The organism is Antarctobacter sp., assembly GCF_965277915.1.
Taxonomy (GTDB): domain Bacteria; phylum Pseudomonadota; class Alphaproteobacteria; order Rhodobacterales; family Rhodobacteraceae; genus Antarctobacter.
This window is the reverse complement of sequence record NZ_OZ255849.1, coordinates 732,408-847,103: the sequence shown is the minus strand read 5'-3', so window position 1 is coordinate 847,103 and position 114,696 is coordinate 732,408. Positions and strand designations below refer to the sequence as shown.

The 114,696-nt window shown below is 64.1% G+C and carries 97 protein-coding genes and 4 pseudogenes (2 of these 101 running past the window's edge); 37 read left to right on the top strand and 64 right to left on the bottom strand.

What is annotated here, in order from left to right; all coding sequences use genetic code 11:
• A protein-coding gene (locus ACQY5B_RS04990) for an IS5 family transposase (protein ID WP_420328558.1) occupies positions 1 to 481 on the top strand; the annotation gives its coding sequence in 2 pieces (ribosomal slippage) (positions 1 to 45 and positions 45 to 481; 759 coding nt in all) (it extends 277 nt beyond the left edge of the window).
• A gap of 31 nt (positions 482 to 512) precedes the next feature.
• Here ACQY5B_RS04990 and ACQY5B_RS04985 read toward each other — a convergent pair.
• Both ACQY5B_RS04985 and ACQY5B_RS04980 read right to left on the bottom strand, forming a co-directional pair.
• Positions 513 to 731 (bottom strand): hypothetical protein, encoded by a 219-nt coding sequence (locus ACQY5B_RS04985; protein WP_420326119.1) that lies wholly within the window; start codon positions 729 to 731, stop codon positions 513 to 515.
• A 377-nt stretch (positions 732 to 1,108) separates the two neighbouring features.
• Entirely contained in the window at positions 1,109 to 5,383 is a 4,275-nt protein-coding gene (locus ACQY5B_RS04980; RefSeq protein WP_420326120.1) for a calcium-binding protein, read from the bottom strand.
• A gap of 852 nt (positions 5,384 to 6,235) precedes the next feature.
• Between ACQY5B_RS04980 and ACQY5B_RS04975 the strand changes: the two are divergent.
• Positions 6,236 to 6,828: pseudogene (locus tag ACQY5B_RS04975) on the top strand (IS5 family transposase); the annotation flags it as partial.
• On the opposite strand, the gene ACQY5B_RS04970 reads toward ACQY5B_RS04975, so the two are convergent.
• Together ACQY5B_RS04970 and ACQY5B_RS04965 are read right to left on the bottom strand one after the other, a co-directional pair.
• Complete coding sequence (locus tag ACQY5B_RS04970; protein ID WP_420328732.1) at positions 6,750 to 7,418, bottom strand: hypothetical protein; 669 nt, start codon at positions 7,416 to 7,418, stop codon at positions 6,750 to 6,752. The pseudogene ACQY5B_RS04975 and the gene ACQY5B_RS04970 sit on opposite strands and share 79 nt — an antisense overlap.
• Before the next feature lie 62 nt (positions 7,419 to 7,480).
• Positions 7,481 to 7,699, bottom strand: a pseudogene (locus ACQY5B_RS04965) (transposase); the annotation flags it as partial.
• A gap of 189 nt (positions 7,700 to 7,888) precedes the next feature.
• On the opposite strand from ACQY5B_RS04965, the gene ACQY5B_RS04960 reads away from it, so the two are divergent.
• On the top strand, positions 7,889 to 8,299 hold the full coding sequence (locus ACQY5B_RS04960) for a DDE-type integrase/transposase/recombinase (RefSeq protein ID WP_420326122.1): 411 nt from the start codon (positions 7,889 to 7,891) through the stop codon (positions 8,297 to 8,299).
• Positions 8,300 to 8,430: 131 nt separating this feature from the next.
• Here ACQY5B_RS04960 and ACQY5B_RS04955 read toward each other — a convergent pair whose 3' ends face one another.
• The 6 genes from ACQY5B_RS04955 to ACQY5B_RS04930 form a co-directional block, all read right to left on the bottom strand.
• A complete protein-coding gene (locus ACQY5B_RS04955) occupies positions 8,431 to 9,918 on the bottom strand; it encodes a sodium:solute symporter family protein (RefSeq protein ID WP_305971310.1) in 1,488 nt (495 codons plus the stop codon).
• Positions 9,918 to 10,100 carry a hypothetical protein gene (locus tag ACQY5B_RS04950; RefSeq protein WP_420326123.1) on the bottom strand — a complete coding sequence of 61 codons (183 nt, stop codon included), beginning with the start codon at positions 10,098 to 10,100 and terminating at the stop codon, positions 9,918 to 9,920. The genes ACQY5B_RS04955 and ACQY5B_RS04950 overlap by 1 nt, the downstream gene beginning before the upstream one ends.
• A 126-nt stretch (positions 10,101 to 10,226) precedes the next feature.
• On the bottom strand, positions 10,227 to 11,366 hold the full coding sequence (locus tag ACQY5B_RS04945; protein ID WP_420326124.1) for an FAD-dependent monooxygenase: 1,140 nt from the start codon (positions 11,364 to 11,366) through the stop codon (positions 10,227 to 10,229).
• Positions 11,367 to 11,478: 112 nt separating this feature from the next.
• Positions 11,479 to 14,901, bottom strand: coding sequence for a molybdopterin cofactor-binding domain-containing protein (locus ACQY5B_RS04940; protein ID WP_420326125.1), 3,423 nt, complete (start codon positions 14,899 to 14,901; stop codon positions 11,479 to 11,481).
• Positions 14,898 to 15,383, bottom strand: coding sequence for a (2Fe-2S)-binding protein (locus ACQY5B_RS04935; RefSeq protein ID WP_420326126.1), 486 nt, complete (start codon positions 15,381 to 15,383; stop codon positions 14,898 to 14,900). Before ACQY5B_RS04935 ends, ACQY5B_RS04940 begins: the two co-directional genes overlap by 4 nt.
• Positions 15,380 to 15,676, bottom strand: coding sequence for a hypothetical protein (locus tag ACQY5B_RS04930; RefSeq protein WP_420326127.1), 297 nt, complete (start codon positions 15,674 to 15,676; stop codon positions 15,380 to 15,382). Before ACQY5B_RS04930 ends, ACQY5B_RS04935 begins: the two co-directional genes overlap by 4 nt.
• A gap of 280 nt (positions 15,677 to 15,956) precedes the next feature.
• Between ACQY5B_RS04930 and ACQY5B_RS04925 the strand changes: the two genes are divergently transcribed.
• Together ACQY5B_RS04925 and ACQY5B_RS04920 are read left to right on the top strand one after the other, a co-directional pair.
• On the top strand, positions 15,957 to 17,249 hold the full coding sequence (locus ACQY5B_RS04925) for a M24 family metallopeptidase (protein ID WP_305971315.1): 1,293 nt from the start codon (positions 15,957 to 15,959) through the stop codon (positions 17,247 to 17,249).
• A gap of 31 nt (positions 17,250 to 17,280) precedes the next feature.
• Positions 17,281 to 18,183, top strand: coding sequence for a LysR substrate-binding domain-containing protein (locus ACQY5B_RS04920; RefSeq protein WP_305971316.1), 903 nt, complete (start codon positions 17,281 to 17,283; stop codon positions 18,181 to 18,183).
• A gap of 13 nt (positions 18,184 to 18,196) precedes the next feature.
• Here ACQY5B_RS04920 and ACQY5B_RS04915 read toward each other — a convergent pair whose 3' ends face one another.
• From ACQY5B_RS04915 to ACQY5B_RS04890, 6 genes are all read right to left on the bottom strand, one after another.
• The gene (locus ACQY5B_RS04915) at positions 18,197 to 19,399 is read right to left on the bottom strand and encodes an aromatic ring-hydroxylating oxygenase subunit alpha (RefSeq protein WP_420326128.1); all 1,203 of its coding nucleotides are present in this window, start codon (positions 19,397 to 19,399) and stop codon (positions 18,197 to 18,199) included.
• A 10-nt stretch (positions 19,400 to 19,409) separates the two neighbouring features.
• Positions 19,410 to 21,467 (bottom strand): oxidoreductase, encoded by a 2,058-nt coding sequence (locus ACQY5B_RS04910; protein ID WP_420326129.1) that lies wholly within the window; start codon positions 21,465 to 21,467, stop codon positions 19,410 to 19,412.
• A 66-nt stretch (positions 21,468 to 21,533) separates the two neighbouring features.
• Positions 21,534 to 22,589: an ABC transporter substrate-binding protein gene (locus ACQY5B_RS04905; protein WP_420326130.1), complete on the bottom strand. Its 1,056-nt coding sequence runs from the start codon at positions 22,587 to 22,589 to the stop codon at positions 21,534 to 21,536.
• Positions 22,586 to 23,719 (bottom strand): ABC transporter ATP-binding protein, encoded by a 1,134-nt coding sequence (locus ACQY5B_RS04900; protein ID WP_420326131.1) that lies wholly within the window; start codon positions 23,717 to 23,719, stop codon positions 22,586 to 22,588. Before ACQY5B_RS04900 ends, ACQY5B_RS04905 begins: the two co-directional genes overlap by 4 nt.
• A 16-nt stretch (positions 23,720 to 23,735) precedes the next feature.
• Positions 23,736 to 24,533: an ABC transporter permease gene (locus tag ACQY5B_RS04895; RefSeq protein WP_305971321.1), complete on the bottom strand. Its 798-nt coding sequence runs from the start codon at positions 24,531 to 24,533 to the stop codon at positions 23,736 to 23,738.
• Positions 24,530 to 25,357, bottom strand: a complete 828-nt coding sequence (locus ACQY5B_RS04890; protein WP_420326132.1) for an ABC transporter permease — start codon at positions 25,355 to 25,357, stop codon at positions 24,530 to 24,532. Before ACQY5B_RS04890 ends, ACQY5B_RS04895 begins: the two co-directional genes overlap by 4 nt.
• Before the next feature lie 81 nt (positions 25,358 to 25,438).
• Between ACQY5B_RS04890 and ACQY5B_RS04885 the strand changes: the two genes are divergently transcribed.
• A complete protein-coding gene (locus ACQY5B_RS04885) occupies positions 25,439 to 26,221 on the top strand; it encodes a TetR family transcriptional regulator C-terminal domain-containing protein (RefSeq protein WP_420326133.1) in 783 nt (260 codons plus the stop codon).
• A gap of 135 nt (positions 26,222 to 26,356) precedes the next feature.
• Positions 26,357 to 27,223, top strand: coding sequence for a HalD/BesD family halogenase (locus tag ACQY5B_RS04880; protein WP_420326134.1), 867 nt, complete (start codon positions 26,357 to 26,359; stop codon positions 27,221 to 27,223).
• A gap of 377 nt (positions 27,224 to 27,600) precedes the next feature.
• Here the strand turns inward: ACQY5B_RS04880 and ACQY5B_RS04875 are convergent, their stop codons facing one another.
• The 4 genes from ACQY5B_RS04875 to ACQY5B_RS04860 are packed head-to-tail and all read right to left on the bottom strand — an operon-like array spanning position 27,601 to position 31,155.
• A complete protein-coding gene (locus ACQY5B_RS04875) occupies positions 27,601 to 28,362 on the bottom strand; it encodes an ATP-binding cassette domain-containing protein (protein ID WP_420326135.1) in 762 nt (253 codons plus the stop codon).
• Entirely contained in the window at positions 28,359 to 29,306 is a 948-nt protein-coding gene (locus ACQY5B_RS04870; protein WP_420326136.1) for an iron chelate uptake ABC transporter family permease subunit, read from the bottom strand. Before ACQY5B_RS04870 ends, ACQY5B_RS04875 begins: the two co-directional genes overlap by 4 nt.
• Positions 29,299 to 30,243, bottom strand: coding sequence for an iron chelate uptake ABC transporter family permease subunit (locus ACQY5B_RS04865; RefSeq protein WP_420326137.1), 945 nt, complete (start codon positions 30,241 to 30,243; stop codon positions 29,299 to 29,301). The genes ACQY5B_RS04870 and ACQY5B_RS04865 overlap by 8 nt, the downstream gene beginning before the upstream one ends.
• Before the next feature lie 3 nt (positions 30,244 to 30,246).
• On the bottom strand, positions 30,247 to 31,155 hold the full coding sequence (locus ACQY5B_RS04860; protein ID WP_420328706.1) for a siderophore ABC transporter substrate-binding protein: 909 nt from the start codon (positions 31,153 to 31,155) through the stop codon (positions 30,247 to 30,249).
• Positions 31,156 to 31,258: 103 nt separating this feature from the next.
• Here ACQY5B_RS04860 and ACQY5B_RS04855 point away from each other — a divergent pair, with 103 nt between their 5' ends.
• The gene (locus ACQY5B_RS04855) at positions 31,259 to 31,549 is read left to right on the top strand and encodes a DUF2218 domain-containing protein (RefSeq protein WP_420326138.1); all 291 of its coding nucleotides are present in this window, start codon (positions 31,259 to 31,261) and stop codon (positions 31,547 to 31,549) included.
• Between the two features lie 269 nt (positions 31,550 to 31,818).
• On the opposite strand, the gene ACQY5B_RS04850 is transcribed toward ACQY5B_RS04855, so the two are convergent.
• The 5 genes from ACQY5B_RS04850 to ACQY5B_RS04830 are packed head-to-tail and all read right to left on the bottom strand — an operon-like array spanning position 31,819 to position 36,069.
• Complete coding sequence (locus ACQY5B_RS04850) at positions 31,819 to 32,406, bottom strand: maleylpyruvate isomerase N-terminal domain-containing protein (RefSeq protein WP_420326139.1); 588 nt, start codon at positions 32,404 to 32,406, stop codon at positions 31,819 to 31,821.
• On the bottom strand, positions 32,403 to 33,476 hold the full coding sequence (locus ACQY5B_RS04845) for a cupin domain-containing protein (RefSeq protein WP_420326140.1): 1,074 nt from the start codon (positions 33,474 to 33,476) through the stop codon (positions 32,403 to 32,405). The genes ACQY5B_RS04850 and ACQY5B_RS04845 overlap by 4 nt, the downstream gene beginning before the upstream one ends.
• Before the next feature lie 24 nt (positions 33,477 to 33,500).
• The gene (maiA, locus tag ACQY5B_RS04840; RefSeq protein ID WP_420326141.1) at positions 33,501 to 34,145 is read right to left on the bottom strand and encodes a maleylacetoacetate isomerase; all 645 of its coding nucleotides are present in this window, start codon (positions 34,143 to 34,145) and stop codon (positions 33,501 to 33,503) included.
• Positions 34,136 to 34,837, bottom strand: coding sequence for a fumarylacetoacetate hydrolase family protein (locus ACQY5B_RS04835; RefSeq protein WP_420326142.1), 702 nt, complete (start codon positions 34,835 to 34,837; stop codon positions 34,136 to 34,138). Before ACQY5B_RS04835 ends, maiA (ACQY5B_RS04840) begins: the two co-directional genes overlap by 10 nt.
• A 20-nt stretch (positions 34,838 to 34,857) precedes the next feature.
• Positions 34,858 to 36,069, bottom strand: coding sequence for a 3-hydroxybenzoate 6-monooxygenase (locus tag ACQY5B_RS04830; RefSeq protein ID WP_420326143.1), 1,212 nt, complete (start codon positions 36,067 to 36,069; stop codon positions 34,858 to 34,860).
• 183 nt (positions 36,070 to 36,252) lie between these two features.
• Between ACQY5B_RS04830 and ACQY5B_RS04825 the strand changes: the two genes are divergently transcribed.
• The 3 genes from ACQY5B_RS04825 to ACQY5B_RS04815 all read left to right on the top strand — a co-directional run bounded on the left by ACQY5B_RS04825 (position 36,253) and on the right by ACQY5B_RS04815 (position 37,275).
• On the top strand, positions 36,253 to 36,717 hold the full coding sequence (locus ACQY5B_RS04825) for a MarR family winged helix-turn-helix transcriptional regulator (protein WP_420326144.1): 465 nt from the start codon (positions 36,253 to 36,255) through the stop codon (positions 36,715 to 36,717).
• A 127-nt stretch (positions 36,718 to 36,844) separates the two neighbouring features.
• Entirely contained in the window at positions 36,845 to 37,030 is a 186-nt protein-coding gene (locus ACQY5B_RS04820; protein WP_420326145.1) for a hypothetical protein, read from the top strand.
• Positions 37,031 to 37,083: 53 nt separating this feature from the next.
• A complete protein-coding gene (locus ACQY5B_RS04815) occupies positions 37,084 to 37,275 on the top strand; it encodes a hypothetical protein (RefSeq protein ID WP_305971336.1) in 192 nt (63 codons plus the stop codon).
• Between the two features lie 30 nt (positions 37,276 to 37,305).
• Here the strand turns inward: ACQY5B_RS04815 and ACQY5B_RS04810 are convergent, their stop codons facing one another.
• Together ACQY5B_RS04810 and maiA (ACQY5B_RS04805) are read right to left on the bottom strand one after the other, a co-directional pair.
• Positions 37,306 to 40,560, bottom strand: a complete 3,255-nt coding sequence (locus ACQY5B_RS04810) for a trypsin-like peptidase domain-containing protein (protein WP_420326146.1) — start codon at positions 40,558 to 40,560, stop codon at positions 37,306 to 37,308.
• Between the two features lie 266 nt (positions 40,561 to 40,826).
• The gene (maiA, locus tag ACQY5B_RS04805; RefSeq protein ID WP_420326147.1) at positions 40,827 to 41,444 is read right to left on the bottom strand and encodes a maleylacetoacetate isomerase; all 618 of its coding nucleotides are present in this window, start codon (positions 41,442 to 41,444) and stop codon (positions 40,827 to 40,829) included.
• 147 nt (positions 41,445 to 41,591) lie between these two features.
• Between maiA (ACQY5B_RS04805) and hmgA the strand changes: the two genes are divergently transcribed.
• Positions 41,592 to 42,944: a homogentisate 1,2-dioxygenase gene (gene hmgA, locus ACQY5B_RS04800; RefSeq protein ID WP_420326148.1), complete on the top strand. Its 1,353-nt coding sequence runs from the start codon at positions 41,592 to 41,594 to the stop codon at positions 42,942 to 42,944.
• Between the two features lie 92 nt (positions 42,945 to 43,036).
• Entirely contained in the window at positions 43,037 to 44,302 is a 1,266-nt protein-coding gene (fahA, locus tag ACQY5B_RS04795) for a fumarylacetoacetase (RefSeq protein WP_420326149.1), read from the top strand.
• A gap of 2 nt (positions 44,303 to 44,304) precedes the next feature.
• Here fahA and ACQY5B_RS04790 read toward each other — a convergent pair whose 3' ends face one another.
• Positions 44,305 to 44,868 (bottom strand): DUF2585 family protein, encoded by a 564-nt coding sequence (locus ACQY5B_RS04790; protein ID WP_305971341.1) that lies wholly within the window; start codon positions 44,866 to 44,868, stop codon positions 44,305 to 44,307.
• Between the two features lie 56 nt (positions 44,869 to 44,924).
• Here ACQY5B_RS04790 and ACQY5B_RS04785 point away from each other — a divergent pair, with 56 nt between their 5' ends.
• The 4 genes from ACQY5B_RS04785 (at position 44,925) to ACQY5B_RS04770 (ending at position 48,303) form a co-directional block, all read left to right on the top strand.
• On the top strand, positions 44,925 to 45,875 hold the full coding sequence (locus ACQY5B_RS04785) for an MBL fold metallo-hydrolase (RefSeq protein ID WP_305971342.1): 951 nt from the start codon (positions 44,925 to 44,927) through the stop codon (positions 45,873 to 45,875).
• Positions 45,876 to 45,967: 92 nt separating this feature from the next.
• On the top strand, positions 45,968 to 47,590 hold the full coding sequence (locus tag ACQY5B_RS04780; RefSeq protein ID WP_420326151.1) for an FAD-dependent oxidoreductase: 1,623 nt from the start codon (positions 45,968 to 45,970) through the stop codon (positions 47,588 to 47,590).
• Positions 47,591 to 47,593: 3 nt separating this feature from the next.
• On the top strand, positions 47,594 to 47,803 hold the full coding sequence (locus ACQY5B_RS04775; protein ID WP_420326152.1) for a DUF2783 domain-containing protein: 210 nt from the start codon (positions 47,594 to 47,596) through the stop codon (positions 47,801 to 47,803).
• Positions 47,800 to 48,303: a MarR family winged helix-turn-helix transcriptional regulator gene (locus ACQY5B_RS04770; RefSeq protein ID WP_420326153.1), complete on the top strand. Its 504-nt coding sequence runs from the start codon at positions 47,800 to 47,802 to the stop codon at positions 48,301 to 48,303. The genes ACQY5B_RS04775 and ACQY5B_RS04770 overlap by 4 nt, the downstream gene beginning before the upstream one ends.
• 290 nt (positions 48,304 to 48,593) lie before the next feature.
• On the opposite strand, the gene ACQY5B_RS04765 is transcribed toward ACQY5B_RS04770, so the two are convergent.
• Both ACQY5B_RS04765 and ACQY5B_RS04760 read right to left on the bottom strand, forming a co-directional pair.
• The gene (locus tag ACQY5B_RS04765; protein ID WP_420328708.1) at positions 48,594 to 49,175 is read right to left on the bottom strand and encodes a VOC family protein; all 582 of its coding nucleotides are present in this window, start codon (positions 49,173 to 49,175) and stop codon (positions 48,594 to 48,596) included.
• A gap of 133 nt (positions 49,176 to 49,308) precedes the next feature.
• Complete coding sequence (locus tag ACQY5B_RS04760; protein WP_420326154.1) at positions 49,309 to 50,982, bottom strand: thiamine pyrophosphate-binding protein; 1,674 nt, start codon at positions 50,980 to 50,982, stop codon at positions 49,309 to 49,311.
• Positions 50,983 to 51,178: 196 nt separating this feature from the next.
• Here ACQY5B_RS04760 and ACQY5B_RS04755 point away from each other — a divergent pair, with 196 nt between their 5' ends.
• Positions 51,179 to 52,918, top strand: coding sequence for a sigma-54-dependent Fis family transcriptional regulator (locus ACQY5B_RS04755; protein ID WP_420326155.1), 1,740 nt, complete (start codon positions 51,179 to 51,181; stop codon positions 52,916 to 52,918).
• Positions 52,919 to 53,075: 157 nt separating this feature from the next.
• Positions 53,076 to 54,875 carry an NAD(P)-binding domain-containing protein gene (locus ACQY5B_RS04750; protein ID WP_420326156.1) on the top strand — a complete coding sequence of 600 codons (1,800 nt, stop codon included), beginning with the start codon at positions 53,076 to 53,078 and terminating at the stop codon, positions 54,873 to 54,875.
• A gap of 323 nt (positions 54,876 to 55,198) precedes the next feature.
• Here ACQY5B_RS04750 and ACQY5B_RS04745 read toward each other — a convergent pair whose 3' ends face one another.
• The 5 genes from ACQY5B_RS04745 to ACQY5B_RS04725 all read right to left on the bottom strand — a co-directional run bounded on the left by ACQY5B_RS04745 (position 55,199) and on the right by ACQY5B_RS04725 (position 61,394).
• A complete protein-coding gene (locus tag ACQY5B_RS04745; protein ID WP_420326157.1) occupies positions 55,199 to 56,245 on the bottom strand; it encodes an ABC transporter ATP-binding protein in 1,047 nt (348 codons plus the stop codon).
• A complete protein-coding gene (locus tag ACQY5B_RS04740) occupies positions 56,245 to 57,489 on the bottom strand; it encodes an MGH1-like glycoside hydrolase domain-containing protein (RefSeq protein WP_420326158.1) in 1,245 nt (414 codons plus the stop codon). Before ACQY5B_RS04740 ends, ACQY5B_RS04745 begins: the two co-directional genes overlap by 1 nt.
• Complete coding sequence (locus tag ACQY5B_RS04735) at positions 57,486 to 58,706, bottom strand: carbohydrate ABC transporter permease (RefSeq protein WP_420326159.1); 1,221 nt, start codon at positions 58,704 to 58,706, stop codon at positions 57,486 to 57,488. The genes ACQY5B_RS04740 and ACQY5B_RS04735 overlap by 4 nt, the downstream gene beginning before the upstream one ends.
• Complete coding sequence (locus ACQY5B_RS04730) at positions 58,703 to 59,950, bottom strand: carbohydrate ABC transporter permease (RefSeq protein ID WP_420326160.1); 1,248 nt, start codon at positions 59,948 to 59,950, stop codon at positions 58,703 to 58,705. Before ACQY5B_RS04730 ends, ACQY5B_RS04735 begins: the two co-directional genes overlap by 4 nt.
• Before the next feature lie 85 nt (positions 59,951 to 60,035).
• Complete coding sequence (locus ACQY5B_RS04725) at positions 60,036 to 61,394, bottom strand: ABC transporter substrate-binding protein (RefSeq protein ID WP_421917700.1); 1,359 nt, start codon at positions 61,392 to 61,394, stop codon at positions 60,036 to 60,038.
• Between the two features lie 728 nt (positions 61,395 to 62,122).
• Here ACQY5B_RS04725 and ACQY5B_RS04720 point away from each other — a divergent pair.
• Positions 62,123 to 63,262 carry an efflux RND transporter periplasmic adaptor subunit gene (locus tag ACQY5B_RS04720; RefSeq protein WP_420326163.1) on the top strand — a complete coding sequence of 380 codons (1,140 nt, stop codon included), beginning with the start codon at positions 62,123 to 62,125 and terminating at the stop codon, positions 63,260 to 63,262.
• The gene (locus ACQY5B_RS04715) at positions 63,259 to 66,357 is read left to right on the top strand and encodes an efflux RND transporter permease subunit (protein ID WP_420326164.1); all 3,099 of its coding nucleotides are present in this window, start codon (positions 63,259 to 63,261) and stop codon (positions 66,355 to 66,357) included. Before ACQY5B_RS04720 ends, ACQY5B_RS04715 begins: the two co-directional genes overlap by 4 nt.
• A 199-nt stretch (positions 66,358 to 66,556) precedes the next feature.
• Here ACQY5B_RS04715 and ACQY5B_RS04710 read toward each other — a convergent pair whose 3' ends face one another.
• The 9 genes from ACQY5B_RS04710 to ACQY5B_RS04670 form a co-directional block, all read right to left on the bottom strand.
• Positions 66,557 to 67,063 (bottom strand): DUF2165 family protein, encoded by a 507-nt coding sequence (locus ACQY5B_RS04710; protein ID WP_420326165.1) that lies wholly within the window; start codon positions 67,061 to 67,063, stop codon positions 66,557 to 66,559.
• A gap of 64 nt (positions 67,064 to 67,127) precedes the next feature.
• Positions 67,128 to 68,792 (bottom strand): ABC transporter substrate-binding protein, encoded by a 1,665-nt coding sequence (locus ACQY5B_RS04705; RefSeq protein ID WP_420326166.1) that lies wholly within the window; start codon positions 68,790 to 68,792, stop codon positions 67,128 to 67,130.
• 111 nt (positions 68,793 to 68,903) lie between these two features.
• Positions 68,904 to 69,785 (bottom strand): TauD/TfdA dioxygenase family protein, encoded by an 882-nt coding sequence (locus ACQY5B_RS04700; protein WP_420326167.1) that lies wholly within the window; start codon positions 69,783 to 69,785, stop codon positions 68,904 to 68,906.
• Between the two features lie 4 nt (positions 69,786 to 69,789).
• Positions 69,790 to 71,184, bottom strand: coding sequence for an FAD-binding oxidoreductase (locus ACQY5B_RS04695; RefSeq protein ID WP_420326168.1), 1,395 nt, complete (start codon positions 71,182 to 71,184; stop codon positions 69,790 to 69,792).
• On the bottom strand, positions 71,184 to 72,392 hold the full coding sequence (locus ACQY5B_RS04690) for an amidohydrolase family protein (protein WP_420326169.1): 1,209 nt from the start codon (positions 72,390 to 72,392) through the stop codon (positions 71,184 to 71,186). Before ACQY5B_RS04690 ends, ACQY5B_RS04695 begins: the two co-directional genes overlap by 1 nt.
• Before the next feature lie 14 nt (positions 72,393 to 72,406).
• On the bottom strand, positions 72,407 to 73,201 hold the full coding sequence (locus ACQY5B_RS04685; protein WP_420326170.1) for a creatininase family protein: 795 nt from the start codon (positions 73,199 to 73,201) through the stop codon (positions 72,407 to 72,409).
• Complete coding sequence (locus tag ACQY5B_RS04680) at positions 73,198 to 73,896, bottom strand: glutamine amidotransferase-related protein (RefSeq protein ID WP_420326172.1); 699 nt, start codon at positions 73,894 to 73,896, stop codon at positions 73,198 to 73,200. The genes ACQY5B_RS04685 and ACQY5B_RS04680 overlap by 4 nt, the downstream gene beginning before the upstream one ends.
• A gap of 304 nt (positions 73,897 to 74,200) precedes the next feature.
• Positions 74,201 to 75,562 carry a sensor histidine kinase gene (locus ACQY5B_RS04675; RefSeq protein ID WP_420326173.1) on the bottom strand — a complete coding sequence of 454 codons (1,362 nt, stop codon included), beginning with the start codon at positions 75,560 to 75,562 and terminating at the stop codon, positions 74,201 to 74,203.
• The gene (locus tag ACQY5B_RS04670; RefSeq protein WP_305972107.1) at positions 75,562 to 76,230 is read right to left on the bottom strand and encodes a response regulator transcription factor; all 669 of its coding nucleotides are present in this window, start codon (positions 76,228 to 76,230) and stop codon (positions 75,562 to 75,564) included. Before ACQY5B_RS04670 ends, ACQY5B_RS04675 begins: the two co-directional genes overlap by 1 nt.
• Positions 76,231 to 76,384: 154 nt before the next feature.
• Here ACQY5B_RS04670 and ACQY5B_RS04665 point away from each other — a divergent pair, with 154 nt between their 5' ends.
• The 10 genes from ACQY5B_RS04665 (at position 76,385) to tcuB (ending at position 87,065) form a co-directional block, all read left to right on the top strand.
• On the top strand, positions 76,385 to 77,461 hold the full coding sequence (locus ACQY5B_RS04665; protein ID WP_420326174.1) for a tricarboxylate transporter: 1,077 nt from the start codon (positions 76,385 to 76,387) through the stop codon (positions 77,459 to 77,461).
• 79 nt (positions 77,462 to 77,540) lie between these two features.
• Entirely contained in the window at positions 77,541 to 79,571 is a 2,031-nt protein-coding gene (locus tag ACQY5B_RS04660) for a tripartite tricarboxylate transporter permease (RefSeq protein ID WP_420326175.1), read from the top strand.
• Positions 79,571 to 80,626, top strand: a complete 1,056-nt coding sequence (locus ACQY5B_RS04655) for an isocitrate/isopropylmalate dehydrogenase family protein (RefSeq protein WP_420326176.1) — start codon at positions 79,571 to 79,573, stop codon at positions 80,624 to 80,626. Before ACQY5B_RS04660 ends, ACQY5B_RS04655 begins: the two co-directional genes overlap by 1 nt.
• Positions 80,623 to 81,708, top strand: coding sequence for a 4-oxalomesaconate tautomerase (locus ACQY5B_RS04650; RefSeq protein ID WP_420326177.1), 1,086 nt, complete (start codon positions 80,623 to 80,625; stop codon positions 81,706 to 81,708). Before ACQY5B_RS04655 ends, ACQY5B_RS04650 begins: the two co-directional genes overlap by 4 nt.
• A gap of 13 nt (positions 81,709 to 81,721) precedes the next feature.
• Positions 81,722 to 82,522, top strand: coding sequence for a universal stress protein (locus ACQY5B_RS04645; protein ID WP_421917702.1), 801 nt, complete (start codon positions 81,722 to 81,724; stop codon positions 82,520 to 82,522).
• Between the two features lie 12 nt (positions 82,523 to 82,534).
• A complete protein-coding gene (locus ACQY5B_RS04640; protein WP_305972113.1) occupies positions 82,535 to 82,696 on the top strand; it encodes a hypothetical protein in 162 nt (53 codons plus the stop codon).
• A gap of 4 nt (positions 82,697 to 82,700) precedes the next feature.
• Positions 82,701 to 83,672, top strand: a complete 972-nt coding sequence (locus ACQY5B_RS04635; RefSeq protein ID WP_305972114.1) for a D-2-hydroxyacid dehydrogenase family protein — start codon at positions 82,701 to 82,703, stop codon at positions 83,670 to 83,672.
• Positions 83,673 to 83,942: 270 nt separating this feature from the next.
• A complete protein-coding gene (locus tag ACQY5B_RS04630) occupies positions 83,943 to 84,614 on the top strand; it encodes a GntR family transcriptional regulator (protein ID WP_420326179.1) in 672 nt (223 codons plus the stop codon).
• Positions 84,611 to 86,002 (top strand): FAD-dependent tricarballylate dehydrogenase TcuA, encoded by a 1,392-nt coding sequence (gene tcuA / locus ACQY5B_RS04625; protein ID WP_420326180.1) that lies wholly within the window; start codon positions 84,611 to 84,613, stop codon positions 86,000 to 86,002. The genes ACQY5B_RS04630 and tcuA overlap by 4 nt, the downstream gene beginning before the upstream one ends.
• Positions 85,986 to 87,065: a tricarballylate utilization 4Fe-4S protein TcuB gene (gene tcuB, locus ACQY5B_RS04620; RefSeq protein ID WP_420326181.1), complete on the top strand. Its 1,080-nt coding sequence runs from the start codon at positions 85,986 to 85,988 to the stop codon at positions 87,063 to 87,065. The genes tcuA and tcuB overlap by 17 nt, the downstream gene beginning before the upstream one ends.
• Positions 87,066 to 87,487: 422 nt before the next feature.
• Here the strand turns inward: tcuB and ACQY5B_RS04615 are convergent, their stop codons facing one another.
• The 5 genes from ACQY5B_RS04615 to ACQY5B_RS04595 form a co-directional block, all read right to left on the bottom strand.
• Positions 87,488 to 88,111, bottom strand: coding sequence for a hypothetical protein (locus ACQY5B_RS04615; protein WP_420326182.1), 624 nt, complete (start codon positions 88,109 to 88,111; stop codon positions 87,488 to 87,490).
• A gap of 53 nt (positions 88,112 to 88,164) precedes the next feature.
• Positions 88,165 to 89,031, bottom strand: coding sequence for an SDR family oxidoreductase (locus tag ACQY5B_RS04610; RefSeq protein ID WP_420326183.1), 867 nt, complete (start codon positions 89,029 to 89,031; stop codon positions 88,165 to 88,167).
• Between the two features lie 16 nt (positions 89,032 to 89,047).
• Positions 89,048 to 89,416, bottom strand: a complete 369-nt coding sequence (locus ACQY5B_RS04605; RefSeq protein WP_420326184.1) for a hypothetical protein — start codon at positions 89,414 to 89,416, stop codon at positions 89,048 to 89,050.
• 196 nt (positions 89,417 to 89,612) lie between these two features.
• Complete coding sequence (locus ACQY5B_RS04600; RefSeq protein ID WP_420326185.1) at positions 89,613 to 89,978, bottom strand: YMGG-like glycine zipper-containing protein; 366 nt, start codon at positions 89,976 to 89,978, stop codon at positions 89,613 to 89,615.
• Between the two features lie 100 nt (positions 89,979 to 90,078).
• Positions 90,079 to 91,089, bottom strand: a complete 1,011-nt coding sequence (locus ACQY5B_RS04595; protein WP_420326186.1) for an AraC family transcriptional regulator — start codon at positions 91,087 to 91,089, stop codon at positions 90,079 to 90,081.
• Positions 91,090 to 91,200: 111 nt separating this feature from the next.
• Between ACQY5B_RS04595 and ACQY5B_RS04590 the strand changes: the two genes are divergently transcribed.
• Together ACQY5B_RS04590 and ACQY5B_RS04585 are read left to right on the top strand one after the other, a co-directional pair.
• Complete coding sequence (locus tag ACQY5B_RS04590) at positions 91,201 to 92,211, top strand: alpha/beta fold hydrolase (RefSeq protein ID WP_420326188.1); 1,011 nt, start codon at positions 91,201 to 91,203, stop codon at positions 92,209 to 92,211.
• 149 nt (positions 92,212 to 92,360) lie between these two features.
• Complete coding sequence (locus tag ACQY5B_RS04585) at positions 92,361 to 93,893, top strand: sulfatase (RefSeq protein ID WP_420326189.1); 1,533 nt, start codon at positions 92,361 to 92,363, stop codon at positions 93,891 to 93,893.
• Between the two features lie 118 nt (positions 93,894 to 94,011).
• On the opposite strand, the gene ACQY5B_RS04580 is transcribed toward ACQY5B_RS04585, so the two are convergent.
• The 6 genes from ACQY5B_RS04580 to ACQY5B_RS04555 are packed head-to-tail and all read right to left on the bottom strand — an operon-like array spanning position 94,012 to position 101,454.
• Entirely contained in the window at positions 94,012 to 94,962 is a 951-nt protein-coding gene (locus ACQY5B_RS04580; RefSeq protein ID WP_420326190.1) for a formylglycine-generating enzyme family protein, read from the bottom strand.
• Positions 94,955 to 95,932, bottom strand: coding sequence for a sugar-binding transcriptional regulator (locus tag ACQY5B_RS04575; protein ID WP_305972125.1), 978 nt, complete (start codon positions 95,930 to 95,932; stop codon positions 94,955 to 94,957). The genes ACQY5B_RS04580 and ACQY5B_RS04575 overlap by 8 nt, the downstream gene beginning before the upstream one ends.
• A 2-nt stretch (positions 95,933 to 95,934) precedes the next feature.
• Positions 95,935 to 96,600, bottom strand: coding sequence for a class II aldolase/adducin family protein (locus ACQY5B_RS04570; protein WP_420326191.1), 666 nt, complete (start codon positions 96,598 to 96,600; stop codon positions 95,935 to 95,937).
• A complete protein-coding gene (locus ACQY5B_RS04565) occupies positions 96,600 to 97,661 on the bottom strand; it encodes a zinc-binding dehydrogenase (protein WP_306043433.1) in 1,062 nt (353 codons plus the stop codon). The genes ACQY5B_RS04570 and ACQY5B_RS04565 overlap by 1 nt, the downstream gene beginning before the upstream one ends.
• Positions 97,658 to 99,169, bottom strand: a complete 1,512-nt coding sequence (locus tag ACQY5B_RS04560) for an FGGY-family carbohydrate kinase (RefSeq protein ID WP_420326192.1) — start codon at positions 99,167 to 99,169, stop codon at positions 97,658 to 97,660. Before ACQY5B_RS04560 ends, ACQY5B_RS04565 begins: the two co-directional genes overlap by 4 nt.
• 11 nt (positions 99,170 to 99,180) lie before the next feature.
• On the bottom strand, positions 99,181 to 101,454 hold the full coding sequence (locus tag ACQY5B_RS04555; RefSeq protein WP_420326193.1) for a molybdopterin-dependent oxidoreductase: 2,274 nt from the start codon (positions 101,452 to 101,454) through the stop codon (positions 99,181 to 99,183).
• A 90-nt stretch (positions 101,455 to 101,544) separates the two neighbouring features.
• Here ACQY5B_RS04555 and ACQY5B_RS04550 point away from each other — a divergent pair, with 90 nt between their 5' ends.
• Positions 101,545 to 102,471: a transketolase gene (locus ACQY5B_RS04550; protein WP_305972405.1), complete on the top strand. Its 927-nt coding sequence runs from the start codon at positions 101,545 to 101,547 to the stop codon at positions 102,469 to 102,471.
• A gap of 12 nt (positions 102,472 to 102,483) precedes the next feature.
• The gene (locus ACQY5B_RS04545) at positions 102,484 to 103,488 is read left to right on the top strand and encodes a transketolase family protein (protein WP_420326194.1); all 1,005 of its coding nucleotides are present in this window, start codon (positions 102,484 to 102,486) and stop codon (positions 103,486 to 103,488) included.
• Positions 103,489 to 103,772: 284 nt separating this feature from the next.
• Here the strand turns inward: ACQY5B_RS04545 and ACQY5B_RS04540 are convergent, their stop codons facing one another.
• From ACQY5B_RS04540 to ACQY5B_RS04505, 8 genes are all read right to left on the bottom strand, one after another.
• Positions 103,773 to 104,528, bottom strand: coding sequence for an ABC transporter ATP-binding protein (locus ACQY5B_RS04540; RefSeq protein WP_420326195.1), 756 nt, complete (start codon positions 104,526 to 104,528; stop codon positions 103,773 to 103,775).
• The gene (locus ACQY5B_RS04535) at positions 104,528 to 105,256 is read right to left on the bottom strand and encodes an ABC transporter permease (protein ID WP_305972408.1); all 729 of its coding nucleotides are present in this window, start codon (positions 105,254 to 105,256) and stop codon (positions 104,528 to 104,530) included. Before ACQY5B_RS04535 ends, ACQY5B_RS04540 begins: the two co-directional genes overlap by 1 nt.
• Positions 105,257 to 105,309: 53 nt before the next feature.
• Positions 105,310 to 106,344: an ABC transporter substrate-binding protein gene (locus tag ACQY5B_RS04530; protein WP_305972409.1), complete on the bottom strand. Its 1,035-nt coding sequence runs from the start codon at positions 106,342 to 106,344 to the stop codon at positions 105,310 to 105,312.
• Between the two features lie 628 nt (positions 106,345 to 106,972).
• A complete protein-coding gene (locus tag ACQY5B_RS04525; protein ID WP_420326196.1) occupies positions 106,973 to 107,797 on the bottom strand; it encodes a carbohydrate kinase family protein in 825 nt (274 codons plus the stop codon).
• Between the two features lie 37 nt (positions 107,798 to 107,834).
• Positions 107,835 to 108,611: an HpcH/HpaI aldolase family protein gene (locus ACQY5B_RS04520; RefSeq protein ID WP_420326197.1), complete on the bottom strand. Its 777-nt coding sequence runs from the start codon at positions 108,609 to 108,611 to the stop codon at positions 107,835 to 107,837.
• Positions 108,612 to 108,615: 4 nt separating this feature from the next.
• Positions 108,616 to 110,130 (bottom strand): tripartite tricarboxylate transporter permease, encoded by a 1,515-nt coding sequence (locus ACQY5B_RS04515; RefSeq protein WP_420326198.1) that lies wholly within the window; start codon positions 110,128 to 110,130, stop codon positions 108,616 to 108,618.
• A 12-nt stretch (positions 110,131 to 110,142) separates the two neighbouring features.
• Positions 110,143 to 110,601: a tripartite tricarboxylate transporter TctB family protein gene (locus tag ACQY5B_RS04510; RefSeq protein WP_420326199.1), complete on the bottom strand. Its 459-nt coding sequence runs from the start codon at positions 110,599 to 110,601 to the stop codon at positions 110,143 to 110,145.
• Positions 110,602 to 110,617: 16 nt separating this feature from the next.
• Entirely contained in the window at positions 110,618 to 111,595 is a 978-nt protein-coding gene (locus tag ACQY5B_RS04505; RefSeq protein ID WP_305972414.1) for a Bug family tripartite tricarboxylate transporter substrate binding protein, read from the bottom strand.
• A gap of 140 nt (positions 111,596 to 111,735) precedes the next feature.
• Between ACQY5B_RS04505 and ACQY5B_RS04500 the strand changes: the two genes are divergently transcribed.
• Positions 111,736 to 112,755, top strand: a complete 1,020-nt coding sequence (locus tag ACQY5B_RS04500; RefSeq protein WP_420326201.1) for a LacI family DNA-binding transcriptional regulator — start codon at positions 111,736 to 111,738, stop codon at positions 112,753 to 112,755.
• Positions 112,756 to 113,265: 510 nt separating this feature from the next.
• On the opposite strand, the pseudogene ACQY5B_RS04495 reads toward ACQY5B_RS04500, so the two are convergent.
• Positions 113,266 to 114,191 (bottom strand): annotated as a pseudogene (locus ACQY5B_RS04495) (IS3 family transposase); the annotation flags it as partial.
• 77 nt (positions 114,192 to 114,268) lie between these two features.
• Between ACQY5B_RS04495 and ACQY5B_RS04490 the strand changes: the two are divergent.
• A pseudogene (locus tag ACQY5B_RS04490) lies at positions 114,269 to 114,696 on the top strand (IS5 family transposase); it runs 504 nt beyond the window's last position.

The following is a 114,696-nucleotide window of genomic DNA, read 5'->3' as shown; positions in this document are numbered from 1 at the left end:
ACGCGACATACCTCAAGGCCCACCGGACAGCGACCAGCATGGGCGTCAAAAAGGGGGGCGTGGGCGCCTGATTGGTCGCACCAAGGGCGGCATGAACACCAAGCTGCATGCCATCTGCGACAGCCAAGGACGCCCGCTTGATCTGTTCGTGACCGCCGGACAGGTGAGCGACTACATCGGGGCGCGCGCCTTGCTCAGCAGCCTGCCGAACGTCGATTGGTTGCTTGGTGACCGCGGCTATGATGCCGACTGGTTCCGAGAAGCGTTGCAAGACAAAGGGATACGCGCATGTATCCCCGGTCGAAAGCAGCGCAAGAAACCTGTAAAGTACGACAAGCGTCGCTACAAACGGCGCAACCGGATCGAGATCATGTTCGGCAGGCTGAAGGACTGGCGGCGTGTTGCGACCCGGTACGACAGATGCCCGAAGGTCTTCCTATCAGCCATCGCTCTCGCCGCAGCCGTCATCTACTGGCTTTGAAACTCAATGAGTCCAGACCCTAGCATCGAAATCAACCAGCGAGGAAATCGGCAATGACGGTACGCGCGAAGTGGAGTTTCAACGGAGAGACCAAGGTCCCCCCAGGGTCCAGACTGGACAGGTGGAACTGAGGCGGCAGGAGGCCCTCAGCCATCAGCTCCAGTGACCGGGCAAGGTCGTATAGCCCCTCGACCATTTCCTCCGTCAGTGTCAGGCCATAGCTGTCCAGCTCGGCCAGAACAGCGGCCATTGTCGTATCAGAGAGGGAGAAGCTGCTGGGGGGGTACAAAGTTGATAAAGAGATCTTTTACCAAAGAAGTACCCCCCGGCGAGGACGTCAGGGCAGCAAGTGACGTCCCATGAGCGGAATGCGCTGGAGGGAGCATGTGGTGGTCCTTGTGATGGCGATGATCAGGAGGGGGCAAGCCCGGTCGGGGTGGAGCAAACCCTCAAAGTCAGGAACGCGGTCCAGCCCCGAAGTTTTGGGTTACGCGATGGTGGCACCCAATTCCTCTCGTCACCGTCGATCAGGTGGCAGGCATCAGCGAGACGCAAGCGGGGACAGCCATGGTGACCGCCAAGGCCGCCCCGCAGGTCACCACTTCCGCCAAACACCGGCCAGAGACGTCAGAGCACGAAATCTGAAGCCGCCAGGCCCGTCACGTTCGCCAGCCTGATCTCTGCATCCGCCCCGAGGTCCGCGTCCACGTTGATCTGCACGATGGTCGAACCAGACGGCGTTTCGAACAGCCGCACCTGGTCGGCTCCGGTGAAGGGCCCTGTCCCAACGAAGGTCAGAGTGCCGACAGAGAGCGAGGACAGGTCGATGACATCCAGGCCTTTTTCGAAGTCGAGGATCTGGTCCCGCGCAGCGCCCAGCCCCGGATCCGTGATGGAGAAGAAGAGGAATGTATCCGTCTCTGTTCCGCCGATCAGCAGGTCCATCCCTGTGCCCCCCGACAGGGTGTCGTTCCCCTCGCCGCCGCGCAGTTGGTCGTTGCCCGGCCCGCCATCCAGCACGTCCACCCCGCCGAGACCGTAAAGCGAATCGTTCCCATCGTTCCCGCGCAGGACGTTGTCCAGCAAACTCCCGACGATCAAGTCGTCGCCCGCCCCGCCCTCGGCGTTCTCGAAATTTCGGATCGTATCGCCCGTCGCAACCGGGTCGCCCACCACCGTGTTGTTCCACAGCCGTAGGGTCAGATCACCGGTCGCGGCGGAATAGTCGATCGTATCGCTACCGCCAGGTGAGCCATCCAGCAACTCTGCCACTGGCCCACCGATAACACGGTCATCCCCGCTGCCTCCTATCAGGCTATCTGCCCCGATGCCGCCATCAAGCGTGTCGTTGCCTGTTCCGCCGCGCAATTCGTCCACCCCGGGCCCACCAATCAGGCTGTCGTTGCCGGGGCCGCCGTCCAGCAGGTCATCATTGTCTCCGCCTTGCAAGACGTCGGCCCCACCCAAGCCGAAGATCGTGTCGTTCCCTGCGTTACCGGTCAGAATGTTGTCGAGGTGGTTCCCGGCAATCAGATCGCCGCCCAAACCGGTTTCAACGTTCTCGAAGTTCAGGATAACGTCTCCCGCCGCAACCGGGTCACCGGAGGCCGTGTTGTTCCACAGCCGGACCTGGACGGCCCCAACCGCCAAGCCGTAATCCAACGTGTCGCTGCCACCCGGCGAGCCGTCCAGCCGCTCGGGACCCAGATTGCCAATTAGGCGATCATCTCCCAGGCCGCCGATCAGCGTGTCCTGCCCGCTGCCGCCGCCCATCGTGTCATTGCCACCTCGACCATGCAGCACATTGGCGCCTGCATTTCCGGTCAGGATGTTCGCGTAACCGGAGCCGAAGCCATTGATATCGCCTGCGGGAAGCAAGGTCAGGTCTTCGACGTTTGGCGCACGCGTGAAAAGGTCAAAGTTTATTGAGGACTGCACCTCATCCTGACCTTCACCCGGGGCCTCGAATACCTCGTCCCCGGCATCGTTAACCTCGTAGAGGTCGTCCCCGGGACCGCCGGTCATGCTGTCGGCGCCCGCCCCGCCAAGGATCGAGTCATCCCCGGAGCCTCCGGTTGCAATCACGGAAACGGAGTCAAGGGATACAGCGCCCACCTCGGACAAGTTGGACGTGGCCTGGTCGATCTCGTATATCTTGGCTCCGTCAAAGCTCAGCTCATCGGCGGTCTGAATAAAAGACGACTCGCCCGTTCCGCCGTCAAAAGACACAACCTGGTAGTTTTCGGTAGAATCATTGAAACCAATTATCCGGAATACCTGACCGGGAGCGATATCAAATGTGGTGAGCGCGCCTTCTGGCCGCACGAGTCCGCTGGGCACCCACACATCGGAACCGCCAATTATGAAAGGGCCGGTGGAGGGAATGAATTGCATCTGCCAATCCCCGTCCGGCAAGCCACGAAGGCGAATTTTTAACTCGGAAGAAAACGACTCGTCCCATTGACCAGGCTGAAGCCCGAGATCGAGCAATTTTTGCGCATCTTCGTGAAGGACATATTTTCTGATGTGATAGGCGCCATTTTGGGTCTTACCCCCGTCACCTGCCAATGGATCATTTGAAATGACAGGTCTTGCAGCGCCAAAGGAGTAATCCATGACGTCCGGTGAACCAGGTGAACGATCGGGGTCTAACGGTGGTTCACGGTGCACAAGCCCCATCGCGTGCCCGGCTTCATGGACGATCGACTCGGCGATCCAACCCAAGGTTATTTCGGCGCCGGTGAAACTATCTGGCAGGCCAAGGTCGGCACTATCCATGAAAACAAAAACTTCATCCCCATTACCCATATTGTTTTTCAGATCAACACCGGAGAATGCTCTTCCATACAGCCTGCCATCATCGCCGGGATCTCCGTTTGGCACGGCGACGTCCAAATCATTCGGATCAAGATCAATATCATAAACCAGCTTTTCAGACGTGAACATTATCGTGTGATACAGAGCGCCCTCAGAGGGCGCATAACGCGTCACAAAAATTGAAATTCCAGACTTGTCATATATGTCTTGAACATTCCGAACAATCTCGTTTTTTTGTGCCGGCGTAAAATTTGCAGGGTCCATAGACCCGGGCCGGACATTTATAAATTCCCTGCTTTCCGGAAGAAATGGAAGTTGATCAACATAAAATTCGATCGGGATCGGTGTCTCGAAGTCCAAATACAGTTGGTGCGTGAGAGGCACCACATCCGGGTCCGACGAAGGGTCGGCTTTGAAATCCGAAATTCGCCTTTCCACCAGGAACGGAGAGGGAGTGGAGGTCTGGCCGAACACGGCGTATTCGACCTCACTCACGGTGTCGGTTTGAGCCTCGTATATAGACCCCGGCTTCGTCGATATCTTCCAGGTTCCATTCCCCTTGTACTCGATGTTGTACGCGGACCGCGGACCGGCGTAGAAAACCACGTCAATATCCGTTCCCCCTGGCGCCTCTTCGGTCCAGTCCTCTCCGCCAATGATCGTGTTGGTTCCACCCCGCCCGGAGAAAAAGTCGCTCCCCTCTCCGCCGATCAGGATATCGTTGCCCGGAACCGCAGAGAATGACACACCATCCCCGAGGAGGATGTCATCCCCATCGAAACCAACCAGGATGTCGTGGCCACTACCACCGTCGAGGCGGTCATTCTCAGTCGCGCCGATCAGGGCGTCGTCGCCCACGCCACCTACCAATTCGTATGACCCTTCGGTGGCGACAAGTACGTCGTTGTTGTCCGAACCGAACAGATAACCTTTTTCTCCGCCGCCGATGATCACGTCGATCAGGTTCTGCCCGATGACCTGTTCGACGCCTGAAACGGTCGCTAAGTCCGGTGACCCGTCCTTGGTGATCGTGTTGGCTCGCACGAGATCCTTCATGTCAAGCAAGCGTATGCTGAGTGCGGTGGCTGCAAGTTCCGATATTTCCGAGACCGCCCTTATCAGGTCGGTCTTCAGGAAATCGGTACCGCTCGTGTTGTAGTAGACCGCGAATCCAGCGGCGACGTCGGCAGCAGTGCCGGACATGCCGTTGATTGAATCCCATCCCGCCCCGCCGACAATCGTGTCGTTTCCACTTGACCCTGTCCGCTCAAGGCCTTCTCCCAAATCGAAACTGTCGTCACCGCCGCGTCCGGCCATGTAGTCGGCGTCGGGTCCTCCGATTAGCCTGTTGTCACTCTCATTGCCGACCAGGAGGTCGGACCCGGCTCCGCCGAGGAGGTGCGTGGAAGGGTCCCTTTCCTGTTCGTCTTGGGATCCCTGGGAAAAGATTGCATCGTTGCCCGAACCGCCCTCGGCGTAACTGGCCGTCACGAGTATGTCGTCTGTCGAACTGCCGATCACGGCCTCGACGTTGACCACGGTGTCCGTCCCCCCCGAACCGTCACTGACCGTGTTGGCTGCAATCGCTGACTGGATCCCAAGCTGCGGCACCAGCGCCAAGCCTGCAGCCGTGATGTCCGTGTCTGTCCAACTGAAGGATGCGTCGGTGATGTTTGCAATGACGGGGTCCGGACCACCGGCGCCGCTGCGGTAGGTGTCGTAGTCGTCGCCGCCATCGATCGAATCGCTGCCCGGCCCGCCAACCAGGAAGTCATCCCCGGCCATGCCGAACATAGTGTCATTGCCGAAGCCGGAGACATTCCCGTCTCCGTCGGTTCGCCTGTTATCGCCATAGAAAACGTCGTTTCCGGTGTCGCCAATGAAGGTATCGGAATCAGAGGAAAACCATACGTCCACTTCGTTGCTGAATCCGGTAACCACGAGGGTCGAGGTACCATTGGCCGAGGTGACCACAATAGAGGTCTCAGTCCTGCTGATTGTGTCTTGTGTATTGAAATTGAAGAATGTTTCGGTGGGAATAATGACGGATGAAAACGCTTCGCCTGTGACTTCATACCTTGCCATGAATTTTTCTCCTGCTAGCTCTCCGATGCTGGCGAGAGGAAGCACGGAAGCTCAAAGTATGTCGGACCAATTTTTGGCTTCGGCACGCGCCGTGAATTAACGCAAAAGCCAAACGCCATGCGTAACGGTACGGATCGCATCCGAGAACGAATGGATACGACGAATTTCAGAAGCCGACGAGTTTCTTAAAGCTGTGAAGGCCCCACGAAGTCGTTCGCGCAGGTGGAAATCGTCGTGAAATTATTGTTACCCCTACATGAAAATATTGCGGCAAAGGACCGTGGCGTGTCAACTGAGCTTTGTTACGCAACAGCCGAGAGGATTCGTCTTTTGAAACCAGTTTGGTAGACGGTTTGAGATACGCCTCGGTCCCCGATCTCTGGTCAGTTTTCAAACTTATTAGTGCCATTCTTTATCGACGTTGGTCGGTTTCGATCTGGTTGAAGTGGACCACGGCGGGCCGCTTTCCGCCATGGGCGGCCCGTTGCCGTTGGTGGTTGTAGAACGTGATTCATCTGTCAATGCTTGTCTTGCGAGCCGAGCTACCAAGCGTGAAAGTACTCGCATAAATGGTTCAAGGGTCACCAGAGGCGCTCGATGAAGAATTTATCGAGGCATCGTCTCTTGTCGTCCATCGATATCCGGGTGCTGATCCGTTATAGCTGGTAACTCCAGCGAAGGGCGTGAACTACGAACTCTGATCGGCATTCATGATCTCGGGCGTACTGAAGCGGTGGACCGTCTCGTCCAGCGCCTCGTCGCCGAAGACGGCTTCCCGCTTGCCCCTAGTGTCAGGACCCATTGATTTCAGGTCCGTTGAGTGATTCACGGCTCTGAAAACGGAGCGGTGACATGTCTGATCTCTTCTGGTTGACCGAGGCGCAGATGGCGCGCCTTGAACCTTTCTTTCCCAAGGCCCACGGCAAGCCTCGTGTCGATGATCGGCGCGTCCTTAGCGGCATTATCTTCATCAATCGCAATGGATTACGCTGGCGGGATGCCCCCAAGGAGTATGGTCCGCACAAAACACTTTACAACCGTTGGAAGCGGTGGAGTGACAAAGGCATCTTTGCGCGGATGATGGCGGGCCTGGCGGCCGAGCATGGCGAGCAGAAGACGGTGATGATCGATGCGACCTACTTGAAAGCACATTGTACCGCGTCCAGTCTGGGCGCAAAAAAGGGGGACGTGGCCGCCTGATCGGGCGCACCAAGGGCGGGCTGAACACCAAGCTGCACGCCATCTGTGACAGTCACGGTCGCCCGATCAACTCCTTCGTCTCTGCCGGGCAAGTCAGCGACTACATCGGTGCGCGGGCGCTGTTGAGCAGCCTGCCGAATGTCAAATGGTTGCTCGGCGACCGGGGCTACGATGCTGACTGGTTCCGAGAAGCCCTGCAAGACAAAGGGATACGCGCTTGCATCCCCAGACGCAAACAACGCAAGGCCTCGTCGGCGATCTGCTTGTAGGTTAGCCAGACGGGGGAAGGGAAACGTCCGCCGTCCTGCAAAGCCACGTCGAACTGCAAATCCCGAAGCGCGCGGGCCTGTGCATCGGGGGTGACATCATGAGCGAACCGTGAACTCCGGCGCGAGGCTTCGCGCCAAGCTCCGAACCCTTGGTCCAGAAACAGGGAAGTCTCCGATCCATCTTCGAAGCGGAAACGGAAGAAGCGCGCATGGGCGCAATCGGATTTTGTTCCGAGTATTACCGAAGCGCCAGGGAGCAGCGCCGACAGGACCTCCCGACGGAGCATATCCGTTTCCCAATTGTGCCAGAGGAGGAACTCTGGTCGTTCGGGCGACCCAATCGCCTCTGTCACTATCTCCAGCCGCGTATCCGAGTCTTTCAATGGTAGCGTGCGCCATGCCTCGAAGAGGAGGCGCGCAGTGAACGGACTGCGCAGGTATCGATCATTGTAAGTAACCTGCACGAGACGGGCCAAGCCGGTGAAAACCTGAGGGCGCTGTCCCTTCGCGATGCCCCAGAGTCGCGGGCCGAACTGCCCGACCGGACCATCCAGTTCGGTGGTCACGTCCTTTTGGGCGGAGTTCCTCTCGCCGTAGGCCGTGACCTTGTCCAACGAGAGCGCCACGCTGACCGCCGAAGCCGCGGGTTCTCTTTCTCAAGCTCCTTCAGCCGAGCGAACTGATACCGTTGCATTCCGCCATAGAGCTTCCGCCATCGGTAGAACGTCTGCTCCGTCACGCCGATCTGGCGCGCCGCCTCGGCAATCGTGGCGCCTTGTCCCTGCAAAACCTCAACTTGCCAAAGCTTCGATATAATCTCTTCGGGCTTCTCTCGCTTTACAGCCATCGCTGATCCTCCAATTTAAGGGACAATCTATCCCAGTTGGTGGACCACTTTCAGGGGGCTACTCCAACACCGCGCTCGGCATACCCGTTACGGAAGCTGTGGGATAGGTCCGTCCGGGGGAAGGGGAAACTCGGCCATTACCCGATTTGTGCAACAGAGTCGTGGCACCTGCAAAACGAGGGCCACGCCGTGAACGTGAAGCGCATCCGGCGGCTGATGCCGATCTACCAGAAGCCCAACACCAACAAGCCCGCGAAGAGGCACAAGACCTACCCCTACCTGCTGGGTGGGTCACGGGTCGATCGGCCCAACCAGGTCCGATGCGCCGACATCACCTATCTGCCGATGCGACGTGGCTTCCTCTACCTGGTTGCCATCATGGACTGGTTCACCCGCGAGGTGCTCGCCTGGCGCATCTCCAACATCCTCGAATCCGACTTCTGCGTCGAGGCGCTGGACGAGACGGTCCACCGCTTCAACCCGCCCGAGATCATGAATAGCGATCAGAGTTCGCAGTTTACACCCTTCGCCTGGACCGACCGGCTGAAGCGGATGGACTCCCGCATCTCGTTGGACGGCAAGGGGAATGCAACCGCGTAGAGATCTCCCGAACTCATGTCCGTTGTGACAGGTCTCCTGGGCCATGACCTGCGGAGCGGGCAGGATACGGAAAGACGCCCCCCGGCAGGAACGATCTGCCGGGGGGCGCAATAGACATTGCAAGGAATGGGTTACTCAGCGGGCTGCGCAACCATATCCTCTGCCTCACTCTCAACAAATCCGTCGGTAACGGCGGTCGAAGAGGGCTTGGTCATGAGGCTCACCACCACGAAAAGGATCGAGGCAAAGGGAAAGCCCAGCACGCCGGCGTTCAGGCCGAAGAGCTTGTTTCCGGTCGAGTACATGATCAGCACGAAAGCCACGCCCCCGGTGATCGACACAAGGGCACCCCAGGCCGTCGCGCGCTTCCAGAAGAAGGCGCCGATGATTGACGGAACCACGACCACCAGCCCGGCGGAGGCCGCCACGGACAGGATCGCGATCATCGAGAACTCCATCGCGGCAAAGCCAAGCGCCAGCAGCGAGATCACCGGGATCACCCATTTGCCGATCTTCAGCTGGTGCGCGTCGTCGGCCCCGGTCGCCACGTTGCCATAGACGTCACGGGCGAAAACGGAAGACAGCGTCAGCAGGATGGAGTCGATGGTGGAAACGGCGGCCGCCAGGATCCCGATCATCACGATCACCCCCAAGAGCGGCGGCACGTAATCCGAGGACAGCAGCGTCGCGGTCGCGAGGTCGGCGCGCTCCAGCTCGGGGAAGGCGACCAGCGCCGAGAAGCCCCAGGTCACCGACACCAGAGTGTAGACCAGACCGAAGCACAGGAAGATCAGCAGCATCCGGCGCAGGGCCCCCAGCGAGGCCGGCATGAACAGACGCTGGCTCACCTGCGGGTTCGAGATCGAGAAGAAGAACCACGGCAACGCGAGGCCAAGGAAGGTTGTGAAGCTGAACAGCCCCGGTCCCGGCACGGTCAGCACCTCGGGGCGCGTTTCGGCCAGCGTTTCGAACATGCCGAAGAAGCCGCCCAGTTCCGACACCACCAGCACGCCGACCAGCACGGAGGCCACGATCATCACCAGCGCCTGCAGGCTGTCCGTCCAGACAACGGAACGGATGCCCGCAACGTAGCTGAAGAAGATCGCCAGAACGGTCGCCACCACGATCCCCGCGCCAAACGAGATGCCGCCATCGGTCATGCCCGACAAGAGGTAGCCCACCCCGGACAGTTGCACGGCGGAATAGGGGATCAGGAAAACCAGCGAGGTCACGCCCGCCAACACCGCCACCCAGCGCGAACCGTAGCGATGGCCTAGCATTTCCGACGGCGTGACGAAGTTGTACTTGCGCCCCACGGCCCAGAAGCGCGGGCCGAAGATTGCCACCAGCGACACACCGGCGAAGTAGACGATTTCAAAGCCAAGCGCGCCGACGCCGCCCTTGTAGGTCAGGCCCGCAAGGCCGACCATCATGAAGGCGGAATAGGTGGTGGCGGAATAGCTCAGCGCCGACAGGATACCGCCCATGCCGCGCCCGCCAAGGAAATACTCCGACATGGTCGAGGTGCTTTCGGACGTCCCGCCGCGCGACAGCCATGCGATGACCGACGACAGGGCGATGTAGATCACGATGCCCCAGATGACAAAGCTGGTATCCATCAATCGTCCCCCTTGAAGCCGGCCATGGCCACCGCGTTGAGGGCGATCACCGCCACCCCTGCCAGCGTCCAGAAGAGAAAGCTGCCGTACCATGCCGCCACCTGGCCGATCACCAGATAGGGCACGGCGAAACAGGCGATGATCACCATCGCCAGTAATATCAATGCCGTGTTGCGCGTCATTTTCCGTTATGTCCCTGTTGTTGGATCATACTTTTCTGGTCGGAGCCCCGGCAGGGCTCCGCCACGGGCCGCTTGCCGCGACCAATCCTCGTCGTGAAAGCCGGGCCTCTCCGCCCGACCACTCCGTTACGCCAGTTCGGCGGTCATCGGGTCGTAGGCATAGACCCAGGCCGGGTCTTCGGGCTCCTTGAGCCAGGTGTTCGCATTGGAAATTGTCTGCACCTTGGTGGCACGCTCCTTGCGGGTATTTTCGTACATGCCAAAGGCATCGGCATAGCCCGCCGCGCCGGTCAGCGACAGGCAGCGGGTCAGGACGGCGGCATCTTCGATCGCCATGCAGGCGCCCTGCGCCATGTGCGGGCGCATCGGGTGGCAGGCATCACCGATCATCACGAGGCGACCGCGCGACCACAGGCCCATGGGATCGCGGTTCCAGAAGGGCCACTTGGTGACCTCTTCGGTGGCGTCGATCAGCCCCTGCACCATCTTGTGCGACCCGCCAAAGATCGCCTCCATCTCCTCGCGCGAACTGTCGACGAAAGAGGCCTCGTGCTCCCAGCTGTCCACCGGCACGCCGGTCACATAGTAGTATTCGCTGGCGTCGTTCTTGGTCGCGTAGGCCATGATGTGGCGCGACTGTTCCCACCACCATTTCACGCAGCGCTCGTATTCGAGGCCGGTGGCGCGCAGCTTGTCCATGTTGACCAGGGCGCGGTGCCCGACCCAGCCGGAAAAGCGCGGCTTTTCCACGCCCAGAAGCACCTCGCGGATCTTCGAGTTGATGCCATCGGCACCGACGACCAGCCCCGCCTCGACCTGCTTGCCGTTCTCGAAGGTCAGCAGCACATGGTCGTCGCGTTCCTCCAGCGTGGTCAGCTTGTAGCCGAAATGCACGGTGGACGGATCCAGCGCCTCGATCTGAACGGCGTGCATGTCGCCGCGGTGGATGGTGATGTAGGGCGCGCCGTATTCCTTCAGGGCGAAATCGCCGAGCGGGATTTCCGACAGGTATTCCCCGGTGTTGCCATCGCGCGAGAACCAGTGTGACGGGTGCGAGCCGATCCTGGCCAGCGTGTCTTCCAGCCCGATCTGGCGGAAGATCTTCATCACGTTGGGGCCGATGTGAATGCCCGCGCCCAGGCGGTTGAACTCGGGCGCCTGTTCGAAGGTATGCGCCGAGAAGCCGGCATCCGCCAGCAGCGCAGCCGCTGCCGCACCGCCCAGCCCCGCGCCGATCACCGCAATGTCGATCCGTTCGACGGTCATGCTGTTTTCCTTGTATCAAAGTTCCGATAAACTTGTTTGTACACCAACAATAATGGCCGAGTCATCTGTTTGTCGCAACGGTGTCGAAAAATTCTGCATGAACTGGACATTTTCATTCCGCCGCTGCCTGAAAGTTCATCACGCGGGCGACAGGCGCCGCGTCCAGCCCGTCAAAGGTTGGCAGGTCCGGGGCATAACGGGCCCGTAGATAGGCGATGATCGCGTCGATCTGCGCCGCGGACAGTTCATCGCCAAATCCCGGCATGTCGCGCAGGTCCAGAGCCTCGGGCGATTCGATGCCGCCCGCGATCAGCGTCCGCAGCGCCTGTGGCGAGGGAGCGCGGACCGCTGCCGAATGGGTCAACGGCTCCAGCGCAGAGGTGAGACCCGGCAGGCCCGGCTCGTGGCAGCTTGCGCAGGCCGAGCGGAACAGTCGCGACCCCTGCCCCGGCACCAGTTCGGGCTGGACGACCTCCGGCAGCGGCGCACTGCCGCCGATATCGGCGAGATAGGTCGCCATGGCGGAGATGTCCGTATCGGGCAGATCCTTCAGGCTCGCCACGACCTCGGCCATCGGGCCGGAGGCCACGGCCCGCCCCGGCGCATGGCCGTTCCGCAGATAGGCCACCAGCGACGCCTTGTCCCAGCCCTGCATCGTGGTCTCCAGCGCGGGCGCGAACCAACCGTCGATCTCGGCCCCGCTCATGACGCCCGTTTCTGCCCCAAGCACGTTGCGCGGCGCATGGCATGCGCTGCAATGGCCCGCGCCCTCGACCAGGTACTTGCCCCGGTTCCACTCCGGCGACTGTTCCGGCGCGGGCTGAAACGGTGACGCGTCATGGAACATCAGGTTCCAGGCCGCATTCACGGGCCGAAGGTTGGTCCCGGCGACCATTTGCGCGCGCGGCGTCTCGGCCCGCACCGGGTCGAGCGTCTGGAGATAGGCGTAAAGCGCCTGCATGTCCGTTCCGTCGATCTTGGCGAAAGACGTGTAGGGGAAGGCCGGGTACAGGTTGTGGCCGTCGCGGCTGATCCCGTGACGCATGGCGCGGTCGAAGGCGGCAAAGCTCCAGTTCCCAAGGCCCGTCTCGGGATCGGGCGTCAGGTTGGTGGTGTAGACCGTGCCGAAAGGGGTCTCCATCGCGCGGCCGCCGGCGTTGGCGGCACCGCCCTCGGCGGTGTGACAGACGGCGCAATCCCCCGCCGCAAAGACTTGCCGCCCGCGCTCCAATGTCTCGGCGGAGAAGGTCGCGGCCAGCGGCGCCGGCTGCGGCGGGATCGCGCGGGCCATGGGCATCGCAACGGCGCCAAGCGTCACCGCGCCCGCCACCCCTGCCAGCCATTTCAGCCGCGACCGCTTTGCCACGGGCAGCGCGACCGGCGCAGGCAGTTCGGCAAGGCCACCGACCTCTGCCAGCCCGGCGCGCATCTTGTCGGGCGTAAAGGGGGCCTCGCGCAGGCGCACCCCTGTCGCGTCGAAGATCGCGTTGGCAATCGCGGCAGCAGCGGGGACCGCCGCACTTTCGCCCACGCCAAGCGCCGGGTCTTCGGGACGCTCGATCAGCATCGAGCGGATTTCCGGTACCTTGTCGAAGGTGTCGATGGGGTAGTTTGCCCAGCTCTGCGGCGCGGGGGTGATGGCATCGATGACCACTTCTTCGGTCAGCGCCCGGCTGGCGGTCTGGATCACGTTGCCATTGATCTGCGCCGTGACACCTGCCGGGTTGATCACCAACCCCTGATCCTGCCCGACGAAGACGCGGGTCAACGTGACCTCGCCCGTCAACGTATCGATGGTGACATCGCAGACCCAGGCCGCCGCCGCAGCCGCCGTCCCCGGAAAGGTGCCATGCACGTAGGTCGCATAGGCAAAGCCGCGTCCATAGGCCATGCGCCCGTCGCGCTTCAGCCTTGGCCCCGTGCCCGGTTCCCAGCCAGCCGCCGTGGCGGTCTTTTCAACCAGTTCGCGGGCGCGCGGATCGTCGAGATGCTTCAGACGAAACGCGACGGGGTCCTCCCCCGCCTCATGAGCCATCTCGTCGATATAGCTCTCATGGGCGAAGGTGTTCGGCAGCGCCGAGACGCCGCGCATCCAGGCGGCCCGCACCAGCGGGGCCATATCGTGGACGGTGATCCGCTTGTTCGGCACGCGGTAGGGCGGCACGGTGGTGCGATCGCCCATGTCGCTCGGGCGCGGTTCGTTCGAAATGCGCCCCGTGAGCAACAGCGCCAGGTTCGGGCCCCGGTTGGACGGATACCAGGTGTCGAGGCTGTAGGCATGCAGCGCGCCCTCACGCAGCCCGCCCGAGACCTCCATGAGCTGCGCCGCGCCCTTGGGCTCCCAGAGCGTCTCCTGCGCGCGGGTCAGTTGCACACGAACGGGCCGCCCGACAGCACGCGCCATCAGCAGCGCGTCGCCGCAGACGTCGTCGGCGCAATTGCGCCCGTAGCATCCCGCCGCCTGGTAGCGCTTGATCTCGACGCTTGCGGGGTCCAGCCCGACGAGATTGGCGAGGTCGCCCTGCAGCATGTGCGGGTTTTGCGTGCCGGACCAGACGATGGGTTGACCGCCGTTCCAGTCCGCCACGGCGCAGCTTGGCCCGATGGAGCCGTGCAGGTGGTACGGCCAGACATAGGTGCGCGCGAGACGGGTGTCGGCCTCCGCCATCCCCTGCTCGAAATCGCCGCTGCGGTCGAGCGCACGAGGCGTCGACGGCGCCCCCTTCAACGCGTGTTTCAGGTCTGTCAGGTCGGGATTGGCCGGGGGCACCGCCCAGTCCACTGGCAGCGCCTCGGCCAGGGCGCGCGCCTGCTGCGCGGTCTCTGCCACGACGCCGAGAAAGTCACCTTCCTGAACCACGGCCACAAATCCGGGCCGCGAGGCAATTGCCGCCGTATCGTAGCCCTTCAGCCCGCGCCCGACGAAATCGCCGGAGTCGCGCCCGGCATAGGGCGGGCGGATGACATGTCCGTGCAGCATGCCATCCACGCGCACGTCCTGAATGTAGGAGAAGTCGCCAACCGCCTTTGCCGGCAGATCGCGCTTGCCCATCGGTTGACCGACCAGCCGATAGTCCGCGACTTCCTTGACCGGGACGGCCTCGTCCAGCCGCATGGCAAGGTCCTGACCAGCGACCAGCGTGGCATAGCTGACCTGCGTGTCCTTCCAGTGGACCGCACCATCGCGTAGCATCACCCCGTCCGCAGGGGCGTTCAGGCGCCGCGCCCCCTGCCCTGCCAACCAGTGCCGCAACTGCGCCGCCGCCTGCCGCAAGGGCAGCGCGGCGATCTGGATGGTCTCCGAGGCGATCGTCGGCCCCTGGTTCGGCGTTACGGCAGTATCGCCCAGAACCATCCGCACATCGTCGAGCGGCACGTCGAGTTCCTCGGCCACGATCTGCGCAAGTGCCGTTTCGATCCCGGTTCCCAGATCGACATGGCCGTTGAACGCCGTGACCGCGCCGTCGGCACCGATTTGGACATGGTTGATCCGGCCTTCCGGACGGTCCTCAAAGACGGAAACCAGCCCGGTCATGCCGCCTGCTCCGCCTTGGCGAGCATCACGCGCGCCGCCTGTTCCACCGCGTCGAGGATTTCCTGGTGCGTGCCGCAGCGGCACAGGTTGTCGCGCAGTGCCTGCCGGATGTCGTCCCGACTGACCTCTGCGTCACGTTCCAGCAGGGCAACCGCCGTCATCACCATGCCGTTCAGGCAATAACCACATTGTGCGCCCTGTTTTTCGACAAATGCCGACTGAACCGGGTGCAGCCCCTCCGGCCCCGCCAGTCCTTCCAGCGTCAATATTGACCGACCCTGCAAGCGGCGGGCGCGTAGCACGCAGGAACGCGCGACTTCGCCGTCAACCAGCACGGTGCAGGCGCCGCATTGCCCCATGCCACAGCCATATTTCGGCCCGTTCAGCCCGAATTCCTCTCGCAGCAGGTCAAGCGCCATGCCTTTGGCCTCGCAGGTCACGGTCTGGCCGTTCAAGGTGAAAGACAGGGCATCGGTGGTCACGGGCGTCCTTTCCTGGTGCGTCTTGGATCGGGGTCGAGAACAGGGCAAATTTGAGTGTACACAAACAATTTGTGTCGAAAAGTCAAATTTTTCGGCAAAAGGCCGGAAATTGCGCTCAGGGTTTCAGCGCAAAATACTTTGGCGCCCAAAAATGAAGCAGCGCCCATTGGGGCTTTTGGGGTCAGGTCCGTTGCCAGCAGGGCTGCTACAACGCCCAAGAAGGAACTGGCATTTCCTCGCTGGACGAACAGGTAAGCATCTTGCTGCGCTTCCGCGGACGTCGATGCTGTCATGCATTCCCTCTCGCCGCCAGGAAAGCTTGGCCGAAACCCCAGGTTCCAACGGTTCACCTATCAGGGACATAGCACTAGCCGACCGGACCCAACCTGCTGCCTGCCCTGAATTCCTTTGAGCTCACCGCTATTTAATTCAATTGGATCAAACCCCCTTCAATCTCACCTTCAAGGCCGGATGCACGTCCGCCCCTGCCCGGCAGACGCTGGATTGCACCATTGGCGGTGTTCCCGGCCGCCAAGAACCGGGGCAGGTGCAACGACAAGAAGGTATGCAAACATGCAAGATCACCCCAATCTGCGAGAAGCCCCCGACCGCGTCGAAATCGACGTCGGGTCGTCCAAGGTGCCGAATCGTTCGAACTCGCCCATCGACACCATCCCGCGCGATTTCGACGAGAGGGCGCTACGGCAGAAGCGGCTGGCCCGGGTGCGCGAGATGATGCGGGACAACGATCTGGACGCCGTCCTGCTCTTCGACCCGTACAACCAGCGCTACGCCACCGGGTCGCGCAATATGTTCGGGTATTTCCTGCGCAACTCCACGCGGTACATCTACATTCCGCGCGAAGGCGACGTGATCCTTTTCGAATACCCGGGCAGCGCGCATATCTCGACATGGCTTGAAACGATCGACGACAGCCGCGAGTCCAAGGTGGTCTTCGCCTCGGTGAACGGTCGCGACCGGGACGTTCTGAAACCCTTCGCCGAGGAGATCGCCGCGCTGATGCGCTGCGACGTCGGAGAGGGCAAGCGCGTCGGCATGGACCGCTGTTCCTACACGCTTGCCATGGCGCTGCAGGCCGAGGGCTTGGAGGTCGAAGATTGCCTGCAGATGATGTTGCACACGCGACGGATCAAGTTGCAGGAGGAAGTCGCCTGCCTCGCCCTCAGCATGTCCGCGGTCGAAACCGCCGTCTGGAACGTGGAGAAAAAGATGGACCCGGGCGTGAGCGAGAACGAGCTCTTCGCCGAAATGTATCACGGCGTGCTGATGGGCGGGGGCGAGTTCATCGAGACCCGTTTGCTGAGTTCCGGTCCCAAGACGAACCCGTGGTTCAACGAGGCGGGCGAACGGCGGATGCGCCCCGGCGAACTGCTGGCGCTAGATACCGACACCATCGGCGTGAACGGCTACTACGCCGATATTTCGCGAACCTTTTTCTGCGGCCCGGGACGACCGAGCGGATACCAGAAGTCGCTGTACAAGATGGCCTGGGAGCAGATCCAGCACAACGCGTCGATCGCCAAACCCGGGATGTCCTTTCGAGAGATCGCTGACAAGGCCTGGAAGATCCCCGACAGGTTCTTTGACCTGCGCTATCCATCGATCATCCACGGGGTTGGCATGCACGGCGAGAAGCCAATTATCGCGCATGGCTGCGATTTGGACCGCTATACCGGAGATGGGACACTGGAAACCGGGATGGTCGTCAGCGTCGAGAGCTATATCGGCGAGCCGGGCGGCAGCGAGGGCGTGAAGCTCGAAGACCAGTTCCTGGTTACCGACAGCGGGCTGCAGCCCATGTCGCATTACCCGTTTGACGAGCGTCTCCTGAGCCGCGAAATTTGAACAGTGTCCGGCAGCTTGGAGGATATTCGCGGTGAACAGACGCCTCCCCCCCTTCGCATCGATCCGTGCATTCGAGGCGGTTGCGAGGAAAGGCACGCTACAGGATGCAAGCGATGAGCTGCTGATCTCGCCATCCGCCGTCAGCCACCAGGTGAAGGCGCTGGAGATATTCGTGGGCATGAAGCTCTTTCTGCGCGAGCCGCATGGTCTAAGCCTGACGAAAGAGGGCCAAGCCTACCGCGGCGATCTGAGCGCAGCGCTTGACCGGATCGACACCGGAACCCGACGTTTGATGGCCGCCCGCGACGAGGGCGGCCTCACGATCCAGATCTACCCGTCGCTTGCACAGCTTTGGCTGATCCCCCGGCTGGCTGATTTCCGGTCGTCCAATCCCGACATCTCGGTAAGAATCGTCTCCCCCGATGGGGAGCGCTCGCTGAGCGGCAGCGACATCGACATTGCCATCGTCTGTTCCGACACGCCGCCGAAAGAGTTCATCGCCGACGAGCTGTTCGCCGAGGATATCGCGCCGATCTGCGCGCCGGACTATCTCAAGTCATCGGGTCCGATCGAAACCGCGTCGGACCTCCTGAGCCATTGCCTCATCGGCTGCGCCTCGAAGCGGGAAGAATGGCAGGACTGGCTGAGAGGCGCCAAAGTGCGCACCCAGGAAACCAAGCCGCAACTGGAGTTCGAATCCCGCTCGCAAGCCCTGCAGGCGGCTGCCGAGGGACTGGGCGTGGCCATGGCGCGGCGGCCCTTTGCCGACGGGATGATCGAGGCTGGGCAACTGGTATTCCCGCTGCAGCACAAACAGGCCACCGCGTCCTCGTATTACCTGATCGCTCCCGAGAGATCGGACACCCGCCCGGCGGCCAAGAGGTTCCGGGCGTGGCTTCTTTCGCAGGTCAGCGCGCCGCGCGACAATCGTTGAAGCGCAGGCGCCGTCAGGGCCGGATCATATCCAGATAACCTTCGTAGAAGCCGGTGATTCCCCATTCCATCTCGGCCAGCGGACCCGGGCGGAAATGGTGCGAATTCACGCCCTCCTGATTGTGGCGGATGATCCGTTCGTCATCGAGCGAGGTGACGTGCCACAGCCACGTCAGGTCGTCGGTGACGTAGTCCTTCTGCTCTTCGGCATCTTCGCGCACAAGCCAGATCAGCTCGATATCGGTTTCCTGCAACCCGCGCGGCAGGAAACGGTAGCCCACCACATGGTCGGAATAGATGAGAAAGTTGTTGAGTGCGCCGACCTGTACGTCAGTCGCACCACCATCGAAGCCCGTCAGGTTACCGAGTGGCGGCGCAAGCGCCGAGCCGTCCCGGCTGCCCGTCTGGTAGCCGTCGTATAGCGGATAACGCCGGTAGTAGACATCCGCCCCCGGTGCCGGCGCGGATGGGCCGGTTTCGTCCAGTTCCTGGGTCGGAAGGCCGATCTTGCGCGAACGCTCGTGCAGCGGTTCGATCAGTTTTTCCATTTCATGCGGCGCCTTGAGCGTGTGCGACTTGGCATACTCCTGATGCGAGGGCGCGCAATGATAGCATTCCATGTAGTTTTCCAGCGCCAGCTTCCAGTTGGCTGGCACTGGGTATACCTTCTTGTGAGCCACCTTTAGGTTCTCCAGCCCGAAAGGCGCGGTCAGGGGAGCGAGCTTTTCCAACCCCGCCTCGATCGGCGGCGCATCTTCCGAGGCGCAAACGAAGATCATGCCCTGGAACACGATCACCCGTGCAGGCAAAAGACCATACTCGCCCGGATCGAACCCCTCGCCCATCGACCGCCCCGAACGCAGCTTGCCCGAAAGCTCGTATGTCCAGGCATGATAGGGGCAGACAAAGAGCCGCGCCTTGCCTCCCTGCTGGACGCAGACTCGCGAGCCGCGATGGCGACAGACATTGAGATGCGCGCGCACCTCGCCCTCGCGGTCCCGGACCACGATGATCGACTCCGGGCCGTATTCCAGCAGGAAGTAATCGCCGGGTTCGGGAATCTGGCTGGCGTGGCCAGCCCAGATCCAGCTTCGGTTCCAATATGCGCTGATGTCACGGTCGAAAACATCCTGCGAGGTGTAGAAGTCACGCGGCAGGGCGAAACCATTCTGGTAGTCCTGGATCAGGCGGGCGAGTGCCTCAAGGTGTTGCGTCATCGTGATTACCTCATCCTACTAGGGCTGTCGTTTCACGGCGGAAGAAGTCCATTTCCACTGCATCGCGGTCGCGTCCGAAATCCCGGGCGGCCTTGTGTCCGGAATAGACGGCATCGGCGATCAACCCCGGGCCAGTGGCGTCACCGATGAGTTCGAGATGGGACAGGCCGGCCTGACCGAGAAGAGCATCGTAGAGCGACAGGACACGCTCGCGCTGTGTCACCAGCAGCGTGGTGGTGGCTTCGAGCCTCGTCTTACGTCCGGAATATACACACGCGAGGTGGCAGACGCCCTTTTCGATACGCTCTACGGCCTGCGCGGTGACGATCGTCACGCCCTTTTCGATCAGAGATTTCTGCACTCGTTCTTGTTCAAGAGTAAACTCGGTGAAGGGCGAGACGAGGTGCGCCGTCGTCACGAAGGTGATTGAGTGGCCCGATCCGGCGAGTTGCTCGGCCAGAACTCCGGCGAGATAGCCATGCTCGTCGTCATAGATGACCAGCGGCCCGGGCACTGGCTGGGTGCCGTCCATGATATCGTCAGGTGTCAGTATCGTGGCATCAGCGGCGATCTCGATGCCATGCCTGGCGGTCCGGCCACGGCCATCCCGCCGCCAACGCGATCCGGTTGCGACAAAGACATTCGGCACGCCGAGTTCCAGAACGTCCTCCGCGCCGAGTTCGCTGTCGAGAAAGATATCCACGTTTGCCCGCTGTCGAAGATCGTTCAGGCGATAGTCCATCACCCGGACCCAGGCAGACAGGCCTGTCAGCCCGGCTTCCCTCCGGACCCGGCCGCCCAACTCTCGCCCAGCTTCGGCAAGCGTCACGTGACAGCCGCGCCGGGCAAGCTGCATGGCGCATTCCAGCCCGGCGGGTCCGGAACCGACCACCAGCGCGGCTTGCTCATCGGCCGTGCTTTCGATCTTCTCGGGGTGCCATCCGCGGCGCCATTCCTCGCCCATGGTCGGGTTCTGGGTGCAACGGATCGGCACGCCCTGCATGTCGGCGGAAACGCAGATGTTGCAGCCGATGCATTCGCGGATTTCGTCGATCCGGCCTTCCTCGATCTTCTTCGGCAGGAACGGGTCGGCGATTGACGGACGCGCGGCGCCGATCAGGTCCAGTACGCCCCTGCGGACCAGCGCCGCCATCGTGTCAGGCGACGTGAAGCGCCCGACGCCGACCACGGGTTTCGAGGTGATTTTCTTGACGAATTCCAGATAGCGGGTCTGGTAGCTGTCCTCGGCCTGGAACCGGGTCGTCTGGGAGTCGTTTTTCCAACCCGCGACGTTCACATCCCAAAGGTCGGGCAGTTCGGCCAACAGTTCGACCACGGCGCGGCCTTCCTCCTCGGCCTGCATTGCATCGGCGCCCAGCATCTCGTCGATGGCAAAGCGGAAGGCAACGGCGCTTTCGCCGCCGACCACGTCCAGAGTGTCTTCGAGCAACTCGCGCGTCAGACGCACACGGTTTTCCAGGCTGCCGCCATATTCGTCACTGCGATCATTGTACTGGGGCAGCAAGAACTGATGTGCCACGGTCATGTAATGGCCGGCGTAGACGTAGATGATGTCGAAACCCGCGTCCCTGGCCCGGCGCGCGGCGTTGCGGTGCCAGTGGCGCAGGTTGCGCAGATCTTGCTTGTCCATCGCGCGCGCCTGCGGCGCGAAGCCCGCCTCGAGGATGGTATCAACCGGCGCCAGAGCACGGGCACGCGTCAAAAGGTTCGGCGCATGGTTGCCGTTATGGGCCAATTCGATCCCGGCGAGAGATCCATGACGGTGAACCGCCTCGGTCATCAGCCGCAACGCGGGTACGTCGCGGTCATCCCAGAGGCGCCCCTCGGCGTAAGGGGCGAGATCCGAAGTCGGGTGGATCTCGGTCTCCTGGTTGCAGACCACCCCCCAGCCGCCTTCGGCCTTCATACCGCGCAACGCGGCCTCGGCGCGCGGGCGAAGATGCCCCATGCCATTGCAATGGGGCACCTGATAGAAACGGTTGCGCGCGGTCACAGGTCCGATGCGGACAGGTTCGAAAAGCACGTCATAAGCGTCTGCGCGTTTCACTGGCGCATTCCTTCCTTGCGATAGGAGACGGGGGGTGGATCACCTCCCCCGTTGTTCAGGACAGGATTAGAAGCCTGCCTTGATGCGCTCGAATTCCTGCAGCATCTTGGCTTCCAGTTCCGGGTCGACGGCGTCGAAGAACAGGCTGTTGTCGAAAAGCGCCTTGGGGTCATCGAAACCGTAGGTCTTGATCATGTCCTGGTCGGAGATGTCGAACGAGGCAGCGTTGGAATGCGGATAGCCCCAGTTTTCGATGATATACTTGCCGCTTTCCGCCTGAGTGAGGGCGTTGAGCATGTCATAAACCTGCTCGTCGGACGCAGAGGCGTTCGCCATGTGGACATAGCCGCAGACCCAGGTGGCGATGCCTTTGCCCTCGCCACGCATCATCTGCGCCGGGACGTCATTCCAGATCAGGTTGAGTTCGGTCTGGTTCCAGGCCCAGCCCATGGTCACTTCGCCCGAGGCCAGCGCCTGATCGAGCTGACCCGCATCGGACCAGTAGAAACGCACGTTGGGATGCACGGCCCGCAGGAAGTCCGAGGCTTTGCGGAATTCCTCGTCGCTCATGTCGGTGTAGTTGTCCGCAACACCCGCCCCCAGCGCCGCCATCGCGTAGGCCGACGCCGCCCCGTCGGGGATCGCGACCTTGCCCCGGTACTTGGGATTAGTGAGGGCCTGAAGCGAGATTTCCGCCTCTGAGATCTGGTCGGACCGGTAGATCAGGCCGGTATTGCCCCACTCGAAGGGCACCATCCATGTTTCCCCGTCGAAAGAGATACCGTCCATCTCCTTGATCGTCGGCAACATGGCGTCCCAGTTGTCGAGCCTCGATGTGTCGATCGGCTGGATGATCCCTGCCGCCGCCCATTTCCGCGTGGCATCGGTGCAGGGGTGGGCCAGATCGGCCTCGAAACCGGATTGCAGTTTGGTGAAGGCCTCATCCTGGCTGCCAAAGTAGGAATACGTCGGGGCCTCTCCGTATTTCTCGACATAGGTCCCGAAGAAACCCGGATCCTCGTAGCCCGACCAGTCAAAGACGGTCAGATCGCCGCCTTCGGCATGTGCGGCGCCAGCCAGCAGGCAGGCCAAGGCGCTTAGTTTGGGTGCCGAAAGTATCATGTGGTGATCTCCCCGTTCTCGATGTTTTGCGTTTGGCTGTCGTTGCCAAGGTCGATGACCGAGGCGCTTTGCACGCCGATGAAAACCGTATCGCCACGATTGAAATCGACGGTGTGGAAATAGTTGGGTACCGCGACGACGATTGTGCTTGGCACGCCCTCGGCGCGGACATGGTAGTGCACGCTCTCACCGTAGAAGGCGACGTTCTCGACCTTCGCCTCCAGTGTCGCATCGTAATCCGTGGGCCGCTCACGCGAGATGTCGAGCTGTTCGGGCCGGATGCCTACGAGAAGCCCGCTGCCGCGTTTGGTCACGTTGGCATTGCGCTGGATCTTGATCTTGCCAAAGCCGGGCAACTCGACCGCGATCGTCTCACCGGACTGGTCTGCACTCCGGGCCGGCAGAAAGTTCATGCCACCGATGAAGGCCGCCACGTCGCGATTGGCGGGTCGGGCGTAAAGCGTTGCAGGCGCATCCACCTGCTCCAGTCGACCGTTGAACATGACGCCAATCCGGTCGGACATGGTCATGGCCTCGTACTGGTCGTGCGTAACCATCACGAAGGTGATCCCGATGGACTGCTGAAGCCGGCGCAGTTCAAGTTGCATCGCCTCGCGCAGGTTCTTGTCCAGGGCCGAAAGCGGCTCGTCGAGCAGCAGCACCTTCGGTCTCATCACCAGCGCCCGGGCCAGCGCCACGCGCTGCCGCTGTCCGCCCGAAAGCTGATCGGCCTTGCGGTTCTCCATCCCGCCGAGTTCGACCATCTCCAGCGCCTCGGCGATACGGTCCCGTCGTGCCTGGCGCGACAAGCCCTGCTTCACGAGACCAAAGCCAACGTTGTGCCCGACATTCAGATGCGGAAAGATCGCGTAGCTCTGGAAGACCATGTTGGTAGGACGTTTGTTGGCCGGGATCCCGGCCATGTCTTGACCGTCAATGCGCACCGTCCCGGCTGTTGGCTCCTGGAATCCGGCAATGGTCCTTAACGCCGTTGTCTTGCCGCAACCGGACGGCCCAAGAAGCGAAAAGAACTCACCCGCTTTCAGCTTGAGGTCGAGTTTGTCGACCGCCTTGAAGGTGCCGAAGCGCTTGTCGACACCGGAGAGATGGATGATCGGGTCGTCTATCATGTATTATGCTTCCCCTTCATGACCCGGACTTGGCCGAGCGGCGGCGAAAAAATTCGGCGGTGACCAGCAACACAACGGAAAACGCCAACAGGCAGGAACCCAGCGCCAGCGTATTCGGCAACTTGGCGGGAAACCGGATCTGGCTCCAGATGTAGACCGGCAGCGTGGGTTGATCGCCGCCCAGGAAAAACGCGAGGATGAACTCGTCGAACGACACCGTGAACGTGACCAGAAAGCTGGCCACGATGCCCGGCGCCACGATTGGCACCGTCACGCGCCGGAACGTGCCGAACACCGTTTCGCCCAGATCATAGGCCGCTTCCTCCAGTGCGGGATCGAACTCGTCGAAGGCCGATTTCATGATCGCAACGGCAAAGGGCACGGTCAGGAAGGTGTGGCCCAGGATAACCGCAGTCAGCGAGGGTTTCAGACCGATGGACAGAAACAGGACGAGGAACGAAGAGGCCACGATGATGCCCGGCACGACCAGCGGCAGCATGACCAGAGCTTCGGAGAATTCGCGCCCGGTGAAACGGTTGCGCACATAGGCACGCGCCGCAAACATACCAAGCGACGTGGCAAGCAATGCCGTCACCCCTCCCACGATAAGACTGTTCACCAGCGATTGCAGAAGCGCCTCCTGCCCGACGAGTTCCGCATACCATTTCAGCGTGAACCCCTTGATCGGAAAGGCGACGATCGTCCCGTCGTTGAGCGAGAAAAGCGGCAGAAGAAGCACCGGCACATAGAGGAAGACCAGGTACAACACCGCATAGGTCGTCAGGCCGGGGAAATTTCGGACAAGCCGGGTCATCTGATCCTCCTTGCCATCAGGTTCGACACCACGACAAAGCCGCCGGCCACCAGCCCGACCGAAACCATCGCCAGCAGCGAGAGCGTGGCCCCCAGCGGCCAGTTGTTGGCAGCGCCGAACTGAACCTGGATCAGGTTGGCGATCATCTTGCCGTCCGATCCGCCGACGAGAGCCGGCGTCACATAGTCTCCGACCGTCGGAATGAAGATGATCAGGCATGACGCGATGATCCCCGGCACGGTCAGCGGCAGTGTCACGCGCAGGAAACTTTCGATTTTCGAGCAACCGAGGTCGCTTGCGGCTTCGAGCAGACTCGGGTCGATCTTTTGTAACGAAACGTAGATCGGCATGATCGCGAAGGGCGCCCAGGCGTGCGCGAGGGTCAGGACAACCGCGAATTCGTTGTAGAGCAGAAATTCAAGCGGATCGTCGATCAAGCCTAGCGCCATCAGTGCGCTGTTCATGAGCCCGTTAAACCCAAGGATCAGTTTCCAGGAGAAAACCCGCAGCAGATAGCTGGTCCAGAAGGGAATGGTGATCAGCAGCAGCCAAAGCGTCTTGTAGCGTGTGCGGAACGCGATGAAATATGCGATCGGATAGGCGAGGACCACTGTCGCCGCCGTAACCAGCGCCGCAATCCAGACGGACCGAACAAGCAGGTGCCGCACCAATGGGTCCGTCAGCGCTGAGCTGTAGTTTTCCCAAGTAAAGCTTCGGTCGATGCTGACGTAGGTTTGCGACCAGAAGCTGTAGACCACCAGAATGCCCAGCGGCGCCGCGACAAGCAGCCCGACGTAGAGCGTCGCCGGCGCGCTGAGCGCCATGCCGCGCGATGCCTCTGACCTAAGTCTGATCATGATACTCCCGGACCATCGGATTTAATTTGGACGATTGTCCAATTAAAAATGACGACAAGGATGCTAGCTGTCAATAGGACTGCGTGGCATGTTTGTTTTCGGCGCCCAGCAAGCGCAAAAATGCGGCGAAACGAGGAGCTTGGCATGGCAGAAAGTTCGCATGACCCGTCAGACAACAACGGTGGACGCCGGGCACAGCTGCGCGAACGCAACCGTCTGGCAATGATTGAGGCGACGCTCGATTGCGTGGCCGAACTCGGAATCGCCAGAACCTCGGTCAGCACCATCATCGAACGGGCCGGACTTTCCCGCGGGCTGATCCATTTCCATTTCAACGGCAAGGACGGGTTGATCGAGGCCGCCATCGCCCATGCGAGCAACCAGTATTTCGACAATCTCTATGCGCTGCTCGAAGAGACCGGGCCCGAGGCGCTGCCGCAAGAAACGGTCGAGGCGGTGATCCGGTCGGATATGAGCCCGTCGATCCTGAACGGCTACAATGTCAGCATCTGGTACGCGTTCCGCGGAGAGGCCCGCGAGCGCAAGTCGATACAGTCTTTCAGCGATACCCGTGACGACCGATTGCGCGCTTTGCTGATTAAGGCCTTTTCAAACATCTGCCGTGCGGAAAAAGTTGGCGACCCTTCGCAAACGGCGCGTGACGCCACACACGGAACACTGGCCTTTCTGGAGGGCATGTGGACCGACTACCTCCTGCATGAGGACGCTTTCGACCGCGAGCAGGCTTGCCGCATCATCTTCCGCTTTCTTTCGGGCCTTTTTCCCAATCATTTCGGACTGAATGGAGCTCTGCGCGACAACCCCGCATGAATTCAATTCCCGGCCCCCGCAATTGATTTCAATTGGACCAGGCACCACACCGCCGCACCCTTGCGCTGTCGATCATGCGGACCAGCGGGCCCAAAGCCCCGCAAAAGTCCGCCACAGCCTTGAAAGGTGCATCCCATGCAAGAGACTATCGCCAAGACAGACGTCGATGCGCTCGGTTGCGTTGATACCGAACGCTTCCCGCTCAGAGACCCCGACAGCGCCACCTACCGCCAGCGCGTCGCGGAGGCGCGAAAGGCATTGGAACACGACGGGTGCTGCGTGCTGCGCGGACTGATCCGCCCCGATGCGCTGCCTGCCCTGGCCGAAGAAACCGCCGGCCTCGCGCCAAAGGCACATTTCACCTCTTCTCGCGCCACCGTCTATGGCAACACACCGAACCCGGATCATCCGGAGGGCGACCCACGGCGCGTAGAAGTCAAACGCGACAACGGATTCGTCGCCGGAGACTTCATTCCGGACACGGCACAGATCCGGCAACTCTATCACGACGCCGATTTTCGCCGCTTCGTTGGTGCCTGCCTCGGACTCGAGGAAATCCACGAGTTCGGCGATCCGCTGGCGCAACTCGTTGTGAACGTGCTGAAGCCCGGAACAGGCCACGGCTGGCACTTCGACAGCAACGAATTCATCGTCACCCTGCTGACGCAGCCACCGGATGAAGGTGGCAGCTTTGACTACTGCCCGCAGATTCGTCGCCCCGGTAGCGAGAACTACGACGAGGTAGGCGCGGTTCTGGAAGGTGACGAAAGCCAGGTGAAATTTCTCGACCTGCGCGCTGGCGATCTGCAGATCTTCTTCGGCCGATACTCCCTGCACCGCGTGTCCACCATTCGTGGTTCGCAAGACCGGCACACCGTGATTTTTGCCTATTCGCGCGAGCCAGGGCGCCTCGGAAATCCTGAGAAAACAAAACAGATTTTCGGCCGTGTCACCGGTGAGCACGCGTCATCCGCGAAGAACGACGACGGCTTGAACGGGTAAGAGGTCGGGAAAATGTCGGAACGAACCGAAAGCTTCGAACCCCGCGCAGCTGAAGAACACGCACGAGACAAAGTCAAAACCGCAGACGACCCAGGTGCATTTCCGCGCTCTGCTTGCGGGCGGCCCCTTGCCGCGCTGCAGGGGATGACGGGCGATCCCGGAATGGACACGGCACTCGCCAGCGAGATCTGCGCCAGTTGCGGCAAATGCGCTGCAACCAATTGGTTTCGCGCATTTCTGCACGATGAAAGCGTGTTGCGAATGCGTTCCGCGGGCAAGGCTTGCTAGCAACCGCGTTTCTTAGCCAGGCCGCCTGAACCGAGAACCTGACACTGCCGCCCCAGGTTTTGCCTGAATGGCCGGGGCGGGTGGCACAATCACTCGGGATAGACCAGGCGGCCGCGCTTTGTCTCCACGACGCCAAAGCCCGTGTCGAAGAGCGCGCTGAGACGTGGCGGGGTCATGACCTCTGCCGCCGGGCCGGCTGCGAAGACGCGTCCGTCCTTCAGCGCAAGAACATGGTCGGCCCAGAGCGCCGCCGCATTGAGGTCATGGACAACGATCAGGACGCCCCGCGCTTCGGAGCCAGGACGCGACATGGCGTGCAGTTGCGCCATCAGGTCCCGGGCAAAGCGCGGATCCAGCGCCGCCAGCGGTTCGTCGAGGAACAACCAGGGGGTGGACTGGGCCCAGGCCATCGCCGTGAAGGCTCTTGCCATCTGACCGCCTGACAGGGTTTCGACCTGGCGCGGCGCCAACCTCATCAGGTCAAAAAGGCGCAGGGCCTCCTCGACGATCTGGCGATCCTCGTCCCGTGGCCTGCCCTGGTGATGCGGCCAACGACCGAAGGAGACGAGGTCCTTGACGGTCAGCCGGCTGGTCAGGGCCTGCGCCTGCGTCAGAACGGCGATCCGCAGCGCCCGGTCGCGGTGTGTCATGCGATGGACATCTTCGCCGTCCAGGACGATCCGTCCGGCGCTCGGCGTCGTGAGACCGGCACACAGATGCAGAAGCGAGGACTTGCCCGCACCGTTCGGCCCGATCAGCGCCGTGATCCCGTCACGCGGCACCTGCGCCGCGATGCCATGCAGTATGCCGGTATCGCGCACCCTGAGGCTGACATCGTCAATCTCGATCATGTCCGTCCTTTCCGTTTCAGGATCAGTGCAAGGAACAGGAGGCCTCCAAGGAACTCGATCAGCACCGCAAGCGTCGATTGCATCCCCAGGACCCGCTCGAACAGGAACTGCCCCGCAACAAGGAAAAGCGCACCCGTCATGCCAGCGGCCGGCAACAGCACCGCGTGACGGTACGTCTGCATCATCGCGTGGCCCAGGCTGGCCGCAATCAGGCCCAGGAAGGTCACCGGGCCAACAAGCGCGGTCGAGACCGCGACCAGAACCGAAACAAGCATCAGGCTCCGGTTCACCACCCGGTCATGATCCAGCCCCAGCGTCCGCGCACGAACCCGGCCCAGCCCGGCCACGTCCAGCCGGGGCGCCAAGCGCAAGGCGGCCAGTGCGGCAATTCCCAGAAGTGCCGCCGCGATCGCCAGCAATCCCCGGTCCACGGCCCCGAATGAGGCGAACATGGCCTGTTGCACCACCGCGAACTCGGACGGATCCAACAGCCGTTGCATCAAGCCCGCCAGCCCCCGCAGCATGACCCCCAGGATCACACCCGTGAGGATCATATGGATCAGATCGCCGGCACCACGGCGCAACAGCAGGCCAAAGAGGATCTGTGCAGCCACGACCAGTAGAGCGACCTCGGCCAGGAAGGTGGCCAGGGGCGGCAACTGCGCAACCCCCAGCCCGCCAAGCCCAAGCACCAGCGCGGTTTGCAGCGTGACAAAGAGCGCGTCGAACCCGACGATCCCCGGTGTCAGGAGGCGGTTCTGGGCGACTGTCTGGAACAGCACAGTGGCCATGCCCACCGCGCAGCCCACCAGCAACAGCGCCGCCAGCTTGGTCGCGCGCAGGCCAAGGATAAAGGCCGTCGGGCCGCGCAGGTTCCATAGCAGGAACGCTGTCGAGGCCCCGACAAGCACCAGCGCCAGCAGGATCAGACGACGCTCAGCCATTGCCCGCTTTCGGTGCGGCATGCAGCAGCCAGAGAAAGACCGCCGCCCCCGCGATGGCAAAGATCGTCGCCGCCGGCACCTCGTAGGGAAAGCGCACCAAGCGACCGAGGATATCCGCCGCCAGCACCGCCCCGCCGCCACAGACAGCCACCACAATCAGGTTCCGGCGCAGGTTGTCCCCGCAGAGCCGCGACACGATGTTCGGCACGACCAGTCCGACAAAGGGCAAGGCGCCCACGGTCACGACAACCAGCGCGGTGATCGCCGCCACCACTGCAAGCCCCAGCGCGACGGTCTGCCCATAGTCGAGCCCCAGAGAGCGTGCGGCATCGGCGCCAAGGCCCAGAATCGTGATCCTGTCCGCCAAGGCGTATAGCAGCGCGGCCAGCACGGCGATTCCCCAGAGCAGCTCATAGCGGCCCTGCACGACGCCCGAGAACTCGCCCATCTGCCAGACGCCCAGGTACTGCATGAGGTCCACCGACCAGGCAATCCAGACCACGACCGCGCCAAGGATGCCGGCGTAGATCAGGCCGACAAGGGGCAAGAGCATTGGATCACTGCGGGGAACATGCGCGGCCAGTCTGAGGAACAACGCGGTGCCCGCCATTGCCGCAAGGGCCGCAACCGCCATCTTGATCCAGAGCGCGGCGCCCGGCGCCCAGAGGGTGATGACCAGCAATCCCAGCATCGCGGCCTCCGGCGTGCCGGACAGGCCGGGCTCGACAAACCGGTTCTGCACCGCCTGCTGAACCACCACCCCGGCCAGGGCCAGCCCGGCCCCCGCAAGGATGGCCGCCGCCGTACGGGGAAAGCGGCTGACCGCGATCAGCCAGCCGGACCCAAGATCCGATGTCCACAGAGAGGCCGCGCCGATTGACAGGCTGATCGCCACCAATGCGATCAGCGTAGCGCCGCCCCAGATCCAGCGTGTCACGGTTCAGCTTTCACCGTCCGAAAACGCCGCGATCACTTCGTCGAGCGTGATCATCATCGACTGAATGCCGCCGCCCGAGATATAGAGCGGACCGCTGTCCAGGTAGACGATCTGCCCGGTCTGCGCGGCCTTGGTTCCCGCCACCAGCGGGTTGTCCAGCGTTGCGGCCGCGGCCTCGCCCGATTGGCCGATGGCCGCTCCGCGATCTATGACAAGGATCCAGTCCGGGTTGACCTCGGCGATGAACTCGAAAGAGACCGCCTCGCCGTGGGTTTCCGCAGTCAGATCCGGGAACGCCTCGGGGAGCGACAGCGCCCGGTGCAGCCAGCCAAAGCGCGAGTCGGCGCCATAGGCCGACACCTTGCCGCCATTGGTCAGCACGATCAGAGCATCGCCCTTGCCGGCAATGGCCGTCTCCGCCTCTGCCAGCTTTGCGTCCAGTTCCGATGCCAGCGCCTCGGCCTTGTCCCCGACGCCGAACAGAGCGCCATAGGCGGCCAGCCGTGCCTTGACCTGCCCGACGGCATCGCCGCCCCAGATGGTCATGTCGACGGTCGGCGCGACCTTGGACAGCGGCTCGACCTGTGCCGAAGAGCGGCCACCGGCGATGATCACGTCCGGCGCCATGATGGCCAGAGCCTCGAAATCGGGCTCGAAAAGCGATCCGACAACCTTGGCCTGTTCCGCAACATCGTCAAGGTAGCTCACGAAATGCGGCGCCGGAATGCCGGCAACCCGAACGCCCAGCGCCTCCAGCGTGTCGATGGCGGGCACGTCAAAGGCGACAACCGTTTCCGGCGCGCTCTCCAGCGCAACAGGGCCGGTGGCGGTCTGGATCGTGACCTGCTCGGCCAGCGCGGGCAGCGGCAAGGTCAGAACGGCGGCAATCGTGGCAAGGGCAGCTGCGCGCATCATGGCATTTCCTATCAATACAGTCAGGATTTCTGCCGGGGTTCTAGACAAGGTCGCAAAGAGGATGCAAGGTCTTTCCGACTGAATTAATCGGGATTGCGAAATGACACTGCATCAAACCGGCCTGTTCGAGACAACCAACGCCAGCAAGTATCTGAAACAACTGTGCAAACACTTCGCGCACAAGGTCGAGGTCGACTACGACGACACCCGGGGACAGGCGCAGTTGCCGTCCGGGCCCTGCGTCCTTCGGGCCTCCGACACCTGCCTGCACATCGAAATTTCCGGCCCCGACGAGGCAGGTCTTGAACGCGCGCGTGGTGTCGTGGACAGCCATCTTGAACGGTTCGCCTTTCGCGAGGGGTTCAAGACGATGACCTGGGCGAACACCTGAGCGGCACAGAACGAGCCAAGGCGCGCCGTTAGACCGCTTGCCGCGCCCCTGGGCCTGGACGCTACTGGGCGAATAGCTGGCGCGCAGCGACTGCAGAATGGGAAATGCACCAATACCACCGGTGCGCCAATCCCCCGGGCTGTCAGACCGTTGCACGCCGCACGGCCCTGACCGGCATCAGCCTGCAAGGCTTATGTCTGCACGAAGAGGGCGGCAGCCCTTTCCGTCCCGCTTCTGCCCCATTCTTTGGCGATCATGCACGCCGCCGATCAGTGGCCAGCCGGCGATGCCAGGTCGGAACGCAGCTCGGCGGGCACATCGGCCAGTCGCCCACCATTGCCCAGGTCCAGCGCGGCCTGCCACACCACCCGCGCACGCAGGCGGGGTGTCTGGCGCAATGGCATGACCGCTCCGGCTTGCAGGGGAACCGACAGCGTCCAGCCTGCATCGGTCAGGTCGCGCCATTCGACGTCAAGATGGATCGACGCGTGATGCACCAGGCTGCGCAGCGCGCGCGCAGGCAAGGTTGCCCCCTGGGCGATCTCCGCACGGTAGGCCGCTGGCGATATCGGCTGAACGGCGTCCCCGGCCCGCAGCGCACCCACCTGCTGCGCCAGCGCCCGTGCGTGATAGCCCACCTCGGCAATCAGCGCCCGGCGCCGGACACCTCCGCGCAACGAAGGCGCATTCAGGTCGGAATCCGACAGCTCGGCCAGCTTGCGTGCGAAATAGGCCGTACCGCGCCGGGCCAGCAGCAGATCCTCCGCCGGGGCCGAGGCCGCATCATAGCGCGCCCCTGCCCCCTGCCGCGCGCGCAAGGCCTCACGCGCGGTCTGCTCCTCAGCCGTCAGGCTCATTGCCCTTCGACCGCCGTTCGCATGAAGTTCAGACGCTCCATGATCGGCGCATCCGAAAAGCGGAACAGGTCGAACTGCGTTTCCGCCTGCAGCGACCAGGGAACCCAGGACGGGATCACGAACATGTCGCCTTTTTCCAGAGTGTGGGTCTCGCCCCCCATGACGACGGCGCCCCGACCCTCGAAGACCTGGAACACGGTCGAGCCGACTTCGCGCCGTTCCGGGGTTTCGGCTCCGGCGCGCAGGCGGTGGAACTCGCAACGGATCGTGGGCATGACGTCGCCGCCGGTGGTCGGGTTGACGTAGCGGATCGCCGCGTGCCCCTGTTCGACCGTTGCGGGCATGCCCTCGTCCTCCAGCAGCAACTGCTGGGTCAGCGCCTGATCGGTGAATTCCCAGCGGTAGGCACCGATGGGCGAGGCGACGGTATCCTGCAGTTGCGACAGCGGCCGCAGTCCCGGATGGCACCACAGGCGTTCGCCCTGGGAATAATTCGGCGTGGCGTTGTCGGTGACCCGTTCCGAGCCGAACTCGAAGAAACCAACGTCCATCTGCTGGCTGAAGGGAATGTCCAGCCCGTCGATCCAGGCCATCGGCTCGGTCGCGACGTTATGGTGCCCGTGGAACCGCCAACCCGGCGTCAACAGCAGATCGCCGCGCGACATCCGCACCGGGTCACCGTCGACCACGGTCCAGACCCCTTCGCCCTCGACCACGAAGCGAAAGGCATTCTGGGCGTGGCGATGCTCGGGCGCGTTTTCCCCGGGGCACAGGTACTGGATCGCGGCCCAAAGCGTCGGTGAGACATAGGCCCGCCCGCCGAGCCCGGGATTGGCGAGGCCGATGGCGCGACGTTCGCCGCCACGGCCCACGGGCACCAGTTCGCCCGACCTTTCGGCAAGTGGCAGCAGGTCGGCCCAGCGCCAGACATGGGGTACGGCCTTGGGCCTAGGGTGCTGGGGCATCAGGTCGCCGGTCTGCGTCCACAGCGGGTTCAGGTGATTGTCCTTGAACCCCTGGTACAGCGCGCGCAGCTCCGGCGTGTCCTCGGGTTGCATGGCATTGTCCATTTGTCTCCTCCTCAGAAAAGCCTGTCAGGCCGCGTCGGGCTGATTGGGCGGGGCCGCGTCGCGGAAGGCGGGCAGCGCGTCGAGTTCCGCGAAGATCCGCGCGATGATCGGCCAGTCCGCGACCTGAATCGCAAAGCGCCGGTTGTTCCAGACCTGCGCATAGAGGCAAAGATCGGCCAGCCCCGGTGTATCGCCATGACAGTACCGGCCGGTCTGCGCGTCCTGCAACGCCTCTTCGAGCGCGTCGAAAGTGGTGCAGACCCAGTGCGTGAACCATGCTTTCTGCGCCTCTTCATCGGCGCCGAACTGGTCGCGCAGGCGGAACAGGACCCGCAGGTTGTTTAGTGGGTGAATCTCGCAGGCAATCATGTAGGCAAGGCCGCGCACCCGCGCCCGGCCCAGCGGATCGCCGGGCAAAAGCGCGGGGTCGGGATGCGCGTCCTCCAGCCACTCGATGATGGCCAGCGACTGGATCAGGGTGGTTCCGTCCTCCAGTTCCAGCGACGGCACCAGGCCTTGCGGGTTCTTGGCCAGGTATTCCGGCGTCTGCGTCTCGCCCTTGCGCAGGACGTAGGCAAGGTAGTCATACTGCAACCCCTTGAGGTTCAACGCGGCGCGCAGCCGCGTCGACGTCGATGAGCGAAAGAAGTTGTGCAGCTTCAGGCGCATGCCCGGGGGCCGATATGGGTTGTGCAGGTGCCAAGACCCTCGACCTCGACCACGCAGGTGTCACCGGGCTGCAAGGGACCGACGCCGGCAGGTGTGCCGGTCATGATCAGGTCGCCGGGTTTCAACGCGAAGGACTGCGACAGGATCGAGATCATCTCAGGCACCGACCAGATCAGTTCGCGCAGGTCTGCATCCTGCTTGACCTCGCCGTTGACGGTCAGCTTGATCGCCCCTTTGGAGGGATGACCCACGGCAGAGACGGGATGGATCGGCGCGATGGGGGCCGAATTGTCGAACCCCTTGCCCAGATCCCACGGGCGGCCCTGTTCGCGCGCCTTCAGCTGCAGGTCGCGGCGGGTCAGATCATTGCCGACACCATAACCCCAGACGTGATCCAGCGCCCTATCCTCGGGAATGTCCACGCCCCCGGTGCCGATTACGGCGACCAGTTCAGCCTCGAAATGGAAATTCTCGGTCTGCGGCGGATAGGGGATCGTCGCGCCATCTTCGACCACCGCATCGGCGGGTTTCAGGAAGAAGAAGGGCGGATCGCGATCCGGGTCCTTGCCCATCTCGCGCGCATGGGCGGCATAGTTGCGCCCGATGCAGAAGATGCGGCGCACCGGGATGCGGTCGTCGCTGCCGGCAACGGCAACGCTGGGGATGACGGCAGGTTCAAAGACAAAGCCCATGAAGGTGATCCTTCCTCAAGTCATTCGGCGGCGGCGGGTTTCGCCGCGCCCGTGTCCAGCCCGTTCGAGCCGTAGAGCCAGTTCAGCTGGTTGTACCAGTCGTCCGCGCTCATCGAGCGCATTATGGAATTGCGGACCGCGGCCTGTGCGTCGCCAGGGTGGTAGATGTATTCGCCGATCAGGCGCGAGTTCATCTGGACGCGCGCGGTGCGGACCTTGCGCATCTCCTGGTAGCGTTGCAGCGCGTCCTCGGTGTCCTCACCGAAATGCTCGATGCAATGGGACAGGGCCACGGCGTCCTCCATCGCCATGCAGGCGCCTTGCGCGAAATATTGCAGCATCGGGTGGGCCGCATCGCCAAGCAGCGCCACGCGCCCGTCGACCCAGTTGGAAATCGGATCGCGGTCACAAAGCACCCAGAGCTTCCAGTCATTGCCGTGTTCGATCACCTGCCGCGCCTTGGGATGGACATGTTCGAACCCCTGCGCGACCTCTTCCTTGCTGACAGGTTTGCCCGCAATCGCCTCCTGCACGTCGCGGTGGTAGGTGACGACAAGGTTGAAGACCTTCCAGCCTTTCAACGGGTAATGCACGATATGGCACTTGGGCCCGGCCCAGAGCGTCGCCGCGTTCCAGCGCAGGTCCTCGGGCATCTGTTCCGTCGGAATGACGCTGCGATAGGTGGTGTGCCCGGAAATCCGCGGCTCACCATCGCCGATCATCTGCGACCGGATCGGAGAGCGCAGGCCCTCGGCGCCGATCAGGAAACGTCCCTTGATGGGATCGCGCCCGTCCAGCAACAGGGTGACGCTGGTGCCGTCCTGTTCATAGCCCAGCACCTTGTGATCCGTGCGCAGGTCGATCAGCGGGCTGTCCTCGCAATATTTCAGCAGGACGCCATGCAGGTCGGCACGGTGCACCACGGCATAGGGGTTGCCGTAGAACTTGCGAAAGGGCTCATCCAGCGGAATGCGGGTTATGTCCTCGGCGGTCTGGGCGTCCATCAGGCGCAGCGCATCGATGTAGACCGCCTTGGACCGCGCCTGATCCCCGACCCCCAGGTAGTCGAAACAGTGAAAGGCGTTCGGGCCGATCTGGATGCCGGCGCCGATTTCGCCCAGTTGCGAGGCCTGCTCGACGACGATGCTGCGCTGGCCCTTGCGGGCCAGCCCGCAAGCCGCGGCAAGGCCGCCGATGCCGCCGCCAGCAATGATGATGGGAAGATCATTCATGGCTCTGGTCCTTTCTCCTCCGCAGGTCCGCCCTTGGCCGGGTGCGGCCCCCTATCATTCCCCGGAATCGGGTATTTGATATGTAGACATATGATTTGCATGCTGAGCATTGCGCGTCAAGAAAAAGATCCGTACACTTACAAAATCAGGAATGGGCGCCCCGGCGTGCCCAAGGGGACCAGAATGATGGATGCAAGCACACCGGATCGAGAAGACGCGGAGGATGCGTCGCTGGACTCCCTGGCGGGGCATCTAATCCGCCGCTTGCACCAGGCCTCGACCCATGTCTTTCACACTCGGACCCGGGCTGCCGGGCTGGAACTGACACCGGTCCAGTTCGCCGCAATGAAGGCGGTGCATGACGATCCCGGGATCGACCAGGCCACCATCGGCGCGCGTATCGCATACGATCGCGCCACAATCGGCGGCGTCATCGACCGGCTCGAACAGAAAGGCTGGGTCAGGCGGCAGGTGTCCCGGCGGGACCGCCGCGCCCGTGAAGTGACTTTGACACCAGAGGGGGCGGGTTTGTTCCGCCGCGCGCTGCCCGTAGTCACTGCATTGCAGACCGAAATCCTGCCCGGCCTCACCGAAGCCGAGCACCGCGTCTTCCTGGAACTGGCCCGGAAGGCCGCGCCAGAGGACTGACCCGCCGCGCGCCCGACAGCCGTCGATCATTCGCGGTCTTTTTTACCGGGACGTCATCCAGATTAACGCCTCATTAAGGGGAAAATGTCATTTTGATGAAAAAATCGAGCGGTAAGGAAGCAAAAAAATGTACCCCGAAGATCTCATCGAACGCGCAATCCAGTCGGCCACCAATTGCGAGGCGCAAGGCTTTTACGAGACAGCGAAATCCCTGCGCGCACTGGCGCAGGAACTGCGCGCCTCGGCCCTGCCTCTCGCCGCGGCACACGGCTTTGCCGAAGCGCAGGCGCCCGCCCCGATCCATACGTTTTAACCCGGTCTTCACCTGGACCGGCCAGCGTTGAAGGGCTGAACCCGGGGGCGTATATGGACGATCTCTATGATGAAGTCATGGCCCTGCTGCATGACGCCGGAGCCTTTGCCGATTGGCAACAGGATGACGCGATCCTGCGCAGGGCCGAACAGGTGCGCCGGGTGGCCCGGTCGGAACTGACCGGGCGCCTCATCTTCGCGGACAGGCGCAATTTGCGCCGGGAGGGGCCGGATGCGAAGGCCTGACGCCGGCAACAGACAGGCTCTTGCTCCTTCCTATTCCGCCCCTTCGGTGGCAAACAGTTGCAGCGCGCGTCGGCTGCCCCGGCCGATGTCTCCATCTATGGGGCCGGTGTAGAATTCCCCGGCCTTGAGCTGGCGCTGCATCTCCTTGCGGAACTCCAGGTCAAAGGCCAGCGCCCGCCCGTCGACCAGCAACAGCCGCGCATCCTCGTCCCCTTCGCGCAGTCGACCCAGCAGGACCTGAACCTGTTCCGCCAGCGGCAGATCCGCAGGCACGAAATCGGGCAACCCCTCCCGCAGCACCTGGCGAGCGGGCAGAAAGGTGCCGTCGGGCAGACGCACCGCGGCGCGGTCCAGCATGGCCGGGTCGGACAGGAAAAGCGTTGCGCCAACCTGCGCCACCGTCCCGTCGGGATAGACCGCCAGCCGCGCCTTGACCTGGCCATCGATCATGTCCCAAAGCATCACGCCCCCCGGTGCCAGAGCGGCTGCAATCCGCAAGCCGTCAGGGGTGAAATCCAGTGCCCGAACCTCGGCGCCACCCGTCTCCAGCCGCCAGAGGAAACGCCCTACCGACATGTCCCACAACAGGACCTCAGGGTTGCCTTCCGCTGCCACGGCGACGAAGCGCCCGTCCGGGCTGACGGCCATCGCGCGCGCCGGGCTGTCCAGCTGGCCAAAGCGGCGGACCAAGCTGCCGTCCTCGACGTTCCACAGGGCAAGCATCCAGGGCGCCGCGACACTCCGGTCCTGCACCACCGCCACCACCTCTTGTGTTGCGCCGCGAAAGCCCAGCGGACCGACCCGGGCAAACGGCATCTGAAAGAGTTGACCACGTTCACCCGTGCCCGGGTCGATCAGGGCGATCTCTGGTTTCGGCGTATTTCGCGCCACGGCCAGAACCTGGCCATCGCGTGAGAAAGACACATGGTCCCCCGCGATCTCCAGCAACACCGCGCCGTTGGCCGCGTCCAGCAAGGTGAGCCGACTCCGCGCATCGCTCCGCGCCAGATAGGCGCCCGTCGGATCAAACCGCAAAGCGTGGACATCTCCGGGCAGGTCGACAGTCCGGGTCTCGCCGCCGAAATCCACCAACTGAAGAGGCTGGCCGTTCGGACCTTCCGCAGCCAGCCCGGCCCCATGTGGTTGCCACGCCAAGGCCGCGGGCCCCTGATCCTCGTCCGCACGATAGGTGACCTGCCCGTCCTCCCAGGCCCAGACCTGCAGCGGCACACCTTCCGATCCGCCCAACGCCAGGCGCGTGCTGTCGGGACTGAAGGCCAGCGTCGTGATCGCGTCCGCCTGGCGCGGCGTCTCGCGCAGGAACTGCCCCGTTGCCAGGTCTGCAAGCACCGCAGCGGACTGCGGTTTGGCCACATGGCCGAACAGCCGAGCGCCGCCGGGCTCAAGGACCGCGAGGCCAAACCGCCGACCGGCGAGCCTTTTCCGAACGGTGCCCTCCGGCCCGTAAATCCGAACCTCGCCGCTGACGCGATCCTGCACGGCAAGCCCATCCGGGCCGACCGGCCCCAACAGGGTCGCCCCGCCTGCGCCACCGATCCGTCCGGTCACCTGACCGCTGGAGACGTTCCAACGATATCCACGCCCCTTGGGAGTCCCCCCCACCAGATCGCCGCCGGGAAGGAAAGTCAGCCTGTCGACGGGCATCCCGGTCTGCATTCGCTGCAAGACCGCGCCATCCGTGACCTTGTGCAGACTGACAGTCTCCGCCCCCGCCAGGGCCAGTATGTCCCCCTCTGCGTTGAAGGTCACCGCCCCGACAGGCCCCTCCCCTGCCGTCGTGGTCCACAGGAGCGCCCCATCCGATACCTGCCAGAGCGAGACCGCATCGCCTTGGGCCAAGGCCAGACGCGCGCCATCCGCGGACAGCGCCATGTGCGTGACTTCGCCGGAGCCTTCGGAAGGAAAGCGCCCCGTGACCTCCATCAGCGGCAGGTCCTGGACCTTGACCTCACCGTCCCGCGCCAAGGCGAGACGCCCGCCATCTCGGCTGAGTGCAAGCGCCCGGACACCCTTCGGCAGGAATCGTCGGGCCAGCAAAGCACCATCCTCCAACCGCCAGAGGGAGAGTGCGGAGTGCCCCGCACCGATGTCTGTGAGTGTTGCGGCAATCCCCTGACCGGCGGCCAACAGGCCCCCGGAACCGTCCAGATCGCCCAGCGGTCCGGTCAACAGTTCGACCCCGGTTCCCGGCGGCAGATAGGGCAGAGCAACACCGAAGACCGCCGGACCATCCGTTCCGAGCCCCACCGGGAAAACATCGACCGGGTCTTCGCGTGCTTCGACAGGCTCCACGTTCTCGACATCGGGGGGCTTGGCCGGATCCGGGAGAGGCGTGGGTTCTGCGGCTTCGGCAGCTACAACGGGCTTGGGACCCGCAGCGGTCCCGGATCCGCAGCGCAGGGCGGCCCGGCCATCACAGTCCTCTCCCGCGGCCACCGCGCGCAGGAAACTGGAGGCGTCCAGCATGGCGGCGATCGTGACGCCGTGCCCGCCGATCGCACGCGGCTCTTCCTGCAGGTGCAGGCCGATCATCCGCCCATCGCCGTCCAGAACGGGCGACCCGGCGTGTCCGGAAAAGGTCGCGCAGCCATACGTCAGTCGACCGCCCTCGGTGAGGTCCCCACGCAGGGCACAGCCCTCGCGGACCACCTGTTTCGACATTCCGAAGGGGTGGCCAAGGATTGCCAGCGGCATCCCTTCCGTCGGAACCGGCGGATCGAGCGCAAGCATGGCGCCCTGTGCCCCCGGACGCCCATCCGCCCGCAGCACCGCAAACCCCAGATCCGCATCTGCCTCCAGGGGCTGGGGATCAAGCGCGACCCGCTGCCCCTGCTCCTCAACCCGAGGCGCGTCAAAGCCGGTGACGAAATCCACCCCCGTGATCCGCTTTGGCCCCCGCGCGGCAAGGTCCGGCTCGGCCAGAACGCCCGGCACACATCGAAAGGCCGTCAGCACCAGGTTCTCGGCAATCAGGACACCCGTGCAGGCCACGACCGCCGGCCCGGCCTCGGTCTCGACCGCCACCCGGACCTGCCCCACGGCCCGCCCGGCGCGACGGATTACGGTGGGCGCCGTGTAGCGGAGGATCGGCTTGGCGCCGCTGGCCTCGATCCGATCACGGTCCCGTTCGGGCACCTGCATGACCAGACGATCGAAGTCCGCCCCGTCGAACAGCGGCAACCCCTGCGCCAAAGCGGCGCCACAAAGTCCGACCGCCCCTGCAAAAACCAGACCCGCACCCCGAATCCGCCGGAGTCGCGACATGCGCCTGCTCCTCTCGATGCCCTGAACCAAACACTTTGGTCAGGACGGTAGAGGAAAGCGCGGGGTCGGTCGACCCGCCGTGTCAGCGGCTCAGGAGGGTGCGGTCGCCAATGGCTTTCTCCAATCGGCCATGCGGTTGCGCAGAAAATACTCCCCGACAAAGCTGTGGATCAGGATCGCCGTTCACAGGAACCGCGCCAGAACCTGGCGCGGCAGTATCTCATGATGCGCGCAGGGGCACTGATCTCGGACCGGGCCACCAGGACCTAATGCGCCACGCGGTCCGGATGGGCGGCGACAAAGGCAGGATGATCGGACAGCGCCGCCTCGACCCGCCGGATCTTTGGCAGATCGTCGAGGGGAACCCCCCAGCGATATGCATTGTAGAGTTGCGGGATCAGACAGACATCGGCCATCGTGAGGTCCTGACCCAAGCATGTATCCCCTCCGTCCAGCATCTCTTCCACCGCGGCCAGCCCCGGACCGATGAAAGCCTGCATCCAGCTTTCCATCGTGATCCCGCCATTGGATCGTGCCACCGCATGTTTCGCCACGCGCAGGTTGCAGACCGCGTGAATCTCCATCGCGATGGCCTGCGCCAGCCCGCGCACCCTTGCCCGCGCGCCCGCGACTTCGGGCAAGAGGCCCAAACCCCGTGTCTCGTCGAGATACTCGAGGATGGACAGCGATTGCGTCAGCCTAAGTCCGTCGATTTCCAGCACCGGCACCAGTCCTTGCGGGTTCCGCTCAAGGTGCTCATCCGCGCGCTGCGCCCCTTCGACCAGGTCAACCGGCAGGCTCTCCCACTCCAGCCCGGCAAGGCCCAGCGCGATACGCACGCGGTAGCTGGCCGTCGAACGCCAGTAATCGAACAGTCGGATCATCGGAAACCTCCCTCAAGGGATCGGGGACCACGGCAAGGCTCTGCCGGATTGGTATCATTCGCAACGATTAACTTGACATCATTGCAGATGCAACAAATATTGGCGGCAAGACCGAATCCGGCTCTCACCGCACCAGGGAGGTACGACATGACCCGCCACGAACTGCCGCAAGGCATGATCCGCGCCACCGGCACGACCGGCACGCATGACGGCTACATGCCCGGCTGGGCCAACGATTTCGAAACAGAGGCCCTGCCCGACGCGCTGCCGCAGGGCATGAACAGCCCGCAGAAATGCAACTATGGCCTCTATGGTGAACAGCTGTCCGGAACGGCCTTTACCGCAAATCCGCCAGAGCGGACCTGGACCTATCGCATCCGCCCCTCGGTCAAGCATTCGGCCCGCTACACCAAGATCGACCTGCCCTACTGGAAGAGCGCGCCGAACGTCGATCCGGATGTCATCAGCCTGGGCCAGTACCGCTGGGACCCGGTGCCGACGCAGGACGGGCTGACATGGCTGACCGGCATGCGCACCATGACCACCGCCGGCGACGTGAACACGCAGGTCGGCATGGCCAGCCATATCTACCTCGTCACAGAGTCGATGCAGGATGCCTATTTCTTCTCCGCCGACAGCGAGCTTCTGGTGGTGCCGCAGGAAGGCAAGCTGCGCTTTGCCACCGAACTGGGCGTGATCGACATCGAGCCCAAGGAAATCGCCATCATCCCGCGCGGCCTCGTCTACCGTGTCGAGGTGCTCGAAGGTCCCTGCCGCGGCTTCGTCTGCGAAAACTACGGCCAGAAGTTCGAGCTGCCGGGTCGCGGGCCGATCGGCGCCAACTGCTTGGCCAACCCGCGCGACTTCAAGGCGCCCGTAGCGGCCTTCGAAGACCGCGAGGTGCCCTCGACCCTGACCGTCAAGTGGTGCGGCCAGTTCCACGAGACCAAGATCCCGCAAAGCCCGCTGGACGTGGTCGCCTGGCACGGCAACTACACGCCCTACAAGTACGACCTGCGCACCTATTGCCCTGTCGGCGCGATCCTCTTCGACCACCCCGACCCCTCGATCTTTACCGTGCTGACCGCGCCCTCGGGCGTGCCGGGGACCGCGAACATCGACTTCGTGCTGTTCCGCGAGCGCTGGATGGTGGCGGAAAACACCTTCCGCCCGCCATGGTATCACAAGAACATCATGTCCGAGCTGATGGGCAACATCTACGGCCAGTACGACGCCAAGCCGCAGGGTTTTGTCCCCGGTGGCATGAGCCTGCACAACATGATGCTGCCCCACGGTCCGGACCGGAACGCATTCGAAGGCGCGTCGAATTCCAACCTCGGGCCCGAGAAGCTGGACAACACCATGTCCTTCATGTTCGAAACCCGGTTTCCGCAGCACCTGACCCAATTCGCCGGGAAAGAGGCCCCGCTGCAGGACGATTACATCGACTGCTGGGACAGCCTGGAAAAGAAATTCGACGGCACGCCGGGTAAGAAGTAAGGGGGTATCTGCCCCCAGCCCTGCAACACAAGCCGCGACACCAGCGCAAGGTCGGGCTTGCCCCGCCACACCCCGAACGAACAGGACACCATATGCCCCTGAAACGCTCCTGGGTGGAGTCAGCCAACTCCCCCGACACGGATTTCCCGCTCAACAACCTGCCCTGCGGCAGTTTCCGCGCGGCGGACGGTGAGGCCCATTGCGGTATCGCCATCGGCGAGATGATCCTCGACGTCACCGCGCTGGAGGCCGAGGGCCTGCTCTCGCTGGATGCCGAGGAGGAGGTCTTCTTCTTCGGCGACTGGACCGAGTTCATGGCGCTGGGCCCCGGTGCCTGGGCTGCCTTCCGCGAAACCGTGACCGAAATGCTGGCCGAGGGTGCGCCGGATGCTGAAGGGCTGGCTGCCTTCCTTGTCCCGCAAGCGGGGGCCGAGATGCTGATGCCCTTCGCGGTCAGCGAATATACCGATTTCTACGCCTCGAAGAACCACGCCACAAATGTCGGGACCATGTTCCGGGGGGCGGAAAACGCGCTGCCGCCGAACTGGTTGTCGATCCCCATCGGCTACAACGGGCGGGCGTCCTCGGTCGTGGTGTCCGGCACCGATGTGCGGCGCCCCTGGGGTCAGCTCAAGGCGCCGGATGCCGAGTTGCCGGTCTTTGCGCCCTGCAAACGGTTTGACCTGGAGCTGGAGATGGGCGCCATCGTGGGCCAGGATTCCGAAGGGCCGGTGACGGTGGGCGAAGCCGACGAGATGATCTTTGGCTATGTCCTGCTGAACGACTGGTCGGCCCGCGACATCCAGGCCTGGGAATATCAGCCGCTCGGCCCCTTCCAGGCCAAGGCGACGGCCACCACGATCAGTCCCTGGATCGTACCCAAGGCGGCGCTGGAGCCGTTCCGCACCTCGACCCCCGAGCGTGAGCGCGAGTTGCTGCCCTACCTGCGTGAACCCGGCCCGATGCTCTATGACATCCAGCTGGAAGTGGGCCTTGCGCCCGAAGGCAAACCCGAGACGGTCATCGCGCGGACCAACTATCGCGAGATGTATTACTCTTCGGCGCAGCAACTGGCCCATCACACGACCTCCGGCTGCCCCATGTCCGTGGGTGATCTGCTGGGGTCCGGCACGATTTCCGGCCCGGACAAGGACGCGCGCGGCGCGCTGCTGGAACTGGCCTGGGGCGGCAAGGAGCCGATCACGCTGGAGACCGGCGAAACACGCAGCTTCCTTGAAGATGGCGACACGCTGACCCTGCGCGGCGCGGCCCTGGGGGACGGCTATCGCATCGGGTTCGGGGAATGCACCGGCAAGGTGCTGCCGGCGCTCGACGATCCTTACCAGGGCCGGGGCTGATGTCAGCCGCCCTGCTGCCACTGGAGCACCGCCTCGGTGGGCCAGAACAGCATCAGGATGTTCAGGGCCAGACCATCGCGGATCAACGCGATGGTCAGCACCTCGAACCCCAGCGCCACCAGAACGCTGGCCCAGATCGGGATCCATCGGGCAAGGTAGAACCCCACGACCATCGCGATCACGTCGAAGACCGAGTTGATGATGCTGTCGCCGTTGTAATCCAGGGACACCGTCACCGCGCGATAGCGTTCGATCACCATCGGCGTGTTTTCGAGGATCTCCCAGCCCGCCTCGACCACCAGCGCGATCCCCAGCCGCAGGTTCAGGCTGAGACGGCGGGCGACCAGTGCCAAGACACCGTAGAAGATCAGACCGTGGATCAGGTGGCTGGGCGAGTAGAGATCGAAGAGGTGCTGGCTGCCCTCGCGCGGCGCGGCGTCCGGCCCTGTCCAGAGGGACACATACCCGCAGGGACAGATCGGATCGCGCCCCATCAGGAACAGCGTGGCCGCCATGAGGGTGGTCACGAAAAGAAATATCAGGACGGGTCGCTGGGCGTTGCTCATGACCCGAGATGGAATCACAAAGACGCAAGTGCGTCCAGAGACATGAGAGGGAACCAATGACCAAAGCCTTTGCATCCGCCGGAGACATGGAAGAGAAGAATACCTCGTTCACCCAGGTTGGCGAGGGGCTCTACGCCTTTACCGCCGAGGGCGATCCCAACACCGGCGTCATCATCGGGGACGACAGCGTGATGATCGTCGAGGCGCAGGCCACGCCGCGCCTGGCCCGCAAGGTGATCGAACACGTCCGCGAAGTCACCGACAAGCCGATTTCCCACCTCGTGCTGACCCATTACCACGCGGTCCGCGTTCTGGGCGCCTCGGCCTATGGTGCGCGGGAAATCATCATGTCCGACGTGGCCCGCTCGATGGTGGCCGAACGCGGGCAGGAGGACTGGGACAGCGAGTTCGACCGCTTCCCCCGCCTGTTCCAGGGGCACGAGGAAATCCCCGGCCTGACCTGGCCCACCACCACCTTCTCGGACTCGATGACCGTCTACCTCGGAAACCGCCGTGTGGACATCATGCACCTTGGCCGCGCGCATACCGCCGGTGACGCGGTGATCTGGGTGCCCGACCAAGAGGTCATGTTCACCGGCGACATCGTCGAATACCACTCGGCCTGCTACTGCGGCGATGGCCATTTCAACGACTGGGGCGAAACGCTCGCCAATATCGCCGCGTTCGAGCCGCAGGCGATTGCGCCGGGCCGGGGCGACGCGCTGGTCGGACCGGAGATGGTCGCCAAGGCCATCGCCGCGACCGAGGATTTCGTCCGTTCGACCTACAAGCCGGTGGAAAAGGTCGTGGGCCGGGGCGGTTCGCTGAAAGAGGCCTGGGACGCGGTGCGCGCCGAATGCGACCCCAAGTTCAAGGACTACGCGATCTACGAACACTGCCTGCCGTTCAACGTTGCCCGCGCCTACGACGAGGCCCGCGGCATCGACACGCCCCGTGTCTGGACGGCGGAACGCGACAAGGAAATGTGGAGCGCGCTGCAAGGCTGAGCGGCGACGGGCGTGCATGGCGCGCCCGTCTGCCACCCCATGCGTTGGATGGGTCATTGACCCATCTGCCCGTCGGACAAGGAGGAACCGACATGATCCACGACCGCTATCAACTCGCCTTCAAGCTCTACCCCTACGAACGCTCCACCGACCAGGACGCGGCAACGCCGGTCCGTCATCCGGTGGTGGTCATGGGCGGCGGCCCCATCGGGGTCGCGACGGCGCTGGACCTTGGCCTGCAGGGCATCCCGGTTGTCGTTCTTGACGATCACGAGGGCATCGGACAGGGCAGCCGCGCCATCTGTTTCGCCAAGCGCAGCCTGGAAATCGCCGACCGCTACGGCTGTGGTCAGCCGATGCTGGACAAGGGCGTGGTCTGGAACCTCGGCAAGGTCTTTCACGATGACCGCAAGGTGTTCGAGTTCAACCTCCTGCCAGAGGAAGGCCACAAGTTCCCGGCCTTCATCAACCTGCAACAGCCCTATTTCGAGCGCTTCATCGTCGAACGTGTCCGCGAGGCGCAGGCCGCCGGTGCACCGATCGAGCTGCGCGGCAAGAACCGGGTCGACAATGTCACCGTGCACGACGATCACGTCACGCTGGAGATCACCACCCCCGACGGTCCCTATACCATCGAGGCCGACTGGCTGATCGGTTGCGACGGCGCCTCCTCGCCCCTGCGCGGCATGATGGGGCTGGATTTCGAGGGCCGTGTCTTCGAGGACAGTTTCCTGATCGCCGACATCAAGATGGTGAACGATGATTTCCCGACCGAACGCTGGTTCTGGTTCGAACCATACTTCAAGTCCGGTGCCTCCACCCTCTTGCACAAGCAGCCCGATGGCGTCTGGCGGGTCGATTTCCAGATCGGCTGGGACGTGGATCGCAAGAAGGAGTTGCAAGAAGAAAACGTGCGCGCCCGGCTGGACGCCATGCTGGGCGATGTCGAATACGAGATCGTCTGGACCTCGATCTATACCTTCCAGTGCCGGCGGATGAAGAAATTCCGGCATGGGCGGGTGATCTTTGCCGGGGACGCGGCGCACCAGGTCTCGCCCTTCGGCGCGCGTGGCGCCAACAGCGGCATGCAGGACGTGGACAATCTCGGCTGGAAGCTGGGCATGGTCATCGACGGCAAGGCGCCCGACAGCCTGCTGGACAGCTACGACTGGGAACGCGTGCACGGCGCCGATGAAAACATCCTGAATTCCACCCGGTCCACCGATTTCATTACCCCCAAGTCCAAGGTCAGCCACATGTTCCGCAACGCGGTGCTGGACCTGGCGGAACAGTATGAATTCGCCCGGCCTCTGGTGAACTCGGGCCGCCTGTCGGTGCCCTGCGTCTACGATGGCGGGCCGCTGAACGGACCCGACTTCCTGCCCGGTGGCCCCGCCCGCACGAGAGTTGGCAGCCCCTGCCCCGATACGCCGCTCAAGGGCGGATTCCTGCTGGACCATCTCGGCGGGGCCTTCACCCTGCTGACCATCGACGCCGAAGCGCCAGATGCGCTGGAAGAGGCTGGCGTGCCTGTAACCCGCCTCGCCCTCTCGGTCGGTGACGACGCCAGCGGCGCGCTGGCGGAGCGTTACCTGGGAGAGGCCAAGTCGGGCGTCTACCTGATCCGCCCCGATCAGCATGTCGCCGCGCGCTGGGACAACTTCGACGAAACCGCCATCCGCGCCGCCCTGCGCCGCGCCATCAGACTGGAGTGAGACATGGCCGATCTGACCCTGACCCCGAACCTCGACCGTCCCGACGATTTCTATGCCGCGCTGATCGCCGCGCACGACGGGCTGTCGGATGAGGAAAGCGCGGCGCTGAATGCCCGCCTGATCCTGATCCTGGCCAACCAGATCGGGAACATCGACGTTCTGAACGCGGCCTTGCAAGCCGCCGCAAAGACTGCGGAGGAGGCCACCGCATGACCGGCGCGGCGGCAGATCGGCAGAGCCCGGCGGCAGACACCGTGCCCGTCCCGGGAACGGAGTTGGAGGGCTTTTTCCCCTATCGCCTCGCGGTCGCCGCCGAAGGGTTCTCTCGGAACCTGGTCGAGGTCTACGGACGCCGGTTCGGCCTCAGCCGCGAGGAATGGCGGCTCTTGTACCTCTTGGCCGGCGAGGACCAGGTGACATCGCTGGAGCTTGGCCGCCGCTCGACCCTCGATAAGGTCCAGGTCAGCCGCGCCTCGCAACGGCTGGAGGACAAGGGGTTGATCACCCGCGCCGTCGCGCCGGACGACCGGCGCCTGCGCCTTTATGCCTGCACCGAACAAGGCCGCGCGCTGTTCAACGAGGTGCTGCCCCAGGTCGAGGCACGCTCGGACGAGATCCTGCGCGCCATGTCCACCGAGGACCGGGCCGCGCTGGAACGGGGGCTTGCGGCCCTGGCAGAGGCGATGGCGGCCCGCCCCCTTCACACGTCCTGAGGGAAGGGCGATCCGCTCGGGTCTGTTCAACGTCGCCACCTGTTCGCGCATCTCAAAAATTGCGGACTCAACCTCGGCGGCAGGGCCAAGGGCATTTCGGGGAACCGACTGTGCAGTCCAACGACACGACCGAGATGGACATATGGGACGACGCGGCGCCCGCCCCATGCATGGCCGAGATAATCAGCAGCATCACCCCCATCAGCGGGCTGAACCGGCGTCAACCTGGCCAGGGTCATGCCGGTGGAGCAAAGGGCGGACGCCCTCCCCCGATGCGGTCGCGCGCCTCTTCAGTACGGGTTCTTCGCCGCGCGATCGGCGGACAAGGATTGGTGGCGCCGTTCGACCAGCAGTTCGATGGCATCGGCCAGGTGCTCACGGTCGATGTGGTGGTCGCCGCGCGCCACGCGGATGCGGTGCGCCTCGATCATCACGTCGGCATGGCGGCAGCCCTCGGGCGGCTCGAACCGGTAGCTGGCCAGTTCGATCAGAAGGCCCATCGGATCGGTGAAATAGATCGAGTCCATGAACCCGCGATCCTTGGGGCCGGAATGCTTGATCCCTCGCGCCTCAAGCCGCTTCGCCGCCTGCCAGAAACTCGCCTGGCTGACATTGAAGGCGAGGTGATGCACGCAGCCCGGTTCGGTCGGCGTGCGCGCGGGATCGGGGGTCCGGTTCTCGTTTGTGAAGATAGTGATCAGCCGCCCGTCGCCCGGGTCGAAATAGAGGTGCCCCTCGTCCGGGTCGTCGAGGTTCGGCTGGTCAAAGATGAAAGGCATGCCCAGAACGCCCTCCCAGAAATCGATGGACGTCTGCCTGTCGGCGCCGGTCAGGGTGATGTGATGGACACCCTGCGTCTGGATCTTGCGGATTTCGTCTGGTTGGCTCATGTTTCCTCCCCGCTCTGGACCACCGGGCCGCAAATGCGGCTCCGGTTGATCCAAGGATGGGGCAAGAGGCGCCGGTTTCAAACCCTCAACCGGCGCACCAGGTCTGTGCGGGGCCTCAGCCCTTGCCCGCCTTCAGCGCCGCCTCGCGCATCTGCGTCAGGCTGACCCGCGGGGTCAGCGCCTCGGGCGATATTTTCAGATCCAGCACCGCGCCCGACGGCGAGGCAAGCGCCCGGTCGAAGGCAGCCGCAAAATCCTCGGTCCTTTCGACCCGTTCGCCATGAAAACCGTAGGCCCGCGCCAATGCGCTGAAATCCGGATTCACCACCATGTCCGTCCCCGACACCCGGGTGGGATAGTGGCGTTCCTGGTGGGCACGGATCGTGCCGTAGATCCCGTTGTTTAGGATCAGGATGATGGGCTGCGCGCCGTACTGGGCGGCGGTGGCCAGTTCCTGGGAATTCATCTGGAAATCGCCATCGCCCGCGAAACACACAACCGTGCGCGCGGGATCGTTCAGCTTGGCGGCAATGGCCGCCGGAACGCCATAGCCCATCGCCCCCGACTGCGGCGCCAACAGGCGCGCGTCAGGCCCGAACTTGTAGAACTTGTTCGGCCAGACCGCGAAGTTCCCTGCGCCGTTGGTCAGGATCGCGTCGTCGGGCAACAGATCGCGCAGGTGCGCGCTGACCTTGCCCATGTCCACCGGGCTGGGCAGATCGTCCAGCTCGAAACCGGTCTCCCATGTGGCGCGGGCATCGGACCGCCAGTCGGCCCAGTCGCCGCTCACCGGCGCCTCTGCCAGCGCCTCGGCAAAGGCGTTGGGGCCGCAGTGAATACCCAGTTCGGGCTGGTAGACCTTGCCCAGTTCCAGGTCGGACCCGTGCACATGGATCAGCCGCTGATGCGGCACCGGCACCTCGAGCAGGGTCCAGGCATCGGTGGAATTCTCGCCGAAACGGTTGTTCACCGCCAGGATCACGTCCGCCTCGGTGATCAGCTTGCGCACGCCCGGCGTCATGCCCACCCCGGCCTCGCCGCAGAAACAGCGAGAGAAATTGTCGAACATGTCCTGGTAGCGGAAGACCGAAACCACCGGAATGTCCGAGCCTTCCGCAAATCTCTGCAGGGCCTCCGAGCCCGAGCGCGTCCAGTTGCAGCCGCCATAAAGGATCAACGGCCGCCTTGCCTCGGCCAGGATCGCCCGCGCCTTCTGCACGGTCTGGGGCGAGGGCATCGGTTCGGGATATTCGGCAGGACCGGCCAGCGGCGCGGCCTCTGTCCGGCTGCTCAACATGTCCTCGGGCAATGCGATGACGACGGGGCCGGGCCGCCCGGTCGTGGCGGTTTTCCAGGCCCGGGCGAGGATCTCGGGGATGCGGTCGACATTGTCGATCTCGACCGCCCATTTGACCATCGTGCCGTAGACCGCACGGTAATCGACCTCCTGGAAGGCCTCGCGCCCGCGCATGTCGGTGCCGATCTGGCCCACGAGCATGATCATTGGCGAGCTGTCCTGCATCGCGGTGTGCACCCCGATCGAGGCATTGGTGGCGCCCGGCCCGCGCGTGACCATGCAGACACCGGGCTGCCCCGTCAGCTTGCCCCAGGCGGCAGCCATGAAGGCGGCGCCGCCCTCGTTTCGGCAATTGACGAAGTCCAGCCTGCCTGCCGTGTCATGCAGCCCGTCCAGCACCGCCAGGTAGCTTTCGCCCGGCACACCGAAAGCCCGCGTCGCGCCCAGCGCCACCAGGCTGTCCACCAGCAATTGTCCGCCATGTCGTGTCATCGTCCATCCCTCTTTCGCGGCGCTTGCGCCCCTGCCGAGGCGACACCCGTCTAGGTGCACACACCTCTAGAACCGGCCCCGGATGTCAATGGCCTGCGACTTTGGTCGGTGCTCCGTCGGCGCGCGCGGCGGGGAAAACGGGTGATCCGCCGCCCCCGCATTGCTAGACTGCCCGGCAATCCTGGGGAGGAGAACCATGAGCGATCTGGAGCATGTGACGGAAATCGACAGGGTCTTGCGCGGTCAGGAAACGGGACGCGACGCGCTGGTGGCCGACAGTTGGCGCCGCTGCATCGAAACCTATGGCATGGACCCGACCCGGCCCGATCCGGCCCATATCGTGCCCGCGTCGCAACTGCGCGAACACCGCGAACAGGCCGAGCGGCTGGTGGCCACGGCGCGGTCAGGATTGCGGGCGCTGTTCCGGCAGGTGGCCGGACAGAACTACGTGCTGCTGCTGGCCGACGCCAAAGGTGTCTGCGTCGACTTCTTTGGCGATCCCAGGTTCGAGGACGACCTGCGCCGGGCCGGGCTGACGCTGGGCTCGGACTGGTCCGAGGACCTGGCCGGCACCTGCGGTGTGGGGTCATGCATCGTGACGGGCGAGGCGGTGACCATTCACCAAGGCGATCACTTTGGCCTGGCGCATACGCCGCTGTCCTGTACCTCGGCCCCGATCTACGACACCTGCGGACAACTGACGGCAGTATTGGATATCTCCCTTCTGCGCTCGCCCAGCCCGAAATCCAGCCAGAACCTTGCAATGAACCTTGTCCGGGCCTCTGCCCGGCGGATCGAGATGGCAAACCTGATGGCCATGACGCGCAGCGACTGGGTGCTGCGGTTCTCCACCTCGCCCGAGTTTCTGGAGGTCGATCCCGAAGCCGCCGTGGCGCTCGACGGGTCGGGGCGCATCGTCGGTATGACGCATGGCGCGCAGGCCTGCCTTGCGCCCGAGGGCACGGACAGCCTGATCGGTCAGCGCATCGACAGTCTGCTGCACCTTGGCGTCGACGATCTGCCGGACTTGATGCGCGGGCGCCCGACAGAGGACCGGGTGCTGCACCTGCGCGACGGGCGCGGGCTGTTCGGCCATGCCATCGCGCCGCAGACCGTGCGCCGCCCAATGCGCAACGCACCACCGCAGACGCCGGAATGTTTTGCCGGTCTGGCCGGACAGGACCCGGCGATGCAGGCGCTTCTGCAAAAGGCCGCCCGGCTGGCTCCAGGCAAGATGCCGGTGCTGCTCTTGGGCGAAACCGGCACGGGCAAGGAAACGCTGGCGCGCGCCATCCATGTCGCCGGAGGACCGCCGCGCGGCTTCCACGCCCTGCGCTGCGCCGGGTTGCGTCCCGAAACCGTTGTCGCCCTGGAAGAGGCCAAGGCCGGGACGCTGTTCCTGAAAGGCGTCGAGGACCTGGACGAAGCGGCGCAGGGCGCTCTGCTGACGCTGCTGGACCGGCGCGAGGACCTGCGCGTGATCGCCTCTGCCCGCGACCGGCAGGTGACTGTCCCCGGCGCGACCGGTCTGCGCGAGGATCTGCATTTCCGGACCGTTGGCGCCGTACTGGATCTGCCGCCCCTGCGCCTGCGCAGCGACGTGGATTGGCTGATCGAGCGGCTCTTGCGACGGCGCACCGCAGGAGAGCTGCAACTTTCCCCGGCGGCCCGCGCGGAACTGGCCGGACGCGACTGGCCGGGCAATATCCGTGAACTGCAGTCGACGCTGGATACGGCGGTCTCGCTCTGCGACGGGCAGGTCGTGGATCTGCCGGACCTGCCCGCCCGGATCACGCCGCCGACGCCCGAAGATGACCTCGAAGCGATTCTGGATGCCTGTGGCTGGAACATGGCTCGGGCAGCCCGGCGCATGGGCGTGAACCGTTCGACCGTTCTGCGCCGTGTGCGAAAGTCGGGATTGACGCCGCCGGCATGATGGCCGGTTGCAACGGTGGTGTTGCGCGACGTTGCGCGCGCAACGGGCCGGGCTGAAATTTCATCCGCGGCGCCCCAATCCCCGCCCCGACGCTGGATCGGATCGACGGGTTTCGCCCAGACTGCCGCCATCCAAGTTTGGGCAATGGGAGGAAATCATGCTCGACACGACATTGACGGACCAGACGCAGGCGATGCTGGACGCGTTCGGCGCCGCGCTGGAGAATGGCGATATCGAGGCGGCGACGGCGCTGTTCCAGGACGACTGCTACTGGCGTGACCTGGTCAGCTTTACCTGGAACCTCAAGACGGTCGAGGGCAAGGACGGCGTGGCCGACATGCTGCGCCACCAGCTCGCGACGACCAAGCCCTCGGGTTGGAAACTGGCAGAGGGGGAGCTGCCGACCGAAGCGGACGGCGTCACCACCGCCTGGATCGAGTTCGAGACCGAGGTGGCGCGGGGCTACGGCCTGATGCGGCTAAGGGATGGCAAGATCTGGACCCTGCTGACAACGATGGCCGAACTGAAAGGCCACGAGGAACCGAAAGGCTTCAATCGGCCGATGGGGGCCAAGCACGGTGCCGGCAAGAACCGGACGACCTGGAAGGAAGAGCGCGAGAAGGAAGAGGCGGAATTGGGTTATGCGACCCAACCCTATTGCCTGATCATCGGCGGCGGACAGGGCGGCATCGCGATGGGCGCGCGCCTGCGTCAGCTTGGCGTACCGACGATCATCGTTGAACGCAACGATCGCCCCGGCGACAGCTGGCGCAAGCGGTACAAGTCGCTCTGCCTGCATGACCCGGTCTGGTACGATCACCTGCCCTACATCAAGTTCCCCGACAACTGGCCCGTGTTCAGCCCCAAGGACAAGATCGGCGACTGGCTGGAGTTCTACACCAAGGTGATGGAGTTGAACTACTGGACCCGCACCACCGCCCAATCCGCGACCTGGGACGACGAGACCAAGGAATGGACCGTCACCGTGGACCGCGACGGCGAGGAAGTGGTGCTGAAGCCGAAACAGCTGATCATGGCGACCGGCATGTCGGGCAAGAAGCGGATGCCAGAGTTTCCCGGCATGGACAGGTTCAAGGGTGTGCAGCAGCACTCCTCGGAACATGAAGGCCCCGACCAGTGGACCGGCAAGAAGGTCGTCGTGGTCGGTTCGAACAACTCGGCCCATGACATCTGCGCCGCGCTCTGGGAACACGACGCGGACGTGACGATGGTGCAGCGGTCCTCGACCCATATCGTGAAGTCCGACACGCTGATGGAGGTGGGGCTTGGCGCGCTCTACTCGGAAGAGGCAGTCGCCAATGGCATGACCACGGAAAAGGCGGACCTGATCTTTGCCTCGCTGCCCTACCGGATCATGCATGAATTCCAGATCCCGGCCTACGAAGAGATGAAGAAACGCGACGCGGACTTCTACGAGGGGCTGGAAAAGGCCGGCTTCTGGCTGGACTGGGGCGATGACGGATCGGGTCTGTTCATGAAGTACCTGCGGCGCGGCTCGGGCTATTACATCGACATCGGCGCCAGCCAGCTGATCATCGACGGCGAGATCAAGCTGAAGCGTGGACAGGTTGTCGAACTGGACGAGACAGGCGTGATCCTCGACGATGGCACGCACCTGGACGCGGATCTCGTGGTCTATGCCACCGGCTACAACTCGATGAACGGCTGGGTCGCGGACCTGATGGGTCAGGACAAGGCCGATCAGCTTGGCAAGTGCTGGGGTCTCGGCTCGGACACCACCAAGGATCCGGGCCCATGGGAGGGCGAACAGCGCAACATGTGGAAGCCGACGCAGGTCGAGGGGCTGTGGATGCATGGCGGCAACCTGCACCAGTCGCGCCACTATTCGCAGTACCTTGCGCTGCAGATCAAGGCCCGGATGGAAGGCATCCCGACGCCCGTCTACGGGTTGCAGGAAGTTCACCACCTGAGCTGACGCAAAGGCGGACCGGGCAATCCCGGTCCGCCGTTTTCCCTTGCCCGCCGCGCCATTCGCGGTTTCAGTCCCTTCAAAGGAGTTTGCCGCGCGCGGTGCGTCCCGGCATCCCGATGCAACTGGCCGCACGGAACGGCGGCGTGACCGGTACAGCCGCAAAAGACACGGGAAGGACGGTCATGGACGACGGCCCGACCCCCGTCTTGAGAAAGCGGCGCGCCAGCGCCTGTACGGATTAGACCTGTCGCGTCGACATCAACCGGCTGTTGGCCCGCGTGAAGAGGTGGAACCAAACCGGCCCGGGCCAACGGAGGGCGTGCCGCTCAGACGGCCTTGTCGTCCGCGTCAAAGAAATGCAGCCGTTCCGGCGGCGCGACCAGGCCGATCCGGTCGCCTTCGGTAACCGAGGTGTCACCATCGGTGCGAACCGTGACCCGGCCAAGCGGCCCGCAGTCCACGATCAGAAAGGTATCGGCGCCCAGGTACTCCAACACGTCGACGGTGCCGTCCATCATGCCTTCGCCCTCGGCCCCGATCCGGATATGTTCGGGCCGGATGCCAACCTTTACCGCCGGGTGATCGCCCTCGTAGGCCCCGCCCCGCGCGCTCTCCAACGTGAAGCGGCCTCCGCCGGTGGTGCAGTCCAGCACGTTCATCTTGGGCGATCCGATGAACTGCGCCACGAAGAGATTGGCGGGCCGTTCATACAGCTCTCGCGGGCTGCCGACCTGGGCGATCACGCCGAATTCCAGCACCACGATCCGGTCGGCCAGCGTCATCGCCTCGACCTGGTCATGGGTGACGTAGATCATCGTGCGGGCCAGCGCCTTGTGCAGCTTGGCGATTTCATAGCGCATCTCGACACGCAGCGCCGCGTCGAGGTTGGACAGGGGTTCGTCGAACAGGAAAGCCGTCGGATCGCGCACGATCGAACGCCCGATGGCAACGCGCTGTCGCTGGCCGCCCGACAGCGCCTTGGGCCGCCGCTCCAGGTAGGGTTCCAGCTTCAGAACCCGTGCCGCCTCGTCCACCTTGGCCTTGATCTCGGATTTCGGCGCGCCGGCGGTCTTGAGCGAGAAGCCCATGTTCTCACCCACCGACATATGCGGGTAGAGCGCGTAGGATTGAAAGACCATCGTCAGCCCGCGCTTGGACGGCGGATCGGCGGTCTTGTCCTGCCCGTCGATCAAGAGCTTGCCGCGGCTGATTTCCTCAAGGCCGCCGATCATCCGCAAGAGCGTGGACTTGCCGCAGCCGGAAGGGCCAACAAAGACCACGAATTCACCATCCGCGATGGTCAGGTCGATGCCCTTGATCACCTGAAGGTCGCCGTACCACTTTTCGACCTTGTCGAGAGTTATCGCCCCCATCACGCCCTCCTTGCGCTGTCCGACGCCCAGGCCAGCCAGATTGCCGCCGTCCAGGTGAAATTGCGCCCGCCCGCCGCTGCGCCGTCGCGCGGGTCGAAATACTCGGCAAAGCCGTTCTCCGCGATCATGTCGCGGGTGTTTGTCCGCAGCGCCTCGGCCCGGTCGTCATGGCCTGCCTCGCGCAGGCCGGTGGCAATCAGCATGTTCATCATCGCCCAGACCGGGCCGCGCCAATAGCGCTTCGGCTCGTATGACGGATGCGCGGGATCGGTCGAAGGGACGTAGTAGCGGGTCGCCTTGGCGATCCTGTCGAAATGCCCCTGCATACGGTCCCCGCCCACCCCGGCGTACCAGGCCAGGAAAGAAGCGTTCGACACCACGCCCGTGTGCTGCCCTGACCGGATGTCGAGGCAATCATATGTGCCAATCTCGGCATTCCAGAGCCGCTCGCTCCCGCCCTCCATATCGGTGATCCAGCCGTCGAGTTCGTTCGTCGGCAGGCCCAACCGCTGTGCCAGAACCCGCAGGTCCCGCGTGGACCTGAGCAGGGTGAAGGTCATCGTCGGGTCGGCCACGCGAAAGGGGGTGATCTCGCGCAGATGCGCCTCGTCCCAACCACACTCTGCCCCCAGTTTCACCAGGTAGAGATAGCGATCGTAATCCCAGCGTCTCGGGCGCTCTTCCTCGACCACATGGGTGGTGTCGCGGCGGTAATACTCTTCGATCCCCTCGGGTTCGATGGCAGCAAAGGGACCGTCCCAATCCGGACAATTGTCGCGGCCCGTCTCCCAGGGGTGGGTGACGACGATGGCCCCGCCCTCGTTGCGCCAGGTCATGAACCAGCGGTGCCAGTCGATCAGAGCGGGCACCAGCGCGCGGGCTCGATCCTCGTACGCGCCATCCATCTCCAGCAACCAACGAGTGAAGGTTGCCGCGATGGGCGGCTGCGAGATACCCGAGGACGGGATCGGCCCCACACCGCGCCAGATGTCGGGACCGGGGAAATAGCTGGGGTCGACCTCGTGGAACAGGATGTGCGGGACCATGCCGTTGGGCCACTGCCCGCTCATCAACGTCTCGATCTCTGTCCAGGCGCGGTCCATGTCGTGCTCGGCGAACCCGATGGCGGCAAAGACGCTGTCCCAGTTCCACTGGTAGGGATACAGCCCGCCAGTCGGCACGGTGTATCCGCCCCGGTCATTCCCTTTCAGGATGGCACGGGCTTCGTCGTCTCTTTTTGTCATCCCTTGACACTCCCGGCCGTCAGGCCCTTGGTCATGAACCGCTCCAGCCCCAGGAAGAGCGCCATGATCGGCACCGTCGCCACCACCGCCCCGGCCATCAGGTGCTGGCGCGGGATCTCGGAGGAATTGAGCGAGGCGATGCCCCGGGTCAGCGTGAATTTCGACGGATCGTCCAGCAGCATGAAGGCCAGCAGGAACTCGTTCCACGCGATCATGAAGACATAGAGCGAGACGCTGGCCAGCGCCGGCAGCGACAGCGGCAGGGTGATCTTCCAGATCACCGCAAGCCGTGACAGCCCGTCCATCAGTCCCGCTTCCTCGACCTCGGCCGGAAGGCCGCGGAAATAGCCCTGCAACATGTAAAGCGCGACCGGGATGGTGGTGACCGGGTAGATCAGCACGATGCCGAAGATCGTGTTGCGCAGCCCCGTCATCGAAAAGGCGATGTAGATCGGCAGGGCAAGCACGATCATCGGCACCATGTAGATCAGCAGGATCGAGCGCGAAAATGCCGCCCGCCCCCGGAACCGCAGCCGCGCCACCGCGTAGGCGCCGGGGATCGAAAAGGCCAGCGTGAGAAAGACCGTGAGCACCGAGACATAGAAGGAGGTCCAGAGGTAGTTGCCGAAACTGAAATCGGCGAACAGTTCGACGTAGCTGCGGAACAGGCCCCAGCCCTGCGACAGGTCGATGGTGAAATCCAGCGGGTTCTGGATCAGTTCCGACTGGTTTTTCAGGCTCGTCATCACCATGACGTAAAAAGGGATGGCGACGATCGCGGTGAAAAAGATGTAGCCGAAGCCGGTCAGGAACCGGATCACCGCCTCTTCGAACTCATGCCGCGTCAACTTGCCTAGGCCGGGCAGATGCCCCAGGATCACCTGCAACGACCAGCCCGCGGCCAGCCCCAGCGCCCCGCTGCCCACCAGTTTCCAGGAGGTCGAGGCCTCTTCACCCGCCGCGACCGGGCCGATGCCGATCACCGCCAGCAGGACGAATGCCGCCGCCGTCGCCAGCGACACGGTCCATTTGCCCAGGTGCAGCGCGACAAGGCCAAGCCCCAGGGCCGCCCCCCAAAGCAGGGACCACAGGCCCGCCGGGCGGAACGGATCGCCGGTGGCAAAGGACATCAGCACCGCCAGCGTCGTCGCCAGCACGAACAGCCAGAGCGCGCCCAGAACGGGGCCGGTGACATAGCCGAAACGCAGCCTGCTCATAGGCCTTCCTCCTGGCTGACATAACGGAAGAAGAAGATCGAGAAGAGCACAAGACAGCAGAAGACCACCACCGCAACCGCCGCGCCGGCCCCGATATTCGAGATGGCAAAGGCCTGTTCGTAGACATTCACCGTCAGGGTCCGCGTACCGGCGTTACCGCCGGTCAGCAAAAAGATGTCGTCGAACTTGTTGAAGGTCCAGATGAAGCGCAACAGGAACAGCACGCTGAGAATGCCCAGCAGTTGCGGCAGGCTGAGATACCAGAACTTCTGGAAGGGCGACGCCCCGTCCATGTCGGCGGCCTCGTACATGTCGGTGTCGATCGACTGCATCCGGGCAAGGATGAACAGGAAGGACAGCGGGAAATAGCGCCAGATCTCGAAGACCGTGACCATGATCAGCGCCAGAGGCCTCTCGCCAAAGAAATTGATACTGGATTCAGTCACGCCCATCTGGATCAAGAGCGCGTTGGCCGAGCCCGAGAATGGATCGAACAGGATGATCCAGGCAAAGGCCACGGCGATCACCGGGGCGACATAGGGAAACAGGTAGAGGCCGCGCAGGATGCCCTGGCCACGGAACTCCTTGTTCAGCAGCATCGCCGCGAAGAGGCCGAAGATCAGAGCGCCCAGCGTGCCGAAGACGGTGTAAAAGATCGTCACCCCCAGCACGCCCCAGAACTCGTCTCCGCTGAAGATCCGGTCGAAGTTCTCCAACGTGAACTCGAAATTCGTCAGGATATTGGTACTGCGCCCGGTCATCCGGGGAGCGGTGCCCTCGGCGGCCTCTTCGGCGGCATCCTCATCCCCCTGCAAGGCCACGAAGATCTCGACCTCGTCACGGCCGCCGCCGTCAAGATCACCCAGGTCGCAGGTGAAATCCGCCCCTTCAAAGGTACAGCGCGGATCGGCTGTCAGGACGGTCAGGCTGTCCGGCAGGCTGTCCGACAGGGTGACGCCGGTGATCGGTTCCGACTGCGAGGAATTGCGGACCCGGTATTGCAGGCGCAGGCTGTCGTCCGATCCGCGCAGGCTCTCGCGGACCACGGGTGCTGGCGGACGCAGGTCCGCCAGGCCTATGGGCTTGAAGCTGATCCAGAAGATCGCCAGCAGCGGCAGCACGACCACTGCGGAAACAATGGCCAGCGTGGGAAACAACAGCCCCCAGGCCAGCCGCGCCTCGCGTTTCAGGAGAGGGCCAGTGCCCCTTGGCGGCCCCGAGGCCGGCCCGGTGCTGTCGCTCATGTCGCGGTCCCCCCTTCCGGACGCGGGCCGAAAGCCACGTCCGCGCGGGCGACCGGCGCGGAACCGGTCGCCCGAAGGTCCGGCATCACTCGATGCCGGCCAGTTCCTCGTTCATCTTCTTGACCGCATCGGGACCAGAGATGTTGCCGTCGATGTATTCACGCACAACCCGGTTGATCGCCTGGCTGTTGATGATCTTGGAGGCCAGCGCCAGTTGTCCGTCCTTGACGCCCCATCGCTGCGCCACGTCCAGCCCACCGACGATCTCGTCGATCATCGAGGCCGCGTAGAGCTCGCTCAGCGGCGCCTTGCGGTCCACGCCCACGTCCAGCTTGGACCAGGCATCTACAAAGGCCGTCGGGGCATCCTGGGTGCCGCGCCGCACCGGGAACTTGCCCTCGGGCGCGATGGAAAGCGTCTGCGTATAGCCCTCGTCCATCGAGTACTTGATGAACTCCTGCGCCTCGTCGAAATCCGCATCGGCAGTGATGCCGAAATAGCGGATGTCGCCCCAGGCCGCGCCGTCGGGGTTGGACGGACCGGCGAAATTGGTCACGATCCCGGTCATCGAGGCCAGTGCCGATGAGGTCGGATCCTCGTTGATGGTCGGCGGGGCGCTGTCACGCAGGCCGGCCAGTTCGTCCAGGATGAAGGGCGACCAGATGATCATCGCCGCATCCCCCGCGAAATAGAGGCTGCGCGACTGGTCCCAGTAAAGCTCACCCTCGGGCGAGGCATCGGCCAGCACCTTGTAGAACTCCAGCACCTCGACGGTCTTCTTCTCGTCGAAGCCGGTGAACCCCTCCGGCCCAACGGGTGTCGCGCCATTGGCAAGAAAGACGTGTTCCAGCACCTGGCTCATGAAGTTCTCGTCCACCTTGGTGGCGGCGACAAAGCCGAACATCTCGGGCGGGTTGTGCAGCGCCTCGATCGCGGCGGTGACGGCGGCAAATGTGGTGGGCGCCTCCAGCCCGGCCTCGTCGAACAGGTCCTTGCGGTAGACGATCATCTGCGTCCAGCCATCCACCGGGACGCTGGCCCAGCCATCATCGGTCTTGGCCATGTCCAGCGCGCCGGGGGCGAAGGTGCCGGTGCCCAGTTCGTCGATCACCTCGGTTGCGGCCTCGGCATCGAGAATGCCCGCTTCGACCCAGGGCAAGGCATATTGCAATGTATGGTAGATCACGTCAGGCAGGTCGCCGGCGGCAAAGGCGGCGGTGGCGCGCGTGCCCAGATCGGATTCCGAGACGGGGATCACCTCGACGCCGATACCCGTTTCAGCCTCGAAGGCCTCGGCCATCTCCTTCTGCTTGGCCAGCCGCTCTGGCTGTTCCTCGGTTGTCCAGAACCGGATATCGGCCGCCGCAGGGCCCGCGCCCAGCGCCAGGCCAAGCGCCGCGGTGGTCAGAAGTCGGGACAAAGTATTTGGTGATTTGACGGGCATTTCGCACCTCCCAATGCGCTTTGATTCTTATCGGTCGTTTTCCATGACCTACCGCAGTTCTAGCGATTTTTCCACCGTGCCGTCGATTGCACCGGTGGCAGAACGGACAGCAGGCCCTTAATATTGCTCGAAAATTAGGCATCCAACTGCGACAGGCAATGTCTGTCACGCGATGTAGCGGCGCTCTGCACCGCAGCATCAATCAGCGCCGCAAGAGTGGATGCCCGCCCCTTCCACCACCGCGGCTGAAACCGTTTTTCGCAGGTTTCCCAAAGCGCTTGCAGCCACCCCCGCAGGCGCACAGCATAAGCATGCCGCCATGCTGCAACCGCCCGGTATGCCTTTCGGCGACCTGCTGGCCGCGGTCGACAGGATCACGCCGGGTCAAGAGCCGACCACGGCCGAGGCTTATTCCCGGACAGGAGGTGGCCCCCCCCCGAAGATACGCGTCGGCCCACGGTTGGACCAGCGCGGGCGCAGCTAGGGTGTCGCGGGGGCGTCGGCACAAGAGACCGTGCAATTGCAGGCAGCGGTCGGGACAGCCAGCGGATGGAAACTATGTAGGCACTCACCGCTGGCGAAAGCCGTTCCGGACGTCTTTCTCTGCGAAAGACTATACGAAAGGTGCAAGAGATGCGAAATGGTATCCAGCCGACACGGCTGCCCTGCTCGCAGCTCTCAAGAACGGATCGAACATGCGTTTCCTGAAACAAGTTATTCTGTCTGTCGTGATCCTGGTCGCGACGCTGTTTCTCTGGTTGAACTACGTGCCCGGCGCCGCCGCCTTCCTTGACCGTACCGGCGTGTCGGGCGTCCTGGGGATCGAAGGTGCGGCAGCAGATGTCTCGAACACCGGCCGGGGCTTTGGTCCGCGCGGTCCGGCGCAGGTCGTCGTGGCCGCCGTGACCGAGGCCACCACCAACGACCGCGTCGATGCCATCGGCGACGTGCGCGCCCTGCGCAGCGCAACTCTGCGGACAGAGGTCAGCGGCGAGGTCGTGCAGGTGGCGCTGGAAACCGGGGGCTTCGTGGACAAGGGTGCGGTGATCCTGCGCCTCGACGACGAGGCAGAGCGGATCGCGGTGGAACGCGCGCGCCTGCTGCTGGAGGATGCCCGCGATGCCGCCAGCCGGTTTTCGCGGCTGCAGGACGGCGGGTCCGTCACCGAGGTACGCCAGCGCGAGGCGCAACTGCGGCTGCGGACCGCCGAGCTGGAGCTGAGCGAGGCGGAGTTTGCCTTGTCCCTGCGCACGGTACGTGCGCCCTTTGCCGGCTGGATCGGCCTGGTGGATGTCGCCATCGGCGAACGGCTGTCGCCCACGGATGTGATCGCCACCCTGACCGACCGGTCCGAAATCCTGGTGGATTTCCGTGTGCCGGAACGCGTCGTCGCCCAGGTCGAGCCGGGCATGCCGATCGAGGCCCGCCTGCTGGGCGTCGAAGGAGCGGACGCCCTGGCCGGCACCGTGCACGCCGTCGACAACGTGGTCGACCGCAACAGCCGGACCCTGCGGGTGCAGGGGCGGCTGGCCAACGAGGACGACCGCCTGCGCGCGGGCATGGCCTTTACCGTCACGCTGCGCTTTCCGGGGGAGACCCTCGCGGCCGTCGACCCGCTTTCCGTGCAATGGTCCAGCGAGGGATCCTACGTCTGGGCCGTGCGCGACGACAAGGTTCAGCGCGTCGGCGTGACCATCCGCCAGCGCGACGCCGACCGGGTGCTGGTCGAAGGCGACCTGGCGCCCGGCGATCTCGTCGTCACCCAGGGCGTGCAGACCCTGCGCCCGGGCGCAGAGGTCGCCATCGCCGGACGCACCGAGGCTCGCGCCGCCCTGCCCGGCGCCACCAAGCCGAGTGTCACGCGATGAAGGAAAGCTCTGCAGCCGTTTCCGGGTCGGGCACCGCGCTGTTTGTCCGCCGTCCGATCCTTGCACTTGTCCTCTCGGCCCTGATCGTCCTCTCCGGGCTGGCCGCCGTTTTTGGCGTCGAGGTACGCGAACTGCCGAACGTGGACCGCCCGGTCGTCACCGTGACCACACAATTCCCCGGCGCCTCGCCGGAAAGCGTCGACCAGGAGGTGACTGGCCGCATCGAAGGCGCCGTGGGCCGCGTGGCCGGTGTGCGCTCGATCTCCTCCAACTCGCGCTTCGGTCGGTCGCGGGTGACGCTGGAATTCGAGGATGACGTCGATCTGGACGTCGCCGCGACCGACGTGCGCGACGCGGTGGCGCGGATCGCCAACCAGATGCCCGACGGCGCAGAGACGCCCGAGATCGTCAAGGCCGACGCCAACGCCCAGCCGGTCGTGCGCATCGCCGTGACCTCTGCCGGGCGCTCGCCGCAGGAACTGACCCGGATCGTGCAGGAGCGTGTCGAGGACCGGTTGCTGTCTGTCAACGGCGTGGCCGACCTGCAGATCTATGGCGACCGCGACCCGATCTTCCGCATCGACATCGACCAGTCGGCGCTTGCCGCGCGTGGCCTGACGCTGGCCGACGTGCGGAACGCGCTGGCGGACGTGGCCTTTGACGCACCGGCGGGCGACCTGTCGGGCAACAGCCAGAGCATCGCAGTGCGAACCACGGCCACCGTCGCCACCACGGCCGAGTTCGAAGACCTCGAAATCTCCGAGAACGTCCGCATCCGCGACGTGGCCACAGTGACCCTTGGCCCGGCCCCGAACGAGACCGTCCTGCGCGCCAACGGCCAGACCGGGGTCGGCATGGGCATCATCCGTCAGGCAACCTCGAACACGCTGGAGATCTCCTCGGCCGTGCGGGCGGTCGTGGCCGAGCTGGACCAGACCCTGCCAGACGACATCTCTATCTTTGTCACCTCCGACGATGCGGTCTTCATCCGTGGTTCGATCGAAGAAGTGCTCAAGACGCTGGGTCTGGCCACTGCAATCGTGGTGGCGGTGATCTTCCTTTTCCTGCGCAACGCGCGCGCCACGCTGATCCCCGGGCTGACCATGCCCGTGGCGCTGACCGGCACCGTGGCGGCCATCTACATGGTGGGATTTTCGGTCAACATCCTGACGCTGCTGGCGCTGGTGCTGGCCACCGGCATGGTCGTCGATGACGCCATCGTCGTGCTGGAAAACATCGTCCGACGCCGGAGCGAGGGCATGGGTCCCCGCGCCGCCGCCGTGCTGGGCACGCGGCAGGTCTTTTTCGCGGTGGTCACCACTACGGCCACGCTGGCGGCGGTCTTTGTGCCGCTGTCCTTCCTGCCCGGCCAAGCGGGCGGGCTGTTCCGGGAGTTCGGCTTTACCCTGGCGATGGCGGTGCTCTTGTCCTCGGTCGTGGCCTTGACGCTCTGCCCGGTTCTGGCAAGCCGCCTGCTGACCGCAGAGCCGAACCCGAACCCGCGCGGCCCCTTTGTCTGGCTGGGCAACCGGCTGGGCGCGCTCTACAAGTCGACGCTGGGTTGGGCTTTGGCGATGCCTTTCGTCGTGCTGTTGGTGGCGGTTCTCTTCTCGGCCACAGCGGTCTTTGTCGCCGATGGCATTCGGCAGGAACTGACCCCGCGCGAGGATCGGGCGGTGGCCCTGTTGTCCGTCTCTGCCCCGCAGGGCGTCTCGCTGCAGTACACCACCGCCAAGATGGACGAGATCGAGGCCCTGATCGAACCGCTTCGCGACACCGGCGAAGTCACCAACATCTTTTCGATCACCGGCTTCGGCTCGGACAACCGCGGGTTCATGGTCTTTTCCCTGGCCCCGTGGAGCGAGCGCGCACGCAGCCAGGACGAGATCGTCGGAGAGATCAACGGCAAGCTGCGCGGCGTGATCGGCGTGCGGGCCTTCGCAATCCAGCCCAACTCTCTGGGTATCCGGGGCGCGGGCCGCGGCCTGTCCTTTGCCATCACCGGCGACAATTACGCGCAACTTGCCGATGTCTCGCAGCGGTTGGTGGAACGGATGCAGGAGAACCCGGCCTTTGGCCAGGTCCGGCTGGAATACGAGACCACGCAGCCGCAGCTGTTCATCGAGATCGACCGCCAGCGCGCTTCTGACCTGGGCATCGACATCACCGGGCTGGGAGAGGCGCTGCGCGCGGTTCTGGACGGGCGCAGCGTGGGGTCGGTTTTTATCGACGACCGCAGCTATGACATCCAGATGCTGTCGACCTCGAACCCGGTGAACGATCCCAGCGACCTGAAAAACATCTTTGTCCAGACGGCGGACGGCCAGACGGTGCCCATGTCCAGCTTTGTCAGGCTGGAAGAGCGCGCCATCGCGCCCGAGCTTGACCGCGAGGGCCAGAACCGCTCGGTCGAGATTTCGGCCGGGCTGACACCGGCCCTGGCGCTTGGCGACGCAATGACCCAGGTGCAGGCGCTGGCGGATGAAATCCTGGCCGAGGAGAACCGCATCGTCCCGCTGGCTGAGGCCGCGACACTGGACCAGACGGCCTCGGGGCTGGTGCTGGTCTTCGGCTTTGCCATCGCGGTGGTCCTGCTGGTGCTGGCGGCGCAGTTCGAGAGCTTCATCTCGGCCATCGTGGTCATGGTGACGGTGCCCATCGGGCTGGCCTGTGCCGCCTTCGCGCTGCTGTTCACCGGGCTGAGCCTGAACGTCTACAGCCAGATCGGCCTGGTGATGCTGATCGGGATCATGGCCAAGAACGGCATCCTTATCGTCGAGTTCGCCAACCAGTTGCGCGATGGCGGTGCCACGGTGCGCGACGCGATCCTCGACGCCTCGACCATCCGCCTGCGGCCGGTGATGATGACCATGACCTCGACCGTGCTGGGCGGCGTGCCGCTGATCCTGTCGACTGGTGCGGGGGCCGAAGCGCGCGAGGCGCTGGGATGGGTCATTGTCGGAGGGTTGGGTCTGGCGACCTTCTCGACGCTCTACCTGACGCCGGTGGCCTACCTGCTGCTGGCCCGCTTCTCGCAGCCGCGCGTCAAGGCCATGCAACAGCTCGAAACCGAACTGGAAGAAGCGCTGTCCTGACGGATCGGCCGTGGCCGGAGGTCCTGCCAAGGGACGTCCGGCCAGCGATTCAAGACATGCACCATTGCGCCCCTGCACCGACGGCAGGCAGTCGTCCATGGTCAGCCCGAAGGCGCCCGTTCCCCGGATTTCGCCATCGACGTCGATCTGGTAACTGAACGGCCCCCAGTTCGGCCTTGCCCGCCAGGAACGCGGGCTCCTAGGCAAGCGCCACAGAGGCGGCGATCAGGACGATGGTGCTCAGCAAACCCCATTGCAGCATCTGGAAATGGGTGTTCTGGCCGCCCTCGTGGCCGAACCAGTAGCAGAAATAGTTCCCTACCACGAGGAAGCCGGCCCAGACAGAGCTGAACGCCCCCGCCCCGACCAGGCCAAGCGCAAGTGCCGTCTCGGCCGAAGCGATACCAAGCAGGGCCAGCAGGACGCTGACCGCCGCCCCCCAGAGCAGCACCATCGCCAAGAGTTCGAAGGCCACGATCACGCCGAACAGCCATTTCCGCAGACGGGCGTTGGTCAAGCGCCGATAGGCAACAAGCGCATAGGCCTCGGGATAGTCCTCGCGCATGCGCGCCATGTCCATCACCTCTGCCGTGTAGGTTTCGTTGAGGAAGGGATGGAACAGGTTTTCCAACGCCCCCACGGTCATCCATGCGGCCATGAAGACAAGATTGGCGCCGCACAGGGCAAGAATGACGGTATCGAGCATGTCGGTCGTTCGTATCCAGTGGTGATGCGGTCCGCCCCGAATGGGGCGGACCAGGGTGTCAGGCTCAGGCCTCCCAGTACATGTACTGCGGGTACATTTCCTGCGAGATATGGATCGCAGCGCCCTTCAGGTTGCTCTTGGAATGGTTCGCAAGACCCCGGAAATAGGGCTGAATGATCACGCCTTCATCGACCATGATCTGTTCGAGTTGCGCCATCAGGGCGCGGCGCGCCTCGACATCCGGGGTCGCCAGCGCCTGTTCGACAAGCGCGTCGAAAGCCTCGTTGGCAAAGCCGGTCTCGTTCCACGAGGTGCCGGACACATAGGCCAGCGCATAGGTCTGGATGCCCAGCGCCCTGTGGTTCCAGTTGGTGACAGAGAACGGGTACTTGGCCCAGTCGTTCCAGAAGCTCGACGAGGGGATCACGGTCCGCTTGATGTTGATGCCCGCGTCGCGCAATTGCGCAGCAATCGCATCCGCGGTCGCCTTCCAGAAGGCCGAGTCGAGAGAGATCAGCTCGTGCTCGAAATCCGCCATGCCCGCCTCTTCCAGCAGGGTCATCGCCTGCGCCGGATCGTGCACGGCCGGGCCGATGTCGGCGTAGTCCGGATGAACCTTCGACACATGGTGGTTTTCGCCCACCGCGCCCAGATCGTTGTAGGCCAGTTCCATCACCACGGCGTTGTCCACCGCCAGCGCCAGCGCCCGGCGGACGCGGACATCGGCATAGGGACGACTGCCGCCTGCCTCGGCAAGCTGATTGGTCCGCGCCAGAACCACGGCCCCGGTGGTCACGGTATGCTTGGTCCAGCCGTCCAGGGCATCGAAGGCCGGGATGAAATCGCCCTCTGTGTCATAGGTCACGTCGAATTCATCCGCATCGGCGGCCGCGAAATGCGACGCCGGATCGGTACCGAAATCGATCAGTTCCACCCGGTCCATGAAGGCACCGTTCCCGGCGTTCCACCAGGTGTGATCCTCGTTACGCACCAGGGCGGCAGCCTCGCCGACGGTGTAGAACTCTGGCAGGTAGGGACCGGTCCCAATCGGATTGTCGACCATCGTGAGCTCGTCAAAGCTCTCGTGGACGATGGCGGCGGGATAGTCGGACATGCCTGCGATCAGCGAGATATCCGGCTTGGGCAGGGAGATCGTCACCGTCAGGTCGTCGACGACCTTGACCGCGTCCGGCAAGATGGTGCCGGTTTCGGGATCGACGATCGTCGAGAAACGGATCGCCATCGAATTGCCCTCGACCCGGCTGTCGCACCAGCGTTCGATGTTGCGGGCCACGTCGGCGGCGGTAAAGGGATCGCCGTTGTTCCAAGTCACACCGGGACGGACATTGAGCGTATAAAGCGTCGCATCCTCATTGATTTCCCAGCTTTCCAGCAGCGCGGGCGTGAAGGTGCCGTCGGAATTGTACTGTACGAGGTATTCCAGCCAACCGCGGGTAAAGTTGGCGAGGCTGTTGAAGTCGAACTTGCGCGGATCACGCATGCCGACGATTTCCTGCTGGATGCGGACGGTGCCGCCCATCTGCGCATGGCTGGCCGCCTGCGCCGGGGCCGGCAGGCCCAGCATGGCATAGGCCGTGGCCGCCGAGGCACCAAAGGAACAGGCCGTGGCCAGGAACTCGCGGCGGCTGACGGCATCGTCGCCGGCACGCTCCGCAGACTTGGCCAGGAAATCCGGAAGCGGTTTGCCGCTTGGCGTTGTGAAGGTCATTTTCATTCCTCTCTGTTGGGTCGTGAGGGGGACCGCCCTGTCGGGAAGCAGCATGAGGACTGCGGGAAGGCGCGCGGCCGCAAAGGGCCCGGTCGGCCGCGCGTATTCGGGTCAGGCCGGGATGCGGATACGATCCAGCCCGTCTTCTTCGGTGACGGTGACGCAGATGCTGGACAGGGTCCGCGGCTCTTCGTAGGGCCATGGCGTGCCGCGATGCATCACGGCCCGCTGATCCCAGATCAGCACGTCCCCCACCTGCCAGTTGTGCGCATAGACAAAGGCGGGCTGGGTGCAGAAATCCGTCAACTCCTTGAGCAACGCCTCGCCCTCGGCCTCGTCGTAGCCGTCGACCTTGAAGGCGTGGCTGGCGATATAAAGCGCCTCTCGGCCATTGATCGGGTTTTCCCAGACCGCGTTCCAATGGGTGTCCGGCCATTTGTTGAACATCGGCAATTCGGCCAGTTCGGGCGAGATCTTGCGCCGCGAGTGGCTGTAGCGGTGCCAGATGCCCCGGCCCCTGATCCTGGCCTTCATCTCTTCGGGCATCATCGCCCAGGCCGCGCGGGTCGAGGCCAGTTCCGTCGCCCCGCCCGACGAGGGCACAACGCGCGCCGTGATGATATTGGTCAGCGCGGGCGTGGGCAGAAAGGTGCTGTCCGAATGCCACAGGAAGTTCGTCTTCAGGTTCAGCGTCTTGAGGTCCATCTCACCCGAGGTGGTGCCGTCTTCCTGGACGTTGGACACCTTCGGGATCTTGAACCCCTCGCCCGGCTTGCGCTCATCCGCCTCTCGATCCTCGATCGGACCGAACAGTTGCGCGAGGCGCAGGTGGGTTTCATCCGTCATCTCCTGCGCCCGGAACAGCAGCGCCGAGTGCTCCTCGAACAGGGCGCGGATCTGCGGGAACAGGTGGGTGGCCGTGACGGTGTTCAGGTCGATGCCCTGCACGTCCGCACCGAAATGCGATGTCAGCGGTTTGGTCTGGATGGTCATAGGTTCAGTCCTTGGCCTTTGCTTCGATGTCGTCTGCGGAGAGATGGCGCACCATCTCCCAGGCCCGTGACTTGCCGGGGTTCAGCAGTCCCTTGGGGTCCATGCGCTTTTTCCACGCCAGGTGCCGGTAATCGGCGTTCTTAAGACCGCCGCCCTCGACGTGGTAGGTATGGGCGTCGGCCACGGAAAACCCGTGCGCGCGATAGGTGTCGTCGATCTCGCGCAGGCGGGTCTCGTCGGTGAACCAGATGATCGGCAGATCGAACGCGACGATCCTGCCGTCCACCCGGGCGAATTCATGGTGCTGCCAAAGGTCGTCGCCCACCTCCTTGCCAAGCCGCGCCACGGCTTCGGCATCCGACGGATCGCCGACCCCGTATTGCTGGTAGGTGGCGGACCGGTCAGCCTTGAGCACCTGCAACGTGGTGTGGTTGTAGGCGAATTCGAACACATGCGGGATGCCCTTGGCCTTGCGTTCGGCATCGTCGAGGGCGAGGTCCACCGTCCCGCCCTGCGCCGCGATCAGGGCGCGATAGGCCTCCATGTCCTCGCGCGGGACCAGCGCCACCAAAAGGTGCCGCCCCTTGGGCAGATGCCCTTCGAGCCGGGGGAAGTAATCGACGATCCGCGCCTCGACGGCAGAGCACAGCTTGCGCCCGATCGTCTCGCTTTGCGCAAGCGCGTAGCCCGCCGCGTAGCAGTCGCGATAGCTGTCAAAGGTGGCCATGCAGCCGATCCAGTCACGGGTTGGCACCGTGCGCAGCGTGACCTCGGTGATTGCACCGTTCAGGCCCCAGGCGTGGTGCAGTTGCAGCGCCTCTTCGGCGTCGAACACCCGCTCCTGCGGCGCCTCCTCGACCGAGAGCGCCTTGAGGCTGATGATATTGCCCTTTTCACGCAACGCGCCGTTGGCGATGGACCCGATCCCGGCGCTGCCCCCGGCGACAAAACCGCCGATGGTGGCGATGTCCTGCGTCGAGGGGAACATCGCCATCTCCCAGCCCTGCGGGATCAGAGCGGCGTTGATATCGGCCATCAGGGCGCCTGCCTCGACACGGACAAAGCCCTCGCCGATTTCAAGGACACGGTTCATCGCCGTGGTCTCGATGATCAGCCCGCCTTTCAGCGGCACGGCCTGTCCGTAGTTGCCGGTGCCGCCGCCGCGCAGCACGACGGGCAAGTCGTGCGCGTAGGCCACGGCAAGGCAATGCGCCAGTTCCTCGCGGGTTGCGGGCCGGGCCACCAGATCCCCGAAACTCTTCTTCAGCTGGGCATTCAGGATCGGCGAGTACCAGAAGAAATCGCGCGAGCGTTTCTTGATCAGCACCGGTTCCTCGATCACCTCGACAGGGGCGAGTTCGGTGGCAATGGCATGCCAGTCGGTCTGTTTTTCTGTCATCACAGGGCTCCCAAGGCGTCGGACAGGCTGCGCGGCATCACGCCGCCCAACAGGTCCGAGCTGTCGGTTGCGTCGAAGACAAGCAGATCCCCGATGGCAGCCCCGTCGACGGTTCGGGGTTCCAGTCCCAGCGCGCGCTGCGCGTTGGTGGTGATCAGCGGCAGGTGGTCGCCCAGCGGCGGATCGAGATGTGCCGCCAGCACGCTCAGGCCCAGCACATGAACCGGATCGTGCCGCCCGATGGGGCAGAAGGCATCGCGCACGTTGTCGGCACCGACCGTCACGGTGACGCCGGCGGCCCGCAATTCATGCAGCCGGGTGACACCGCGCCGGTCGGGCGTACCCCCGGTGCGGCCTTGCAGGTACAGGTTGGTCTGCGGCAGCATGGCAACGGCAATGCCGGCCTTTGCCAGCTTGTCCGCGATCCGGGTCACATCCGCGCCGGACAGGTTCGCCAGCGAACAGGCATGGCCGCAGAGCACCGGCCCCTGAAACCGTGTCAGCAGCGCGGCATCGGCAATGCGTTCCAGCCCGTCGAGCCCCTCTGCCAGGCCTTCGTCAACGTGGAAGTCCAGGGCCAGCCCCAGGCGGTCGGCCTCGCGGAACATGTTGACCAGCCCGGCATCCCGTTCGGGTTGGTCAAAGACGAAAGCCCCCAGCACGCCCACCTGGTGAGAGAGGCCCTGCGCGCAATGTCGGGCGTAGTCCGGATCGGCCATGCGCTCGATCCCCGTCAAGGCCGAACGCTGCACGGTCAAAGCACTGTCCGCAGCCAGTTCGCCGAGGATATCCCATGCCAGCGGGACGGCCCGGGGATCGGCAGCCTCTCCCCAATCCACATGCGTCCGGACCACGCTGCATCCGGCCCGTTCCAGCTCCTGCAGTCCCCGTGTGGCGCGGGTGCGAAGATCATCCGCTGTCCAGTTGACTTTGTCGGCCTTCTGCGCGGCAATGGCCGTGGCGAGGTCCCCACCGACGCCCTGCATCCGGCCGATGCTGTGGCACTTGTCCAAATGCACATGCGGCTCTGTCAGGCGGGGCAGGACCATGCGTCCGGGAGCGTTTTCAGAGGCGGTCAGGCCGGTCGCGCGCCCGTCGCGGATGACCAGGTCTCCGACCATGCAATCCGCCACCACCGTGCCGCCGAACGCCGCCGGGTCGGCCAGCAAGGACCGCGGCACCAGCACGCCGGGAAGGTGTCCATCCATTCGTTCCACCCGCGTCATGGCCGCGCCCTCCGGTGGTCGAACCGGGCAAATTCGGCAAGAAAGGCCGCAAACCCACGGCCCGCACTGTCAAGCAGGGCGGCGCCCTTGTCGGCGGTCGCGGCGGCGGCGTTGCCGCAGGCGCCGTGCGGGTTCAGATCCTGCGCCAGCCAGCCGGGACTTGCAGGCTTGCCCCCCAATCCGATCTGCGGAAAGGCGCTGTCCCAATCCATCATCGCCGGGCGGAAATTTTTTGCCTTGGTCATGTCCACACGCTCAGGCCGCAGGGCCAGCATCGCCGAGGTTTCACTGTCACCGGCATGGATGTCATGCGCATAACTGTCGGGGTCGAACTTGCCCCGCCACTCGGCGAAGCCGCCCCAGGAACAGCACACAACGACAAGGTCGTGCTGCAATCGCAGATCGCGCGCAGCCACCTGCAAAAGCGCGCTGTTGCCACCATGCCCGTTGAACAGAACCAGCCGCGTGACCCCGGCGCGTGCCACCGAGGCGCCGATCTCTCGCAACACGGTCAGGAGCGTCTCTGCCGAGAGCGTCAAGGTCCCGGGAAACGCGATATGCTCGTCGCTCTTGGTGATTGTCAGAGCCGGCAACACCAGAACCGACTGCTCGGGCGTCAGGGCCGCCAACATCCGCTCCGCCACTGCGCCGATCAGATCGCTGTCCACCGAGAGCGGCAGGTGCGGCCCGTGCTGCTCTGTCGCGCCCAAGGGCAGAACCGCGACCGTGTCCTGCGGCAGATCCGGGAAGGCCGCCGAAGGGAGATCCGCCCAATAGCCCTGAACGCTCATGCCGGTCGCCCGATGAAACGGTCGAGAAATCCCTCGAACCAGACGCCCTGTGCCGCGTCGTGTTGGGCCAGCAGGCGGTCCTGTTCGGTACGCTCCTGCACGCCCGGGCGGCCATAAACGCCGGCCTTTTGCACCTGCCATCGACGAAAACCCGGCTCGGTCACTTCGGGATGGAACTGCAGGCCATAGACCGTCTCATCCATCCGAAAGGCCTGGTTGGCGTAGTTGTCATTCGCGGCCAGGCGCACGGCCCCCGCAGGCAAATCGAAGGTGTGGAAATGCGCCTGGCAGACCGTCAGCGGCCGGTCGAGAAAATCGCCCGCTGTCTCTGTCGGGGTGATCTCGTAATACCCGAACTCGAAGATCTCGTGCTTACGCGGACCGGCCCAGGCGCCGTGGTGATGCGCAATCATCTGGGCGCCCTGGCAGATGCCCAGAACCTTGATCCCGGCCTTCAGGCAGGCATCGATCCAGCGGTATTCTTCCAGCAGGAAAGGATGACGGTCGGTTTCGTAGGCATTGTAGAGCCCGCCATAGATGATGGTCGCGGCAAGATCGTCGCCCGGCACGCCAAGCGGTTCGCCGCGAAACGGGCGACGGGTTTCGACCCTGTAGCCGGCAGTCTCCAGCCAGGCGGTTGCGCGATCGTCAAGGGGCTCATCCCCGTGGCGCACGGAAAGCACACGCTGTCCCATATCATTCCCCTCGAAAGGAACTGGTTGCGTGGCCCTGTGGAAGATCCGTGCCAGAGATGTGTCTAAAGGCTTCCAGAACTGCACGTAACTGGCAAGGCTTTTGTTTGATCACCAAAAGTGAAATGTTTTCAGATAGTTGACTCAACACCCGCATAATCTGGCCATGACCGCCCAATCAAAAGGCGCGATGTTTCTCCGGGCGATCAGCCGCTGATCCGCCTGCAAGAGCGCCACATGCCTGCAATGATTCGAGGTGCCGCGGGACCGATTGCCCGCGGTCCCCTGCCCCATCCGGATCCCGCGGCTACGCCATCGAAATCCGCAAAGTGACCCGCGTGCCCCTGTCCGAAGGGGAGAACCGTACCTCGCCCCCGTGCAGGCGCGCGACCTCATCCGCTATGGAAAGCCCCAGACCGCTGCCGGCGCCGGGATCGACCTGGCCAAAACGGCTCAGGGCGGTAGGCACCTGTTCCGCCGGCACGCCCCTGCCATCGTCCGCCACAATGAAATCCAGCATGTCCCGCGTCTTTTCCAAGGTGACCGAAATCCGGCTCAGAGCGGGGCCGCCGTGCTGCAACGCGTTGTCGATCAGGTTTCCCAGGGCCTCTGCCAGGAGCAACTGATCGCCCCGGATGGAGATGCGGCCGCTGTCCAGCCCGGTCGAAAAGGAGAAGTCGATGTCCCGCTCGAGCGCGAAGGGGGCAAGATCGGCGCAGACCTCCTGCGCCATCGCAACCGGATCAAACGAGGTTTCCGGCAGGCTGTAGCCGTGGCGCAAGCGTTCCATCGACAGCAGTTGTTCCGCAAGGCGGGCGGACTTACGCGCGGCTGTGATCAGTGCGCGTTCGCGGCGGCGACGTTCCGCCGGATCGGTCGCGCCCGGCAGGGTTTCGGCCAGCGACAGAATGGCAGAGGCCGGGTTGCGCAACTGGTGCGCGGCATCCGAAATGAAGGCCTGGTGTGACTGGATGCTTCGATCGACCTGGGCGAACAGGCGGTTGAGGGTCGAAACGATGCCCTTCACCTCTTTGGGGACGGGCCGCTGGATGAGGCCGAGATCGTCCGGCGTGCGCCGTTCGATCGCCTCCTGCAGGTCATTCAGTGGACGTAGGCCCCATTGCACCCCGAACCAGACCACCACGGCCAATGTCGCCATCAGCGCGCCGATCAGTGCGGACGCGCGCCAGGCCAGCGCCGCGGCGAAATCGTTGCGCTCGCTGATGCGCTGCCAGACCGTGACCACGGTCTGTCCGGTCAGGTTTTCGATGGTTGTGGTTTCCGACATGCGCAGCACACGCACGCGTTCGCCCCGGTAGGTGGCGACGCGGTATTCGGGTTCGCTGGGCACCGCCGTCGCGCCCCATGCCGGCGGATAGGCGTATCCGGTCACGTAAATGCCGCCCGGTCCGGTGACATGGTAAAAGACCTCGCCGCCGCCGGCATCGGAGATCAGCGAACGGGTTCGCGGCGACAGGGCATCGCCCTCGGAACTGGCCACATCGCGCGAAATGGCGAGTGCCGCGGCCAAGAGCCCGCGGTCGAACAGTGTCTCGGCGGTGGATTGCGCGACGGAAAAACGCCACAGGCCCAGGAACATCGCCACCAGCAGGAGCGGCGCGAGGATCAGAACGAAGAGGCGCAGGCGCAGTGAGGGCGCGGTTGCCATCACTGCTCGACATCCAGCATGTAGCCGAGGCCGCGCGCCGTCTTGATCCGGATATCATAGGCTTCAAGCCGGCGACGCAGGCGTGAGACGTGCGGCTCGACCGCGCTGTCATCCACATCCGCACCGGTGCCGTACACATGCGATATGAGCTGTGCCTTGGATACGATGCGCCCGCGCCGATCAAGCAGGCATTCAAGCACCGCCACCTCGCGGCGGGGCAGATCGAGCGTCGTTTCACCATCCAGCAGTTGCCGGCTGTCCCGGTCGAAGACCAGCGGCCCCAGCACGTTCCGCGCCGCAAAGTTCAGATCCTTGCGCCGGGCGAGCGCGCGCAGCCGGGCCTCCAGCTCGTCCATCTCGAACGGTTTGACCAGATAGTCGTCGGCGCCCGCGTCCAGCCCCTGCACCCGGTCCTGCGTGTCGGACCGCGCGGTCAGCAGGATCACAGGCACTCCGTCGCCCCGGGCCCGCAGGCCGCGCAGCACCGCCAATCCGTCCTGGCCCGGAAGATTGACGTCGAGCACCACCAGGTCGGCGCCTTCATGAGCAAGGAAGTCCGCTGCCTCGACCCCGTCTTGCAGAACGTCGACCGAGTGACCGCGATCCCGAAGCCGGTACGCGATTCCTTCCGCCAGTTCGGTGTTGTCTTCGATCACGGCGATCCGCATGGGCTAAAAAATTCTCTCTTTGCGCAAGTTTCGTGCAAGGTTGGGACAGCAATGTGTCCACTGTTGGAGGAGGGACTCGGATCCCTGAAAACAGAATCACATGTATCGGCGGGCAAGAGCCTGACCGATCTTATAGGTCTACGGGAGGATACCAATGACCATCAAGCACCTCGCAGCATCCGTTGCGGCATCCGCCATCATCGCATCCCCGGCCTTCGCCGAGGTCGACTTTTCCGGTGAAACCATCGAGTGGGTGATCCCGTTCTCGGAAACCGGCGGTTCGGCCAAGTGGGCCAACTTCTTCGCGCCGCTGCTGTCGGAAGAACTGCCCGGCAACCCCACCGTCGTGGTCAAGTTCATGCCCGGCGCCGGCTCGACCAAGGGCGCCAACTGGTTCCAGGAGCAGGAACACGAGGACGGCACGCTGCTGTTCGGCACCTCCGGCTCGACCCAGTTCCCCTACCTGCTGGACGACCCGCGCGTGCGTTATGAATACAGCGACTGGAACCCGGTCATGGCGTCCGGCACCGGCGGCGTCGCCTACCTGAACCCGGAGGACGGCGAGAAGTTCGACGGTTCGGCCAACAACCTCAAGGACATCGATTTCATCTACGGGTCGCAGGGCGCCACCCGTCTTGACCTCGTGCCCCTGCTGGCATGGCAGATGCTGGGCATGAACGTGGAACCGGTCTTTGGCATCAAGGGTCGCGGCGACGGCCGCCTGATGTTCGAGCGTGGCGAGGCGACGATCGACTATCAGACCTCTTCGGGCTATCTTGGCGCGTCGGCCGACCTGGTCGAACAGGGCAAGGCCGTTCCGATGATGACTTGGGGCGCGTTGAACGAGGACGGCGAGATCGTTCGCGATCCCACCTTCCCGGACATTCCGACCTTCAAGGAAGTCTGCGAGGCGACCGAGGGCTGCGAAACCTCGGGCGAGGCATGGGACGCATGGAAAGCCTTCTTCATTGCCGGTTTCCCGGTTCAGAAGATCGCCTTCCTGCCGCAGGGCACGCCGCAGGAGGTGATCGACACCTATACCGCGGCCTTCGATGCCGTGCGCAATCGGGATGACTTCCCCCAGATCGCGGCCAAACGCGTGGGCAAGTACGACGTCTTCGTCGGCGAAGGCGCCAAGAAAGCGACGCAGGCCGGCACTACCGTGTCGCCGGACGCCAAGGCCTTCGTGACCAACTGGCTGCAGGAAGCCTACGGCGTCTCTCTGAACTAAGCACCAGACCAGAAGCGCGGCCCCGGAAATTGCCGGGGCCGCCTTTGTTTCCGACGATACCTGACAAGGAGGTGGCGCGATGGACGTGTTCGCGACTGCCCTGCCGGCACTGTCCGATGCATGGGCCCTGATTCTGCAACCGGTCGTTTTGGGCTACCTCGTCCTCGGGGTCGTCATGGGTCTGGCCGTTGGCGTCTTCCCGGGCCTTGGCGGAATCGCCGGGCTGTCCCTGCTGCTGCCCTTCATGTTCGGCATGGATCCGATCATGGGCCTCGCGCTGATGGTGGGCATGGTGGCAGTGGTGCCGACCTCGGACACCTTTGCCTCTGTCCTGATGGGTATTCCCGGATCATCCGCCAGCCAGGCGACCGTTCTTGACGGCTTTCCGATGGCGAAACGCGGACAGGCCGCGCGCGCACTGGCCGCCGCCTTTACCTCGTCGCTGTTCGGCGGCCTTGTCGGGGCCGCCTTCCTGACCATGTTCATCGTGATTGCCCGCCCGCTGGTGCTGGCCTTCGGCCTGCCGGAAATGCTGATGATCTCGGTCCTCGGTCTCAGCATGGTCGCGGTGCTTGCAGGGCGCGTGGCGCTGAAAGGGGTTGCGGCAGCCGGGCTGGGCATGCTGGTCGGCACCATCGGCGAGGCCGATGCCGGCGGGTCGCTGCGCATGGCCACTTACGACATCCCCTACCTGATGGACGGTCTCAAGCTGGTCATCGTGGGCCTTGGCATCTTTGCGGTGCCGGAAATCGTCAGCCTGCTGCGGCAGGATCGCTCCATTGCCAAGGATGCCAAGCTTGGCGCCGGATGGGGCGCCGGCGTGCGGGACTGGTTTGCCAACAAGTGGCTGTCCGTCCGCTGTTCGCTGATCGGCGTGGTCGTCGGCGTCATTCCCGGTCTCGGCGGTTCTGTCGTCGACTGGATCGCCTACGGCCATTCGGTGCAGACCACCAAGGACAAGTCGAACTTCGGCAAGGGCGAAGTCCGCGGCGTGATCGGGCCGGAAAGCTCGAACAACGCCAAGGAAGGCGGCGGGCTGGTTCCCACCCTGCTCTTCGGCATCCCCGGTTCGGGCTCGATGGCGATCTTCATCGGTGCCATTGCCCTGCTGGGATCGGGCGACATCGAGGTCGGGCCGAACATGCTGCGCGACAATCTCGACATCACCTATTCCATCGTCTGGCTGCTGGCACTGGCCAACGTGGTTGGCACCCTGCTGTGCATCGCCGCATCCGGCGGCATCGCCAAGCTGACGACGATCCGCTTTACCTACCTGGCGCCGTTCCTGTTCATGCTGATCAGCTTTGCCGCCTTCCAGTCGGGCCAGAACTTCGAGGACATCCTCGCCCTGTTCGTGATCGGCCTGATCGGCATCTTCCTGCGCCGTTTCGACTGGTCGCGCCCGGCCTTCCTGATCGGTTTCGTGCTGTCCAACCCGGTCGAGAAATTCTCCAACCAGGCGTTCCAGATCGCGTCGTTCCGGTTCCGCAAGTCCTTTGAAGAGGGCATGGACTACATCTTCTCGCCGATCGTGATCGTCCTGCTGATCATCACCATCGTGTCGGTCGTGCTGGGCATTCGCCAGGCCAAGAGCATCATGGCCGAAGGCGACGTGAAGTCCGGATCCAAACGTGCTCCGCTGGTGTTCCTGCTGGTCATCATGGCCTATGTCGTGGCCGCGCTGATCAACGCGAACATGATCCCCGACTACAACATGACGGACAAGATCGTGCCCCTCGTGGTGGGCGGCATCACGCTGGCAGCGCTGCTGATCCTGCTGGCCCAGATGCTCATGCGGCCCGAGACCGACGCGGTCTTTGCCGACAAGGAAGTCGCGGGCGAGGATGCGGATGCGCCTTATGGTCTCTGGGGCACGCTGACATGGTTCGCCGGTCTGATCGCCGCCACCTATGTCCTGGGCTTCATTCTTGCCCTGCTGGGCTTCCTGATCGCGTTCCTGCGCGTTCGTGCGCAGGCGCCCTGGCCCAAGACGCTGATCCTGACCGCCGCGGGCATCGCGCTGATGTGCGTCATGGCCGGTGCCCTGAACCGGGACTTCCCGCCGGGTCTGCTGCAGGATGTCGTCGATCTGCCCTGGCCGCTGAAGTGATGACACTCGACCTGCTTTGCCTGCCCGGCGACGGGATCGGGCCGGAGATCACGGCGGCCACCCTCGCCGTGCTCCGTGCCGCGGAACCGCTGCTGTCGCGCCGCCTGAAAGTCGAGGAGGCGCAGATCGGCTTCGCCTCGCTGGAGGCCGCAGGCACGACCATTCCTGACGAGGTGATTGACCGCGCGCGATCGGCAGACGGGGTCATCCTCGGGCCGGTTTCGCACAACGCCTATCCGCCTGTGACGGAAGGCGGGCGGAATCCCTCGGGCGTGCTGCGCGTCGCGCTGGAACTCTACGCCAATATCCGCCCGGCACGGACATACCCGGGGCTGGAGGCCCCATCGCGGCGCCCCTTCGACCTCGTCGTGGCGCGCGAGAACCTCGAAGGGTTCTACGCGGACCGCAACATGCACGCTGGCGGGGGCGAATTCATGCCCGTGCCCGGCGTGGCGCTGGCCATGCGGAAAATCACCGAAGAGGGCTCTCGCCGGATCGCCGAACGCGCTTTTGCCCTGGCCCGCGAAAGGACCGGCCGCGTCACCGCGATCCACAAAGCCAACGTGATGCGGGTGTCCGACGGGCTGTTCCTGCGGGTCTGCCGCGAGGTCGCGGACGCGCATCCCGACGTCACCTACGACGAGGTGCTTGTGGATGCGGCGGCGGCGCACCTGGTGCGCCATCCCGACCGGTTCGACGTGCTGCTTTGCACGAACATGTTCGGCGACATCCTGTCGGACCTTGCCTCTGAACTGTCCGGCGGTCTTGGGCTTGCGGGCTCACTGAACGCCGGCGAGACACACGCGGTGGCACAGGCGCAGCACGGTTCGGCCCCCGACATCGCCGGGCAGGACCGGGCCAACCCGACCTCGCTGATCCTGTCTGCCGCCATGCTACTGCGCCATCGCGGTGAAGCGCGGGCCGCCGATACGATCGAATCCGCCGTGACCACGGCACTGACGAGGCCGGAAACCCGCACCGGCGATCTGGCCGGCACGCTGGGCACAGCCGCCTACACAGACATGCTTTGCAACCTGATCCGGGAGACGTCATGACACAGACCGGCATTCCCTTTCATTTCCTGCGCGGAGGCACCTCGCGCGGGCCCTACTTCCGGCGAGACGACCTGCCGGAAGATCGCGAGACCCTGGCCGAAGTGCTGATCGCAGCGGTCGGTTCGGGCCATCCCCTGAACATCGACGGCATCGGCGGCGGGGCTGCGGTGACGACCAAGGTCGCCATGCTGTCGGCCTCCGATGACGATTGGGCGGACGTTGACTATTTCTTCGCCCAGGTCTCCGTCGAGGATCGGCTTGTGGATTTCAAACCCACCTGCGGCAACATCCTTTCGGGCGTCGGACCCGCCGCCATCGAGATGGGCCTGATCCAGCCACAGGGTGACGAGACAGAGATCAAGATCCGCGCGGTCAATACAGGCGCCCGCGTTCTGGCGCGGGTGCAGACGCCGGGCGGAACGCTGACCTACGAAGGCGACGCCGCCATCGCGGGCGTGCCGGGCTCCGCCGCCCCCATCGCGTTGAATTTCATGGGCGTGGTCGGCTCATCGACCGGGGCCTTTCTGCCGACCGGCAGCTTGCGGGACGAGATCGACGGGATCGAGGTCACCTGCATGGACGTGGCCATGCCCATCGTCATTGCCCGCGCCGAGGATTTCGGCCTGACAGGCTATGAAAGCGCGGCCGACCTAGACGCCAACACGGACTTTTTCGCCCGGTTCGAGGCGATCCGCGTCGAGGCCGGCAAACGCATGGGCATGGGGGACGTCACCAAATCCGTCACGCCAAAGTTCGGCATCCTTGCACCGGCCCGCGACGGCGGCACGATCGCCACGCGCTACTTCATGCCCTGGAACACGCACCCCAGCATGGCGGTCACCGGTTCCCAGTGCCTCGCCTCCTGCGCTCTGACGCCGGGGACCGTGGCCGACGGGTTGCTGGAGCGTCCCGCCGACCGACCGGCGAATGTCGTGCTGGAACATCCGTCAGGCACCATCGAAGTGCTGGTGGATTACGACGACACCGACGGGTTCGAACTGAAATCCGCGGGCCTGCTGCGGACGGCGCGCAAACTGGCCGATGGCCAAGTCTACGTGCCATCACGAATCTGGAAAGGCTGAACCGATGGCGATCATGAACCTGCTCGTCGCCTTCAACGGCACCGAGTCCTCCGAGGCCGCGCTGCGGTACGCCGCGTCTCTGGCCCGCGATCGCAAGGCGCATGTGACCGCGATGCTGGCGCATTCGACGCATGACACGCTGGATACGACCTCGCGCTGGATCCCGCGTGAGGCGCGGGCGCTGCTGGCCGAGGCCAAGACCGGGCTGCTGACAGAGATCGAGGCGCGACTGGACGTGCTGCGCGCGGACTTGCATCTGGGCGACGCGCTGAGTTTTCGGGCAGTGCCCGGCCGGGTCGATAGCCTGCTGTCGGAAACCGGACGCGCGTTCGACATGATCATCGCGGGCCGCCCGATGCGCGACGACGATGAGCATATCCGCCTGCATCCCGACAAGATCGCGCTGCTGTCCGGACGGCCGGTGATCGTCGTGCCCGAAGGCTACGATGCAGAGGCCCGCCACAGTCATACGGCGCTGGCCTGGGACGGCGGGCGCGCGGCGGCACGGGCGCTCTCCGACAGCCTTCGCCTGCTGGAAGCTCAGGGAAAGGTCTCCGTCCTGACCGTGGGCCAGGTGCCCGGCATGGAGGATCTGCTGACTCACCTGTCCCGCCACGACGTTACTGCCATTCACGAGGAATGGCCCGACGGACACCCGGTGGCCGACCGCGTTCTGGGCTATTGCCGACGGCACGACCCGTCGCTCCTGGTGATGGGTGCCTACGAACATTCCAAGTTCCGCGAGGATCTTGTGGGCGGCGTCACCGCCTCGGTCCTGCGGGAAACCACCATTCCCGTTCTACTCTCTCACTGAAAGGGCGAAACCATGCACGAGTACAACCAGCTTCGCGTCGCCGAAAAATCGCTCGAAGAGCTTCGCGCCACACTTTGCAGCAAGATCGAGCGTCAGGACGGCGACATGCGCACCCTGACCGACCTGCACCAGCGCGTTTCCAAGGCGCTGCGGGCACTCTCTGCGCAAGGCTGAGCGAATGCGTGTCCACATTCTCGACGACTGGTTCGACACGTTGCGCGGGCTGCCCTGTTTCGATCTGCTGTCAGATCACGACGTGACAGTCTGGACCGATCACGCCGAGGGGGCAGAGCTGGCCGAACGGTTGGCCGAGGCCGAGGCGCTGGTTCTTTTCCGGGAACGGACCCGCGTGGATGGCGCATTGCTGGAACGTCTGCCGGGGCTGCAACTGATTTCTCAACGGGGGGTCTATCCGCATGTGGATGTGCCCGCCTGCACAGAACATGGCGTGACCTTCTGTTCCAAGACCGGCGGCGACGGCGCAAACCACGCGGCGGCCGAACTGACAATCGGGTTGATGCTGTGCGCCATGCGGCAGATCCCGCAGCAGATGGCATCGACCAAGGCCGGAACCTGGCAAATCGGCGTCGGCAAGACGCTGCGCGGTCGGCGGCTGGGCCTCTACGGCTATGGCAAGATCGGGCGCGCGGTGGCCGATCTGGCCCGCGCCTTCGGGATGAATGTGGTCTGGTGGGCTTCCGAGGAGGGCCGCGCCCGAGCCATGGCGGACGGCGAGACCGTCGCCGCAAGCCGCGAGGCGTTTTTCGCAGGCAGCGACGTGGTCTCGGTGCATGTCCGGCTCAAGCCAGAAACCCGCGGGATGATCACGCGAGAGGACCTGTCCGGAATGCGCCCCGGATCGGTCTTCGTGAACACCTCGCGCGCCGGCCTGGTCGAAGAGGGTGCGCTGCTGGACGCGCTGGGATCGGGCATCATCGGCGCGGTCGATGTCTTCGACACGGAACCGATGCGTGACCCGGCCGATCCCCTGCTCTCGCATCCGAACCTGATCTGCACGCCGCATATCGGATTCGTCACCGAGGACGAATTCGACAAGCAGTTCGCCGACATCTTTACGCAGATCAATGCCTTTGCCTCGGGCACCCCGATCAACGTGATCAACCCCGAGACGCTCTCCCGGAACACCTGAGCCGCTCCATCGCTGGCGTCGTGACGATGATCCGACCCATGCGAGACAGACGGGGGATGACGACGTCGCCCCCGTCCATACCCGTCGCGAAGGCCGGATAGGCCGGGCCCTGCTGGCCCGGCCCCGCTGCCACGTTCGTTTTGCGCGCCCAACACACAGCCTCGACACTCCCGGCCCGGATATCGGCATGGTCGCTCATCTAGCCCGCTGACTTGACACGCCATGTATCCCTTTGTATCCACTTGGATACAACACTGTTCGGGGGCTTGTATGGCACGAGACGAGGAAAACGCACCGCAGGGCAACGCCGCCTACTCCCGTCTGCTCGACGCATTGCGCGAGGGCCGGCTGAACCCCGGTGATCGCCTGCGAGAAACGGAACTGGCAGAGCGCCTTGGCGTGTCCCGCACGCCCGTGCGCGAGGCGATCCGGCAACTGGAGGCGGATGGCATCGTCGTGCACGTTCCCCGGCAAGGCGCCAGCATCCGCACGCTGGATTATGCCGAGGTCATGGACCTCTACGAGATGCGGGCGGTGCTGGAAGGAACCGCGGCGCGGCTTGCGGCGCGGGCGGCCTCGGACATCGAGATCGAGGAACTCTTCGACATGAACCAAGCCTTGGCAGACACCGGCAACACGCCCGAGGCCTTTGCGCTGAACCGCCAGTTCCATGCCGCCATTCTCGATGCTGCCAAGAACCGCTTTCTCACCCGCTCGATCACATCGCTGCAAAAGGCGCTCATGATCCTTGGACCCACGACCCTGACCGAACCTGACCGCGCCATGAAGGCGGTCGAGGAACATTTCGGCGTGCTGGACGCCATCAAGGCACGCGACGGCGCCCTCGCCGAGGCCGCGATGCGCGCTCATATCGAGGCCGCGCAGCGCGTTCGCGTGCGCGCCCTGCGGGCCCGCCCTCTCTATGACGGAGACATGCTTTGACTGAACCGATCGACATCGCCGTTATCGGCGGCGGCAATGCCGCGCTGTGCGCCGCGATCACCGCCGCCGAGGCGGGGGCGCGTGTCCTGATCCTTGAAACGGCCCCGAAACCCTATCGCGGTGGCAATTCGCGCCACACCCGCAACTTTCGCTGCATGCATCACGGCCCTCTCGGACCGTTGATCGACAGCTATTCAGAGGAGGAATACCTCGCCGACCTGATGAAGGTCACGGACGGCAAGACGGACGAGGGGCTGGCGCGCCTGGCCATCCGCAGTTCCGAGGAATGCCTGCCGTGGATGGAGGCGCATGGCGTGCGGTTTCAGCCCTCTCTGTCCGGTACGCTGTCGCTGGCACGCACCAACGCGTTCTTCCTTGGCGGCGGCAAGAGTCTGGTCAACGCCTATTACCGCACCGCCGAGGCGCTTGGCGTGCGCGTGCTCTACGAGGCCGCCGTCACGCACCTGGAACTGGAGGACGACCGGATCGCGTTTCTCGACTACACGCATGACGGTCAGACGCACCGGATCTCGCCCAAGTCCGTGGTCGTGGCCTCGGGCGGGTTCCAGGCCGACACCGACTGGCTGGCCCGGGCCTGGGGACCGGCGGCAAAGAACTTTCTGATCCGCGGCACGCCCTACAATCGCGGCGTGGTGCTGGCCGACCTGTTGGACCAGGGTGTCGCGCAGGTGGGGGACCCGACGCAGTGCCACGCCGTCGCCATCGACGGCCGCGCGCCCAAGTTCGACGGCGGCATCGTGACCCGGTTGGACTGCGTCCCCTTCTCCATCGTGGTCAACAAGAACGCGCAGCGTTTCTACGACGAGGGCGAGGACGTCTGGCCCAAGCGCTACGCCATCTGGGGCCGGCTGGTGGCAGCGCAGCCGGACCAGGTCGGCTATGTCATCATCGACGCGAAATCGCTGAAACTATTCATGCCGTCGGTTTTCCCGCCGATCGAGGCCGACACGCTGGAAGACCTGGCCGACAAGATGGGGCTGCCGCCTGACGAACTGCGGCGCACGGTCGACGAATTCAACAACGCCTGTGGCGACACCTCGGCGTTTCACCCGACCGAACTGGACGGCGTGGCGACCAAGGGCCTGAACCCGCCCAAGACCAACTGGGCCCGCCCGATCACGGAACCGCCCTTCTACGGCTACAGCCTGCGCACCGGCGTGACCTTCACCTATCTCGGGCTCAAGGTCGACGAGCGCGCGCAGTGCTCTGTCGGCAACCGCCCGGTATCGAACCTCTGGGCCGCGGGAGAGACCATGGCCGGCTCGATCCTCGGCCAAGGCTATCTCGCCGGGTTCGGCATGACCATCGGAACCGTTTTCGGACGCATCGCAGGCAAGGAGGCCGCCGCCCATGCAAATGCAACCTGACCTGATCCAGGAAGCCCGGCGCCAGGCCGAGATCTGCAACGCCTGCCGCTACTGTGAAGGCTACTGTTCCGTTTTCCCCGCACTGCACCGCGAACGCGCCCTTGCCGACGGAGACATCACGCAATTGGCCAACCTGTGCCACAACTGCCGGGGATGCTATTACGCCTGCCAGTACACGGCCCCGCATGAATTCGACCTGAACCTGCCGAAGGCACTGGCCGAAGTCCGGCAAGACAGCTGGAAAGCCCATGCCTGGCCCCGCCCCTTTGCCGAACTCTTCGAACGGTCGGGCGTCGCCATGGCGGCCTGTCTGACGCTGGCCTTTGCGCTGCTCTTTGCATTGGCGCAATGGATGCGCCCCGAAGGCGGCGAGGGATTCTATACGTTCATGTCCCACTCCCTGATGGTCGCGATCTTCGCCCCGGCCTTCTCGTTGCCGCTGTTGACCCTTGTCGTCTCGCTGCGCGGCTATTGGCAGAGCACGGGTGCGCAAGCGGTGCGGCTCTCCGACCTTGGCGACGCCTTGCGCTCTGCAGGCCGGATGCGCAACCTTGAAGGCGGGCACGGCGACGGCTGCAACTTCGAGGACGAGGACCGGTTCAGCCATGCCCGGCGCCATGCGCACCAGGCGGTTCTTTACGGTTTCCTGTTGTGTTTCGCGTCGACCAGCAGCGCGACCGTCATGCACTACGTCTTTGGCCTCGAGGCTCCCTATGGCTTCTACAGCCTTCCGAAACTTCTGGGGGTGCCCGGCGGTCTGCTTCTGACCTTGGGATGCGGACTGCTTGCCTGGCTCAAGACCCGGGCGGATCGCGATCTGGGCGCACCAAGGTATTGGGGCGGAGAGATGGCCTTTGTCCTGCTGCTCGGCGCGGTGGGCGCGACGGGGCTGGCCCTATACGCGGCAACCGGCACGGCGGCGGTCCCCGCACTGCTGGCTTTGCACCTTGGACTGGTGCTTACTTTCTTCCTGCTGACACCATACTCCAAGATGGCGCATGGCTTTTATCGACTTGCGGCCCTGACCATCGAAGCGGCGAAAGTCCGGAAAACAGGCGCGTGATATGGAAGGTGGCCCAGCGATGGGCCACCCTCACCAGCACCGGCGACGGGGCGATATCGCACCAGACGCCGTAAGGTGGGATTTGCCCCTTTGACTACTGGCGTCAGTAAACGGCGTTGATTGAACTACCCCTCGCACATCGGACAGTGACCGAGGCGACGATCCGACCTCTGTTTGCCTCCGGGAACGAGCAGATCAGAACATGCCGCAACGCAGGTCCGCGCTGGCGGCGTCGAGATCCAAGCGCCCCCTCTCGCACATGCGCAGAATAGCCGCGGCGGCAAACGTCCTGGTCAGTTTCACCAGTCGCGCCGGGGTCGAGGTCGCGGGCCATGAGACCCACGCGGAGCGCCTTCGGGAACAGCATTCCAAGCGGTCGGAAACAGCCGTCGGTGAGGCCACAATGAGGGTGCGAAGCGGTGTCATGCAGACGTCCGCTTTCCGAGGTGCCCTGCGCCGCCCCGGAGAAGCACAAGACCAGCGACCACGAACCACACGATGGCGCCGAGACCAAAGGCGGCGCCGCCGGTTTCTCCCATCGGCGGAAGAACCGTGAGGAGCCCCGCCGCACCCGTGAGCAGCCCAAGCCCCGCAGTGAGCCTGCCAAAGATCCCGCTCGCACGCCCGGCAAGGCTGACCGCGAGTAGCCATGCGCCGCCGGCGATCTCGTTTCCGCCGCCAAGACCCAGTTCAACCGCGTGCAGCACCTGCCATAGCGCGGTCGCGGCCCCCGGATCGGCGGCAAGCGCGTGGGTGCGTTCGACAGCCACATTGGCGATCATCCCGGCGCCAAGGACGAGCGTGGCCCAGATGAGGCCGAACGCCGCTGTCAGGGCGGCGGCATCCGGCATTGTCCTGGCGATCTGCTGGCGGAGGGAGACGACAAGTACCGCAAGCGCCAGCGCGTTCACGATGTAAATCACTGTGTTCCATGCGATCAGCACCCCGGGACGCTCGGCGATGAAGGCCGCAACACCGGCGGCGTCGATCTCGTCCGTCCCGAAACCCAACGGGGCGAACACGGTGATGAGCAGGGCAAAGCCCATGAGGTAGGTGGACGCGCAGGTCAGAGCAGCGAGGCCGCCGGCTGTTCGAAGCATTATGAGCTGGCTCCGTCCGGTTGATGCACCGTTTCGGCGGCGAGTGTTGCGAAGTGATCGGTCAGGCGACGTGTCCCGAACCGGGGCGCAACCATGTCCATTCCGAGCGCGGTCAGGAAGAAACGCGCCGGACCGCTCATCCGCCGGGGCAGGAACGGCAGGACGGCGAGCACGGCGCGCCGCAGGGCGTCCGGCAGGTGGGTGATGCGCGGCGCGGTCCCCAGCGCGGCGAAGGCGGCACTGGCGATCTCGTCCTGTGTCATCACGTCGGGGCCGCCGACCTCGATCCAGCCACGGCCTTCATCCGTGGCGTCAGCAATGGCCACGGCCAGGTCGGCGCCGTGGATGGGATTGAGGCGCTGGGTGCCCTGTCCGAAGAGCCAGACGCGGCCCCTTTGCGCCATCGCCAGGATCTCGCCCATGTCGGAAAAATAGCCGGTGGGCGCGATCACGGTCGCGGGCATGTCCGAGGCCTGGAGCGCATTCACGAAGTCGGTCTTGGCATCGACCAGCGGCACGCCCGCCATGGCGTCCGCGTTCAGGACATGGACATAGGCAAAGCGCTTTACGCCTGCCGCTTCAGCCTCGCGCAGGAGGTTCAGGTTCGCCTGGAAATCGACCTCCCGGTAGCCGAGGCCATCGGTTTGTCGCGTGATCCCCAATGCAGAAACGACAAGGTCAACGCTGTCCATGACGCCAATGAGCGTTTCGGGTCGCGTGGCCTCGGCCTCGATCAACACATCGGCCAGTCCTTCGGCGCGCCCGGAATCGCGAACCAAGGCGGTGACGTGGTGTCCGCGCCTTGTGTATTCGGCGCAAAGGAACCGCCCGAGATAGCCGGTCGCGCCGGCAATGAGAACATTCATGGATCACCTCCGGTGACTACAGCAGGCCAACGCCAAGCGCGCTGGCGGCCATGAGGAACAGGACAGGCGTCCAGAGCAGGCGCTCTGGGCGCGAGGGGCTTGCGGCATTGGCGGCAAGGGACAGCAGCGTAAGCGCGACGGCGGGCCAGAACAGCGGTGCCAACGGCGCGGCGCCACCCCCGGCCCGGGCAAGAACGGCCCCGGCCATCGTGCAAAGCAGCACAGCCTGAACCAGCGCCAGCGCCCTCCAAGCGGGCGGCAGGCGGCCGGGAAAACGGCCGCCGACCGTCAGCCGGCCAAGCGGCGCGCCGGCGGCATTGGCAAGGTGCATGAGCACCGGCAACGCGGCCAGACCGGTATAGGCAACGGCGAGGGTCTGGGTCACAGCCTGGCCCTCCCGACCATCGAGTGCGTGCCGGAAAGAACCACAGGGACGCGGACCGCCCCTTCGGCCAAGGCGACAACGCCACAAATGTGCCGGGGCCGAGAGGTGCTCTGCCATGCCGGCGGGCACGCCCCTCTGGTCGGGATCTGGGCTAGCCCGGTCATGGGGGTGAAAATGTCTGGCATCGCGCCGTCTCTCAGTTCACGACCGCATGGCCACGGCCGCGCAGGCAGTTCAGGACGATGGTTTCGCGCGTCTCGCTCGCCTCGGACACGCCCGCCGCGGCCCCTGCCAGCGCGCCGACCACGGCCCCGCCAAGCGCGTCGCCCTCGTCGTCCACCTCGCCCAGGACGCCGCCGACCCCTGCGCCGATGGCGGTTGCGGCCATCGTTTGATGCTTCAACTGCGACTGGCTGCGCGCAAGGCTGCGGCAGGCGGACAGATCGCTTTGGAACTGTGCTGTTGGCGGGCCATCCAGGATCGGGGTCACATCCGTGCCCATCCCGGCACAGGCGCCCAAGAGTACGGTCAGGCAAAGCGGGGCAATCAGCAACGGTTTCATTGGGTGTCTCCTTCGACTGTGATCAATGACGAAAGAGGATCTACCCGAAAGCACCGGACGGCTGGCATGACCGCCGAGATCAACAGCTTGACCCCAGGTATCAATTGCCAAGCCACGCGGTCGGGCTTGTCCCGGTCCAGCGGCGAAAGGCCCGCACAAAGGCCGACGCCTCCGAAAAACCCAGAAGATAGGCCGTTTCGCCGACCGAGACCTTGCGCGCGCCTAGGTAGTCCATCGCCATGCGGCGGCGCAGGTCGTCATGGACCTGCGCGAAGGTGACGCCTTCGTCCTTCAGCCGGCGGTAGAGTGTCTGACGGCTCATCCCGAGGTCGCGTGCGACGCGGTCCATCGACAGCGTGCCTTCGTGCAGGTCGGCCAGCATTCGCGCCTCGACGGCGGAGCGCACGGTGTTCCGCGTCGCGAGGTCATCCAGCAGTCCGTCCGCGTGGCGCGTGAAAACGCCAAAGACATAGTCCTTGCCGCCGTCGAACGCGGCGTCCAGCCAGACCGGGTTGATCCGGAGCGCGTTCCGTGTGGCCCGGAACGTCACCGGCACCCGGAACAGCTCGGGGTATCGGTTCGCGTGCGGCGGCGGCGCGTAGGTCACTTCCAACGCTTGCTCGAACGGGTGTTCCGGGGCAGAGCGGCGGAACTCCGAGATGAAGCGGGCAAAGCTCGCCTCGGTCGCCATCCAGCTTCCGTCGCAGGGGCGGTTGTCCACCAGCCAGACCGCCGCACCCTCGTGCACAAGCTCAAACCTATCCCGACCGCCGGGGATCGGCACGTCGGCCATGAGCCGCGCGTAGCGGTTCAGCTGACCCAGGCTGTGCGGGAAAGAGGTCGAGGCGTGGACGATCTGGCCGACGATCGACATCGTCTCCAGCCGGGTTTCCAGCACGTGGCGCAAAAGCAGTGAAGTGTCGCCCGTCGCCTTTATCCCCGCAGCGATGAGCGCCTGGTACGCGGCGACCGGGATGCGCGCGTCCTGATCCGCCAGGTCATCCTCTGCCAGCCCCGAAGCCGCGAGCAAGGGCACGCGCGGTGCCCCTTCTCCCGCAGCGTAGTCAAGAAAGGCGGCTGCGAATCCGGCGGCCATGGACTGATCGGACATGCGGCGGTCTCCTGGGGCAAGATCTTGATACGCCCGGTCATGCCCCCGCCAAACCGACGCGGGCACATTGTGCCGAGACTTCACATTCGGACAACCCTTATGCTGCTTCACATGATTGTACCGATCGTCACACTCGCCTGTCTTGTCGCCCTGACCTTCGCCGTCCTCCTCTGGATCACACGGATGCCACCGGAGGTGGCGGCCACGGTCGCAGATGACCCCTCTCTGCCCCGGCTTTTCGGCCTGGGCGTCCTGCTGCACGGCCACGTCACCGGAGCGGAGGGCGCGCCGCTTGTGATCGTTCTGCACGGCGGGCCAGGAGGCGACCACCGCTCGCTGCTGGCGCTGCAGGGCCTGAGCGCCACCCACCGCGTCCTGTTCTACGACCAGCGCGGCGCGGGCCTGTCCGAGCGGGTGACGGCAGACCGGCTGGGCGTGCCGGACCACCTCGCCGATCTCGATGCGCTGATCGCCACCCATGGGAACGGTCCTGTCGTACTGATCGGCCACTCATGGGGTGCGATGCTTGCGACGGCCTATCTTGGCCATCGTCCCGCCGCCGTTGCTCATGCCGTTCTGATCGAGCCGGGGTTTCTCGACCCTGAAGGCCTTGCCGATTTCGAGACCCGGCGCGCCGGTCTCTCCCGCAGCCCGCGCGTGCTCTGGGCTGGGCTACTGGCCGGTTTCCGCGCCCGTGGTGTCCGGGGCGATGCAGACGCGGCGCAGGACAGCATCGTCAGCGCCGTCGTTCATGCCTTCGCCAACCACCCGTCAAACCCCTATCACTGCCCCGGTCGCGCCTTTGATGCCCCCAGTTGGCGCTTCGGGCACCGGGCGAGCGACGTGTTCTGGAGCGATCCGGCCGTCGCGCTTGGCGCCATGACCTCCGGCCTCGCCTTCCCCGGCCCTGTCCTGATCCTGGCCGGGGGCTGCAACGACTGGACCGGCGCGCCGCTTCAGGCCCGTCACGCCACGATGTTTCCGGATGCGCGAATGGAGGTGATCGAGGGCGCGGGCCACGACACAGCCTGGGACAAGCCCGAAGAGACGCTCGCCGCGATCCGATCCTTCCTCGGCGCCCCGGATGAAGCAGCCCGCCATGTTTCGTCCCTGGTTTCGTAGCAAAAAAGGACGGTCGCAGCGCGGGATGCGCAGCGTACCGACGCGCCCACGCCACACCCAAATATCACATATGACAAAAAATGTGACACTTGTAAAATGAGCTCGCCACCGCTATTGTCCCGGCAACAGCTACGGTAAAGGGAACCGACATGAACATCATCCTCGTGCTGGTCGATAGCCTGACGCGGAACTGCCTGCGCGCGTACGATCCTCAAAGCCGCTGCGAAACACCCAATATCGATCGTTTTGCCAAGCGCGCCGCGGTATTCGACAATCACTTCGTCGGCAGCCTGCCCTGCATGCCAGCCCGCCGTGAATTGATCGCGGGACGCAAGGAATTCATGTGGCGGCCCTGGGGCTCGCTCGAAGTGTTTGACCCGCGCCTGCCCGCCGAAGTCCGCAAGGGCGGCTATCATACCCACGTGGTGACGGACCACTACCACTACTGGGAAGAAGAGGCCAACGGCTACATCCAGAGCTATGACACCACCGAGATGATCCGCGGCTACGAAGTCGACCGCTGGCAGGCGCAGGATCCGAACGAAGAAAAACCCGCCTGGGTCAAAAACGTCGAGAAATTCCGCGCGCCAGAGCATATCGGCCAGTATTACGCCAACACCAAGGACTTCGCGGGAGAAGAGGATTACTTCTCGGCCAAGACCTTTGGCAGTGCCTGCGACTGGCTGGACCGCAATGCCAAGAAGGGCAAGTTCTTCCTGCATGTCGAGACCTTCGACGTGCACGAACCCTTTCACATCCCCGAACCCTACGAGAGCATGTATGCCGAGGGCGCCACGAAAAACGAGTTCAACGTGTGGCCGCCCTACCAAGTCTACAAGGATCTTGAGAACTTCATGGATCAGACCACGCCCGAGGAGCTGAAGTTCCTGAAGTCCCAGTTCATGGGCAAGGTCACCATGATGGACAAGTGGTTCGGCACCCTCATGGACAAGCTGGACGAGAAAGGGTTGTGGGACGATACGATGGTCATCCTGACAACCGACCACGGCCACGACATGGGCGAGCGCCGCGCGTTCGGCAAGCAGCACCCACATTTCGACAGCCACGCGAACATTCCGCTGATGGTCTACCATCCTGCCAATCCGGGCAACGGCAGGCGCATCTCCGGTCTGACCCAGACCGTCGATATCTTTGCCACGATCATCGAGGCTGCAGGTGTCGAGGTCACGGAGGCCAACCGCCACAGCAAGTCGCTCTTGCCGATGGTGGTGGACGACGCGCCCTCGCCGCGTGACGCGGTGCTATATGGGACATTCGGTCAGGGCGTCTGCGCCACCGACGGGACATGGACCGTGATGAAGGCGCCGGACCCGGACAAGCCGCTGTACCTCTACTCCACGGCCATTTTCCGGCCGTTGATTGTCGACAATCCCGTTGACGGACGGCTGTCAAAGGCACCGAACAAGCCGGTGGATCAGGGCTATTTTGATCCTTCGGTCGATCTGCCCATGTGGCAGATACCGATCAAGATCGACCCGCGCACCGAAGAGAACCTGCTCTTTAACCGGGCCGAGGATCCGGGGCAGGCGCAGAACCTCTGGGACAGCGCGCCGGAGCAGCGGGCGCGCATGCTCGACCTCGTGCGCAAGCTGATGGAGGACGAAGGCTGCCCGCCCGAGCAATTCGACCGGTTGGGCCTGAAAGAGGCGGTTCCCGCCTGAGGTCCAGCCCGGCACCCGCCGCCTGCCCGACCGATCTGCCCCCGGGGCATGTCACCGGGGAAAGGCGGCGGGACGTTCCGCCCCTGATCGAAGCCCCCGACGGACGGCCTGATCCACCTTAGCCCCAGACGACGCGGAATCCTGTGTGTGTGGTCGTGCTCTCGGGGGAATTGCCGGTGCGGGCCGCGATGCGGTAACGATAACAATAGCTCTTGTGGCAAAGGAACGACCCGCCCTTCGCCAGCTTGTATCCTTTCATCGCCGCCTGTCGCGCCTTTGCGCCGCGCTTGAGAGAGCGGATGCGAAACGGCTCCGCCGTCCATTCCCACACATTGCCGACGAGGTTGTAGAGCCCGTAGCCATTGGGCTCGAAGGACATGGCCGGCGCGGTCGTCAGGTGACCGTCCAGCCCAAGGTTCCTGTCCGGAAAGCGGCCCTGCCAGATGTTGCAGGGAAAATGTGCCGTATCGTCAGGCTCTTCATGCCCCCAGGGGTACGGCACGTCGCCCAATCCGCCACGGGCGGCATGTTCCCACTCGGCCTCGGTCGGGAGCCGGCCGCCAATCCACTTGGCATAGGCGCGGGCATCGTTCCAGCTGACCTGAACCACCGGGTGATCCGGGAACCAGGCTTTCTCTGCCGTTCCGGGCCCGTTGATGTCGCGCCAGTTGGCCCCGTCCACCCGTCTCCACCATTCCACGTTGGCCACCCCTTGGGTCGGGCCAACCTCGGCACCTACCTCGCTCCAGAACACGAACGACCAGCCAAAGCGTTCGGCCTCGGTGACATATCCGGTCGCGTCGACGAATTCGGCGAATTGCGCGTTGGTAACCGTGGTGATGCCGATCTCGAACGGGGCCACGGTCTTGGTCCGCAGAGGGCCTTCGGCATCCTCGATCAGATGGGGATGATCCGTACCCACCAGGGCCTTGCCACCCGGTATCCGTGCCGTGGGTGGGCGGGTCGCACTTCCGCACGCGATGACCTCGGTCGCGGCCCCTGCCCCGCCGCGTCTGGCGGCAGGAGCGCAACAGGCGGATTTCGCGGGCGTTTCCGGACCTTCAGTCATTCATCAACTCGAGGGCAAGCGCCTTGTCCACAACCAGATGCGTCGCCAACCCGCCGCGGATGCTGGCAAGGGTCGCCTCTGCCCGATCCCGACCGCAGACCACAAGCAGTTTCTTGCGTGCGTTCCGCAAATCGCCAAGGGTTGCGGCAATCAGACGGTCATGCGGCGGCATGTCGATCTGCTCCCCCGCGGCAGAAAGATACCGGCAACAGAGGATGCCCGCAGCCCCGGCACCGACGGCGTCGGCCAAAGTTTTCTCGCTCGCCATATCGGCAGCAACGAGGTGGGTTTCGGGATGGACGTTGCCCACCGAATAGATCGCCATATCCAACGCCTTCAACCGGTCCAACTGCATCCGGATGGTCGGCTCTTCGCGGATTTGCAGCGCCAGTTCGGCGTTCGAAATCAACCCGGGCGCATGAAGGGTGTAGCATTGAGCACCCAGCTTGTTCGCGATCTGGATCGTGCAGTTCTCCGAGGCGGGCACCCGGTCCGAGATCATCGATCCGATCAACTGGCAGACCTCGACATCCGCCACCGCGTTGCGCGGCATGGTGTCGGCAACCGCCATGATCGTCTCGCCCCAGGCGACGCCCAGCCGGTCGCCCGGCTCGACCACGTCCAGCAGCGCCATCGCGGCGACCCGCGCCAATTGCGCCAGGGCCTCGGTCCTGCCCAGCGGCACCTCGTCCGAGGCTGGCTGCGCGACGTAGACATCCACCAGGCCGAACTTCTCGCGCAGATCTCGGGCCAGGGAGGACCCGGTGAGATAATGCCCATCCACCCGGATCTCGACCACGCCCAACTCTCGGCTCTCGCGCAGCATGTTGACGATGGTCGCGCGGCTGACCTTCATGCGCTTGGCGATTTCGCCCTGGGTCAGACCCTCGCCGTAGTAAAGCAGCGCCACGTTGGACAGCAGCGCTTCCTTCTCACCGGAGATGTGCGACGGCGGGGCAGTTTTGTTCATCCTCAAGCGTTTACCTTCTTTGCCCCCGCTTGACCATAGTTCTGCCGGAACCAGGCATAGCAGCGGTCGATCTCATCCTGCGGCAGTTCCTCGACCGGACCGCGCAACATGGCCAGATGCGTGGTCATCGCGGCCTCTTCAAGGTACATGGCCACGGATGTTGCCTCACTCGCGGATTTGCCCATGGTAAAGACCCCGTGCGCCTTGACCAATGCGGCCATGCCACCGTCGGCCGCCTCGAGGATCGCCGCGCCCGTATCAACCTCGCCCGGCGTCGCATAGCGCGAACAAGGCACGTCACGACCCAGGATATGGGTGATCGGTGTCAGCACCGCCGGAATCCGCTCCCCCCGCGCCGCAAAGCTCGACGCGTAGGGGGAATGAGTGTGGCACATGCCGTTCACATCCGACCTGTGGCGATAGATGTACAGGTGGATGCCGGTATCGACCGAAGGCTTCATCTCTCCCTCGACCACCTTGCCGTCAAGATCGACCACCACCATCGTTTCCGGGGTCAACTTGGCGAATTTGACGCCCGAAGGCTTGATCACCACCAGCCCGCTCTCGGGGTCCCGACCCGAGACATTGCCGCCGGAGCCCACCACCAACCCGTTGCGCGGCAACTCATGGTTCTGTTCGCAGACCTCTTCCTTCAGCGCTTCAAGCATCACGCGGCCTCCTGCTTGGCGGCGGGGATGCCGTGTGGATAGACAACGATCTTGAGACTCTTTTCCGCCTCCACCAGCATCCGGAACGCCTCGGGCGTATCGGCGATGTCGAAACGATGGGAAATCGCCGCCTCTGCATTGATCCGCCCCGCCTCCAGCAGGCGGATATAGCTGTAGGTGTCAGTGTGGTCCGAAGAATAGCGCGAGGTGACGGTGATCTGGTCGAAATAGGCGGCATTGCCGTCGCGCGCCCAGGTTTCGCCCGGCGGCATCGGCGCGCCAAGATGCAGACAGCCGCCCACCTCGGTCAGGGCCAGGGCCTGATCCCATGCGGGCGCAAAAGGCGCGATCACGATCACCGTATCGGCCAGTCGCCCATTGTTGAGCGCGCGCATCGCCTCGACCGCGTCTTCGTTCTTGGGGTTGATGGTGTGGGTCGCACCGAATTCGCGCGCGCGGGCCAGCCGCCAGTCGGAAAAGTCCAGCGCCACCACCTTGCCCGCACCAAAGAGCGGCGCGAGGTGGACAAACCCCTGCCCCATGAAACCCGCCCCCACAACGGCGACGGTATCGCCGGGCTGGATGTTGCAGACCTTCAACCCCGACAGCACGCAGGACCATGGCTCGATGGTCACCGCCGCCTCTGTGGAAATCGAATCCGGCAGCTTGTGTGCATCCATCGCCAAATGCTGTGCAGTCACCCGGTAGTAGTCGCAGACCCCGCCGGGATCGAGTTTCATCGACTTGTAGAACGGATCGCGGGTGAAATGGCCGCGCCGCGACAGGTGCGAATTGACCCGCCCGACGTGGTGATTGACAAAGACACGGTCGCCGATCTTGTAATCGGTCACCCCGGCGCCGACCTCGACAACCTCACCCACCGGCTCATGCCCCAGCACCTTGGGCTCGGTCTTGTACCAGGCCATGGTCTCGCCGCCGCACAATCCGCATGCCAGCGTCTTGAGCAGCAGTTCGCCGGGGCCGATCTCGGGGACGGGCCGATCCTCGATGCGGATGTCGTCGATCGCATACTGCACGGCGGCAGTCATCATGTTGGTCATAGTCTGGTCTCCCGCAAGGAATTGAGTTCGGCCTGCAAGGCGCGGTGATGGCGTGAAATGGCGGCATAGCGCCGGTAGACGGGTGTGTAGGCGGCGTGGTTTTCCGGGTCGTACCGCTGTAGCGCCTCGTCGCGCCGGGCCAGTTCGACGGCCCCGCCCAGGCCAGAGGCAGAGGCCCCCAGTGCCGCCGCCCCCCACAGCCCGTGATCCGACGCCGAGCTGACCAGCACCGGCTGGCCCACCACATCGGCAATGATCTGACACCAGACCGGGTTCTTCGACCCGCCTCCTGTCAGCTGAACAGGGGCGGTCGGCAGGCCGGTTTCCTCCTCGAAACAATGCCGCAGGCTCAATGCCGCGCCCTCCATGACCGCCCGGCCCATCTCTCCGGTGGTCGTGGTCGAGGACAGCCCGTGAAAGGACGCCCGCAAGTTGGGTGCCACGAAAGGCGCACGTTCGCCGTTGAGATAGGGCAGGAAGGTCACGCCCCCCGCCCCCGGCGGCACCTGTTCGACGAGCGTGTTCATTCGCTGCGCCACCTCTCCGGCAGAGGCACCGCCAAGGCTTTTGGGGTGCAGCGCCGCGAACCAGTCAAAGGCGGCTGCACCGGTTGTGGGGGCGAGAACGCGGATGGTGACGGGCGCGGTCGGGTGCAGGCAGCTTGCGCCAACCGGCGCCTCCGTCGGGGTGATCCGATCGGTCAGGATATTGACCACGGCGGTAGTGCCCATGATCATCATCGTCTCACCCGCTCGGTGCAGCCCCATGCCGACGATCATCGCCGATAGGTCCAGCGTGCCGACCGAGACCGGGAGCCCCTCGGGCAGGCCGGTCGCCTTGGCCGCTCTTGCCGACACTTGCCCAAGCGCGCTGTCGGCGCTTTTTGGCGCGATCAGCTTGTCGGCCAGCTCGGCGCAATCCAGCGCCTCCAGTTGCGCGGCCGCATACGCGCGGCTGGCTATGTCCAGAAACGGGATCGTCGCGTCCGAGAAATCCGTGGCCAGCGCCCCGGTCAGGTTCAGCCCGATCCAGTCGACGCAGGTCATCACATGCGCGGTCTGCGCCGCCATCTCGGGACGGTTCTGTCGGACCCAGCGCCAGAGCATCCCCGACGTGCCGGACCAGAGCGAGGTATGACAGCCGCGTCCAATCAGACCGGTCGCGCCGGCCTCTTCGAGTTCGGCAAGGTCATCTGCGGTGCGCGTGTCGTTCCACAGCATCGCCGGCCCCGCCGGTCGGCCCTCCCCGGTCACGCACCACAGCCCGTCGCCCTGCGCGGCAATGCCCAGCGACTGGAACTCTGCACCGTCGCATTGTGCCACGAGGTCCGACAAAACCGCCCCCACGGTTTCCCAGACCTGATCCATGTCCTGTTCGCTGCCGCCGCCGGGGACCTGTGTCACCTTGCTGGGCGCATCGGCCTGCGCGACCTGTGTGCCATCGGGGCGGTAGGCGGCGGCCTTCACGGCAGTGGTGCCGACATCCAGCCCAAGCCAGAGTTTCGTCAAAGCGGCCTCCTTCATTTCGGTTGCACCGGCGTGATCCTGGGCGGGCGATCCACGCTCAGGCGCGGCAATGGCGCCGTCCATTTCGCGACACGCACCAGCGCGGTATGGGCACAATTGCCCTGGCTCAGTTCCGAACACCCCTTGTCGAGGGTCAGCACATTGGGGTTGCCATGCACCTCAAGCCTCTCGCCCGCCACTTCCTGCGGATCGAACCAGGCACCAGTCGCCAGCGCGATACAATCCGGGCGCAGCAACGGGTCCAGCCGCAGACCGGCCAGACAGGCCCCGCGCGCATTGTAGATCCGGATCACGTCGCCCTCCTGCATCCCGAAGCGCGCGGCGGTATCCGGGTGCAGACTGGCCGGTTCCCGGCCCTGAACCTTGTCGGCCTGCGCCTCGCTGCCGCGGTCGTTCTGCGCGTGCAGGCGTGTGTCGGGCTGACCCGAAATCAGGTGCAGCTCATCCTCGGCCGCGTGCAGCAGGCTTTCGACGGGTGTCAGCCACGAGGGATGCCCCGGACAATCCTCCAGCCCGAATTCGGCAATCGTCCGGTTGCCGAGCGTGATCCGCCCGCTTTCGGTCGACAGCGGGTTGGCCACGGGATCGGCCACAAATTTCTGCAGTGCCACCTTTTCCTCGAAGGCATCCGGCACGTCAAAACGCCCTTTCTCGCGGAAGGTCTCAAAGTCCGGCAGCGAGAACCCGTTTTCCTGCGCCACGCCTTGCGCGCGCGCCCAGAGATGGCGCAGCCAGTCTTCGGTGTCGCGCCCCTCGGTAAAGGCGTCTTCTACACCCAGATGCCGGGCCAGCCTGCGGAAAATCTCGTGATCGTCCAGCGCCTGCCCCATCGGCTCGTGCATTTTGGACATGTAGAACAGAGACGGATCGCGCCGGTTGATCATCATGTCTTCGCGTTCGAACGGCGTCGTCGCCGGCAGCACGATATCGGCCCGCCGCGCGGTTGCGGTCCAGCTGTGATCCTGCACGATTACCGTCTCGGGCCGGGTCCAGGCCTGCTCCAACCGGTTGAGGTCTTGATGGTGGTGGAACGGATTACCGCCGCACCAATAGACCAGACGGATATCGGGATAGACCCGTGTTTCTCCGTCGTAACGATAGGGCTGCCCCGGTTTCAGCAGCATGTCGGCCAGCCGCGCCACGGGAATGGCGTCCTTCACCGGGTTCTGCCCCTGCGACACCGAGGGCCAGCCGATCCAGCGGATCGGGCGCCCCACCGGCGTGGTCGAGCCATAGCCAAACCCGAACCCCGTGCCGGGCTGGCCGATCTGACCGAGGATCGAGGCCAGCCCCAGCGCGGCCCAGATCACCTGTTCCCCGTGATCCGCCCGTTGCAGGCCCCAGTTCAGCGCCACCATGCTGCGGTTGTCGGCCAGCACCAATGCAAGCGCACGAATTTCATCGGCAGCAATATCACAGAGAGGCGCGGCCCAATCGGCGCTCTTCGCCTCGCCGTCCGTCTCGCCCATCAAGTAAGCGCGCCATTCCGGCCAGCCGCTGGTGCGGGTGGAAAGGAAATCCTCATCCGCGCGCCCGGCCTTGACCACCTCGTAGGACAGCGCCAGCAGAAAGGCCGCATCGGTGCCGGGCCGGATCGACAGCCACTCCGCTCCGGGCAGATCCGTGCCGCGCGGCGAGACATTGATGATCCGCCCGCCCCGGTCCCGCATCCGCTGCAGCGGCGCGCCAATGTCGTGGCGGGTCACGCCGGACGAGGAAATCTGCGCTGTCCTTTCTGAAATCCCGCCAAGCGCCAGCAACACATCGCAATGCTCCCCGACGAGGCTCAGACTGGTCATCGCGTCGAACATGCCGCGATTGCTGAGACCAAGCACATGAGGAAACAGCACCTCTGCAGCGGCATGGGAATAGGTCTCGTGGCTGGCCACACAGCCCCCCACAAGGTTCAGGAACCGCCGCATCTGACTTTGGGCATGATGAAACCGTCCGGCGCTGGCCCAGCCATAGGAACCGCCAAAAATCGCCCGGTTGCCGTACACCTTGCGCACGGACCTGATCTCGCGCGCGACCAACGCGGTGGCCTGCGCCCAGGTCATCTCGCGATAGCCATCGCGCCCCCGGTTGGCGCCGCCGTCCCCGTCAAGCCAGCCTTCGCGCACCATCGGCGCAAGGATGCGACTGTTCTCGTCCCGGGCTGCAGACAGCCAACCACGGCCAATGCGCGACGGATGCGGGTCATCCTCGACCGGGCGCAGTGTGTCGCCCTCGAGCCGATATGCCCCCCAATGTGCTGCGGTGTATTTCATCATCCCTCCCTTCCCGCGCAGGCCGCGGCGCTTGACTTTTACATATGATCGATTTAGTGACTTTTGTAAAGATCCAATCGAGAGGAAGCCATGCAAAACGAAAGAACCACCGAAGACGTCGCGCTGGGGATTCGGCGCCGCGTTTTCGAACATACGATCCGGAACAACGGCGGATACCTGAGCCAGGCCTGTTCTGCCGCCGAGCAACTGGCGTGGCTCTACAATGAGGAACTGAAGCTGGGCGCACCGACCCTGCCGATGATCCCCAAGCCGTTTGGCGGCGTCCCCTCCCCCTCCAACCCCGATTACCATACCGGCGCTGGCTACAACGGCCCTGCCGCGCCAGAGTTCGACCGGCTGTTCATTGCGCCCGCGCATTACGCGCTGGTGGCCTATGCCACGCTGATCGAGGTCGGCCGCATGGCACCCGAAGGGCTGGAAATGTTCAACAAGGATGGCTCCTCGGTCGAGATGATCGGGGCAGAACATTCGCCGGGCATGGAGGTGCACAACGGAACCCTTGGCATCGGTCTCTCGACCGGTGCGGGCCTCGCCTATGGCAGAAAACTGCGCGGCGAGCCGGGCCGGACCTGGGTCTTCATGTCCGACGGCGAGGTTCAGGAAGGCCAGACCTGGGAAGCGGTCCAGGCGGCGCGGTTCCACGGCATCGACAACCTCTGCGCAATCATGGACGTCAACGACCAGCAATGCGATGGCGCGATGGACAGCGTGATGGAAGTGGGCGACATCCGCCGCAAATTCATCGAGTTCGGCGCCGCCTGCGTCGAGATCGACGGCCACGACGTGGGCGCCATGCGCGACGCGGTGAACGAACCGCATGAAGGCAAACCGCTGATCATCCTCGCGCGCACCTCGCCCTATCAAACCATGCCGATCCTCGAGGAACGGTTCCCCCGGCTGCACTATGTCCGGTTCAAGTCCGAGGACGAACGCGCCCGCTTCAACACCTCGATTGCCGCCGATCTGGGCGTCGATCCTGTCGATTACGCCCATTGAGGAGACCCGCACATGGTTGAAATGGTATCCCGCCCCTACGCCTCGGCCTTCGAAAAATTCGCCGCCGGCAAGCCCGATATCCTCTGCCTCTCCGCCGATCTCACCTCTTCGTGCGAGATCGACGGTTTTCGCGACCGGCACCCGGATCAGTTCCTGTCGCTGGGCATGGCCGAACAGAACATGCTGAGCTTTGCCGGCGGTCTCGGCCTTGCCGGGTTCCGGCCTTTCATTCACACCTTCGGCGTCTTCATGTACCGTAGGCCCTACGATCAGCTCATGGCGTCGATCGCCTATCCCCGTCGCAAGGTCCGGCTGATGGGCTTTCTGCCCGGGGTGACCACTCCCGGCGGCATGACACACCAGTCGATCGAGGATATCTCGGTCATGCGCTCGATCCCCAACATGACGATCCTCGAAACCGGCGACGCCACCGAGGTCGAAAGCATCTGCGAAGCCGCCGACAGCATCGACGGACCGGTCTGGTGCCGGGTGCTGCGCGGATCGGTGCCACGCCTCTTCGACACGCCGATCAAGGTGGGCGAGATGCGGGTGCTGTCGGAAGGGAGTGACATCCTGGTCGTTTCCTCGGGCATCAGCACCGAAGAGGCGATGCGCGCCCGCTCGGCCCTGGCCAATGCCGGCCTGTCGATCCGGCACATCCACCTGCACACGATCAAGCCTTTCGATCACAAGCAACTGCTGGATCACATCGGCTCGGTCAAACACGGCGTTGTCACGCTGGAAAACCACGTCACCGAAGGCGGCGTCGGCTCGCTGGTGGCCGAGACCATGGCCGATGCCGGTGTTGGCAAGCGGCTGGTGCGGCTGGGGCTGAAGGACACCTATGCCCATGGCGGCTCGCGCGCCTACCTGATGCGGTACTACGGGCTGGACGCGCTGGCGCTGGTCGGTGGGATCGAGGACTTGATGGGCCAGAACTTCGGCATAACCGAGGACGACCTGGCCGAAGCCCGCGTGGATGACGTACATTCGCTGGTCAAGGCCGAGGCCCTGTAACCGGGCCGGACATTCCGACCACAGAAACGCCCCGGGAAACCGGGGCGTTTTTCTTTGCAAGGCGCCACAATCCATCGACCTGTCAGCCCCGCCGGGATCGCCCGGCCGTGAGCACCCTGCCCTGACCGCGTCGCTCAATTCGACCAATGTCCTCAGCAAATGGGTGCCCGATCCACCTTCGGGCCGCGCCGGATCTCGCCGCCTTGCCGTCCCCAAAAAAACCGCGCCGATCCGGGGATCGGCGCGGTGACAAGTGCCCTTTCGGGCGGGGAGGAAAGGAAACCTCAGTGATCCAGCATGCCCCAGAGCCGGCGCTTGATGGCGAGGAATTCTTCGGTCAGCCGCATCTCGTCATTGCGTGGACGCGGCAGGCTGACCTCTTCGATGTGATGCACCCGGCCCGGGCGCGACGACAGGACGATGATCTTGTCGGACAGAAAGATCGCCTCTTCGATGTCATGGGTGACGAAAACGACGGTCTTCCGGGACTTCTGCCAGGTGGTCAGAAGGTCGGACTGCATCCGCTCCTTGGTCTGGGCGTCCAGCGCGCCAAAGGGCTCATCCATCAACAACACGTCGGGATCGTTGGCATAGACCCGTCCGATATCGACCCGCTTGCGCATGCCGCCGGACAATTCACGCGGCCAGCGGTCCTCGAACCCCTTCAGCCCCACCATCTCGGTCCATTTCGCCTCGACCTCGGCCTGTTCCTTGTTCGACGCACCACGCAAACGCGGCCCGTACGAGATATTGCGGGCCACCGTCATCCAGGGAAAGACCGCGTCCTGCTGGAACACCATGCCTCGGCGCCGGTCGGTGCCCTCGATCACATTTCCGTCCAATGTCATCTGCCCGTCCGACGGGGTGAACAGGCCCGCCATCATCTTGAGCAGCGTGGACTTACCGCAACCCGACGTTCCGATGATCGAATTGAACGAGCCGGATTCGAACTGAAGGTTGATGTTGTCCAGAACGGTCAGGGCGTTGGCGCCGCCCTTGCCGAAAGTGTGACTGAGATTTTCGATCCTGATCTCGGGCATTATTCCCGGGCCTCCGACCATTGCATGAGATGAGACTGAATCTTGCGAAAGATGCGATCCATGATGAAGGCGCAGCCGCCGATGATCACGATGATCATCATCACCTGGTCGGTCATGAAATAGCGCCGCCCTTCCTGCAACAGAAAGCCAAGACCGTTCTGCGCCGCCAGAAGCTCAGAGGCGACCAGCGTGGTCCAGGCGGCGGCCAGGGCGATGCGGTAACCGGTGATGATGAACGGTGTCGCTGCCGGAACCGCGACAGTCCGGAATACCTGGAAACGGGACGCGCCCATGGTCGACGCCGCATCCACATAGACTTGCGGGACGTTCTTCATGCCCGCGATCACGTTGACCACGCAGACCATGAAACAGGCGATGGTGATGATCAGCACGCGGCTGAATTCGCCGATCCCGAACCAGATGATGATGATCGGGATATAGGCCAGCGGCGGGATCGGGCGCAGCGCCTCGATCAGCGGATCCAGCAGGTATTCCACGACCTTGTACCAGCCGATAAGGCAGCCGATGACCAGCGCAAGGGTGGTCCCGATGAAAAAGCCCATCGCGATCCGGAACAGGCTGGCCCCCAGGGCAGTCAGCAGATTGCCACTTTCCAGGTTGGTGAAAAAGGACGCCACGATATCCGAAATCGGCGGCAGCAGCGCGGGGTTGTTGTCGGGCCGGTTCGTGATCCAGATATAGAACGCGAAAACCAGCGCGATAGACAAGGCGCCCAACCAGAGGCGCCTTGAACGAAGGGCATTCATTACAGTCATGGGTTTCAGAGCCGTGCAATGATCTTATCGGACACCAGCGCATCCAGATCAGGCATGTTGCGGATCCGGTCGTTTTCGACCAGGAACTCGGACTGGACGCGCAGCGCATTCTCAAGAATGCCATCCGCATAGACCGATTTGATCTCGTCTGTGTCGAAGTAGAAATACCCGTTCAGCAACGGCTCCACCTCGGCGGTCGTGACGCCCGCCCGGCCAATGCCGCTTTGCCATTTGATCATCCGCTGGACGACCTCGGCATTGTCCTCTCGCAGCATCCCGACCCCTTGATCGTGGAAGGCCCGCACGACTTCGGTCAAGGCGTCCTGCTTGGCATCCAGCACCGGTTGCGTGGTCATGAAGACATCCATGATCGACGGGCGCTTGTCGATCGGCATGGCAGCGCCTTCGGCCAACATGCTGGCGCCAGGCAGTTTTTCAAAGATCAACTGGCGCGAGGTGGCCAGCGGCACGGTGGCGTCCACCGCTCCGGCGATCAGTGCCGCCTGCGCGTCGATGGGTTCCATGTTGATGCGCGTCAGCGGCATTTCGGCCAATCCGGCCTGTTCCAGCGCCACACCAAGGAAGAAATCGAAGTTCGACCCGGATGTTACGGCAATACGCTTGCCCTCGAGGTCGGACAGGCCTTCCAGCCCCGGTCTGCCCACGATGGTGAACAGGCCCGAAGCGTCCCCGCAAACAGAGATCTCGCGGAAGGCGGCCACCTTGCGCGCCATGGCGGCCAGCGGCGGGACCGAGCCGACCGTGATGGCATCGACGGATCCTCCGACCATGGCCTCGATCGCGGGCGGACCCGAGGGAAAGACGCTGAAGTCCATTTCGACGCCAGGCGCAAATCCCTGGTCCTGCACCAGCCAATAGATGCCAAAGGAATATGCCGGGATGATGCCGACGCTCAGCTTTTCGGTTGCGGCATGGGCCTTTCCGACGAAGAACGTCGGCGCTGCCAGTGCTGTCCCGACAGCGGCGCCTCCCTTCAGGAACGCACGGCGCGACACGTAGCTCGTTCTCGAATTTGCCATCTTGTCCTCCCTCGTGGCAGATCGCGGAACCTGATGCTCAGGCATCGATCACTCTACTATCTCGCTCAACTTTACTTTTGTCAATTTTTTTTTCAAATGACAAATCTCATGGAGCGCGCGAGGGCAACCCCGTGCTCGTTGACACTCGCAACTCACCGAGCGGGAGGCGGAAATTTCAGTGAGACTTGGGCCCGCAGCAATGTGATGCTGCTCCCTTGGCCACGCACGGCGTCCCAAGGGCGAACACATCTGGCATCACGACCGACCAAGGCGCTCCACGGAACACAGGCTCAGGACTCGGCGCCCCCCCATCTCTTGGACAGGATCCGGCTTAATCTGAGCCACTCGTCGAACCTGCTGATCGGGTTGGTCCGTATCATTGCTCTGCCAATAGATGAGGGCCTTGGGGGCCTAGAAGGTCACCGCTTGCCGATGACCGCCTTTGTCTCCGATCCCGCCTCCAAGGCAGTCAGGTAGACGCACGGTCAATCCAGCTATGGGGCCCAATGTCGGGGAGCAGAGCAGCCTAGGCGCAGACACGATGCCACGGTGCGGGATGCCGCGAGAGCGAAGTCAGCCCTGCCCCCGGACAAGCGCATCGAAGGTTATGGCCATGTCTTCGGGCGCGTCATGTCGGTTCGTCCCACGGCGGTAAACGGCACACCTTTTGGGCGGCGGTTTCGTTCGCGCTCTGGATCGCTTCGGTTTCCGTGGCCCCTTCGGCCAGTGCGAGCGCAAAGGCCGCGTGCCAGGTGTCTCCTGCGCCAAGGGTGTCGATCGGGGTGACGTCCGGCACCGGCACGTCGATCATCGACGTCCCGTCGTGACACGATACCGGGTCGGGCCCCCGCGTGACGCCGACCCACCTGCCGAGGCGCGCCGACGCCTCCTCGAGCGCCTGACCGTCCGCCCCTCCGCAAAAGTCCTGCAGCCCTTGCGAAGAGAACGCGACGTGGCTCGCCGCGCGCAACGCCTTCAAGGCAGGTGCAACGGGCGCTTCCGCGTCCATCACACCCGGAACCTGCCTTCGCCTGGCCGCCCCCATCAGCGCCTCGGCCATGATGGGAAATCGCGTGTCTGCAAGGGCAGCCTCGAAGGCAAGGTGATCCGGCAGGAGGGCCGCGCTGTCCATTTCCGCATCAACGCGAAAATTGACGATCGTGCGCTCGCCATCCGGCGTGATGGTGATAGCGGAATGCGATGTCCTGGTCTTGGTGGACGTACGCAGCAGGCTGTCGTCGATCCCGATGTCCCTGATGCGCGCGCGAAGGATCTCACCGAAGGCGTCGTCGCCAACAGTGCCGACCAGCAGGGCATGCCCACCCAGCCGCGCGATTGCCGCCGCCGCATTGCAGGCGCCGCCTCCCACGGATAGGCGGGAGGCTGGCGCCCTGTGCTTTTCCCCGACGGTCGGGTGGGCGGCCACGTCCAGCACAAGGTCCAGCGCGACCAATCCGCCACAGACGACCCGTGTCACGATCGGCGCCCCTTCAGGCGAGATTTTCAGTGCATGTGTTGCGCGCGGCCCTTGCCGCATGGCCCAACATGGAAATGTCGTTGGGCCCGACGATGAAACGATAGCCCGCATCACGCAGCGCCGCATAGTCCCGTCCGGCCCCCTCGATCGTGCCAAGCATCAGGCCGGCGCCGTTTGCGCTGGATTCGACCTTGCCAATCGTCGTGCGCACGTCGCGATGGGTCAGATCCTCCAAATGACCCATCGACGCGGCTAGGTCGTTCGGACCGACAAACGCCATGTCGATCCCATCGATCTCGGCAATCGCGGCGACATCTTTCACGGCATCGACATGTTCGATCTGGACCATGAGAAGCAATTCGTCATGCGCGACGGACCTGGCATAGTCGGTCACATCGCCGAACCCGGTTGCCCGCACGATGGGTGCGGCATACCCGCGCCGCCCCCGTGGCGGGTAAAGACAGGCCTGCGCAATGTCGCGTGCCATCGCGGCGGAATGGACCATCGGCACCATGATGGACCGTGCACCGCGATCCAGCGCGCGCTTCAGCGTCGCCTCGGACGGGTCGGGAACGCGCACAACGGCCTGTCCCCCGGCGGCCTCGACCGCACGGATCAGGCCGAGCCCCTCTTCCAGCCCCGCAATGCCATGTTCACAATCGATCACCAGAACGTCCCAGCCGGCATGAACCAGCAATTCCGCCACGTCGGGCGACCCGAGTTCCAGCCAGGCGGCGGCCACGATTTCACCCGACTTCAGCCGCTTCTTGAGAGTATTCTGTCCTGTCATGGGTTTAGGTTTCCTTCCTGCCTCTTGCCCTTCTCGGGCCGAACATGTCAAATACGGCGCGCACCAGAAGCACGCCCCAGACCACCAGCGTGATCACTCCGAGGACCGCCGCAGCGTCCCGTTCGAAAAACTGGGTAATGTCGCCCTGTGCCTTCATCATCGACACCATGAAATTGTCTTCCACCACTTGGCCGAGCACGATGCCCAGGATCGCAGGTGCCAAGGGTATTCCGGCCCGCGCCATGGCATAGCCGACAACCCCCAGCACAAGGATGATCCAGATCGCCATGGTGCTGCCCATGATCGCGTAGCCACCGATCATCGACAGCATCAGGACCAGCGGCATCAGGACCGAACGCGGCACGCGCAGGAGCTGGGTCGCCATGGCGATGGCCAGGCCGCCGGTTATCACCATCAGGACGTTTGCCAACAGGAAAGCGCCGAACAGCGTGTAGACCAGCGTTGCGTCGCTGGTGAAAATATCGGGGCCCGGCGTCAGCCCCTTCATCAGCAACACACCGATGGCGATTGCCGTTACGCTGTCGCCGGGGATGCCGAAGACAAGTGCAGGCGTCCATGCCCCGGCGACGGCCGCATTGTTGGCCGCGCCCCCGTCAACGATCCCTTCCAGATGTCCCTTGCCGAATTTCTCCGGTGTGCGCGAGAAACGCCGCGACAGCGCGTAGGAGATCCAGGCGGCAACGTCCGCACCGGCGCCGGGCAGAGCACCGATTACGGTGCCACCGGTCCCCGAGCGCAAGACGCTCGCCCACCGCCGTCGGATTTCTGCTGCCGCATTCCGCAGGGCTTGGGCAATGGGCTCGACGGTGAGCCTGCCAAGACGGGTCTCCGTACCCGTCGCCGCGTTGCGCAACAGTTCCGACAAGGCGAACAGGCCGATCATCGCCGGGATGAAACTGATGCCATCGTAAAGCTCGTCCAGACCAAAGGTATAGCGGGGGTGTCCGACTGCCACGTCGATCCCGACGGTTGCGACGGCCAGACCGATGAACAGGCTGGCAAAATTTCGGGGCACGGAAGACCCGCCGACGAAAACCGCGCAGCTCAGCCCCAATGTCGCAAGCCAGAAGGCCTCGTCACTGGAAAAACTGGTCGCAAGGCGCGCCAGTTGCGGCGATGCCAAGGACAGCATCAGAACACCGATCACGCCGCCGACCACGGAGGCAAAGAGCGAGACGAACAGCGTCGTGCGGGGCTGTCCGTTTTGCGCGAGGGCATAACTGTCCTCGACATAGGCCGCCGAAGCGGGTGTGCCGGGCATCTTCAGGAGCGCGCCCGAAATGTCACCGGCGAAGATTGCCGTGGTCGTCGTGGCGACGATCGCCGCCACGGCCTGCACGGGATCCATGAAATAGGTGAATGGCACCAGCAGGGCGACAGCCATCGTGGCCGTCAGGCCCGGCATCGCGCCGACCAGCGCGCCGTACAAGGTGCAAGCCAGAACTGTTGTGATGATCAGCGGATCGGCCACCGCTGACAGGATTGCCATCAGGTCCATCGCCAGATCCTCTTACCAGGCCAAGGGCGTCAGGACGCCCCAGGGCAAAGCCACACGTAGGATCGAATAAAAGACATAATGCAATGCAAAGGGTGCCACTACGGCGAGCCCGATCGTGACGGGCCAGCTGCCCCCAAAGAGCCGTGCGGCCACAACGAAAGCGAGGGCTGCGGAAAGGTGAAATCCAAGCCAGGGCAGGATTATGGTGAAAGCCGCGACAATCCCGATCAGCGTCACGAACGGAATCCACGCGGTCGGTCGGGTATCCTCCTGCTCCGGCGCAGTTCCGCGGCGCGCTTCAAGCAATATGCCAAGTCCGGACAGAACAAGCCCGGTGGCGATTATGTTCGGGAACAGGTCCGGCCCGTAGGCCATGACAGGGATCCGGGGAAAGCCCCGTGCATTCCAGGCCATCGCAATGGCGAGGGCGATCAACGCCGCCCCCGTCACCACATCGCGGTTGATGTTCATCTGGGAAACCGGGCGATCACTTCGCCAGACCGACGGCTTTGATGGTATCGCCCAGGGCGGCGTCAGATGCCTTCATGTAGTCCACGAGTTCGGCCGACGGCATCGACACGACCTCTGCACCGCGGCTGGCCTTGAATTCTGCCCATTCGTCGGTCTGGACGATCTCGGCCACCGCCTTTTCGTAGGAGCACGCGATTTCCTCGGGCATGTCGCCCGGGCCGGAAATCGTGATGTAGGCGGCAAGCGTCCAGCCGCTGTCCAGCGCATTTGCGGTCAGCGGGACATCCGGCAAGGCGGCCATCGGGGAATCGTGCATGTACGCGAGGGCGCGAAGCTCTCCCGCCTCGACCAACGACTTGCCTTCGGAGAGCGCCGGTGTGGCCACGTCGACGCCGCCGGCCAGCAGTTCCTGCATCGCGGGCGCCGCCCCTTGCGACGGAATCCAGCGGATCGCGTCGGGCGCCATGCCTTCCGCGTTCAGCATCCCGGCAAGGGCAAGGTGCCAGATGCCGCCGAGCGACGTGCCCGAGCCGGTCAGGTCTCCTGGGTTTTCACGCGCATGATCCAGCAATCCCTCAAGCGTCTCGAAGGGGCTGTCCTTGCCGACAAGGACACTGGCCGGGACGATGTCGACCAGGGCGATGGGCGTGATGTCGTCCATCGTCAGGTCCGTCAGGCCGACCCAATGCATCGTATTGATCTCGACCGTGACCGCGCCGACGGTGTAGCCATCGGGATCAGCCCGCGCGATCGCGGAATGCCCGGTCACGCCGTTGCCCCCGGTACGGTTCACCACGTTGAAAGGCACATCCCACTTCTGCTCCAGCATGCTCGCCAGCATGCGGGAATTGGCGTCGGTGCCGCCCCCGGCGCCCCACGGAACGATGTATGTAACGGCCCGATCCGGCTGCCAGTCACAAGACTGGGCCTGAACTGCGGTGCCTGCTCCGGCGACCAGGGCGGTCACGGCTATGGCCTTTGTCACGGTTTTCATGGTTTCTCCTCCCGATGGTTTGCCAACGCGCCGGCGGAGCCGAACGTCGTTCTGCACCTCTTTGAAGCATAGCATCGGACCCTTAGTCAATCGATTGAATAAAGTTGGAAACCCGCAGCGCGGGTGGATATTATGCAAGCATGAGAAGGCGGATCAGACTGCGCGACATTGCCGACGAACTGGGGCTCTCGGTCTCCACCGTTTCGCTGGCATTGCGCCGCGATCCGCGGATCCCCCCGGAGACCGCGGAACGCATCCGCACGACCGCGGCACGCCTTGGATACATATACAACCGCGCCGCGGCCGATCTCAGGCAATCCAGAAGCAGTCTGGTTGCCGTCGGGCTCAGCGATCTTTCCAACCCGGTGTTCAACGAATTTCTCAAACACATTCAGGACGAGTTGACCAAACATGGTCGCCATGTGTTCCTCGGCGTCGCCCGCGAGGACCCGGACCTGCAGCGCGCATTTCTGCAAACCGCGCTGGAACAAGGGGTGGGCGGGGTCATTCTCTGCCCCGTTCGCGGCACGACACCGGCGGACCTGGACATGCTGGTTCCCGAGGGAGCGCTTTCCGCAACGACGCCGACAGTGATATTTTCCCGCGCCATGCCAGGTCTGCCAGTTCCGCAATTCGTCAATGACGATCTCATAGCGGGACGCATGGCGGCGGAATGCCTGCTGAAGGCCGGTCACAGGCGCCTGTGCTGGCTCGGGGGCGGGCACGAATCCTCGACGGCGAGGAATCGTCTCAAGGGGTGCCTGAATGCGATCGCCGCCCATGGCGAGGCGCCACCGCCCCGCCTCGTGCACGGCCCCACGACTCGCCGTTTCGGATTCGAGGCCGCGCGCGCAGCCATCGAAGGCCCGGATCCACCTACCGGGTTTGTCTGCTTCAGCGATCTGATCGCCTTCGGCGTCATCGCGGCCTGCCATGACGCCGGAATGATGCCCGGCCGTGACATCGCCATCATCGGTTGCGACGACATGGAAGAAGCCAGCTTTACCTCTCCGGGACTTACAACCATCCAGGTTGACAAGAGCGGTATCGGTTGCGGTGCGGCCCGCCAGATCATTTCCGCAGACGCATTGACCGCAGAGGTGGTTTTCACTCCGAAGCTGATCCACCGTGGAACGGTTGGCCCTGCGGTGTTGGAATGACCAGTCGTGCTGCGGGGGCGGTGGCCTGACCAGCGACTCGGGTGGGTGAAACCCAAGCTTTTTGATATCGCAAGACCCGTCCGGAGATCATCGTTCGGCAGTAGCGCTCTGCCTCCGCTGCCGCCTTGGCTCCGCAACGGCGGGCCATTGAACACGGGCAAGTACGGTCGGCGGAACAGGTTCGCGACCGACCCATCTGACCCGGCAGGGATTTGAGCGCAAGCGACACGTTTCTAATCCGAGCAGCTTGCCTTTCGGGGAACGCTCGACAACAGGCTCATCCTTTTCAGGCTACCACCGCCCCGGCGAGATGCAGCCATTTGAGCGAGGCGAAGCGGCCCTGCATCTTGGCGCAAAACACTTGCCCCCCATGCGTTTCTGATGATGTGACCGACCTATGCAGTGTGTGTTGCCTCGCTCTGCATACAATTAACCGTTCACTTGAGCGGCAGCGGTTGAGAAAGGCCAGATTGAGCTACTCCCCATCTTTTGGACAGGAACTGGCGTAATTTAAGCTACTCGTTGCACCTGCTGATCGGGTTGGTTGATATCATTTCTCTGGCAATAGACCAGCGCCGGTGGCTTGCCGCCGAGGGCTGAGTGAGGGCGCTGGTGATTGTAGAAGGTCATCCATTTCCGGATCGCCGCCTTCGTCTCCGATCCCGTCTCCCAGGCATGAAGGTAGACGCACTCGTATTTCAGGGTGCGCCACAACCTCTCAATGAAGATATTGTCGAGGAAACGGCCTTTCCCATCCATCGAGATCCGCACGCCCGAGCGGCGGACCCGGTCCGTCCAAGCGAAAGAAGTGAACTGGGATCCCTGATCCGTATTCATTATCTCAGGCGGGCCGAACTTGTGGATGGCCTCGTTCAGCGCTTCGACGCAGAAGTCGGCCTCCAGGGTGTTCGATATCCGCCAGGACAGAACCTTGCGGGTGTGCCAGTCCATGATCGCCACGAGGTAGAGGAACCCTCGCCGCATGGGCAGATAGGTGATGTCCGAGCACCAGACCTGGTTTGGGCGTTCTACTCGCAGGCTTCTCAGCAGGTAGGGATAGGTCTTGTGCCCCTTCGTTGGCCTGCTCGTGTTGGGCTTCTGGTAAATCGGCATCAAACCCATAAGGCGCATCAGCCGCCGTATTCGCTTCTCGTTCACAAGGTGTCCGTCGTTACGCAGATGCCAGGTCATCCACTGGCCGGCAGGGCATTCCGCAGGAATGTCCCGAGAGGCTGCCGAACGCCGAAGAACGGGGGCTCCAGGTCCGAAGGACGCTCGTCGATCTGCCGCATCAGGCCGAGGTTCTGCTCGGTCTCACCCTTCGGCTCGTAGTAATGGGATGAGCCGGCGATCGACAGTAGCTTGCACTGCTGACCGATCGACAGATCCGGGTGGTCCGGCTCGATCATGCCGCGCCTCACTTCCCGCCCCAAGGCTTCAGCTTTCGTTCGACTCTGTTGCACAAATACTGTGAGGGATTCATCTTGTGAATCCAGCGTGGTAGCCCTGCTACATGAGCAGACCCACGCCCCCACCTACAAGACCAGGAACTGGCCGGCCTACAATAAAGCGCTCAAGCGCCGTGGCTCGCTGATGATCTGGTTTGATCCCGAGATGACCTGGGATGCCGTGCCGACAGGCAGGCGTGGCCGCCAGCAGACCTACAGCGATGCCGCCATCCAGACGTGCCTTACGATGAAGGTGCTGTTCGGCATGGCGCTCCGGCAGACGACCGGGTTCGTCGAGAGCCTGCTGCGTCTGGTTGGTCTCGACTGGACGGTGCCCGACTTCAGCACCCTGTCCCGGCGCGAGAAGACCTTGGCCGTGAACATCCCGTATCGCGGCTCCAAGGGGCCGCTGCACCTGCTCATCGACAGCACCGGGATCAAGGTCGAAGGTGAAGGCGAATGGCACGCACGCAAGCATGGTGGTCCAAAACGG

Bases quoted from the DNA above. Each gene is read 5' to 3' on its own strand.
- ACQY5B_RS04635 (WP_305972114.1), top strand. From the start codon at position 82,701: ATGCGTGTCCACATTCTCGACGACTGGTTCGACACGTTGCGCGGGCTG.
- ACQY5B_RS04820 (WP_420326145.1), top strand. From the start codon at position 36,845: ATGTACCCCGAAGATCTCATCGAACGCGCAATCCAGTCGGCCACCAAT.
- ACQY5B_RS04705 (WP_420326166.1), bottom strand. From the start codon at position 68,792: ATGACCTTCACAACGCCAAGCGGCAAACCGCTTCCGGATTTCCTGGCC.
- ACQY5B_RS04675 (WP_420326173.1), bottom strand. From the start codon at position 75,562: ATGGCAACCGCGCCCTCACTGCGCCTGCGCCTCTTCGTTCTGATCCTC.
- ACQY5B_RS04810 (WP_420326146.1), bottom strand. From the start codon at position 40,560: ATGTCGCGACTCCGGCGGATTCGGGGTGCGGGTCTGGTTTTTGCAGGG.
- ACQY5B_RS04745 (WP_420326157.1), bottom strand. From the start codon at position 56,245: ATGGGGGCGATAACTCTCGACAAGGTCGAAAAGTGGTACGGCGACCTT.
- ACQY5B_RS04600 (WP_420326185.1), bottom strand. From the start codon at position 89,978: ATGAAACCGTTGCTGATTGCCCCGCTTTGCCTGACCGTACTCTTGGGC.
- ACQY5B_RS04930 (WP_420326127.1), bottom strand. From the start codon at position 15,676: ATGACAGCATCGACGTCCGCGGAAGCGCAGCAAGATGCTTACCTGTTC.
- ACQY5B_RS04830 (WP_420326143.1), bottom strand. From the start codon at position 36,069: ATGAATGATCTTCCCATCATCATTGCTGGCGGCGGCATCGGCGGCCTT.
- hmgA (WP_420326148.1), top strand. From the start codon at position 41,592: ATGACCCGCCACGAACTGCCGCAAGGCATGATCCGCGCCACCGGCACG.
- ACQY5B_RS04725 (WP_421917700.1), bottom strand. From the start codon at position 61,394: ATGCCCGTCAAATCACCAAATACTTTGTCCCGACTTCTGACCACCGCG.
- ACQY5B_RS04790 (WP_305971341.1), bottom strand. From the start codon at position 44,868: ATGAGCAACGCCCAGCGACCCGTCCTGATATTTCTTTTCGTGACCACC.
- ACQY5B_RS04540 (WP_420326195.1), bottom strand. From the start codon at position 104,528: ATGCCCGAGATCAGGATCGAAAATCTCAGTCACACTTTCGGCAAGGGC.
- fahA (WP_420326149.1), top strand. From the start codon at position 43,037: ATGCCCCTGAAACGCTCCTGGGTGGAGTCAGCCAACTCCCCCGACACG.
- ACQY5B_RS04510 (WP_420326199.1), bottom strand. From the start codon at position 110,601: ATGAACATCAACCGCGATGTGGTGACGGGGGCGGCGTTGATCGCCCTC.
- ACQY5B_RS04640 (WP_305972113.1), top strand. From the start codon at position 82,535: ATGCACGAGTACAACCAGCTTCGCGTCGCCGAAAAATCGCTCGAAGAG.
- ACQY5B_RS04710 (WP_420326165.1), bottom strand. From the start codon at position 67,063: ATGCTCGATACCGTCATTCTTGCCCTGTGCGGCGCCAATCTTGTCTTC.
- ACQY5B_RS04940 (WP_420326125.1), bottom strand. From the start codon at position 14,901: ATGACCGGGCTGGTTTCCGTCTTTGAGGACCGTCCGGAAGGCCGGATC.
- ACQY5B_RS04915 (WP_420326128.1), bottom strand. From the start codon at position 19,399: ATGACGCAACACCTTGAGGCACTCGCCCGCCTGATCCAGGACTACCAG.
- ACQY5B_RS04700 (WP_420326167.1), bottom strand. From the start codon at position 69,785: ATGACCATCCAGACCAAACCGCTGACATCGCATTTCGGTGCGGACGTG.
- ACQY5B_RS04880 (WP_420326134.1), top strand. From the start codon at position 26,357: ATGCAAGAGACTATCGCCAAGACAGACGTCGATGCGCTCGGTTGCGTT.
- ACQY5B_RS04595 (WP_420326186.1), bottom strand. From the start codon at position 91,089: ATGTCCGATCAGTCCATGGCCGCCGGATTCGCAGCCGCCTTTCTTGAC.
- ACQY5B_RS04875 (WP_420326135.1), bottom strand. From the start codon at position 28,362: ATGATCGAGATTGACGATGTCAGCCTCAGGGTGCGCGATACCGGCATA.
- ACQY5B_RS04775 (WP_420326152.1), top strand. From the start codon at position 47,594: ATGGCCGATCTGACCCTGACCCCGAACCTCGACCGTCCCGACGATTTC.
- ACQY5B_RS04715 (WP_420326164.1), top strand. From the start codon at position 63,259: ATGAAGGAAAGCTCTGCAGCCGTTTCCGGGTCGGGCACCGCGCTGTTT.
- ACQY5B_RS04890 (WP_420326132.1), bottom strand. From the start codon at position 25,357: ATGGCGCTCAGCGCGCCGGCGACGCTCTACGTCGGGCTGCTTGTCGCG.
- ACQY5B_RS04650 (WP_420326177.1), top strand. From the start codon at position 80,623: ATGACACAGACCGGCATTCCCTTTCATTTCCTGCGCGGAGGCACCTCG.
- ACQY5B_RS04550 (WP_305972405.1), top strand. From the start codon at position 101,545: ATGCAAAACGAAAGAACCACCGAAGACGTCGCGCTGGGGATTCGGCGC.
- ACQY5B_RS04610 (WP_420326183.1), bottom strand. From the start codon at position 89,031: ATGAATGTTCTCATTGCCGGCGCGACCGGCTATCTCGGGCGGTTCCTT.
- ACQY5B_RS04615 (WP_420326182.1), bottom strand. From the start codon at position 88,111: ATGGGCTTTGCCCTGCTCATCACCGTGTTCGCCCCGTTGGGTTTCGGG.
- ACQY5B_RS04570 (WP_420326191.1), bottom strand. From the start codon at position 96,600: ATGCTTGAAGCGCTGAAGGAAGAGGTCTGCGAACAGAACCATGAGTTG.
- ACQY5B_RS04630 (WP_420326179.1), top strand. From the start codon at position 83,943: ATGGCACGAGACGAGGAAAACGCACCGCAGGGCAACGCCGCCTACTCC.
- maiA (WP_420326147.1), bottom strand. From the start codon at position 41,444: ATGATCCGACTGTTCGATTACTGGCGTTCGACGGCCAGCTACCGCGTG.
- ACQY5B_RS04885 (WP_420326133.1), top strand. From the start codon at position 25,439: ATGACGACAAGGATGCTAGCTGTCAATAGGACTGCGTGGCATGTTTGT.
- ACQY5B_RS04895 (WP_305971321.1), bottom strand. From the start codon at position 24,533: ATGACCCGGCTTGTCCGAAATTTCCCCGGCCTGACGACCTATGCGGTG.
- tcuB (WP_420326181.1), top strand. From the start codon at position 85,986: ATGCAAATGCAACCTGACCTGATCCAGGAAGCCCGGCGCCAGGCCGAG.
- ACQY5B_RS04515 (WP_420326198.1), bottom strand. From the start codon at position 110,130: ATGGACCTGATGGCAATCCTGTCAGCGGTGGCCGATCCGCTGATCATC.
- ACQY5B_RS04750 (WP_420326156.1), top strand. From the start codon at position 53,076: ATGCTCGACACGACATTGACGGACCAGACGCAGGCGATGCTGGACGCG.
- ACQY5B_RS04555 (WP_420326193.1), bottom strand. From the start codon at position 101,454: ATGAAATACACCGCAGCACATTGGGGGGCATATCGGCTCGAGGGCGAC.
- ACQY5B_RS04955 (WP_305971310.1), bottom strand. From the start codon at position 9,918: ATGGATACCAGCTTTGTCATCTGGGGCATCGTGATCTACATCGCCCTG.
- ACQY5B_RS04755 (WP_420326155.1), top strand. From the start codon at position 51,179: ATGAGCGATCTGGAGCATGTGACGGAAATCGACAGGGTCTTGCGCGGT.
- ACQY5B_RS04780 (WP_420326151.1), top strand. From the start codon at position 45,968: ATGATCCACGACCGCTATCAACTCGCCTTCAAGCTCTACCCCTACGAA.
- ACQY5B_RS04645 (WP_421917702.1), top strand. From the start codon at position 81,722: ATGAACCTGCTCGTCGCCTTCAACGGCACCGAGTCCTCCGAGGCCGCG.
- ACQY5B_RS04870 (WP_420326136.1), bottom strand. From the start codon at position 29,306: ATGGCTGAGCGTCGTCTGATCCTGCTGGCGCTGGTGCTTGTCGGGGCC.
- ACQY5B_RS04825 (WP_420326144.1), top strand. From the start codon at position 36,253: ATGATGGATGCAAGCACACCGGATCGAGAAGACGCGGAGGATGCGTCG.
- ACQY5B_RS04685 (WP_420326170.1), bottom strand. From the start codon at position 73,201: ATGAGCGTTCAGGGCTATTGGGCGGATCTCCCTTCGGCGGCCTTCCCG.
- ACQY5B_RS04655 (WP_420326176.1), top strand. From the start codon at position 79,571: ATGACACTCGACCTGCTTTGCCTGCCCGGCGACGGGATCGGGCCGGAG.
- ACQY5B_RS04680 (WP_420326172.1), bottom strand. From the start codon at position 73,896: ATGGGACAGCGTGTGCTTTCCGTGCGCCACGGGGATGAGCCCCTTGAC.
- ACQY5B_RS04980 (WP_420326120.1), bottom strand. From the start codon at position 5,383: ATGGCAAGGTATGAAGTCACAGGCGAAGCGTTTTCATCCGTCATTATT.
- ACQY5B_RS04740 (WP_420326158.1), bottom strand. From the start codon at position 57,489: ATGACAAAAAGAGACGACGAAGCCCGTGCCATCCTGAAAGGGAATGAC.
- ACQY5B_RS04835 (WP_420326142.1), bottom strand. From the start codon at position 34,837: ATGGGCTTTGTCTTTGAACCTGCCGTCATCCCCAGCGTTGCCGTTGCC.
- ACQY5B_RS04565 (WP_306043433.1), bottom strand. From the start codon at position 97,661: ATGACCAACATGATGACTGCCGCCGTGCAGTATGCGATCGACGACATC.
- ACQY5B_RS04760 (WP_420326154.1), bottom strand. From the start codon at position 50,982: ATGACACGACATGGCGGACAATTGCTGGTGGACAGCCTGGTGGCGCTG.
- ACQY5B_RS04665 (WP_420326174.1), top strand. From the start codon at position 76,385: ATGACCATCAAGCACCTCGCAGCATCCGTTGCGGCATCCGCCATCATC.
- ACQY5B_RS04530 (WP_305972409.1), bottom strand. From the start codon at position 106,344: ATGGCAAATTCGAGAACGAGCTACGTGTCGCGCCGTGCGTTCCTGAAG.
- ACQY5B_RS04945 (WP_420326124.1), bottom strand. From the start codon at position 11,366: ATGACCGTCGAACGGATCGACATTGCGGTGATCGGCGCGGGGCTGGGC.
- ACQY5B_RS04660 (WP_420326175.1), top strand. From the start codon at position 77,541: ATGGACGTGTTCGCGACTGCCCTGCCGGCACTGTCCGATGCATGGGCC.
- ACQY5B_RS04850 (WP_420326139.1), bottom strand. From the start codon at position 32,406: ATGAGCCTGACGGCTGAGGAGCAGACCGCGCGTGAGGCCTTGCGCGCG.
- ACQY5B_RS04985 (WP_420326119.1), bottom strand. From the start codon at position 731: ATGGCCGCTGTTCTGGCCGAGCTGGACAGCTATGGCCTGACACTGACG.
- ACQY5B_RS04695 (WP_420326168.1), bottom strand. From the start codon at position 71,184: ATGACAGAAAAACAGACCGACTGGCATGCCATTGCCACCGAACTCGCC.
- ACQY5B_RS04815 (WP_305971336.1), top strand. From the start codon at position 37,084: ATGGACGATCTCTATGATGAAGTCATGGCCCTGCTGCATGACGCCGGA.
- ACQY5B_RS04925 (WP_305971315.1), top strand. From the start codon at position 15,957: ATGCAAGATCACCCCAATCTGCGAGAAGCCCCCGACCGCGTCGAAATC.
- ACQY5B_RS04770 (WP_420326153.1), top strand. From the start codon at position 47,800: ATGACCGGCGCGGCGGCAGATCGGCAGAGCCCGGCGGCAGACACCGTG.
- ACQY5B_RS04585 (WP_420326189.1), top strand. From the start codon at position 92,361: ATGAACATCATCCTCGTGCTGGTCGATAGCCTGACGCGGAACTGCCTG.
- ACQY5B_RS04690 (WP_420326169.1), bottom strand. From the start codon at position 72,392: ATGGATGGACACCTTCCCGGCGTGCTGGTGCCGCGGTCCTTGCTGGCC.
- ACQY5B_RS04575 (WP_305972125.1), bottom strand. From the start codon at position 95,932: ATGAACAAAACTGCCCCGCCGTCGCACATCTCCGGTGAGAAGGAAGCG.
- maiA (WP_420326141.1), bottom strand. From the start codon at position 34,145: ATGCGCCTGAAGCTGCACAACTTCTTTCGCTCATCGACGTCGACGCGG.
- ACQY5B_RS04950 (WP_420326123.1), bottom strand. From the start codon at position 10,100: ATGACGCGCAACACGGCATTGATATTACTGGCGATGGTGATCATCGCC.
- ACQY5B_RS04580 (WP_420326190.1), bottom strand. From the start codon at position 94,962: ATGACTGAAGGTCCGGAAACGCCCGCGAAATCCGCCTGTTGCGCTCCT.
- ACQY5B_RS04860 (WP_420328706.1), bottom strand. From the start codon at position 31,155: ATGCGCGCAGCTGCCCTTGCCACGATTGCCGCCGTTCTGACCTTGCCG.
- ACQY5B_RS04845 (WP_420326140.1), bottom strand. From the start codon at position 33,476: ATGGACAATGCCATGCAACCCGAGGACACGCCGGAGCTGCGCGCGCTG.
- ACQY5B_RS04670 (WP_305972107.1), bottom strand. From the start codon at position 76,230: ATGCGGATCGCCGTGATCGAAGACAACACCGAACTGGCGGAAGGAATC.
- ACQY5B_RS04505 (WP_305972414.1), bottom strand. From the start codon at position 111,595: ATGAAAACCGTGACAAAGGCCATAGCCGTGACCGCCCTGGTCGCCGGA.
- ACQY5B_RS04730 (WP_420326160.1), bottom strand. From the start codon at position 59,950: ATGAGCGACAGCACCGGGCCGGCCTCGGGGCCGCCAAGGGGCACTGGC.
- ACQY5B_RS04855 (WP_420326138.1), top strand. From the start codon at position 31,259: ATGACACTGCATCAAACCGGCCTGTTCGAGACAACCAACGCCAGCAAG.
- ACQY5B_RS04900 (WP_420326131.1), bottom strand. From the start codon at position 23,719: ATGATAGACGACCCGATCATCCATCTCTCCGGTGTCGACAAGCGCTTC.
- ACQY5B_RS04520 (WP_420326197.1), bottom strand. From the start codon at position 108,611: ATGACAGGACAGAATACTCTCAAGAAGCGGCTGAAGTCGGGTGAAATC.
- ACQY5B_RS04785 (WP_305971342.1), top strand. From the start codon at position 44,925: ATGACCAAAGCCTTTGCATCCGCCGGAGACATGGAAGAGAAGAATACC.
- ACQY5B_RS04500 (WP_420326201.1), top strand. From the start codon at position 111,736: ATGAGAAGGCGGATCAGACTGCGCGACATTGCCGACGAACTGGGGCTC.
- ACQY5B_RS04590 (WP_420326188.1), top strand. From the start codon at position 91,201: ATGATTGTACCGATCGTCACACTCGCCTGTCTTGTCGCCCTGACCTTC.
- ACQY5B_RS04905 (WP_420326130.1), bottom strand. From the start codon at position 22,589: ATGATACTTTCGGCACCCAAACTAAGCGCCTTGGCCTGCCTGCTGGCT.
- ACQY5B_RS04735 (WP_420326159.1), bottom strand. From the start codon at position 58,706: ATGAGCAGGCTGCGTTTCGGCTATGTCACCGGCCCCGTTCTGGGCGCG.
- ACQY5B_RS04545 (WP_420326194.1), top strand. From the start codon at position 102,484: ATGGTTGAAATGGTATCCCGCCCCTACGCCTCGGCCTTCGAAAAATTC.